Here is a 115,343-nt window from a genome sequence, read left to right as displayed (position 1 = left end):
GTCAGACCCGCCGTCACGCCTGAGATGGCATACCCTTTTATGGCATCGGATGAAGTTACATCTTTAAATACCGCCCCAAGGTTTCCGCGGTTATTAATAACGCTGACCGTTGCGTTGGTAGCGGCTCCAGCCGCAATAGCGCCTGCGCCCGCAGAGAGAAACGTCGCCGTACCTGCACTCATCGTTCCGGCTGTGACTGCAGCCCCTGTCGATGCACCTACCGCGCTCATTGCCATAGGCCCCACAACAGCAGCCATGATAATCGCGATGATAATTTGCGAGGCAGGGCCGAGACCCGAGTTGCTGTATTTGAAGGAGTCGTGAATCTCCTTCACTTGCCGCCAATCCACGTCACCGCGTTTTTCAGCATCCTTGAGCCAGGCCAGTTGTGGATCGGCCTTGACCATTGCATCGATGCTCTGGGTGACCGTTTGCTGATCAACCTGCCTGATATCGATCTGCAGTCCATTGACGGCTTTAATGGTTACTTCACCGGCGGCAACCAGTTCGCTCTGGCGTAAGGTCTCGTCGGTAATACCTTTACCTTTGGAGGAAACCCAAAAGGCGTTGTTATCACTTTTCTCATGACTCTCCTGATGCGAGTCCTTCACGCCCTCAAACGTAACCGCACCACCACTTTCAATCCTCAGGTCCTTACCGCTCTCCAGCTTCGCGGCTTGGTACTTCTGATCACCGCCACTCGACAGCAACAGGTCGCCACCGGTAGTAATTTCGCTACCGATGTTTTTCACATCAGTCACTTCATCGCGCTGGGTTTTCTTCGCGCCGAAGCTGCCTTTTTTCTTCATGTCGTACAGCGAATAATCACTGTCCTGCGCAGCAAGAATGTCCAGACTCTCACCCGCAACCAGATACGCTTCTTTCCCAGCGGTAATACGGCTGGAGATCACGGCCAGATTCTGCCCAGCCTGCAAAGCCACACTGCCGCCCGCCTTCAGGTCCGCAGACACCTGACTGACGTGATCTTCCTGCTCGGTCACCTTCTTGCTTTTGCCGTAGGAATGCTGTTTATCAGCCGCCGAGGACAGGGTCAGGTTTTCGGTTGCGGCCATGGCGATATCGCGCTTGGCGTCGATGCTGCTGGCGATCACGTTGATGTCGCGGCCAGCCTGGGCCGTCAGGTCGCGACCGGCGCTGACCGTGGAGCTCAGTTGCGTGATGCTAGAGTTGCTGGAGTTCGCACCGCGTGTCTGGCCTTTCTCGGCCTGGGCCGAGTCGATAGCGACATCGCGGCCCGCAGAGATGCTCAAGTCACGACCGGCCTGCAACACGCTGCCGGTGTTTTTCACGTCACGACCCGCTTGCAGGGACATGTCGTTAGCCGCTTCGATACGTGCCGCGCTGTCAGCGAAGTCCTTACGCCAAGTCGCATCATCCGCAGCACTCTGATGGCTGGTCACCGTGCGCTCGTTAATGACATCGCCGCGCAGGGCGGTCAATGTCACATCACGTCCGGCGATAATGCCCCCGGACTTGTTGATCAGGTCATTACCTGCCAGCAGGTCCAGACGGTTGCCAGCTTCTATCAGGCCGCTGTTGACCAGATCATTTCCAGCAGCAGCCGACAGGTTATTGGCCGCTCGCAAAGTGCCGACGTTGTCGAGGTTTTGCCCCGCGATCAGCGAGACGTCGTTACCCGCAATCAATGCCCCGGTCGGACCAAGGCGATTGTCGGCCTGAGCCATATACAGCACCGGCACCAGCACTTTTTCGCCATTCACTTCATGCTCTTCGAGCCAGACGATGTCATGGGTCAGCGCTGCGACTTGTTGTGAGTTCAGCGATACGCCGACCGCCAGGTTCAGCTGCTGCTTGCTGGCGATTGCGTTGTTCATCAGGTACTTGAATTGAGCCTCGTTGGAGGTTTGCCCATCGATGAAGGCCTGACCGGTGCGAGCCACGACTGCTTGCTGGACGAGGCGTTGTTCATACAACCCGTCACCCAGACGCTTGGCGCTGACTTCCGGATCGTAGCCCAGGCCTGCGAGCAGGTAATCCGAACTCATGAACTGCTTGAGTTCGGTAAGGACCGGGTTGGTTTCGATCAGGTATTTTTGCGGCTTGGAGACGAAATTGCTGGTGGGCAGGCCCTAAATGCTCACCTCGCAAGAGGTGCGTGTTGTGTATTGAGATTTTGCTCCTGTTAAGGATCGAAAATTCATGCTGAAAAAGGGCGTATTGGGCAGCTAGACTATAGGTCGTCAGGGTGGGTGCAAAAGGGATGCAACTTGACTGCAGAAAGGTTGCAAATAGGATGCAATCAGGGTGCATGTAGGGTGCAACAGCAACTGAAAATACTGCTGCAAGAGTGCACCGGATATCAGCCAAAGCAAATAAACCCTAAAAAATCGATAAATGAATGCAAGGCAATCATGAATAACGAGCAACTGAACGAAACAAGCAAGTTTCTAAGTTATATCTTGCGCCATGAGCCTCACACTATCGGATTGCAACTCGACGCAGAAGGCTGGGCAGACATCAACTCTTTAATTACCGGCGCAGCGAAAGAAGGCCGCGTACTTGACCAGGCAATAATTCAGACAGTAGTAAATAGCAGTGATAAGAAACGCTTTATCCTCTCCGACGATGGCCAGCGTATTCGAGCTGCACAGGGACATTCAGCACCAGACGTAAACCTCCAACACATAGAGAAAGAACCGCCAGAATTCCTCTACCATGGCACTGCAACACGCTTTCTAGAATCTATTCTTCAGCAAGGATTGATTGCAGGTTCACGCCACCATGTGCATCTATCGCAGGAGACTCTGACGGCTATTGCTGTCGGACAGCGCTACGGTAAACCAGCGGTTCTGAAGATTGAATCCCTGCGGATGTACCAACAGGGATTTAAATTTTTTCAGGCTGAAAATAGTGTTTGGTTAACTGAAGCGGTTCCCGTTAATTTTATTTCAATACAAAATCAACTGCCCGACAGCTCATTGGATAAAAATACATCTACAGCCAGCACATGAAAAGTAAGATTCTCTGACAAAAACTGAATACTGAAATGCCTCAACTTCGGCAGTTCGTGACTCGACACAGAACGCCATGCTTTCAAGTTATTCCTTACCAATTCGGAGTCTATAAACTCGGTCAACTTACCCAGCCGAAACTCACTTGGATCACCATCAAACTCAAAAATAGTACCTCCAGGGAATGGCTCCCGAATAAAGCATCGCACAGACTTAAACGCAACCTCCCGCCTTAAAGCCAGTACAACCTCTTCGATATCAACTACAACCTCCTTCTCATACTCAATATCAAGTATCACATTCGAGCCAACGGAACGGAATGATACTCTTGACTCACCGTATCCTGGCAGCCACTCATATGGATCTAGTATTAATTTTGGCTTACCTATTTTCATGGACGCACCGACTTTAATTGCTCTGCGCCTGTCGGCGGCAATTTGTTATTTTTAACTGATCTGCTGCCAAATCATTGAATGTCTTACCTGGATAAGCCTCAACACCTGTCTGATTTCGCCCGAACCACTCACTTCGAGGGATAGCTGCCTGCTCAAGCGCGGTAGAAGTTCGCGTATTCAAAATAAGGCGAGCCCCATTCATATCTACATAATCAACGGGAAGCTGATTCGGTTTAATTGTCCCAGCCCTCAAAGCGCCGGCTAAGTCATCAACTGTCTTGATCGGTGTGCCAGCCAGCTCTGAGTATACCTTTTGCCCATCCTCACTAAAGGACCGATCAGACTTGATTTTATTTTGAGCAAAATTTGCTTCTGTTAACGTCCCTCTCTCTGCATTAGCAAGGGTACCTGCCTCTTTTGCACCGATCCGCCAATACAAAAATTAAAATTCGCGACCTAAAATCTCTTGAAAGTCATCGACTAAATCACCAAACTCTATATCAGGATTAAGTGTCACCAGCTGATCCGCAGTCACATCTAGCGATGCAAATACCTCCTCAAGTATAGTTGCATCGATGCTTTTTTCGTAATACTCCTCAACTAAATTCTTATAAGCCGCAATACCTCCCACAAGAAAACCTAGCAGTGGATACTCTTTCAGCCCATCCGGCGAAGCACACCATGATGGCTGCTTTACACCTCGCCAAAAAAACAGACTAGCATTATCCGTAGAGAACGCTGGCTCAACTTTAAATTGCTGGAACGCCTCGGGCATAGCATTCAAATATTCAGACACATTAGGCAAAGGAGAACCACATATAACTTTCCCTGCAACACCTGCATCGGTAAAGTGCAAAAAAAACTCAGCACCGGAACCATCCCTCATTGAGGCCATCATTTCTTTGCCCGCCCCATCCCAATTACAGTTGAATGAGAAGTATCTATACTCCCACTCGGGCATAATTATGGCATCCAATAAAGCCAACCCCTGAGCCACATGTTTCACACGATAAACTGCAGGCAGTTCATTTATATTTAGAATCGAATTATTCATCTAGTAACACCTACTTGTCAGATTTAGCTCTATTCTCTTGTCGAGATAGAATCTGAAGATTTGAGCTGCAATTTGTACCATCACAATTTTTTGGCTTTATATGGTCAAACTGCCACTCGTTAGGATCTGGGGTTACGCCGCGCTGGCTTTTTTGTGGCTTGACTAACACAGTACCACTGGCATCGGATTTGACTACACCGTCGTTGGCTGCTTTATTCAACTCCAATGCCTCTTGTTTTTGTCGCAAAGTGAATTCTTTACCGGGACCAACATTTGGCGGATTTTCAATACTTGAATAATCGACTTTTGCATGAGCGCCTATCTCTTTTGCACCCTCAGCCTGAACCCACTTTCCTCCAACCCACTTGACCGCAAACCCACCAATCTCTGCGGTGATCAAACCACTGACGACGTCAAATATCAACCCACCCGCCTGCTGGTCGGATTGCGCCAGTAATTTATCCCCTGCACGCTCAAGTCCTTGAGCCGGTATAGGGCTGGTCGCCCAATCTACCCCAGAGCCTGCTGCGGACCAGATATTTTGGCCAATCCCTACCACCGTGTCGTAAGGGTGGCTGGCAAAATTTACGGCGCTGGCAGCAGCCTTAGTAGGCCATTCCAAGGCCTGATTGACACTGCCAAGGCCACGCTCGGAAAGCATATAACCCAACGTTTTCGCAGGAGCATATCCGTCAAATGTCACCTGGCTCCGATCTACACCTTTACTGGCAAAATAGTCGTCGAACAGAGCCTTGTTGTATTCGCCCAGGGTCCAGCCACCATCTTTAAAGGACTGGAGCTGAATTGCACGTTTACGCTCTTTCAGTTCATAGTCTCGTGCCTTGTCCAGTTCATCCGTTGCACGAGTGACATTCGCTTGGCAAGCACCAACGTCACCACCAGCCGTCGCACAGGCAGCCCGAGCCTTATCAGCATCCCGAATCTCAGCGTGTGATAACCAGTTGTACTGGGTAGCATTAGCGGATACGGCAGCAGAGACGCTGACATCTGAATTCCCAGCGGCAGCGCCTATTACGCCGACGATTTGCGACAAAGCAAGAAGGTTGGCCTGCGCCTGCTCATACTCGGGCGTTCCCTTGACAAGGTTTGACGGAAGTAACTTATCCCCCAGCAATCCAACCAACACTTCGTTTGCACCACCGGCAATAGCTCCGGCGCGGAAATCACCGCCCATGGCTTCAGCTAGAAGTCCACCGAGGCCTGCGTGCAAGAGAATCTTGGTAATGCTTCCGTCAGTTAACCCAATATCCCCTATAGCCACCGCCCCCTTGGCGCCGCCAATGCTGGCCGCGGTGGCCACTGCCGAACTGGCCAGGTTGTCCGCAAAGCTCCCGCCGTAGACGGCTGTTTTGATTACTGCGTCAGCCGTTATCTTTACGGCAATGGTTTTTGCGCTTGCAGAATCGAGCCCTAACTCACTCGGATTGTATCCAAGACCATCGGCCACGCCCGCCGTCGCAACTGCCACCGCATAACCTTTAATGCTGTCCTTTGATGTGACGTCTTTCAGAACTTTTCCGAGGTTGCCTCTATTGTCAACCGTACTGACGGTGGCCTTTGTCGCGACACTGATAGCGCCAGCCTGTAACATCGAGTTCATACCGGCCATCATTGGCCCCATTACAGCTGCCAAGGCAATTGCAATGATCAATTGCGAAGCGGGGCCTAATCCGGAGTTTTGATACTTAAATGACTCATGAACCTCCTTCACGAGTCGCCAATCCACATCGCCTCTCGCCTCAGCCTGTTTTAACCAGGCCATTTGTGGATCGGCTTTGACCATCGCATCAATAGATTGGCTAACCGTCTGTTGGTCTATCTGCTTGACGTCGATTGTCAGCCCATTAACAGCCTTAATCGCAATGCTTCCTTCAGCAGACATTTGCGTCTGACGAAGTGTTTCGTCTGTATTGCCTTTGCCCTTCGAAGAGGTCCAGAAAGCGTCATTATTACTTTTAGTATGACTTTCGTCGTGCAGGTCCTTCACGCCCTCAAACGTAACCGCACCACCACTTTGAATAGTCAGGTCCTTGCCACTCTCCAGCTTCGCGGCCTGGTACTTCTGATCTCCCCCACTCGCCAGCAACAAATCACCACCAGTGGTAATTTCACTGCCGATGTTTTTCACATCAGTGATTTCGTCACGCTTGATTTTCTTCGCCCCAAAACTCCCCTTCTTCTTTTTGTCATACAGCGAATAATCACTGTCCTGCGCAGCCAAGATGTCGAGGTTTTCACCGGCAACCAGGTACGCCTCTTTACCCGCAGTAATACGGCTGGAGATCACGGAGAGGTTCTGGCCAGCCTGCAAGGCAACGCTGCCCCCGGCATCAAGATCGGAGGAAACCTGGCTGACGTGGTCTTCCTGACGGGTCAGTTTCTTGCTTTTCGACAGGGAGTGTTCTTCGTCCGCCGCAGAGCTGATGGTGAGGTTTTCGGTCGCGGCCATGGCGATGTCGCGTTTGGCGTCGATCTGGCTGGCGATGACGGAGATGTCGCGTCCGGCCTGAACGGTCAGGTCGCGCCCGGAACTGGCGGTGGAGCCCAGTTGGGTGATGTCGCTGCTGTTGTGTTTGCTGTCCAAGAACAGGCTGTTGGTGACTTCGGTCGGGGCGATGGTGACATCGCGTCCGGCCTGGATGCTCATGTCACGACCGCTTTCCAGCACGCTGCCTTTGTTGATGACGTCGCGGCCCGCCGAAATGCTCATGTCGTTGGCGGCTTCGATGCGCGCGGCGCTGTCGGCGAACTCGTTGTGGCGCTGACCGCGTGCACTGTTGTCCATCGAGGTGACGCTGCGTTCGTTGATCACATCGCCATTGATCGAGGTCAGTGATACATCGCGACCTTTGATGATGCCGCCAGCGGTGTTGATCAGGTCATTGCCCGCGAGCAGATCAAGCCGATAGGCAAAGCACGTCCATTAACGGAAAGGCAGGAGGGCCATCTCACATTTAAGGTAATGAGGCTCGATAAGATTGATCTGCTCTTTTTTGAGCGCGACCTGATCTATCTCAATCTTAAAGCGTCTTTACGGGCTTGCATTTATTAAAGAGTCAAAGCCATTTAGATCGGAAATCATCCAAACCATGAAACAACCTTAAGCTTTAACGATGGCGTCTGCATTATACATCTCAATCCAATAAACATCTGAAACATCGCAATCTGGATATATCCAATTGGACCAGTTTTTTACTAACCAAGCCTTATCTATGCCGCCATCTTCAGCAAGACATTCATTTGGCAGATAGACTAATATCAAACCAGCTTTATATCCCGACACAACCATTAACCCATAGGTAGATCCAGTCAATTTCGCCTCAAAAAACATGAAATCAACAAACTCCTCATATGGATACTTACCACAAACCCTAAGAATGTTTCCACGATAAATAGCATCACCCTTAAAATCAACTAGTTTAATTTTTTTTGCCATATACATTATTTCAGCCTTAGATCATGACCACCAGACTTATCAGATGGCTTTGTTTTTTGGAGGTTAAAATCCACCTCACCCATATGCTTACCATTTTTTGAGCTAACGACTTCGAAGCGACCATGCTGAGTATCTAAAGCATATAAATTCCCATCCTGCCCTTTGTACACATCTCTGCCGTTCAACTTTGACAGTTTCCCATCCTTTGTAAACCCATAAGCAGCAGAAAAATTATTCGCTGCTTCTTTAATTTGAGCAACTCGCTCACCCGGAGGCATTCTGGAAAGACTTTTTTCAAACTCGGCGACAGTTTGATTTCCTGGCAACACTCCTTTAGCACCAGCTAAGACGCCGCCCGGAGACCTACCCAGCAGCGCCATCCCACCAGCCGTCACGAGCTCCGTAATCAAGGTAGCACGTTCTTTTATATCTAGCTGCCGACCCTTCTGAGCATCGAGCCAGCTCGTGTCTTTGACCCACTGATCAAGCCCGGCCGTTTCCTCCGGTGTCAACCAGCCTTCCTTCACGTTTTTGGCGTAAGCCATCTGCTTATCAGAAACGAATAGCGCGCCCCAACCATCCACGCCTTGTGAAGGAACAGCAATCGCCCCGGGATTGCCGGTAAGCAAACCAGCCATATCATACGAAACGCTGCGCTTCAGGAAATTGAGCAAGTCCTTGGCGACAGGCTCTGTGAGCGTGACCGCGCTTTTCTGAATGTCCTCGACGCACGCTCGGCTTGTGCAAGCATTGATGGCCGTTGAGCGTTCGCTCGATAGCTTCTCGTAGTCAGCAATGATCGAGCGGATGTTTTGCTCTGAGCACCCGTTCGAAGCCCGACAGCCTTGCAGTTCATTGAGTAACCGCTCCGCTGAAGGGTGGTCAAGATTGTTATACTGCGTACTGTTAGCCGTCACCGCCGCTGCTGCCGATGCGTCCCCGCCCGTTGCGGCAGCAGTCAGCGCACCGATCAACTCCGAGGCAGTCATCAGCTTGCTGACACCTGCCTGATAGGCTTGGGAATCTCTGTCAACGCCTGCTGGCAGAAGCCTTTCAGCCAGATAATCGACAACCATTTCATTCGCGCCGGCGGCCAAGGCACCCGTTCGGAAATCTCCGCCCATGGCCTCGGACATCAAACCGCCAAGCACGGCATGCATGCCGACTTTGGTGAGTTTGCCCTCATCGAACAGAGTGAAATCACCGATCTTGCCTGCGGCAATGGCGCCACCCGTAGCGATTCCCGTACTGACGATGGAAGAGCCAAGATTATCCTTGAAGCTTCCGCCCATGATCGCGGTCTTGATCACCGATTCGGTGATCACCTTAGTCGCAACGGTCTGAAAACTCGCAAGGTCCAAGCCCAGATTTTTCGGGTTGATGGTCGGTACGAAGCCTGCCATGACTCCCGCCATGGCGTATCCCTTGATGGCGCTGGAAGACGTCACGTCTTTGAAAACAGCGCCAAGATCACCCTTATTGTTGATCGTGCTCGTCACCGCCGTCGTCGCAACGCTGGTTGCTACAGCGCCGCCGATACCAGCGCTTAAGCCAAAGCCTGCTGGGCCCATCACCGCAGCCATCAGGATGGCGACAACAATCTGCGCAGCAGGCCCAAGGCCCGAGTTGTCGTACTTGAAGCTTTCGTGGATTTCCTTGACCTGACGCCAGTCGATGTCCCCTCGTTTCTCGGCATCCTTGATCCAGGCCAGTTGCGGATCGGCCTTGACCATCGCGTCGATGCTCTGGCTTACGCTTTGCTGATTGACCTGTTTCACATCAATGCGCAGACCGTTAACGGCCTGAATGGCAACTTCGCCTTTGGCCACCAGTTCGCTCTGGCGAAAGGTCTCGTCAGTCGTTCCTTTGCCTTTTGTCGAGAACCACGCTGCACTGCTTTTGTTCTTGGTGTGGCTTTCGTCGTGCAAGTCTTTCACGCCCTCGAAATCGATTGCGCCGCCACTGTTGATCAACAGGTCGTTGCCACTGTTCAGTTTGGCAACCTGATAACGCTGGTCGCCGCCACTTGCCAGCGTCAGGTTACCGCCTGTAGTGATTTCACTGCTGATATTGCGCGTATCGGTCACTTCATCGCGCTTGAAGTTTTTCGCCCCAAAACTTCCCCTCTTCTTTTTGTCATACAGCGAATAATCACTGTCCTGCGCAGCCAGGATGTCCAGGTTTTCACCCGCAACCAGGTACGCCTCTTTACCCGCCGTAATGCGGCTGGAGATCACGGAGAGGTTCTGTCCGGCCTGCAAGGCAACGCTGCCCCCGGCATCAAGATCGGAGGAAACCTGGCTGACGTGGTCTTCCTGACGGGTCAGTTTCTTGCTTTTCGACAGGGAGTGTTCTTCGTCCGCCGCAGAGCTGATGGTGAGGTTTTCGGTCGCGGCCATGGCGATGTCGCGTTTGGCGTCGATCTGGCTGGCGATGATGGCAATGTCGCGCCCGGCCTGAACGGTCAGGTCGCGTCCGGCACTGGCGGTTGAGCCCAGTTGGGTGATGTCGCTGCTGTTGTGTTTGCTGTCCGAGAAAAGGCTGTTGGTGACTTCGGTCGGGGCGATGGTGACGTCGCGTCCGGCCTGGATGCTCATGTCGCGGCCGCTTTCCAGCACGCTGCCCTTATTGATGAAGTCGCGGCCTGCCGAAATGCTCATGTCGTTGGCGGCTTCGATGCGCGCGGCGCTGTCGGCGAACTCGTTGTGGCGCTGACCGCGTGCACTGTTGTCCATCGAGGTGACACTGCGTTCGTTGATCACATCGCCATTGATCGAGGTCAGTGATACATCGCGACCTTTGATGATGCCGCCAGCGGTGTTGATCAGATCATTGCCCGCGAGCAGATCGAGCCGGTTGCCGGCTTCTATCAGGCCGGTGTTGATCAGGTTGTTGCCTGCGACCGCCGAGAGATTGTTGGCAGCGTGCAAGGTGCCCACGTTGTCGAGGTTCTGGCCGGCGATCAGTGAGACGTCGTTACCCGCAATCAACGCCCCGGTCGGGCCAAGGCGATTGTCGGCCTGTGCCAGATACAACACCGGCACCAGCACTTTCTCGCCATTCACCTCGTGCTCTTCGAGCCAGACGATGTCGTGGGTCAGCGCTGCGACTTGTTGTGAACTCAGCGACACGCCCACAGCCAGGTTCAGTTTATCTTTGCTGGCGATGGCGTTGTTCATCAGGTACTTGAACTGAGCCTCGTTGGAGGTCTGTCCATCGATGAACGCCTGACCGGTTCTGGCCACAACGGCTTGCTGAACGAGGCGCTGCTCATACAGACCGTCGCCCAGACGCTTGGCGCTGACTTCCGGGTCGTAGCCCAGACCTGCGAGCAGGTAATCCGAGCTCATGAACTGCTTGAGTTCGGTGAGGACCGGGTTGGTTTCGATCAGGTATTTTTGCGGTTTGGAAACGAACGAGCTGCTGGGCAGGCCCTGCACTCGGGTAACGGTTTGTGCTGCTGCTGCAGCGACCGGGCTACTAACCGTTGTAGTTACCGGACGGCCCTGAGCGTCGGTTACAACCTGGCCGGCACTGTTGATCCGCGTGCCCTGCACCATCCCGGCATTCTGGACCACCGAACTGCCGGATCCTGTGGCGGTGATAACCGGCAGGCCTGTCGAACCTGCATTTTGCACAGGCAGCAAAGCACCACTTCCCTGATTGCCCGTCGCGATACCGGTGACACTGTCGACGCTGGTTACACCTGCGGAATCAGAGGTATGAGCGGGTAGTACAAATCCACCTATGGGCGCGGCACTTGGGGTGCTGGCGTCGAAGGAGGATGCATTCGCGCTTACGCCAGCGCTTTGCCGTGTTGTCAGGCCAAGTTGGCGAGTAGCGTTGGATATCTGGCCTACCGAACCGATCTGGATGGTGCTTGCCTGCGCGTCTGAAACGGTATGCTCGCGTTGCGCGACGGATACGGCCGCGCCGCCCATGGTCCAGCTCTGCGGCAGGCCGACGGGTTGGGCGAAAGCGGCTGAGGTACCGGTCTGGCCGCTCAGACGGAACAGTCCGTTCTGGCCGGTGGGCAGGCTGAAGCCTGGCAGGCTTAACGGGTTGACTTGTTGTTGGGCCAGGTCTGGGGGGAGCTGGGCATTGATCCTGATGACTGTGGCACCAGTGCCGGAGGTATGCGTGTCCTGAACCTTGCTGGTGCCCGCGCTACCCGCGTAGTCCTGGTGAATGACACTGTTTTGCAGGTCCTGCTTGGCGGTAATGGAAACGTTTCCGCCTGCCTGGATCACTGCACTGCGTCCACCATTGCCGCTGCCGTCTTTGGCGACTTCGACGTCGCTGATAAGTGCGTAGCTTTCCAAACCCGCAGGCAGTTGTACTAAATTGTTACGGTCATATTGAGACTGCGGGCTGGTCCCGCCGTAGCCATAACCTGTCAAGGTATTGGTAACGGCTGCTTTGGTTTCCTTATCATTGACCACAACCGTTTTAATCGTGCCACCATCACGCCCTGGCTCACGTTTCGTCACGGATGAGGCAATGCCCAATCTCAAGCCACCTGCCGCATCAACGTAATAAACATAGGGAAAGTCAGGATTATTGCGCTGGTTATAGGCAACGACCTGAGGCAGGAATCGAGTGACCGTACCGTCAGTTACCCTACCGGAGTTGTAGGTACGTGTGCGTTCAATGCTGCCACTGACAGCACCCATATTTTTAAGGCTGTTGGCCTGAATATCGATGTTGCCCGTCGCGCTGATGGTGCTTTTGCTGTTGAGGAAATCACCGCCTCTGAAAACGAAATCGCCTCCAGCGGTCAGCAGAGAGGATGCTGAGGTGTCGTTATCTTGCCCACCTTCGTAAAACTCTCTAGCGATGTAATCAACATTGTAATGATCGCCACTGCAATCATTACAAAGTACGGCGATAAATCCTGAAACCAGCGTGCGACCTACAGCAAACCCTTGAGCGCCGCCTGCGTCAGAGGTACGGTTAGTAAAGCTCCCCGAATTAATGGTGAGGGTCCCGCCGCTTTCTATTGACCCGGATATATTTGAAACATCATTAGCCTGAGCTCCGCCACCGTAGCCTTTTATAAGTAGCGCTCGCTGACTGTAAAGGTCACCATTCTGGTTGGTAAAGCTATTAACATTTAGCATTGTATCGCCGCCGCTAAAAATCAGACCTCGATCATTGATGAGAGACGGCGTTCCAAGCGTCAGGTTTTGCGCGGCGCCCAAGGTTCCGTAGTTGGCAATGCCGCCGGCATTAACGACTGAATCGCCTGCTGAGGTCAGGCGCCCGCTATTTGTAAGTTGGCCACCGATATTGATTTCGCTGTTACCACCACTCGTGATACTTGAGGTGCCGTTCAGATTCAGTTGCCCGGCAGACAGATACATACCACCCACACTGGAAGTCCGACCGCTGCCGGTAAACGTCCCGCCAATACGTATATCTACCCCGCCATCACTCGCAATCAACCCATCATTCGTCCAGTTCCCGCCACTCCCACTGAACGAATTCGATGCCAGCAACTGGCCGCTGGCGGTCTGGCTGAAGTTATTGACGTTGACGGTGAGGCGCCCGGCCTGGATGACGTTACTGTTGGTCCAGCTATCAGCACTCAGTGTCAAACCACCGCGGGTGACGATGCTGCCGCCAGCATTGGTCAGGTTGGCTGTAGAAATATCAAACGTGCCATTACCCGTATGCAACAGCGACCCGCCCCCATTCAGAAAGCTGCCCGCATTGAGGATCAGGTCGCTGTTGGCGCTTTCCAGAGTGCCGTTGCGGTTGTCGAACAGGTTGCCGATCTGGAAGTTTGTGGCGCCGCCACCGCCCAGCGCGCGCAGTTGTCCAGTCTGGTTATCCAGACTGGCAGCGGTCACGGCCAGTGTGCTGTCACTTTCAATGATGCCGAAGCGGTTGTTCAGTGCGCCGCTCAGGTTCAGTTCGACCTGGCCGCCGGCGATCTGACCGTCGTTGTCGCCACTGTTGTCGAAGTTGCCACCGTTGACCCGCACCAGGCCTTTGGCGTACAGGCCGCCGTTGCGGTTGTCGAAGCCCGGGGTAGTGATCAGCGCTTCGCCGCCGCGCGCGGAAACTCGCCCGCCGTAGTTGTCGAAGCCGCCCAGCGCGGTCAGGTTGAGGCGCTGTGCCTGGACGACGCCACCCTGGCGATTGGCGTCATAGCCATTTTTCAGCACGCCGCTCACGTTCGCGGTGAACAGACCTTGCAGGCTGGACAGCACTCCGCCCTGACTGTAGAGGTTGGCGGTGCTGAGGTTCAGGTCACCGTTCTGCGCGATGATCCGACCGTTCTGGTTACCTGTATCGCCAGCGACATCGACGCGCAACGCGCCTGCGCTCTGTACCGTGCCGCGCACGTTGGACAGGCTCGCTGCCTGTACTTGTGCATTGGCGTTCTGGCTATAGATCAGGCCATCAGCATCGTTGAGGACACTGCCACCCGCGACGACAGTCAGTGTGTTGTTGGCTGCGATTGTGCCGCGGTTACGGTTGTCCAGTTGCCCGGACGTGTTGAGGGTCATCAGGCTCTGGCTGATCAGTTGCCCGGCCTGGTTGTTGATTGCCGTGCTACGCCGCAACAGCAAGTTACCGCCGCTGGCCAGCTTGCCGCTGGTGTTGGTGAGGCTGTCGAGCAGGTCAAGTGTCATTGTGCCCTTGCTGCTCAGGCTGCCGGCGCTGTTGTCCAGGCTGCGGCCTTCGAAGCTGAAATCCTGCTGGGCCGTCAGGTTGCCGGCGGCGTTGCTCAAGGCATTGGCCTTGATGGTCAGCCCGGCACCACTGTCGATCAGGCCGTTCTGGCTGTTGTTCAGCAGGCCGGCGACGGTCAGGGTCTGACCGGTTCCGCTGGAGAGGATGCCGCCGCTGTTGTCGAGACTGTCAGCGCTAACGCTCAGCGTGTTCTGGCTGACCAACGCACCATTGCCGCCGTTGAGCAATTCACCGGTCAGGGTTGTAACGAGGCTACCGCTGCGGCTGGACAAGGTGCCGTTGTTGCGGTTGTCGAGGCGGTTACCGGAGACGTTCAGACCCTGCCAGCCAGAGATCAGACCGTTCTGGTTGAGCAGGTTGGTCGCGTTGACCGTCAGCACGTTGCTGCTGATCAGCTTGCCGCTGCTGTTGTCGAGGGTGCGGCCATCGAACCTGAAACTCTGAGCGCTGGAGACCTCGCCAGACTGGTTATTCAGGTCGCGAATGCGGTTAAGGGTCAGCGAACCGTCTGCCGTGATCAACCCGCCGAGGTTATTGAGGTCGTTGCCTTGCATGTCGATGGACAGCCCGGCATCGCCCATCACGCGTCCGCCGTTGAGCGACAGTGCATTGAGTACCAGGGTCATGTCACGTGTGGCCGACACTTCGCCGCCGTTGCCGGAATCCAGACTGCCGGCAGTCAGGTTCAGGGTGCCGGTGCTGTTGATCAGGCCCTTCGCGGTGTTGTTGATCGATGTAGCGTTGAGGATCAGGCTGGTGCCGCCCAACACCTGACCGCCCTGGTTATCGAGGCTGGCCGCGCCCACCTTGAGCGCCTGAGTAGCATTGATCAGGCCTCTGTCGCGGTTAGTCAGCGCACCGGTGACGGTGAGGTCCAGGTTGTTACGACTGGTCAGCGTACCGCCCGTGTTATCGAGGGTATTGGCAGTGGCGTCGACACCGGCTGCGGCGATCATGCCTTTGACGTTGGTCAGCGCACGGGCAATGCGCAGGGTCAGCAGTTGATTGCTGAGCAGTTTGCCGCCGCTGTTATCCAGTTGCTGGGCGTTGAGGGTAAATGCCTGAGCGCTGGAGATTTCACCGTTCTGGTTCAGTACCTCGTTGACGTTTTTCAGCAGCAGTGCGCCCGGCGCGTTGATCAAACCGCCCTGGTTATCCAGTTGGCCGTTGTTCAGGTCCAGGCTCAAGGAAGTGTTGCTGAACAGGCTGCCGCCCTGCTGACTCAGGCGGCTGACACTGGCGGTCAGTGCCTGGCTGCTGCCGATGCTGCCACCAGTGCTGTTGGTCAGTCGTGCGCTCGTCAGGTCCAGACGATCACTGCTGCTGACGCGACCGTTCTGGCTGTTGTCGAAATCCCCGGTCCTCAGCGTCAGCAGCCCTTTACCGCTGATATTGCCTTTCTGGCTGTTATCAAGACTGGCACTTTTCAGGTCCAGTGCGCCGTCGGTCAACAGCTTGCCGCCCTGGTTGCTGATTGCCCCGGTGCTGTTGAGGGTCAGTTTTCCAGCGCTGGAAATGCTGCCCGCGGTATTGGTCAGACTGCTGGTCTTCACCGTCAGGACATCTTCGTTGCTGATCAGGCCCTGTGTGTTGTCGAGTGTCGCAGACAGGTCGATGCCCAAGGCTTTGAGGGCGCTGAGCGCACCACCGGTGTTGTCCAGGGTGCTACCGATCAGCGTCAAGCCGCCTTGGCTGGAGAGCAGACCGTTCGTTCGGTTGGTGATCTGCGCAACGTTCAGATTCAAGGCTTTCTGCGCCAGCACCTGACCGCTGTCGCTGTTGTTCAGTTGCTGGCCGGTCAGGGTCATCTCATCCTGACTGGACAGTTCACCGCCACGGTTATCGATGCTGGTGACATTGATATCAAGGGCTTGGGTTGCGCCGATGAAACCGCCCCGACGGTTATCCAGCGCGTTGCCGCGCAAGATCAATGTGCCTTGGGCAAGCATCTGACCGCCCAGTTGCCGAAGGCTGCCGATCTGTGCGTTGAGGTTCTGTTTGCTGGCGATCTGGCCGAGACCGTTGTCTGCTGTCGCGGCACTCAGCGTCACATCGCCGTCACCAATCAGCGTGCCCTTGACGTTGGTCAGGGCGGTATTGACCATCAAGTCCAGAGCTGCGCGGCTGCTGATCAAGCCTTCGGTGTTGTCCAGGCTGTCGCTGCGAGTGTTCAGCGCGGCAGCGGAAATCGTACCTTTGACGTTGCTCAGCGCCTTGTTGACGATCAGCGTCAGAGCCTGACTGCTGAGCAGTTTGCCGCCACTGTTATCGAGGCTATCGACGTTCAGCGTGAAGGCCTGTGTACTGGAAATTTCGCCGTTCTGGTTGGCCACGCCGTTGAGATTCTTCAGCAGCAACACGCCCGGGGCGTTGATCAGACCGCCCTGATTGTTCAGTTGGCCGTTGTTAAGATCGAGGCTAAGCGAGGTGTTGCTGAAAAGCTCACCACCCTGCTGGTCGAGGCTGGTCACGCTGGCCGTCAACGCCAGCGCACTGGCAATACGTCCGGCGCTCTGGTTGATGACCTTGCCTGCCGTCAATCGCAGGGTATCGCTACTGGTCAGGCGACCGCCCTGGCTGTTGTCGAACGTGCCGGTGGTGACCTGCGTGGCGCCCTTGCCAGCCAGTTTGCCCGCCTGACTGTTGTCCAGGCTGGCGCTGGTCAGTGTCAGCGTGGCGTCGGTAGTAACGGAGCCCGCCTGGTTCTCCAGAGCGCCGGTGGTGGTGACGCTCAAGGCATCGGCACTGGACAGGCTGCCTGCTGCGTTTTGCAGCGAGGCGGCATTGACCGTCAACGCCGCTTCACTGCTGAGCAGACCACCGCTGTTGCCCAGCGCACCGGACAATTCAATATTCATGTCCTGCTGGCTGGCCAGCGTACCGCCAGCGTTATCCAGGCGTGTACCGGCGAGACGCAGGGTGTTACCGAACAACAGGCCTTTATTCAGGTTGATCACGCGCGCCACGGTCAGCCCCAGCGCCGTACCGGCCAGGACCTTGCCGCCGTCGCTGTTGTCGAGCGTCTGACCAATGATGTCCACACCGATCTGGCTGGACAGTTCACCGGCCTTGTTGTCGATGTCGGCAACCTCGATTTTCAGCGCTTTTGTAGAGCCCACCAGGCCGCCCGACCGGTTGTCGAGGGTTTTGCCGGTCAGGGTCAGATTGCCCTGCGCAACCAGCTCGCCGCCCTGCTGGGTCAGACTGCCGATATTGGCGACCATGTCTGCCTGACTGGCAATACGACCGCTGCCGTTGACAACGCTGTCGACCTGCAACTGCATCAGGCCAGCGGCGTTGAGCAGACCGTTCTGGTTGTCCAGACGCGTGCCGACCAGTTCAAGACCGGCATTGCTGTTGATCAGGCCTTTTTGCGTGGCGCTCAGGCCGGTCTGGCTATTGTCGAGGGCATCGACGAACAGCTGCAGGCCTTTATCGGCACGAATCGAACCGCCACGGTTGTCCACGCTGTCGCTATGCACGATCAGGAGATTCTGTGCCGCAAGACGGCCGCCACGGTTATCCAGCGTCAGACTCGACACATCCATCAAGCCCTTGGCTTGCAGGCTGCCAGCGGTGCGATTGTCCAGTGCGCCGCTCAGTTTCAGAGTCAGCTGGCCATCGGTAACTAGCGAACCGGCCTGACGGTTGTCCAGACTCACGGCGCGAATGTCGATGCCCTGCCCTGCACCCAGGGTTCCTGCCTGATTGTCGATGGATTCGGTGATCACCAGTTTCAGAAACTGATCGGCCATGACCTGGCCAGCAGCATTGTCGAGGCTCAGCGCGTTGAGGGTCGTGTTACCGGCGCTGGTCAATTCGCCGCTGCGGCTCGACAGCTTGCCAGTGACGTTTACCAGCAGGTCGGCATCGCTGCTCAGGCTGCCGCTGTTGTTATTCAGCTCATTGGCCGTCAGATCGATACCGTTGCCAGACACCAGACCGCGCAGGTTGGTCAGTAACTGGTCGACACGCACAATGAGCGCTTTGTCGCTGAGCACCGAGCCAGCGGTGTTGTCCAGCGACGTCGCAGCCAGGGTGAAGCCGTTGGCGCTGGAAATTTCACCGCTGCGGTTGCTGACTGCATTGAGATTTTTCAGCAGCAACTGGCCCGGCGCGGTAATCAGACCGCCGTCGTTGTTCAGCACGCCTTTGCTTAAATCGAGGCTGACATCGCTGTTGCTGTACAGACGGCCATCGTTGGTCTGATTCAGGCCGGTGACTACGGCAGTCAGCGCCATGGCGCTGGCGATACGACCGGCATCACTATTGTTCACCAGTGCTGCATCGAGCTTAAGGGTTCCGGTACTGGTCAGGCGACCGCCTTGCTGGTTGTCAAAGGCGCCTGTGACGAGTTTTACCCCTTTGCCGGCAATACGACCGTTCTGGCTGTTGTCGAGACTGCCACTGGTGAGCACCAGTGTTGAATCGCCGAGAATCTGCCCGCCATGGTTCACGACCGGGCCATCGACCGTCAGGGACGAGGCGCCGGCGCTGGTGATGCTGCCGGCAGTATTGCCCAGAGAAGCGGCGCTCAACGCCAGCGTGCCATCGCTGCGCAATGCCCCCTGATCGTTGTTGAGGACGCCCGTGACTTTCAGGCCCAGACTGTTTTTGGCGTAGACGCTGCCACTGCCGGTGTTGGTCAACTGGCCGACGTTCAACTGCACACTCTGCTGTCCGGAGACGGCACCTGCGCCCTGGTTGTTCAGGCTGTCGGCGTTGAGCAGCAACGTACCATTGGCCAGTATACGGCCCTTGCCACTGTTATCGAACTGGCCGACGGTTGCGGTCAGCTCTCCAAGGCTGGAGAGTTCCGCGTTGCGGTTGTCCAGCGTCGCAGCACTCAGTTGAACACCGGTCGCGGAGATCAGACCGCGAAGGTTGGTCAGCAGTTGGTCGATGCGCACGATCAAGGCTTTGTCGCTGATGACCGAACCATCGGTGTTATCCAGCGAAGTGGCCACCAGCGAGAACCCGTTGGCACTGGAAATTTCGCCGTTCTGGTTGTTGACCGCCGTGAGGTTTTTCAGCAGCAACTGCCCCGGCGCATTGATCAAACCGCCTTGGTTGGTCAGCACGCCGTTGCTCAGGTCCAGGCTGACATCGCTGTTGCTGTACAGACGGCCATCGTTGGTCTGGTTCAGGCCAGTGACCACTGCAGTCAGGGCCATGGCGCTGGCGATACGACCGGCGTCGCCGTTGTTGACCCGCCCGGCATTCAGTTGAAGCGCGCCGGTACTGGTCAGGCGGCCGTCCTGATGGTTGTCGAAAGCGCCAGTGGTGAGCACCACACCATTGCCGGCAATGCGACCGCTCTGGCTATTGTCCAGGCTGGCGCTGGAAAGCGTCAGCCCCGCATCGCTGATGATCTGCCCGCTCTGGCTGACGACGGCAGCATCGACTTGCAACGTGGCAACACCGGCACTGGTGACCCGACCGCCAATGTTGGCCAGAGAAGCTGCTTTCAGGTCCAGCGTGCCGTCACTGCGCAGTACGCCCTGATTGTTATTCACTGCACCGGTCAGCGTCAGACCCAGCGTGTTTTTTGCATAAACGCTGCCGCCGGAGTTGGTCAGTTGTCCCAGAGTCAACTGGACGCCCTGCTGTCCGGAGACCACGCCGTTCTGGTTATTCAGGTTATCGGCTGTCAGCAGCATTGTGCCGTTGGCGAGCAGACGCCCTTGCGCGCTGTTATCGAACTGGCCGACGTCGGCAGTCAGGGTGCTCAGGCTAGAAACTTCCGCGCTGCGGTTGTCCAGCGTTGCAGCATTCAGATTGACGCCATTGGCGGAAATCTTGCCGCGCAGGTTGGTCAGCAACTGATTGATGCGCACAACGAGCGCTTTATCGCTGAGCAGCGAGCCATCCGTGTTATTCAGAGAGTTGGCAGCCAGTGTAAAACCGTTGGCACTGGAGATTTCACCGCTCTGGTTGTTGACGACGTTCAGGTTTTTCAGCAGCAACTGCCCCGGCGCATTGATCAAGCCGCCCTGGTTGGTCAACAGGCCATTGCTCAGGTCCAGGCTGACATCGCTGTTGCCGTACAGCCGGCCGTCGTTGGTCTGATTCAGGCCGGTGACCACGGCAGTCAGCGCCATGGCGCTGGCAATACGGCCGGCGTCGCTGTTGTTGACCAGCCCGGCGTTCAGTTGAAGCGCGCCGGTACTGGTCAGGCGGCCGTCCTGATGGTTGTCGAAAGCGCCAGTGGCAAGCACCACGCCATTGCCGGCAATGCGACCACTCTGGCTGTTATCCAAACTGCCGCTGGAAAGCGTCAGGCCCGCATCGCTCAGAATCTGTCCGCCAAGGTTGGCGACTGCGCCCGTTGTGCTGACCGTTGCCGTGCCGGCACTGGTCGCGCTGCCACTGTTATTGCTCAGAGAGGCTGCACGCACATTCAGAGTGCCATCACTGCGCAGTGTGCCTTGGTCATTGTTCAACGCGCCGCTGACGGCCAGGCTCAGACTGTTTTTGCCGTAGAGACTGCCGTTGCCAGCATTGGTCAGTTGCCCCAGATTCAGCTGTACACCTTGCTGTCCGGCAACCGAGCCGTTCTGGTTGTTCAGGTGGTCAGAGGTCAGTTGCAGCGCGCCGCTGGCCAGCAGACGGCCTTTTTCGCGGTTATCGAACTGGCTGACGGTCGAGGTCAGGCTGCCGAGACTGGAGATTTCCGCGCTGCGGTTGTCCACGCTTGCCGCGTTGAGCAGCAGATCGCCATTGGCGCTGATAAGCCCCAGCTGGTTGAGCAACGGCCCGGAAATACGGGCAGACAATGCGCTGCTGCTGAACAGCTTGCCTTGCTGGCTATTGTTCAGAGAGCCCGCAGTGATGGTCATAGTGCCATTGCTGCTGATCAGCCCGCTCTGGCTGTTGAGCACCTGAGACGCGTTGATATCGACAGTGCCACCCTGGCTCAGAATCCGGCCTGACTGGCGATTGTCGACGGCAGTGGCCACGATGCGTGCGCTCGACTGTCCGTTCAGTGTGGCTCCCTGATTGTTCAGGGTCTGGCTGATAGTGGCCTGCAGAGCGCGACTGGCAGTGATGCTGCCGCTGTTGTTGAGCCCGTTGGCAGACAGCGTCACATCGCCCGATGCATTGCGGCTGTTGTCGGCATTGACGCCAGCCTCGATCACCGCGGTGTTATTGATCTGGCCGCCTGCGGAAAGTGTCAGAGCATCGCGCGCGGCGACGTTCTGCCGGGTGATGAGATCACCTGCCGTGGTCATGCCCAGTGACGACCCTGCGTAGACCGGCCCGTTGACCTCGGCACTGTTGGCCTTGACCGCCACAGCACCGCTGGCAGCAGTCTGCATCATGCTCAAGTGGCCGTTGGCATCAATCTGGATATCACCGCCACTGGCCGCCAGATCACCGGCCAGCCTGACGCCGACACCCGCCTCGGTGCCCACCAGACGGATCGCGCCGGCATACATGCCGCCCAGCGCCGAGCTGTCGACGGCCAACTCCGGTTTGGCGCTGCCATCGTCAGGCAAGGCCGTGGGATTCAGCGTCTGCGCGTCGACATCGTTGCGACCGGCAATGATGTTGAGGCGCCTGGCGTGTAGCTCGGCATTGATCTTCGCGCTACGGGTAATGATGTCGAACTGGTCGACGTTGTCTGCGTTCAGCCCCACGCCGTCGATGGATATGCTGCCGCCCTGCACATTGAAACGCTGCAATTGCCCGTTGGCATCCAGCACGGGTTTGCCGGTGGTCAGCGTGACCTGCGGGGTATTGATGAAACCACAGCCGTTGCAACTGATGCCGTAGGGGTTGGCGACGATGACACGTGCCGCCTGCCCGGCCACTTCCGTATAGCCTTTAAGCTGACTGGCGTTGGCCCCGACCACTTCGTTGAGAATGGTGCTGGCCGCCGTGCCGCGCAGGTTGGCGTTGCCGACGATGATGCCGCCCAGTTGAGTGCTCTGGGTCTGGTTGGTGGAGTTGTTGAGGATGACGCCCTGGCTGTCGACGTTGAACTGCTGATACTGGTTGTGTGACAAACCGCTGGCATTGGGCGCGGCAATGTTGACGATCGGCACGCCATTGCCGGCCTGGTTCAGGCTGGTATTCGTGCCGCTGACCACGATGCCTTCGGCTTGAACCAGCAGCGGCTGCCAGAACATCGCATTGGCGAGAATCAGCGCGAGGCCGCGCTTGGGCATTCCCCAGAAAGCCCGGCGCTCGACCAGCACAGCAGAGGGCTGACGAGCGAGCAGAGCCAGTTGGTGAACGTCCATGTAAGTGACCTCGAAACAGGTGGGTTGAATACGGTGTGATTAGAGGAAAAAGTCCATACGGAAATAGATCGGCGCTTCGCGTTCGATCACATCGGGACGTTCCAGGGAATGAGCGAAGGTCACTGAGGCAGCAACGTGCTGGCCTCGGGTAAACAGCTCGAACGAGTTGCTGGACAAGCGCCCATGCTGCTCACCGTTGTAACGGTCGTTGCGGATAACACCCTGGTCGTAACCGGCGGCCGCGCCATACTCGGCGAACACCGGGCGCATCCAGTCCAGGGTGACCGGGCGAGTCAGGCGCAACTCGTTACGCCAGTAACCACCGCTGTCGCCCGACAGAAACTCATCCTTGTAACCGCGCACCGATGCCGATCCGCCCAGGCTGGTGCGTTGCGAACTGAACAGCACATCCTCACTGCGCTGCCCGGTGGCCAGGCTGGTAAAGCTCAGGTTTTCGCCCCACAGTTGAAAGGGGTGCAGGTAGCTGAGGGTGCCGGTGTATTTGCGATAACGTGCATCGGCTTCACCCGGGCGAGGATCGTGGTTGCCCTGCGCGTCCAGTGCACCGATACCTTGCTGCATGCCCAGATCGATGTTGACGAACGCCGAGCCAACCCGCCGCCCGTGGTTGATACCGAACTGCGCCTCGGTGATGCGATTGCTGCTGACCGCCAGTTTGCTGTCTTCGACGTAGTTGTTGGTGCGCAGGTAGGACAGACCGGCATTGAGCGAGGTCTTGCTCAGCGCGTCGCGATACACGACCCGCTCGGCCTTGAACTGGTGGTTCTGGCTATCGCCGTCCTGCTTGAAGTTGACGTTCGAGGCCTGCGCCACCGAACGGTATTCGCTGGTGTTGTACAGGTAGCTGAACGTCCACCAGCCCCACGGCAGGCTGTAGGCAAGCGAGGCATTGCGGGAGGCTTTCTGCCGATCGCTGATCGCATCGTGGCCGCCGCGCAGGCTGAACTGGTCGGCCAGCCCTGACGGATTATCCCACTCGAGGCCGGCGTTCCATTGCTGCTCACCGGTGCTGCGCTGGCCTTCGTTGGTACGCGACAGGTTGGCTCGCCATGGTTTTTGCGGGGTGTTCTTGACCACTACGTCACTGCCGCCGACGACTTGGCCGGGGGTCAGTTCCATCTGCGCCTGATTGGATGGCAGGCGATTGAGCTGATCGACCATCTGCTCGATTTCGCGCAGGTTGACCATCTGGCCTTCGCTGCCGGGAAACGTCATGGCCAGCTCACGCGCTGACAGACCGCTGGCGGTATCGCCACGCAGATGCTCCAGCTTGCCTTCGATGACCAGCACTTGCAGGTCGCCTGTCGACAGGTCCTGCTGCGGCAGGTAGGCGCGAGTCGTCACCAGGCCTTTTTCGAGGTAGTGATCGGTGATGACTTTCAGCAGTTCATTGAGCTGCGCGACACCAAGGCACTTGCCAATATAGGGTTTGGTCAGCGCATCGCGCTCGGCAGAAGACAGCGAGTCGGCGCCCTTGAGCTCGATACGATCGATGGTGAAACAACGTGTATCGGCCGGGGAAGTCGGGGCAGCGGGCGTGGCTTGTTTGCCCGGCAGATCCTTGAGTTCTTCAAGACGGCGGCGCTGCTCTTCGAGCAGGCGGTCCTGACGGTCACGAATAAGATCCTGGTCACCTGGCAAACTGGCGGGGGCAGTGGCTGCAAGCGAGGTAGCTGACGCGATGGCGAGCAGGAGCAGCAAAGCCAGTTTCGAAGCATGAGGATACACGGCGCGTCCTTGCGGTAGCATATTGATATCAAAAAGGTGGGCAATATTAGAACGCCATCATGGCGGCGTCAATTATTTGTATCGACCTTGTATCCGATTTGTTGAACTTTTTTTGAAGTTAATTTTGACAGTGCGGACCTTTAGCCTGAGCCCAAGGATCATGTGCTTAGTATTGATAGGGAGGAGCGTATCTTTTCGACGTAGTATTAAGGTCGTAATTAAATATATGCAGAAACGCTAATCGGCTAGCACGCGAAAACCGGCTCGGCTCATGGCCGCAGACACACTAATAAAAGGACTATGGGTTAAGGAAACAGGCGAAAGCATGCTGACCTTCCAGGGCTCTGGAGCCGCGAAGACGGTCCTTTCTGCATGGTTAACGTGTCAACAGAGGCAGCAGGTTTCGGTCAAGCCATGTGATGTGGCGCATGAGAAAAACGGGGATGAGTAATAACCACTAGTTGTCGGCCACCACTCGACGATGAACCGCTACGCCAGAATCAGCGCCACCTCCCTTTGTATGCAGTATCGGGGGAGCCCTGTATCTGTTTAAACTCTACAGCCTCCCGCGCCACGCACGGGAGGCCTGTAGAATCACTGTTGCCCGGACAACTTCATGATCATTCGCGACAGCAAGTAGATCCGCGGCGCCACGCTGCCCACTTCGGCATACTCTTCGGGCGTATGGATGTTGCCGCCTACAATCCCGAAGCCGTCCAGCGTCGGTGTACCCACGCTGGCAGACAGGCTTGAATCCGCCGCCCCGCCGCTGCCCTCGATGGTCAGGGTGCGGCCCAGCTCACCGTAGATGCCTTGCGCCATCGCGACCAATGCATCGGACTGCGCGGTTTGCGGCATCGGTGGCAGGCCACGGACCAGACTGGTCTTGACCTCGGTATCAGGCACCAACCTGTTGGCCGACACCCTGGCCAGATCCTGCTCGACGCGGTCAAACTCCTCCGGTACGGCAGCACGCACATCGGCCTTGGCGCTGGCCTGATCAGGAATCACGTTGGTGCGGTCTCCCGCCTTGAGCACGGTGAAGTTGATGGTGGTTTTCTTCTCCTCGTCACCCAGCTTGCCGAGTTGCAGGATCTGATGGGCCACTTCGGTAGCAGCGTTACGTCCCAACTCAGGCGCCACGCCTGCATGCGAGGCCTTGCCCTTGACTTCGACCAGCGCGGTTGCCGAGCCTTTGCGCCACACCACCAGACCGTCGGCCGGACGTCCCGGCTCCAGGTTGAGCGTGACGTCATGCTCCTTCGCGGTTTTCTTGATCAGCTCGGTAGCGACGCCTGAGCCAGTCTCCTCACTGGCGTCGAGCAGCACCGTGATCTGCGCGTAGTCGGTGAACTTCAGGTTGTGCAAGACTTTCAGCGCATAGATAGCCGCAACGATGCCGCCCTTATCATCCATCACGCCTGGGCCGTAGGCACGCCCGTCCTTGATATGAAACGAACGCTCGGCCGCAGAGCCTTCCTTGAACACGGTGTCCATGTGCGCCATCAGCAGAATCTTCGCCTTGCCGGTGCCTTTCAGGGTGGCGATGACGTGGTTGCTGGCTTCTGGCGTATTTGGAACGAGCTCGATAGTGGCACCGAGCTTTTTCAGTTCTTCGATCGCGATGTCGCTGACCTTGGTCAGGCCCGGTACATACCCGGAACCCGAGTCGATGTTCACCAGACGCTCCAGCAGTTTCAAGGCTTCGTCCTTGTATTGCTCGGCATCGGCCTGGATGGCCTTGTGCGGTTCGGCCATGGCCGCCGGTGCCAGAGCTGTCAACGCAAGCGCCAGGGCGAGATGAACAGCCAGTGGCGAGCGGGAAAATGAGCGCATGTGTTCCATCCTTGTGTTCGGTTCGTCGAGGTTTTTCAGGACCATACCTTACACAGGCACCGGCCGTCATGGCTCAGCTCGCCTTGCGCCAGCGCTCGAAGCGGTCGAAAAGCAGCGCGTAGAGGATCGGAATCAGGCCCAGTGTCACCAGCGTGCCCAATGCAAGGCCACCCATGATGGTGATCGCCATGCCCTCCCAGAGCGGACCGGCAAACAGCATCAGCGGCACCAGCCCGATGATGCAGGTCAGTTTGGTCATCACGATCGGCCGCAAGCGCTTGATCGCGGCATGGACCACTGCGTCACGCACCGCCAGGCCTTGCTCGCGCTCAGCCTCGATACGTTCGAGCAGCAGCACAGCATTGTTGACGATGATGCCGGCCAGCGACAGCAGCCCGAAGGTGGCCATGAAGCCGAACGGATAGCCAGTGAGCACCAATGCCAGCGCCACGCCGATCAGCACGAAGGGCACGCTGGAGATGACGATCAGCAGCTTGCGGAACGAATTGAACTGCCAGACGAACAACAACAGCATCGCGACCAGCGCGTGTGGCATGTACTGCAGCAGCGCCTGATTGGCCTCGGCCGAGTCTTCTATTTCGCCACCCGGTTCGATGTGGTAACCCGCCGGCAGGCTGATTGCAGCTATCTGCGGGGCCAACTGCTCGACGATCGAGGTCGCTGTCATTGACGGATTGTGTCCGACCACCGTGATCGCGCTTTGCAGATTACGCCGCTGGATGGTCGATGCCTCGGCCCTGGGCTCGACAGTGGCAATGGCCGACAACATCAACGGCGCGCCCCCGGAAGCCGGGTAAATCAATGTGCTGTCCAGATCATTGCCCGGTTTGCTCAGCGTGCTCTGCTCGCGCGCCACAACGGCGACAGCAGTATCGCCATCCTGCAGCGACGACACGGACAGCCCGCTGTTTCTCAGTTGCAGGGCCTGGGCGATGTCCTGAGTGGCAACACCGGCCTGCAAGGCCTTGTACGGATCGACGACAACGTCGTAACGCAGCAATCGGGTCCGCCAGTCATCGTGGACGTCCAGGGTTCCGGGCAACGCCGATAACGCCTGCTCGATCTGCCGGCTAATACCGCGCAGCACGTTCTCGTCAGGACCGATGACCCGGTAGACCGCAATCCCCGCCTCGGTGGTGCCCATCGAGAATCGTTTGGGCTGCGCTTCGATTTCGGGGTGCTGCGCGAGGATGAAATGCCGTGTGCGCTCGATCACCGCATCGAGATTCGCGCCTTCGCGCACGCTGACAGTGAAGTACGCGATATTCGGCGCGGGCAACGGGGGATTGAGGCCAAGCACGATACGCGGCCCGCCACTGGCGACATAGCCAATGCTGTGTTCCACATCCTGATCGCTGCTCAGCCACTGGCTGATATCACGCACCGCCTGCGACGTGTCACGCGAGCTGCTGCCGGGCTCCAGCACCAGCGGGATCTGGAACTGCATGCGGTCCGACTTCGGCAGAAAATCGTACGGCACCCGGGTCAGCACCACGACCGCCAACGCCAGCAACCCCATCATGCAGGCAATGAAGAGCAGCGAGTGATTCAGCAACCCCTCGATGACCTTGCGATAGCCACGGTAGAACACCGAGGCATACTCATCAGCCTCATCAGCCTCATCAGCCTCATCAGCCTCATCCGCCGACGCCGTGACGGCCGGCACCCTGGCGAAATAGAAGCACAACAGAGGCGTCACCGTGACGCTGAGCAGCCAGGAGCTGATCAGCGTCGTGGCGAGCACAACCGCCAGCGACCGCAGGTATTCGTTGGTGCTGGTCTGCCCCAGAAAGAAGGGCGAAAACGCCAGCACGATGACCAGTGAAGAGGTCAGCAGAGGGACCATCAAGGTGCGCCCTGCCTCCTCACAGGCGCGCCGTCGATCCTCTCCCGCATGCAGGCGTCGCTCGATGTCTTCGGCGATGACAATGCCGTTATCCACCAGCAACCCCAGGGCCAGGATGATCGCGGCAATCGACACCGTCTGCAGCTCGATCCCCAGGGCGCGCATGACCAGCAGCGTACTGAGGATGGTCAAGGGCACAATCACCCCGACCACCAGCCCGGTGCGCCAGCCCAGAAACAGCATGACCACGCACATCACGATCACAACCGTCTCGGCCATGACGTGATACATCTTGCTCATCTCGTGCTCGACCACGCTGGACTGGAAGGTCACCACGTGTAAGGTAAAGCCCGTCGGAAGTTGCTGCTCCAGCTCACCGAGTCGCTTGCGCAAGGCATCACCGAACGTTTGCACATTGAGGCCTGGCTGCATCGAAACGGCCAATACCACGGCGTCCTGTCCCTGATAGATCGCTTCGGTTTCAGGCGGGTCGACAGGGCTCACCGATACCCTGCTCAGGTTCTGCAACGCGACCTTCTGACCACTGGGCAACTGCACCGGGAACTGCCGAAGTTGCTCCGGCGAAAGCACCTCGCCACTGATCGAAAGCGTGGTGCTCTGCTGCCCGATGACCGGGTTGCCTCCCGTTGCGATCAGGTTGCGGGCCTGCAGTTGCTGAAGCAGCTGTTGCGGGGAAAGTCCGGCGGCGGCCAGCGTCTGGTGATTGAAGTCGAGGTAAATGCGCTCATCCTGCAGTCCATACAACTGGACCTGATCGACGCCCTTGAGCGCATACAGCTGATCGCGCAAGCGTTTGATCGGGCCGCGCATCTCGCTCATGGTGAAACCCGGCGCGGTCAGCGCGACCGAAGCCACGGCGACGCGACCGAAATCATCATCGACGAAAGGCCCTTGGGTGCCAGGCGGAAAAGCACCGCTCGTTTCGCTCACCTTCGCCCGGAGCCGTTGCCACAGCAGCCCTAGATCCTTGACGTTGTCATACGCCGTGACCTGCACGATCACTCGGCCAGGCTGGACCGTGGTGAGCACGTTCTTGATCTCGGCCAGTTCACGGATACGCTCTTCGAGCGGCCTGGCGAGCAGTTCCTCGGTGCGCTCTGCGGGCAGCCCTTCCAGAGACACGCTGACCAGTGCGTCGCGAACGGTCACCGACGGCTCTTCCTGAGAAGGAAAGCTCAAAAAGCTAACGACACCAGCCAGCAAAATCAGCAAGGCGGCAAACAGCGTCAAACGGCTAGCGCCCATGGCGCGGGAGGTAAGGTTCATTGCGTGGCACCGCTCAGGCGAGTGTCTGAGTGAAACAGCGTGACGGGCTGACCGTCCTGCAGAAAGGCGGCGCCGGCAGTGACCACCTGCTCACCTGCGACCAGCCCGCTGACGATCAGTGCACGGCCTTCTCTGACTGTACCCAGCGTGACAGAGCGGACGGCGACTGTTCCTCCTGACTGGTAGACGAAGACTTCGGCAAGGTGGCTGCTGGTCCCCATCCATAATGCTTGCACCGGAACCGACAGTGCCTGTGCGTCGGCAGCGGGATGCATTTGCACAAGCAGCGTGACGCCACTGGGCAGCCTGCCGGCAGGCCGCAGCACTCGGAACACGGCCGTTCTGACCAGCCCGTCATCGACTCGGGGCGAAATGCCTTCCAGGGCGAGATCAAACCCTGCCGTACCGTCTGCACTATTCGAGGCCATGGCGAGGTCGCCAGGCTGAAGCGAATCGGCAAGTGCCAGCGGAACAGCTGCCACCACTTGTTGCTCTGCAGCGGATTCGACATCCAGCAGCACCTGCCCGGCGGGCAACAAGTTCTGCGGTTGTGCATGGCGGGCCACCACGCGCCCGGCAAAGGGTGCGATCAGGCGGGTGCGATCCAGTTCGCGACGGGCCAGGTCCAGCTCGGCTTGCGTGCGGATCAGCTCGGCGCTGGCTTGTTCACTGGACGACTGGGCCGACTCGACCACGCTCTGGGCGACACTGCCCGCTGCGAGCAGGTTTTGCTGACGCTGGTAGTTACGCTGGCGCTCCAGCGCCTGAGCCCGAGCCAGCCGCAAAGCGGCCTGCGCCTCCTGCAGGCGCAATTGCGCAGGCTGCGGATCAAGGCGGGCGAGCACCTGGCCCGGCTTGACGCTATCGCCAATGTCGACCCGCAGCTCTGTCAGGGTGCCTGCCGATTCAAACGCCAGACTGGCGCGCTCCTGCTCTCGAACAGTGCCGATGAAGCGTAACGCAGCGCCCTCTCCTGCCCGCACCGTCTCAACCTTGACCGCCCGGACAGGCGGAGCACTGGCCGTCTGTTTATCACCGCAACCACTGATCATCAGAGTGATCAGTACGACGCCGCAAGCGCGTGACACACACCGCCGTAGAGCAGGAAACGCATCAGGATTCAATCGCATGGCAGGCTTCAACCCTTCAGAAAGCGTAATTCAAGGCAATCAGGCCACTGCCTTCGGCATCGGTCTCGACCAACGGGCTGCCCCGGGTCTGGTCGGTGTAGTGCGTCACCCCGACGCTGGCGACGGTTGACCAGTGGGCGTCGAAGGTATGCTGCCAGGCGAGCGCCGCCGAGTACGCGTAAATGCCGCTGTCTGCGTTGAAACGGGAGAAGCCGGTGCGCTGACTCTGAATCGGACTCACGCCGAAATAGGTCTGGTTGTAACGACCGTCACCGGCGTGCGCATCGATGTCGAGGGTCACCGTGTCGGTCTGGCTGTGGTAGGCGATGCCCTCGAAACCCAACCGATAACGATTGCCACGCTTTTCGCCAGCCACCCGCAGTTCGGCCTCGGCACTGACGGACAGCCACGGCATGAGTTGCTGAGAAACCATGAAGTCGCCAACGGTCGCGCCCTTGACGGTACCCATCCCTATCAGCTCGTTGGAACCAGGCCGATTCGTACTGTTTTTCTCGGTACGACCGAAATCGTAATTGAGTGCAGCGCTGGCACCGAACCCGGAATCCGACTGCCATTGCAGCCCCAGACCGCGCGTGGTGTCGGCGAAGAAGATGCCACGCTGGACCGTCAGCATGGGCACCACCTGACTGCGGTATTCATCAGCCCCCATGTAGCGCGGCAGCACGGCCATGCCGAGCCCGAAATTGACGTTGAACCGGTCACCCAGAATCGATTGGCCTTGAGCAGTGCTGTCCTGCGCGCAGGCCTGACCGGCCAGGGTCATGGCCGCAGAGGTGATCAACACGGTCAGCACAGGTTTAAGCAGCGCAGAGCGCAGGTGAGTACGAGAGATTGCAGGGCTCATGGGGATACTCCGGTTTCATTCAGGATTGGGGTGGGGTTGTCGGTTCTGCTCCGCGCAGCACTCGAAACACATCGATGCGGTTTTGCTGCAGCGCATCGAGGGACTTGCGAGCGGCTGCGTCGGCTTCGGCAATACGGAGAGTGGAAACCAGCAATGCCGTGCGCTCGACGGCGCCCGCATTGAGTTCAAAGGACAGGCGCCGCACTTTTTCCTGGACCAGCGCCACCCGCTCGACCTCGTTGCGGACCTGGTTCAGGGCCTGCTGACGGCGGGTCAGCACGGCGGACATTTCACGGAAGGCGTTCTGCACGGCCTTTTCATACTCAGCCACCGCGATCTGCTGACGCACCTTGGCAAGGTCCAGGTTGGCCTGATTACGCCCGCCGTCGAACAGCGGCAGATTCAATTGCGGGGTGAACAGCCAGGCACCGCTGCCGTTGCTGAACAAGGTGCGCAGGCTGTCGCTCTGCAAGCCCACGCCGGTACTGAGTTTTATGGACGGAAAGAACGCCGCACGGGCAGCACCAATGTTGGCATTGCTGGCCTTGAGCGCTTCTTCGCGCTGGCGGATGTCAAAACGCTCCAGCAGGCGCTGAGACGGCAAATTCGACAGCCAGGCCGGCGTCTCGACCAACGCGGCGGTCAGCTCAGGGGTATCTGGCTTAGTCGCGGGCAACGCTGTCGAATAGCCGGTAAGCAACAACAAGGCCTGCGACGCGTTGGCGTGATCGCTTGCCGCATCCTGTACCTGCTGTTGCGCGGTCAGGGTGTCGAGGCGCTGAACCATCAGATCGTCCAGCGAAAGTGCACCTTGACGCTGCTGTTCTTCGGCCGCCTTGACCAGCATCAGCCGCGCCTCGTGAACCGCCTGCGCATCCTGCTGCACGGCGGCGGCCAGACGCTCGGCCAGCCAGGCGCGGGCGACTTCCGCAATCAGCGCACTGCGTGCCGCCTGCTGGCCGTACGTGCTGGCCAGATAATCGTGCCGCGCCGCCTCCGACAGGCTACGCACGCGCCCGAAGAAATCCAGTTCGAAGTCAGAGACGCCCACCGACGCGATGGAAATGTCCTGGCCATAACGCTCGTCGGCGGCCGCATTATCGAAGTGCTGACGATCGCGCTCGACACCTGCAGCAAGGGTCGGAAAACGATCGGCACGGGTGATGCCGCGCATTGCCCTGGCCTCCTCCACACGCAGCACCGCCACACGAAAATCGCGATTGAACGCCAGTGCCGATTGCAGCAGCCCGCGCAGCTCGCCCTTTGGCGACAACTCGGCAGCGAGCGCTTCTTCGTCGGCAGTGAGCGTCAGGTCGGCGGAAGTACTCGAGGCCGGGACAACAGCAGACACCTGATCGACAGGGACCGGCAACGCTGGACGCTGATAGGCCGGTATCAACGAGCAGCCCGAAAGAACCAGGCTCGCCAGCATGGCCAGGCAATACCGGCGGCGGTTGCGGATACGCTTGGACAGCGGTGTACTCATCGGCATAGGATCTGTCCGCGACAGTGGGCTCTGGGCAGCATCCTGAACGTCGACTTTCAACAAACCGTTCGTGAATTATCAAGATTTGATCAAGAGGCGCGCTCGTGTCAGGAAAACGCATTCTTATCGTTGAAGACGATGCCGACAGTGCCAGCATTCTTGAGGCTTACCTGCGTCGTGACGGCTTCAACGTCGGGCTGGCCGAAAACGGTCAGCGCGGTATCGATATGCACCGTCAGTGGAAACCCGACCTGATTCTGCTGGACGTCATGCTGCCGCTTGTCAGTGGCACGGACGTGCTTTCGGCAGTCCGGCGCTGCAGCGACACGCCGGTGATCATGGTCACCGCCATGGGCGACGAACCGGAAAAGCTCGGTGCCTTGCGCTATGGGGCCGACGATTATGTGGTCAAGCCCTACAACCCTCGGGAAGTGGTGGCCCGCGTGCACGCGGTTCTGCGGCGCTCCCAGCAGAACGGCAATAACGAGCGTCATTTGCGCTACCAGAACCTGCTGGTGGAGCTGGATGCGGTCACCGCGATCATTGAAGGTCAGGATGGCGCAGAGACCGTACTCGACCTGACACCTACCGAGTTCAAGATCCTTTCAACGCTGCTGAAAACGCCGTCCAAGGCCTTCACTCGCGAAGAACTGCTGGAAATCTGCCTGCCCGACAGCGAGGCGCTGGCCAGGGTTGTCGATGCGCATGTGCATAACCTGCGGCGCAAGCTGGAGATCCATGGCGTGGAAAACGTGCTGGTCACCGTCCGTTCGGTCGGCTATCGATTCAGGTAATCCTCATGCGACATTTTTTCAGGCACAGACAAAAACCGTTGTGGCACTGGGTCGGCATGCGCATGAGCATGCTCGCCGTCGGTGCGGTCATCGTCATCGCGTTTTGCATGTGGCTGCACGTCACGGTCTCTGACTGGCTCACCCTGCAGGCAATGCCGGCCGACGTGCGCATGGAATTCCTTCGACTGCAGGCCGAGCCCACTCTGGACATGGCCAAGCTGCGCGAACTGTTCGTCGAGTATTACCCGATCGAAAACCTGCTGCCGGGCATTGCCAACAAGGAATGGTGGGTACTGGCAGCGCTGGTGTCGATCGCGATCCCGATCATCCTATTCTTCGGCTTTCTGTTTTCCCGTCCGCTTTCAAGCCAGTTCTCCTCGATTGCCAGAGGCGCACGTCAGGTCGCCCAGGGTGATTTCAAGACACGCCTGCCGATGAGCACCAACGGCCCGGACGAACTACAGGCACTGGTCAGCGACTTCAACACCATGACCACCCAGCTCGGCCGTTACGAACTGGAAGTCAGCGAATCCAGCGCCATGATTGCCCACGAGCTGCGTACGCCTCTGAATGCCGCCATGGGGCGCATACAAGGCATGATCGACGAGGTGTTCCCGCGTGACCTGGCACAACTGGAAATGGTCCACCGCCAGCTCGGCCAGTTGAACAAACTGGTGAGTGATCTGCACCTGCTCTCGCTCGCCAGCGCGGGTCAGCTGACCCTGGACAAGACGGAGTTTTCCCTTGAGAAACTGGTGGTCGAACGGCTGGGCTGGTTTGCCGCACCGCTCGATGAGGCCGGTGTCGTCGTGACGATCGATATCCCGCGGAAATTGACCGTCAACGCCGACCGTGACCGGATCGGTCAGGTGGTGAATATTCTCGTCGATAATGCGCTGCGCTATTCGGCAATGGGCGGAGAACTGCTGATTGTCGGCAGAGCCAGCGCAGGGCGCATGGAACTGAGCGTCTCGGACCGCGGCCCCGGTTTCGGCCCGGAGAACCTCGAACAGGTGTTCGACCGTTTCTGGCGTGCCGAACGTTCGCGGGCGCGCTATTCGGGAGGCAGCGGCCTTGGCCTGTCCATCGCCAGAGCCATTTGCCTCGAGCATGACGGCACTATCGAGGTCCGCAACAGACCAGGCGGAGGATCCGTCATCCGCTTGGAGATTCCGGGCTGAGCCTGTCTGCCCGGCCCCGCAGATCAGTGCCCCATCAACGAGTCGATACCGTCCGGCTTGTCATGCACACCAAACCGGTCCACCAGCGTGGCGGTGGCGCGGTTCATGCCGATAACGTCCACAATGATACCTGCTTTTCTCAGTTTCAAAACCACCTTGTCGAGTGCGGCAATAGCGGTGATGTCCCAGAAATGCGCCTCGCGCAGATCGATGACCAGTGTATCGAGGCTTTCGCGCAGGTCGAACGAGGCCATGAAACGGTCAGCGGAGGCGAAGAATACCTGGCCGGTCACGTAGTAGGTGCGATGGCTGTGCAACGGATCACGATGCGACGTGACTTCCAGGAAATGAGCGATCTTGCTGGCAAAGAACATCGAGGCAAGCAGAGACCCGACCAGCACCCCATAGGCAAGGTTGTGGGTCGCCACGACCACCACCACGGTGACCACCATCACGATGTTGGTCGAGAGCGGGTATTCCTTGAGGTTGCGGATCGATCCCCAACTGAAGGTACTGATCGACACCATGATCATCACCGCCACCAGCGCCGCCATCGGAATACGCGCCAGCCATTCACCCAGAAACAGCATCATGATCAACAGCAGCAAACCTGCGCTGAGGGTTGAAAGACGTGTTTTGCCGCCAGACTTCACGTTGATCATCGACTGGCCGATCATGGCGCAGCCAGCCATGCCACCGATCAGCCCCGTGGCGATATTGGCAATGCCCTGCCCTTTGCACTCACGGTTTCGGTCACTGGTGGTATCGGTCAGGTCATCGACGATGGTCGCGGTCATCATCGACTCCAGCAGGCCCACCACGGCCAGCGCGGCGGAATACGGCAGAATGATCAACAGCGTGTCGAGGTTGAGCGCGACGTCCGGCCACATGAAGGTCGGCAGGCTGTCGGGCATTGCGCCCATGTCACCCACGGTTCGTACATCAAGCCCCATGTAAATGGAAATCGCGGTGAGCACCAGAATGCACACCAGCGGCGAAGGCAGCAGCTTTCCCAGCACCGGCACACGCGGGAACAGGTAGATGATTGCCAGGCCCGCTGCGGTCATGGCGTACACCGGCCAGGTCACATGGGTCAATTCCGGCAACTGGGCCATGAAGATCAGAATTGCCAGTGCATTCACGAACCCGGTAACCACCGAGCGTGAAACGAAGCGCATCAATTCACCCAGGCGCAGATAGCCGGCGATGATCTGCAGTACGCCGCAGAGCAAGGTGGCGGCCAGTAAATACTGAAGCCCGTGCTCTTTGACCAGATTCACCATCAGCAAGGCCATCGCACCGGTGGCCGCAGAAATCATCGCCGGGCGCCCGCCCACGAAAGCGATGACCACGCAGATACAGAACGACGCGTAAAGCCCGACTTTCGGGTCTACCCCGGTAATGATGGAGAACGCGATGGCCTCTGGAATCAGGGCCAATGCAACAACAAGCCCGGCCAATACATCGGCACGAACGTTGGAAAACCACGTAGCTTTGATTTTTTCTAACATGGGAATACCTGTGACAGACGCAGCAAGACGCACGGCAGCGATTGCCGGACGAGCAGGAGCATCGGTTTTCGATTGAGTAGTCAGATTGGGAGTGGCGGCGACCAAAAAACGGGCGCAGCAACGGGCGACTGCAGCAAGAAGGCAGTCAGGTGTTGCGAGGGGGGCGTAGCGCTAAGGCGGCGTAGGCAGCCAGTTGGAACGGGGCACGTCTATTTCCTTCGATGGGTCGTAAGGCGCTGGCATCATAGACCTATCCGTTTGAGGGGTTCAAGCGTAAGTCATCTCTCCGAACGACCTGAGTGACGGATGGCGCAACCCCCTGAAACACGTGAACAAGCCATCTGATACTGTTTTTTACAGCTGTTGTGTCTCTGTTCGTTATGGCCGGTTTCGCTCATGATGCAGCCTTGTCGATTCGATGCCGCTTATGAAACGCTACGAAAAATTCGCCGCCGACATCTCGGAAATGATTCGCAGCGGCGTCCTGCCCGCCGGGGAAAAAGTCCCGTCCGTACGGGTCGCGAGTCGCACCTGGTCCGTCAGCCCGGCAACGGTCTTCAAGGCCTATTACCTGCTGGAAGACAAGGGACTGATTCAGGCCCGCGCACGCTCCGGGTATTACGTGCGTGAGCATGCCGCCAACGCACTGACCGAACCTGAACTGGTCAGACATACCAGCGAAGGTACCGAACTGGGCGTCAGCGACCTGATCTTTTCAGTGCTCGGCTCGCTCAAGGACCCGGACACCGTACCGTTCGGCTCGGCGTTTCCCAGCCCGCACCTGTATCCGCTGGCGAGCCTGGCGAAGTCGATGGCGTCAGCTGTGCGTGCGCTGACGCCTGCAGGCATCGTCAGCGACATGACCACCGGGAATCCCGAGCTGCGCCGACAGATCGCCCTGCGCTACATGATCAGTGGCGTGCGCTTGCCGGCGGACGAACTGGTCATTACCAATGGCGCGATGGAAGCCCTGAACCTGTGCCTGCAGTGCGTCACCGAGCCCGGCGACCTGGTCGCCATCGAAGCGCCGGCGTTCTATGCCTGCCTTCAAGTGCTGGAGCGCCTGAAGCTGAAAGCCGTCGAAATCCCCGTGCATCCGCGTGACGGCGTGGACCTCGACTCGCTGCAGGACAGCCTGAAACGCCTGCCGATCAAGGCTTGCTGGTTCATGAGCAGCTTTCAGAACCCATTGGGCGCGAGCATGACTCAGGCGAACAGGATCAGGCTCTACGACCTGCTGGAACAGCAGCAGATCCCGTTGATCGAGGACGATGTGTACGCCGAACTGTATTACGGTGCCAACGCGCCTCACCCGGTGAAAAGCCTGGATCGCAGCGGACTGGTGATGCACTGCAGCTCGTTTTCCAAGACCCTCGCGCCCGGCTATCGGGTCGGCTGGGTGGCAGGCGGGCGTTACACCGAGCAGATTGACCGCCTCAAGCTCATGACCACCCTCTCCCCTTCGGTCCCCGCCCAGGCCGCGCTCGCCGACTACCTCAAGCACGGCGGCTATGACCGCCATCTGCGTAAACTGCGTGACACCCTCGAACTGCAACAAGGCGCGATGCTCGCTGCTGCCGCCCGCTATTTCCCGGCGGCGACACGCGTCACCCGCCCCCTCGGCGGCTACTTTCTGTGGTTCGAATTCCCCGAGCAGGTTGATTCGCTGCAGCTCTTTCAACTCGCACTCGCGCAGGGCATCAGCCTCGCGCCCGGCCCGATCTTTTCCGCTTCCAGGCGCTTCAAGAATTGCGCGCGCCTGAACTACGGCACACCCTGGGATGAACGCAGCGAGCAGGCCATGGCGATGCTGGGGCGTATCATCGCGTCGTTCTGAGCGTTTTCATGCCTTGCGGACAGGCAACTGATCCGTATTTTTAAGCCGTTTCTGAATCTGTACCAGAATCAGTCCGAGCACGATAATGGCAGCGCTTTCAAACGCGCAGGATAACCGCCAAGAGCGACGCCTGCGGCTCGTTACAGACAGATCGATCAGCAGGAGACGCTCATGGGTAAGCTCGGACTTTCTTTGATAGGTTTTTTATTGTTGGCGATTGCGGTGGGTTTGTTGGGGACTATTTCGCCGTATTGAGGAGCCGCGAGCCAGGAATACTGAAGCCGCGTTGCATTACCGCCAAAACGAAAAAACCCGCCATTAGGCGGGTTTTTCTTGTTCAAAGGCCTTATACATTGCCTTTGAAGTATTGTCTGGCTCCACGACCTGGACTCGAACCAGGGACCCAGTGATTAACAGTCACTTGCTCTACCAACTGAGCTATCGCGGAATGAGCGCTATGTTACTGATTCGGAAAAGGAAGTCAAGCAGAGCAGAAAAAAATCCTGCTCGTTCATCCGGATGCCATTTCCGGCCAGACAGGGGCACAGTTCATAACACACACGGCCACCTGCTTGATCCGGTAGTGAAAGGTATTCTTCACCCCGAACCCTGATCGCAATGAGTCAGGCGCCTGTTCAACGCCGACTGAACGCGCCTCAGCGCTGCACGCACAGCTTGTAACCCAGGCCATGGGCGGTGTGCAGCAATGGCGTGTCGTGCCCGCCATCCAGTACCCGCCTGAGCACATGGATGTTGCTGCGCAAGCTGCTGCTGTTCGGGGCATCACGGCCCCAAAGCGCCTCTTCCAGTTCGGAGCGCTTGACGATATGCGGGCTCTTGCGCATCAACAGTTCCAACAGCTTCATGTTGGTCGGGTTGAGCTTCAAGGGCACGCCTTTGCGGGTGATTTCAAGGGTGTCCAGATCGAACTGCAGGTCGGCGACCACCATCATCCGGTTGTCCTGGCGCTGCCGTCGGCTGACGATCGCTTCGACTCTGGCGAGCACTTCGGACATCGCGAACGGCTTGGTGATGTAGTCGTCGGCCCCCACCTTGAAACCGGTGAGCCGATCATCCAGTTCATCGCGCGCGCTGAGCATCACAATCGCGACTTCCGACTTCGAATACTGGCGCAGGCTGTGGCAGATCTGATTGCCGTCGATGCCGGGCAGCATGATGTCGAGAATGATCGCATCGAAGCGTTTCGAGGCGGCCAGGTGCAGCCCGCTCAGGCCGTCCAGCGCCCCTTCTACCGCATGCCCCCTGAGTTCGAAGAATTCCAGCAGGTTATCGTGAATATCACGGTGGTCTTCAATAACCAGAATGTTCATTGCCGCGCCTTCTTGTCTTTCTACCCGGCCGACCGGGAACCTGTTACCAATGAGTCTGCAGGCTGCGTGACGAATGCATCAGGTCTGTTGACGGCCACCGCCTGGTGAATCGGCTGTTGCAACCTTGATCGACCATAGAAGCACAAGGCGACCAGCAGTGTACTCAGCCACACCACGATACCCGCCCAGAAGGTGTGTGACATGAAGTGCCAGCCTTGCAGTACCCGCGTGGTGCCGTAAATCATCCCGAGCAGGAGAATGCCCGCCAGCAGAATGTTCGAATGCCGCCAGCAGTAGCGACGAGCCACGAAGTACAGGGCCAGCAGACTGAATGCGCTTGACGCATGACCGCCCGGCCAGCATCGCCCGGCGCCGGCCTCGTGCAGCAGGTTGAAATTCCTGAACCACTCGATGTGCGCCTGGCTGCCACCGTACAAGGTGGTTTCGACAGGACAATAAACGCCGGTATGGCTCTTCAGGTAATGAATCATGGCGGTGCTCAGCGCAAAGGCAACTATGACGAAAAAGAAGTCCAGCCGGTGCCTGCGTGCAAAGCGCAGGAAGGTGCCCAACCGAGAACCCGTCAGCCGCCTCGCGAGGCGCGAATCATCATATTTTTCCAGCAACGGCCAGACAAAGGACAGCATCGCACCGATGATCGCCAGCTCTCCGGTCCAGTTCGGAAGGATCCGCGCCCATCTGTGCGTGATGTTCTCGAACAAATGGCTCTGGCCTATGGGAAACACCCCGGCCGTAGAATCAAAAAACAGATCAGTCAGTTGCCGGTCGATCGTGGTCAGGTCGAAAGTAACGAAGACCAGTAAAGCGAAAAACACCGGTACACCCAGGTTGATGCCGTAAAACCGCAGCCTGGCGCTGGAAGATGTCGTCAATTGAATTGCTCGCGGTTGAGGTTTGCCCATTGCCCGGCATTCAGGGAGCCGAGAATTTTCGGCGGATGGCTGCCGTCTATTTGTACGAAAAACGCCTGGGCGTACTCACTCGAGCGCTCGCCGCCAGGTACGCCGACCTTGCGCTCGAACTGGTCGATGCAGCCACTGTGGGTCACCAGCACCATGTTCTCGCCGCTGACCTTGTGAGCCTGCACCGCTTTCATGAAGCCGCTGTCACAGTCGTTGATCCAGTCTTGGCCAGCCACCGCGTGCCCGGCCAACAGTTGCGCAGTCTGTTGCGTGCGGGTCTTGGGGCTGGCGATCATGCGCGCGTGGTCCATGCCCATTTTCTGCAACCCGGCGCCCACCGCCAGAACGGCGTCGCGGCCGTTGGAGGTAATGCCGTCGGCGTCGCTCATGCACGGGTTGTTCGAGCGGTCACAGCGTTCGGCATGGCGAATCATCACCACCACATTGCCTTGCCGCCAATGCTCGCGAAGGCCGGAAACGCTCAGGTTGCTGCCGACCCCCAGGTCCACCACGTGCACGCCCGAGAACGCCGAGTAGAACCATGCGCAGATAGCCGTCAGCACGACGGCAACAGACATCGATACGATGTGCCGATGCAACTTGTAGCGCTGACTGATGCCCGAACGGGGCAGTACATTCTTGTTGATTATCGTGTCGGTCAAGGGACCACTCCTGCCATGAACCTATGTCTGGCGTTGACCCAGGGAGTGCCCGAGGTCTGCGCCGCTCCCATGCAGGCAAGATAGGTTCAGCATCGTCCCGATGCAGTGAAGAAGATGTGAAAAACGTGTTGTGGCCCAGCGCCACATTTTTCACGCGAGCCCTCTGGAATGGGGCTTTGCGGTTTTACGGGCGTGAACATGAAGATAATTTAAGCGTTTTTCCGGAAAGCTCCGTGTCCATCCGGACAATTTTGACCTGGCCGACCGTCTGCTGAAGCTGCGGCGCGCAAAGGATTAGCCACTAAAACGCTTATCGTTTACCATGCCGCGCGTCGGTTTCCGAGAGGAACTAACAGGGAATTCGCACGCCTTTCTCACCAGGCGAAAAACGAAACTGCCCCCGCAACTGTAGGCACCGAGCCTGCTCCATGACTGCCACTGGATCGTGATCCGGGAAGGCCGGAGCCTGGCGATGACGTGTCAGTCAGGAGACCTGCCGACCCGCTTCAACCCACTAACCGGCGGGGTGTCCGGGAAGGACATCCGCACGCGCCGGCATTTCCCGCCGTGCCCGGTCATCATCCGGGGATGTGTTTCCTGATGTGCATTGCGCCCTGGCACCTGCTCCAACGGAGACCGCATTCCATGTCGCTGCCCCGCCTCGCCGCACTCGCTGCCAGCCTGACGCTGTCCACCCTGGCCCTTGCCGCCCCCACTCAGTACCCGCTGACCCTTGAAAACTGTGGCGCGACCCTGACCTTCACGCATGCGCCAACCAAGGCTGTGACCATTGGCCAGGCCGGCACCGAAATGCTTTACGAACTGGGCCTGGGCGACAGACTGGTCGGCACTTCGCTGTGGTTCAACAATGTATTGCCACGCTTCAAGGCGCAGAACGACAAGGTCGAACGCCTGGCCGACAACGAGCCCAGTTTCGAGGCAGTGATCGGCAAGCGTCCGGAACTGGTGGCCGTGCAGTTGGAGTGGATGGTCGGCAAACAGGGCGCGGTCGGCACCCGCGAGCAGTTCCATGACCTGAAGATACCCACTTACATCCTGCCGTCCGACTGCGAAGGCAAGGACAATCTGGTCGGCGCCGATGGCACACGTCTGGAGCCCTTCCGCATCGAGACCATCTACAAGAGCATCGAGCAACTGGCGCAGATCTTCGATGTGCAGGATCGCGGCGACGCGCTGGTTACTGACCTCAAGGCCCGCCTGAGCGCGGCGATTGCCAACGTCAGGCAGAACAAGGCCAACGACGTCTCGGCGCTGTTCTGGTTCTCCAGCTCCGACCTTGCCAGCGACCCTTTCGTGGCAGGCCGCAAAGGTATTCCGGACTTCATGCTCAACAGCCTGGGTATGCGCAATATCGTTCAGTCCGACGAAGAGTGGCCAACCGTGGGCTGGGAAACCATCGCCAAGGCCAACCCGAGCATTCTGGTCATCGCGCGCATGGATCGCCGCCGTTTCCCGGCCGACGATTACCTGAAAAAAATCGAATTCCTCAAGACCGACCCGGTGACCCGCAACATGGACGCGGTCAAGCATGACCGGATCGTGATCATCGACGCCGAGGGCATGCAGGCTGGCCTGCGTCTGTTCACCGGGTTCGAGGAACTGGCTGACGCCGCCAACCGTTTCAACGCTGCCAAATGAGATTGCCGATAGCATTGAGTCATGTGCTCTGGGTTTCGGCGGTGCTGGTGCTGGCGATCATGATCGGGGCCGCGATCGGCGAAACCTCGATCAGCCTGCAGGTGGTTTTTCAGGTGCTGGCCAACAAACTCTGGGCCGCCGGCTATGTGCTCGACCCTATAGACGAAGGCATCGTCTGGAACTACCGGCTGACCCGCGCCATTGTCGCAGCCGCCTGCGGGGCCGGGCTGGCGATTTGTGGCGTGGTGTTGCAGTCGTTATTGCGCAACCCGCTGGCAGACCCGTATCTGCTGGGGATTTCCGCAGGGGCCTCGACCGGCGCGGTACTGGTCGCCATTCTGGGCTTCGGTGCAGGCGCAATCTCGATGTCGGCCGGCGCCTTTGTCGGTGCCGTGGCGGCATTTTCGCTGGTCGCCCTGCTGGCGCACTCTTCACGCGGCACCACGGCAGCCGGGCAGATCATTCTGGCCGGGATCGCCGGTTCGCAACTGTTCAATGCCCTGACCTCGTTTCTGATCACCAAATCGGCAAGCTCCGAGCAGGCACGCGGCATCATGTTCTGGCTGCTGGGTAACCTCAGCGGCGTGCGCTGGCACTCGGTCTGGCTGGCAGTGCCGACAGTGCTGGTCGGTCTGCTGGTGTGCCTCTGGCACCGGCGAGCGCTGGACGCGTTCACCTTCGGCAGCGACTCGGCGGCGTCACTGGGGATCGCGGTACGCCGCGTGCAGATCATATTGATCACTACCGCCGCGCTGGTCACCGCAGTGATGGTCTCGATTGTCGGCTCCATCGGTTTTGTCGGGCTGGTGATCCCGCACGCGGTACGCATGCTGGTCGGTGTCCGGCATGCCCGGCTGGTGCCGCTGAGTGCCTTGAGCGGCGCACTGTTCCTGATCGCTGCCGATATCCTCTCGCGCACGCTGATCAAGGGGCAGGCGCTGCCGATCGGGGTGATTACCGCACTGATCGGCGCACCGGTCTTCGCTTTGATTCTTATCCGGGGCAACAGCACGCGATGAACGCCTTACCTCATCCGCTCAATGCACCGGTGCTCGGTTGTGCCGGTCTGGGTTATTCGGTACGTGGCGCAGCGCTGCTGCGCGATGTCGACCTGAGCATTGCCGCCGGTGAAACCCTGGCCGTGGTCGGTCCCAACGGCTCGGGCAAATCCACCCTGCTCAAGCTGTTGGCCGGTATTCAGAAGCCGGTCAGCGGCTCGGTCAGCCTGGACGGGCAAGCACTTGAAGCGTTGAGCCGCAGGGACGTGGCGCGCCTGCTGGCGGTGGTCGAGCAGCAGGCTGAAACCAGCGACGCCGTGACCGTGCTGGATGCCGTCGAACTGGGCCGCACGCCCTGGCTGTCGGCGTTGGAGCCGTGGAGCGCAACGGACGACGCGATCGTTCGCCAGGCGTTGCAGGATGTGGACATGCTGCACCTGCAAAAACGCGCCTGGCACACTTTGTCCGGTGGCGAGCGGCAGCGCGTTCACATCGCCCGGGCGCTGGCGCAACGGCCGCAGATCCTTCTGCTGGACGAACCGACCAATCATCTGGACATCCAGCATCAACTGACCATCCTCGGCCTGGTCAGAGCCTTGCCGGTGACCACCGTGATTGCCCTGCACGACCTGAATCAGGCGCTGGACTGCGACCGTGTGGCGGTCATGGAAAAGGGTCGGCTGGTCGCGCTGGGTGCGCCGCTCGAGGTGCTGACCCCGGAACGCCTGCTGAGCACCTTCGGCGTGGTGGCGCACTGGCTGACCGACCCCAGTGACGGGGCGAAGATTCTGCGCCTGCGCTCGCGCTGAAAGCGCGCCGATGGTCAGTCCGGCACCTGCTGCAATCTGCAACAGGTGCACCACGCGGTCTGTGGCACTACAATGCGCGCTTTGCCCGCAGCCGGATCCCGTTGCCATGTCGTTACCCAAGCACCACCTGGAATTGCTCAGCCCTGCACGGGATGTGACCATCGCCCGTGAAGCCATCCTGCATGGTGCCGATGCGGTCTATATCGGCGGGCCGAGCTTTGGTGCGCGGCACAACGCCTGCAACGAGGTCAGTGACATTGCCGAGCTGGTCAAATTCGCGCACCGCTATCACGCGCGGATCTTCACCACCATCAACACCATCCTCCATGACGACGAACTGGAGCCTGCGCGCAAGCTGATTCACCAGCTCTACGACGCCGGCGTGGACGCGTTGATCGTGCAGGACCTCGGGGTGATGGAGATGGACATTCCGCCCATCGAACTGCACGCCAGTACGCAAACCGATATTCGCACCCTGAGCCGGGCGAAGTTTCTCGATCAGGCCGGTTTCTCGCAACTGGTGCTGGCCCGGGAACTGAACCTTCAGGAAATCCGCGCAATCGCCGACGAAACCGACGCGGCCATCGAATTCTTCATCCACGGCGCGCTGTGTGTGGCGTTCTCCGGGCAGTGCAATATTTCCCACGCGCAAAACGGCCGCAGCGCCAACCGTGGCGACTGCTCGCAGGCCTGCCGCCTGCCGTACACGCTAAAGGATGATCAGGGTCGCGTTGTGGCCTTCGAGAAGCATCTGTTGTCCATGAAAGACAACAACCAGAGCGCCAACCTGCGTGCGCTGGTGGACGCCGGCGTGCGCTCGTTCAAGATCGAAGGCCGTTACAAGGATGCGGGCTACGTGAAAAACATCACGGCCTATTATCGCCAGCGTCTGGACGAGATTCTCGAAGACCGCACGGACCTCGCACCTGCTTCCAGCGGCCGTACCGCGCACTTTTTCGTGCCGGACCCGGAAAAGACCTTTCATCGCGGCAGCACCGATTATTTCGTCAGCGACCGCAAGATCGACATCGGCGCGTTCGATACGCCGACCTTCACCGGTCTGGCGGTGGGCACCGTTGAAAAGCTCGGCAAGCGCGACCTGATAGCCGTGACCCATGAGCCGCTGTCCAACGGCGATGGCCTCAATGTGCAGATCAAGCGTGAAGTAGTGGGCTTCCGTGCCAACATCGCCGAGCTCAAGGGCGAGTTCGAAGAGGACGGCCAGAAGCGCTGGCGCTATCGCGTAGAGCCCAACGAGATGCCCGCGGGCCTTTCCGGCCTACGCCCTAATCATCCGCTGAACCGCAACCTGGACCACAACTGGCAACAGGCGCTGCTCAAGACCTCGGCCGAGCGTCGTATCGGCGTTCAGTGGCAGGTCACGCTGCGCGAAGATCATTTGAGCCTGAAAGCCACCAGCGAAGAAGGCGTGAGCGTCACCGTCGGCCTCGATGGGCCATTCGGCACGGCCAACAAACCCGAGCAGGCGCTGGATCAGCTGCGCGACCTGCTCACTCAACTGGGCACCACGATCTATCATGCCCAGGATGTCAGGCTTGACGCGCCACAGGCGTTCTTCGTACCCAACTCGCAGCTCAAGACCCTGCGCCGCGACGCCATCGAGGCGCTGACCGAAGCCCGTATCAAGGCTCACCCACGCGGTGGCCGCAAGGCCGAGACCACCCCGCCACCGGTGTACCCGGAGTCGCATCTGTCTTTTCTGGCCAACGTCTACAACCAGAAGGCCCGCGACTTCTATCATCGCCACGGCGTGCAGTTGATCGACGCGGCCTACGAGGCCCACGAAGAGACCGGCGAAGTACCGGTGATGATCACCAAGCATTGCCTGCGCTTCTCGTTCAACCTGTGTCCGAAACAGGCCAAAGGTGTGACGGGCGTGCGCACCAAGGTCGCGCCGATGCAACTGGTGCACGGTGATGAAGTGCTGACCCTCAAGTTCGATTGCAAGCCTTGCGAAATGCACGTGATCGGCAAGATGAAAGGTCACATTCTCGACCTGCCGCTCCCCGGCAGCGCGGCGGCCAAATCGGTGGTCGGCCACATCACCCCGGAAGACCTGCTCAAGACTGCGCGTCAGCGTTCTCCGCACTGATTGGTACAAGGGGGCTGGCGCCTTGCCAGCCCCTTTCTGTCTTCTGATAAAGCCCTCTTAAAGAACGCGCTCCATATGAGTGGTGTTCCACACCGGATCGCTCTCCACATCGGTCACGGCAAAGCCCTGTTTCTCCCAGAAACGGATCGCGCCGGGCAGAAACGGATGAGTATGCAGGTACAGAACCTCGATGCTACCCGCCTCGGCATATTCCCAGAGCGCCTGACATAAGCGGCTGGCCAGCCCGTCGCCACGAAACTCCGGCGTGACGAATAGACGTACGATCTCGACGGTTCTGCGCCCGCGGTAATCGAACTGCGGGAAACGATGGTCGTATGGCAGGTAGCCCACAGCCGCGATGATCTGCCCTTCACAGCGGGCGATCAGAAACTTGCCGTCCTCACCGTTCAGATACACCTGCTCGAAACCGGCCAGATCGGGCGGAACGGTGACGGTGTCGAGCAAGGGAAAGATCCCGGCGCGGGCACGCATGACGAAATCGACGGTGTGCGGGATCTCGGCGGGGTGTACTTCAGTGATAGTGATGTTCATGAGCACTGACTTATAGAGGAGTTGCAGGGTGATACAAATGTTACGCCAGACCTGGGCTTCTGGACGCACGGCTTAACTATAGAGCAGGCGGTGCGGCGCAGAATTGTGACGCGGAGCATCACGACAGGCATTCCCACGCGGAACGCTCAGCGTTATACGCAAGTCCGCTTTTGATTCTGGCCGAAGGCCGTGGGAGCGAACTTGTTCGCGAAAGGGCCGGTACAGTCTGAGGAAATGCGTCGTCTTGCCCGCCGTCTTCGCGAATAATGCGGATCGCCGCCCTGGTCGCTCCTACGCCCAGCGGGCAGAGCCGTTATCGTGCCCACGCTCCGCGTACGGCGCACAGCTTTACAGCGTAATCCCCTTGATGCGCACCAATGCAAGGCAGAAAAAATCATGCGCCTGACGCCATCGTAAACGCTGCGCAGCCTTGCGGGTATTGCCAATTCGGGCTTGAAGCGCTGCCGGCGCAAGCTGGCACAGGCCCTGCATATTACTCAACAACCCCACCATGAATGTGGTCGGGCCGCCCCGGTTGATCGACGTGGATCGCCAGTCTCGCAGAGACCAGAGGGCTATCAGGGCGCCTCCGGCAACGTGGCTCGATGGCCCCCCAGAACACCCATAAGAGAACAGGCAAAGGCGCCTGGAACCGAAAGGTTCCGGGCGCTTTTTTTTTGCTTTGAAAAACCTGATTGGCCTCGGCCGGGACTCGCTATGAACACCACAGTCTTCCCCCTCAACGATGTAAAAACCCTGATCGTCGTCGGTAATGGCATGGTCGGGCATCATTGCGTCGAGCAGTTGATCGCAGGCGGCGCACTCGAGCGTTATCGCATCCACGTCTTTGGCGAGGAAACACAGCGCGCCTACGACCGCGTGCACCTGTCCGAATACTTCACCGGCCGCGACGCCGAATCGCTGGCCATGAGCGAGATGTCTGTCTACGAACAACCCGGCCTGACGCTGCACCTCGGCGTACCGGTGCTGGAGATTGATCGTGATCGTCACGAAATCATTACCGCCGAGGGCTGCTTCAGTTACGACAAGCTGATCCTGGCCACCGGCTCCTACCCGTTCGTACCGCCTATCGAGGGCGCGCGGGGCAACTCCCGGCTGGTCTATCGCACACTCGAGGACCTGGACAGCATTCGCTATGCCGCGACGAAAGCCCGCCGTGGCGTAGTGGTCGGCGGCGGTCTGCTGGGGCTGGAAGCGGCCAATGCGCTTAAATCGCTGGGGCTGGAAGCCCATGTCGTCGAGTTCGCGCCGCGTCTCATGCCGGTGCAACTGGATGACCTCGGTGGCGCTGCGTTGAAGGCGCGTATCGAAGCGCTGGGCGTCGGCGTGCATCTGTCGCGCGCCACGCAGTCGATCAGCGACGGCAAGCAGTACCGCTACCGCATGAACTTCGCCAATGACGAGTTTCTCGAGACCGACCTGATCGTGTTCTCCGCAGGCATTCGCCCGCAAGACGCCCTGGCCCGCCAATGCGAGCTGACGCTCGGCCCACGCGGAGGCATCGCAATCGACGAGCACTGCCGCACCAGCGACGCCGACATCTATGCAATCGGCGAATGCGCAGCCTGGAACGGCAGTGTGTTCGGCCTGGTGGCGCCCGGTTATCAAATGGCCCGTGGCGTAGCAGCGCAATTGTGCGAACAGGATACTGACGCATTCTTCGGCGCCGACATGTCCACCAAGCTCAAACTGCTGGGCGTGGATGTCGGCTCCATCGGTGATGCGCACGGTGCGCTGGCCGGGGCCGTCAGTTATCGCTTCATTGACGAAGCCACCGCCAGCTACCGTCGCCTGGTGGTGTCGGCCGATGGCAAGCAGGTGCTCGGCGCTGTGCTGGTTGGCGATAACAGCTATTACGACACGCTGCTGCAATACGCGCAGAACGGCATCCCGCTGCCCGCCGATCCATCGAGCCTGATTCTGCCGCGTGGCGAAGGCGCGCCGACGCTGGGCGCCGACGCCCTGCCCGCCACAGCGACTATCTGCTCCTGCCATAACGTCAGCAAAGGCGCGGTGTGCTCGGCCATCGACAATGGCTGCACCGATCTGGCCGGAATCAAGTCCTGCACCAAGGCGGCCACCGGTTGCGGCGGTTGCACGGCATTGCTCAAACAGGTTTTCGAGCATGAACTGATCGCTCGCGGTGTGGCGGTCGACAAAAGCCTCTGTGAACACTTTGCTTATACCCGGCAGGAGTTGTACTCGATGGTGCGCGTCGAAGGCATCGAGACCTTTGACGAACTGCTGACTCGGCATGGCAAAGGCGCGCATGGCTGCGACATCTGCAAGCCCGCAGTCGGCTCGATCCTGGCGTCGTGCTGGAACCGCCCCATCACCGAGCCTTCACTGGTGCCGCTGCAGGACACCAACGATACCTTCATGGCCAACATGCAGAAAAACGGCACCTACTCGGTGGTGCCGCGTATTCCGGGTGGCGAAATCACCCCGGACGGCCTGATTGCGATTGGCGCGGTGGCAAAAAAATACGACTTGTACACCAAGATCACCGGCGGCCAGCGCATCGACCTGTTCGGCGCACAACTGCACGAGTTGCCGGATATCTGGAGCGAGCTGATCGAGGCAGGCTTCGAAACCGGCCATGCCTACGGCAAGTCGACCCGCACGGTCAAATCCTGCGTCGGCAGCACCTGGTGCCGCTACGGCGTGCAGGACAGCGTCGCCATGGCGCTGCGCATCGAAGACCGCTACAAGGGCCTGCGCTCGCCGCACAAGCTCAAGTTCGCCGTGTCCGGCTGCACCCGCGAATGCGCCGAAGCGCAGAGCAAGGACGTCGGTGTGATTGCCACCGAGAACGGCTGGAACCTTTACCTGTGCGGTAACGGCGGCATGCGTCCGCGTCACGCCGAGCTGTTCGCCACCGACCTGGATGACCAAACCCTGATTCGTTACATCGACCGTTTCCTGATGCTCTACATCCGCACCGCCGACAAGCTGCAGCGCACCTCGGTCTGGCGTGAGTCGCTGGAAGGCGGCCTCGACTATCTCAAGGCGGTCATTATCGACGACAGCCTGGGCCTGGCCGCCGAGCTGGAGTCGCAGATGCAACTGGTGGTCGACCGCTACGAATGCGAATGGGCCAACGCCCTCAAGGACCCGGAAAAACTCAAGCGCTTCCGCACCTTCGTCAACGACGGGCGTGCTGACCCCGACGTGCAGTTCGTCAAGGAACGCGCCCAGCGGCGTCCGGCAAAACCCGAAGAGCTGGCTCTTATTCCGCTGTTCAAGGAGGTGATGTGATGAACGCGTCTCAGACAATACGCACCGGCGACAATGCGCCAGCGGCAGCGCAGCAGCACTGGCAGCCCCTGTGCGGACGTGCGGATCTGGTCGCCAATTCAGGCGTCGTTGCGTGGCTGGACGGCGCGCAGGTCGCACTGTTCTACCTGCCCGAAACTGCACAGGGCGAGCAGCTCTTTGCCATCGACAACCGCGATCCCAAATCGGGGGCCAACGTGATCGGGCGTGGTCTGATCGGGCAGATCGCGGGCGAACTGGTCATCGCCTCGCCGTTGTACAAGCAGCACTTTCGCCTGCACGACGGCAGCTGTATCGAATACCCGGATCAGCGGCTCGACGTCTGGCCGGTAAGGCTCAAAGGTGATCAGGTAGAGATTGCCGTTTAATCGGCAGTGCCGGTCGCAGACAACCTGGTCGCTATCGGACCAGGTTGCCGCGTGGCGTGACGTGCAGCTTATTGAAGTTCGGAGACCAGTGCCTTGTTGAAGCCTTGCGGGTCTTCCATCTGCGGGGCATGGCCCTTGCCCTTGAATTCCACCAGCCTGGCGCCCGGGATCATCTGCGCCACCTGCTTGCCCAGTACCTTGTAATTGCCGATCTTCGCCTTGACCTCAGGCGGGGCGATGTCACTGCCGATGGCAGTGGTATCGGCATCACCAATCATCAGCACCGTCGGCACCTGCAACCTGGGGAACTCGTAGAACACCGGCTGGGTGAAAATCATGTCGTAGATCAACGCCGAGTTCCAGGCCACGACCTTGTGACCCGGCCCTTTGTTCAGACCGGCCAGCATGTCGACCCACTTGTCATACTCAGGCTTCCAGCGGCCGTCGTAGTAAGTCTTCTGCTCGTAGGCGCGAATGCCTTCGGCGGTGGTCTTCAGCTCTCGCTCATACCACTGGTCGACGCTGCGGTAAGGCACGCCGAGTGCTTTCCAGTCTTCCAGACCGATCGGGTTGACCATCACCAGCTTCTCGGTCTGCTTCGGGTACATCAACGCATAACGCGTGGCCAGCATGCCGCCCGTGGAGTGACCGACCACCGACACCTTGTCGAGGCCCAGTCTTTCCAGCAGCGCGTGGGTGTTCATCGACAACTGCTGGAAGCTGTACTGGTAGTGCTCCGGCTTGGTCGAGGTGCAGAAGCCGATCTGATCCGCTGCGACGACGCGATAGCCCGCGGCACTCAGTCCCTTGATGGTGTCTTCCCAGGTCGCAGCGCAAAAATTCTTGCCATGCATCAGCACCGCCGTGCGGCCGTTGGCTTTGCCACTGGGCGCGACGTCCATATAACCCATTTCCAGCGTCTGGCCCTGGGACTGGAAACTGAATTTGTGCAGCGCATGGGGGTACGTGAAACCTTCCAGTTGCTGGCCATAACCGGGCGTCTCAGCCAGTGCTGCGCCTGACAGCGTCAACGACATCAACATGCCGGCAATCTTTGCAGCCCGCATAAGGGGCACCTCCTGTAAATAGAGTCGAATTCTCGAACCGCTGAACTGCACGCGGCGGACCTGCAAGTAGACCCTGTTTCCCACAACAGATTCGCCCTTTTCCTGCCAACAGAACCGTAAGCAGACGTTTCTTCACGCTGATTTCCGACGATGGCAAAATGCTGGACGCCTCCTGCCGTGCCTGCCTAGACTGGGCCGTCCGTTACAGGCCGTCGTGGCCATCCGGGTCTGACGCCAAGGAACAGCAATGAATCGAAATGAACTGCGCAAGGCCGACATCAACCTGATGGTGGTATTCGAAACATTGATGCAGGAGCGTAACGTCACCCGCGCAGCCGAAAAACTTTTTCTCGGCCAACCCACGATAAGCGCCGCCCTGAATCGCCTGCGCAGTCTGCTCAACGACCCGCTGTTCATCCGCGTCGGCCATCGTATGGAACCCACCGCACGCGCTCACGAGATTCTCAAGCACCTGACGCCCGCGCTGGACGCCATGTCCACGGCGCTCAGCCTGACCACCGACTTCGATCCGTCAGTCAGCAAAATGACCTTTCGCATCGGCCTGACCGATGACGTCGAGTTCGGCCTGCTGCCGGCGATGCTCAAGGCCATCCGCGAAGAGGCGCCCGGCGTGGTGATCGTGGTCAAGCATGTCGACTACCTGAATATCTCCGAGGTGCTGATGTCCGGCGACATCACCGTCGGCGTCTGCCTGACCCGTGAACTGCCGGCCAACGCCAAGCGCAAGACCCTGCGTAACGTACAGCCAAGGCTGGTGCGCGCCGACAAGCCTGCCGGTCCCATGAGCCTGGACGAATACTGCTCGCGCCCACACGTTGTGGTCTCGCACGTCGCGAGTGTCAGCAGTTTCGCCGATGAGTGGCTGACCGCGCTGGGACGCAAGCGTCAGGTGGTGTTGTCGGTGCCGCAGTTCGCCACCCTGCCCGCCCTGATGGCCGGCACCGATATGATTTCGGGGCTGTCCGACTACGCGGCAAAGGCCATGAGCGCACTGGGTCTGCTGTATGACGAGCCACTGCCCTTCCCCACGCCGGGGCTGGACCTGTCGATGACGTGGCTGAGTGTGATGGACAGCGACCCTGCCGAGCGTTGGCTGCGCAGCAGGATCGAGGCGTTCATGGGCGAGCGCCAGGAAGCGTCCGCCCTGGCCGGATGATCAGCCGAAACGACCGGTGATGTAATCTTCGGTCTGGGTCTTGGAGGGCTTGGTGAAGATGGTGTCGGTGTCGCCGTGCTCGATCAGTTCACCCATGAACATGAAGGCAGTGTAGTCGGAGCAACGCGCCGCCTGCTGCATGTTGTGAGTCACGATGATCACGGTGAACTGCTCTTTTAGTTCGGTGATCAGCTGTTCGATACGTCCTGTGGAAATCGGGTCAAGTGCCGACGTCGGCTCGTCGAGCAGCAGGACCTGAGGACGCAGCGCGATGGTACGGGCGATGCACAGACGCTGCTGCTGACCACCGGACAGACCGGTCGCGCTCTGCTTGAGCTTGTCCTTGACCTCGTCCCACAAGGCCGCGCCACGCAGGGCCTGCTCGACGCGATCTTCCATTTCCCGACGCGACAGTTTTTCGTGGTGCTTGATGGCGTAGGAAATGTTGTCGTAGATCGACATCGGGAACGGCACCGGCTTCTGAAACACCATGCCCACATGACTGCGCAGGCGGTTCATCGAATAGCCTGGCGCCAGGATGTTTTCGCCATTGAGCAGCACTTCACCGCGCGCTTCCTGCTTCGGGTACATCGCGTAGATGCGGTTGAAGACGCGCAGCAGGGTCGATTTACCGCAACCCGACGGGCCGATGATCGCAGTGATGCGCTTCTCGGGGATGGTCATGTCGATGGACTTCAACGACTTCTGGTTGTTGTAGAAAAACTCCAGACCGCGTACTTGGATCTTGGTTTTTTCGTTGGCCAGGGAAAGGTTGTTCATCAGGACGCCCTATTGCGCAGAAGAATTAAGCGAGACAGCAGACTCAGTATCAGTACGAACAACGTCATGACCAGCGCACCGGCCCATGCCAGGGAGTGCCAGTCATCGAACGGGCTCATGGCGTACTGGAAAACCACCACCGGAACACTGGCGATGGGTTTGAGCAGATCGCTGCTCCAGAACTGATTGCCGAAAGCGGTGAACAGCAGCGGCGCGGTTTCGCCGGTGATGCGTGCCAATGCGAGCAATACGCCGGTTACCACACCGGCCTTGGCTGCGCGCAGGACGATTTGCAGGGTCAGCTTCCATTGCGGCACACCCAGCGCCAGCGCAGCTTCACGCATGGTCGAGGGTTGCAATTGCATCATTTCGTCAGTGGTACGCACCACCACCGGGATCACCAGCAATGCCAGCGCCAGCGCGCCGGCAATCGCCGAAAAGCCCACCTGATGGCCTGTCACCGCGTTGAGTGGCAGTACCACGACGGTGTAGACGAACAGGCCGAGCACGATGGAAGGTGCCGAGAGCAGGATGTCGTTGATGAAGCGCACCGTGTTGCCCAGTTTGGTGTAGCGGGCGAACTCGGCCAGCCAGATGCCGGCCATCAGGCCGATCGGCGTACCGATCAGCAGGCCGATGCCGGACATCAGCACGCTGCCGTAGAACGCGTTGGCCAGACCACCCTCGGTGCCCGGCGGCGGAGTCATGCCGGTGAACAGTTGCAGGTTGAGCGCGTCGATACCCTTGATGATGGTGGTCAGCAGAATCCACACCAGCCACAGCAGGCCGAAGGCGGTGGCGCCACAGCTGAGTACCATCGCAATCTTGTTCTTGATACTGCGAACCCGATACAGGTGCTCGCTGCCGGTCACATCCTTACTCATAACCCCTCCTTACGCGAAAGGCGCGACAGCATCAGGCGTGCAAGGGCCAGCACGATGAAGGTGACGACAAACAACAGGAAGCCAAGGGCAATCAGTGCCGAACGGTGCAAGTCGGTATAGGCCTCGTTGAACTCGTTGGCAATCACCGAAGCGATCGAACTGCTCGGCATCATCAGCGAAGCCGAGAACTGATGCGCGTTGCCCAGTACGAAGGTTACCGCCATGGTTTCGCCGAGCGCGCGTCCCAACCCCAGGAACACACCACCGACCACGGCCGAACGGGTGTAAGGCAGCACGATGTCCCAGACCACTTCCCAGGTCGTACCGCCCAGTGCATAGGCCGACTCCTTGAGGGCCACGGGCACGGTACGGAAGACTTCCTGCATCACCGAGGTAATGAACGGGGTGATCATGATCGCCAGCACGATGCCGGCGGTCAGCATGCCGATACCCAGCGGCGGCCCTTGGAACATCGGACCGATCAGCGGCAGTGCGCCAAGGTTTTCGGTGATCCACGGCGACAGGTGTTCAGCCATGAACGGGCCGAAGACAAACAGCCCCCACATGCCGTAGATGATCGAAGGGATACCGGCCAACAGCTCGATGGCCGAGGCGATCGGCATGCGCAACCACGGTGGTGCCACTTCGGTGAGAAAGATTGCAATGCCGAAACTCACCGGTACGGCGATCAGCAAAGCCAGAAAAGAGGTAACCAGGGTGCCGTAGATCGGAACCAGCGCGCCGAACTTGCCGGCGTTCACATCCCACTCGGTGCTGGTCAGAAAGCCAAACCCGAAAGTCTGGAATGCCAGACTGCCGCCCCACAGGGTCGACAAGGCAATACAACCCAGCAAAGCAAGCACCAGCATCGCTGCAGCCTGCAATGAACGCTTGAACCACAGGTCATGACGATGATCCCGTTTGGCGCGCTTCTCGCCCTCGGACTCACCAGCGGAGACGTTAGCGGACAGGTATTGGGTGTTTTCAGTCATGTTGAGGCCACTCGCAAGGAAAAGCCCCTGTCACCGAGCCGATATCGCGGCTGATGACAGGGGTGGTACGGGTTGAATCACTTACTTGGTGAATTCCGTTTTCCAGTAGCTTTCCACGCGATCAACCAGCGATTTAGGCAATGCTACGTATTCCAGTTTCTCGGCCTGCTTCTGGCCGTTTTCCAGGGACCACTTGAAGAAGTCGAAAGCCGCGGTGCTTTTCTCTTCGTTCTTGGCTTTCTTGTACATGATGATCCAGGTGGTCGCGGTGATCGGCCATGCAGCCTCACCCGGCGCGTTGGTCATGATCAGGTTGAAGTCTTTGGCGCTCGCCCAGTCGGCGGTGTCAGCAGCTGCTGCGAAAGCCTTGGCGTCTGGTTTGATAAATTTGCCAGCCGCGTTTTTCAGCTGAGTGTAGGACAGCTTGTTGGTGGTCGCGTAGGAGTACTCGACGTAGCCGATCGAACCCTTGATCTGCTTCACGTAGGCCGAAACACCTTCGTTACCCTTGCCGCCCACGCCTGCTGGCCACTGTACGGTCGAACCGAACTTCAGCTTCTCGTTCCACTCGGGGCTGACTTTGCTCAGGTAGTTGGTGAAGTTGTACGTGGTGCCCGAACCGTCCGAACGGTGAACGACGGTGATGGCGGTATCAGGCAGTTTGACGCCCGAGTTCAGCGCAGTGATTGCAGGGTCGTTCCACTTCTTGATCTCGCCCATGAAGATCTTGGCGATGGTTGGACCGTCCAGCTTCAGCTCGCCACTTTCGACGCCTTCGACATTGACGATCGGCACGATACCGCCGATCACGCTCGGAAACTGACCCAGACCGCCGGCCTGCAGGTCTTCTGCGGACATCGGAGCATCGGATGCACCGAAGTCAACGGTCGCAGCCTTGATCTGGGCAATACCACCACCCGAACCGATGGACTGATAGTTGATACGGTTATCCTTGCTCTTGCTGTAGTCCTGGGACCACGCCGAAATAACCGGGTAGACGAAACTCGAACCAGCGCCTGTTACATCAGTCGCGTGAGCCACACCGCTAAGGCACAGCGATGCGATCAGAAGCGACAAGCGTTTTTTAGTCAGCAGAATCACGGTAATACCTCAGTCCAGGAGATTGTGTGGTGGTCCACTTAAGGAGGCCCGAGGCGGATTTAAAACCTCAAATGTTGCTGTTTAATGACAATCCAACGAATCGTGTCCGGAGGGGAACTTTTTTGTAAGTGATTTCCTACGTCACTGGCGATGAAAACCCCTTTAAAAGCCAATGTTTACGGGCTATTCACGCTACATCAAGCCAAATAGCGTTCTGCCACCACCCATCGGATAGCGAAATGCCATTGGCGTTATAAAAATGTAAGAAAGTGTGATTTTAAGAATCGTTGTAAATGACCGAGCGGTCACGTTATAGCTAAATCAACTTAAAACTCCGCTGTTGACGGTGTTCAGGGGTGCATGAATGACCGAAAAAAGCGCGCGATCACTCTCAAGGTGGATAGCAACGGCGTAAGGCTTGATGCATGGAAGATATCTACCGTTCGTCGGGTTCGACGGCACCTATGGCCACTGGCCAATGACCAACGTGAGTACTTTAAAACAACGGAGTAAGCCCCATGATCAAGACCAAACTGACTGCCCTGACTCTTGCTGGCCTGATGGCTGTAGCTTCAGGCGCCGCCTTCGCCGAGTCGACTACTACCCCTGAAACCCCGATCAACAAGAATGCGACCAAACTGCCGGGCACCAATACCCAGCCGATGGACCGCACCTCGTCCGAGACCCCAGGTGTGCAGACTGAAAGCAAGGAAGCGGCAGCCGAGCGTTCGATGAAGCACGACAAGACGACACACGGCACGCACGACAAGAGCACCCCCACTGAAAAGACCAAGACTCAGTAATCAGGCGTCTTACGCGGGCAGGACCATGCCCTGCCCGCGGGTCCACCTTTCTAGCGGCACCGTTTCAGTCCCTGTACTTATGGAGGTTGCATCATGATCAGGAATAGATTGGGGGCCATAAGCCTCGCAGCATTTTTGGCCCTCTCGGGCACCAGCGCATTTGCAGGGTCGACCGGCCCGACCAACCCGGCAGGCGACAGCCCTAAGGTCCCAGGCACCGGTACGGAAAAGAACGTCGATGGAACCAGCCCCGGCGCACCAGGCACAAGCCCCGGCACCAAAGGCATGGATCCCTTGCCCGGAAAGAACGGCAGTGCAGATGACAAGCCTCATGACTCGAAACACCCGCATGATGCAGATCACCAGGACAGTCAGGACGGGCACAAGGCCCCTTGATGGTCTGACAGGTCGCTACTGACACAAGCACTGTCGTCAGTTGCCCATTGCACGTAACACACCTCCACCGGCATGCCATGCTCGGCACAGAAGTCCAGCCAGCGCAGTTGGTTGTCCTGGAGGCGATCACCCGGCCCCTTGACCTCGATCATTCGATAACGACGCTGTTGCGGAAAGAACTGGATCAGGTCGGGCATCCCTGTCCGGTTGGCTTTTATGTCCTGCAACAGGCGACGAAACCAGCGAAGCAAGTGCGCTGCCGGCAGGCAATAGAGCGCCTGCTCCAGAAGCTCCGGCGTCAGCGCTCCCCAGAATACGAAGGGTGATTGCAGGCCGTATTTGCTTTCAAAATGCTCACGAATGGTCGCCAGGTATTCATCCGACTCCAGTTGCACCAGACAGGCATCGAATAACGCAGCCCTGCGCTGATAGAAGTCAGGGCTGTACAGGTCACTCGGCGCACTGTGAAACGGATGAAAGAATGCACCCGGCAACGGCGCAAAAATGGCTCGCCAGCACAGCAGCCCGAACAGTGAATTGATCAGCGCATTCTCGACGTAATGCACTTCCCCGCCCTGCTCGGCTTCGAGGTGCAGGCGTATCAGACGCTCGACACTCATCCCCGACACCGGCGTGACCTGCACGTCCAGCCGTGCAATGGCCCGCACCGTGCGCTTGCGCGCCGCCGCCAGGCCGAGCTTGCGTTGCAGGCGTGGCAAGACGCGTGACAGGTGCTGGACCTCCGCATCACTTTCCGGTGCAAGACGGGCCTGCTCCGCCAGCGTCAGCGCCGCTGCATACTCGGCATTGCGCTCCAGCACGCGGATTTGCCTTGAACGCGCGCCGGGGTAGCTCGACTGACGATACACCGCCATCGCCAGAGGCCAGTCCTGGATGCGCTCGGCCTGTTGCCCGATACGGAACAGCAGTTTGCCACGACGCATCAGCAACCACGGATTGCCGCACTCGATGGCAATGACACGCTCGGCCAGCGCATGCAGCTCCAGGCAGGTTTCCAGTGCTTCCCGGCAGGCATGCAATTGCAGGCACACATCAATGTCGGCACGCTGGTTGATGCCGCGCGCCTCCAGCGAGAACTCGACCTTTTCGTAGCGGTAGATACCCAGGTCAGCCAGCACGAATTCAGACCATTCCTGGTACAGATTGCCGAAGTACAGCAAGCGCAGGCGATCACACAGCGGCATGATCTTCAGGCCGAACACAGCGTCGGACAACGTCGGGTACCATTGTTCAAGGGACTGCGGCGACGGGTACATCGGCTGCAGGCGCTCGAACCATTCCTGCTTGCGCTCAGGGCCCTTGACCGCGTGGTCTTTGAAGCAGTGGCTCAACTCATCCCGACGCAGCAGCTGGAACAGCTCGCTCAAGCCCAGTGGCGGAGCGCTGTCGACCCACTCCCGCGCCAGTAGCGGCAGCACGGCGTCATGAGGATCGCCAATCTCGACATAACCGAGTTTGCTGGCCCGAAACAACACACCCTTGCGCATCACCATGCGCACCAGCAAACCCTGGGCGGGCATCGGCAATTCGGCAAACTCGCTGATGAAGCGGCGCTCGGTTGCATCGAGCAGGTCATCGTAGCGCCGGGCAATCCAGCCAAGGACCTGACGGAAGTTTTCCAGGTAATAAAACGGATTGTCGAGGGGCGAAGTATTCAAGGCCAGCGTTCACATACAAATGAGCAGACTGAACAAGGATACTGGTTATCCGTACAGATTCCAGCGCAAACGCCTGCTGAACGTGTTTCGGCCGATCAATGGCATGTATCGCGGGCTGACGGCCGGCTTTAGAATCGGCGGGATAATATCTGCAGCCGAGAGACGAATATGCACGCGCCACTGGTTTATCTCGCAGGCTTCGACGTGTTCAGGACCGACGCCGTGGAACATGGACGCTATCTCAAGGCATTGTGCGCGGCACACGGGCTTGAGGGGTTGTATCCGTTTGACAATGAGGTCACGCAGGGACGGACCGCGCACGAAACCGCGCAGCAGATTTACTCGATGAATGTCGCAATGATCCACCGCTGCTCAGCGATGCTGGTCAACCTGAACGTGTTCCGCGGCCTGGAACCGGATTCGGGCACGGCCTTCGAAGTCGGTATGGCGGTCGCACTGAATAAGCCGGTGTGGGCTTACTTTGAACCGGTAGCGTCGCTGCGCGAACTGGTTCCCCACGACGACAGAGGTCTAGACGCCAATGGTTTTATGGTTGAGGACTTCGACTTGCCGCGCAACTTGATGCTGGCCTGCAGTTGGGCGGGTACCAGCTCGACCGTGGAACTGGGCGCAGAGGCGCTGGCAAGGTACCTGAGTGGCTTTCAGGCTCTGCCGGGGAGCGGCTGAACGCAGGCTGTCACCCCCAACCCAGAAAGTCCCCGCCGTTGTCGCGCAGCATCTGCAACATGCCTTCTGCCGCAGGAGACAGATAACCGCCCTTGCGCAACGTCACACCGATGGTGCGTTTGAGGGTGGTCTGCTCGAGCGGCACCTCACGCAGGTGCTGCATGGTCTTGCCGAACTCCAGCGACTCGCGGGCAATGAAGCTCAACAGGTTGCTGCGGGCAATCAGCCCCGGCAGCAGCGAGATCGAATTCGCTTCGATCTGCACCGTCGGCAGCGGCAGGCCGTGAGCGGCGAAGGTCGCGTCGAGCCATTTGCGCGATGAAACACTCACCGGCGGCAGTACCCAGCGATACGCGCACAGGTCACTCATCTTCAACGACGGCTGGAAAATCGGATGATTCTTGCTGGCGACCACCACAGCTTCGTCCTGCAGTATGGCGAAGCTGGTGACGTCTTCGCTGTCGGGCGCCAGCGCGCAAATGATCATGTCCAGCTGACCGGAGCGCAACGATTCGCGCAGCAGGTCATCCTGACCTATCACCAGCTTCAAGGTGACGTCGGGGGTACGCTGCAACAAGGCCGAAGTCAGTTTCGGCATCAGGTATTCCGCCATCGTCGCAGCGCAGCCGACCCGTATGTTGCCCACCATGCCACTGGCGAAATCCCGAATCTCGCGCTGGGTCTGGGCGATGCTTTGCTGCAATTCCTTGCCACGCGCCTGGAGCAGCTCGCCCACGGGCGTCAACTTGATGCGTCGGCCGTCACGCTGAAACAGTCGCGTGCCGAATGATTCCTCAAGGCGCTGAATGCTTTTGGTCAGCGCTGGCTGGCTGCGATTGAGCTTCTCCGCAGCGCGTCCGAGATGACCCAGTTCGGCAATGGTTTCGAAATAGGTGAGATCGCGCAGGTCCATATCTATCAACCAAAGTTATCAATTCATGATTATTAGAAAATAGACTTGATGAGTTGCGAAGTCGATACTGTGCGTATGTGATTTACCCCAATCAAGGAGAACGTCCTTGTCAAACGCTTCACGCTTTTCGCTTTCCTCCCTTTCCCCGCTGACTCAATGGGCGGGTCTGATCCTGATGGCCGGCATTGCCGGGCAACTGCTCAAACTGTTCGATATGCCTGCTGCGATGTTCCTCGGGCCCATGCTGGTCGCCATCGGCTTTGGTGTTTCAGGCGCCAGCATCCGTATGCCCAAGCGGGCCTTTCAACTCGGTCAGGGCACGGTCGGCGTGCTGATCGCGCATGCCATGTCGGTCAGCGTGCTGCTCACCGCCCTTCATTCATGGCACGTCATGCTCCTGGCGACGATCCTCACGGTGGTGCTGAGCGCGGCGGTTGGACTGGTGCTGGTGCGCTTTGCCGGTATCCCTAGCAACACCGCAGCCTGGGGTACTTCACCGGGCGCGGCTTCGGCAATGGTCGCGATGTCCGAGGATTACGGTGCCGACTCGCGCATCGTCGCCACCATGCAATATGTACGCGTTGTCTGCGTGGTGACTATCGGCGCGCTGGTCAGCCATTTCATCGGCATACCGGATTCAGCTGCGGCCCTGCACAGCAGTGCAGCGGCATTGCCCAGCCTGAACGTTGTCGACCTGGCGCTGAGCCTGGCAGTCATTGTCGCTGGCGTGGCAGTCGGTTCGCGTCTTCCCGCAGGTGCCTTGCTGGTGCCACTGATGCTGGGCGGCGCGCTGCAACTGAGCGGGGTAATGCAGATCACCGTCCCGGCGTGGTTGCTGCCCATCGCTTACGGTGCCATAGGCTGCTACGTCGGGCTGCGTTTCGACCGGCCGACGGTGCAGTACGTCTGGAGACGGCTGCCGATGATGATTCTGGCCTCATTGCTGTTGATCGTGCTCTGCGCCGTGTCGGCCTGGCTGATTGCCGTGATGATGGGCAAGGATTATCTCTCGGTGTACCTGGCGACCAGCCCGGGCGGCCTGGACACCATGGCCATTATTGCCATCGATACGCACGCCGACGTCGGTTTCGTGTTGGCCATGCAGACCCTGCGCCTGTTCGGCGTGATCCTGACCGGCAGCTTCCTGGCCCGGCAGATCATTCGCCTGACCGACAAACGCATCCCTGCGCTTTGACCCCGGATTTCAGGCCCAACTGACGCTAGCCGTTCATTCCAGCCCCGCCAGTGCGCTGGCCAGGCTTGGCGCCAAGGGCAACACCGGCAATAACGTGGCCTGATAGGCGTGGTAAAGGTCCGGCTTGCCGGGCCATATGTCTGCGCTGGGCTCGTTGCGTTCGTTCAGTTCATGGCGCCAGCTGCCATGCTCGTGATCGATGAACAGGGTCTCGTTGAACTCCCAGAAACAGCGATACCAGTCTTCATACTGCTGCTCGCCGGTACGTTGCAGCAATGCGGCGGCAGCGGCGGCCGCTTCGCAATGAGTCCAGTGCAGGCGGTGACGGACTACTGGCTCGTTCTGCCAGTCGAGGGTGTAGACAATACCCGGCGCACCGTCGACATCCCAACCGTATCTGCAGGCATTGGCAAACAGTTGGCGGGCATCGTCCAGCAACCATTCGGGGTTGGCGCGTCCAGCCTGACGGCGCGCAGCCTCCAGATGCAACACCAGCCGCGCCCATTCAAAAGCATGCCCCGGCGTAGTGCCGAAGGGCCGGAAACCGTCAGCCGGGTTTTCCCAGTTGTAATCGGCAAGCGGCTGCCAGTCCTGGGTGAAATGCTCGATGACCTGAAAGTTGTTGGCACCGGCATGCTCATGGATAACCCGCTCGACAATGCTCAGCGCCCGGTCGAGCCACTGCGCGTCACCCGTCACATCGGCGAGTGCAAGGAAGGCTTCGGTGCTATGCATGTTGCTGTTGGCGCCGCGATACGACTCTTCACTGCTCCAGTCCCGCGCGAATGACTCACGCATGGCGCCTTCCTGCTCGCTCCAGAAATGCGTCTGGATCACCTGGATGGCGTCTGACAGCAATGCCTGCGCACCAGGCCGCCCCGCCACCACGGCAGAGCTGGCCGCCAGTGCGACGAACGCATGCAGATAAGCCTGTTTGTCGATCTTGCCGCCGTCTTCGAGCGCGGCACTGAACCAGCCGCCGTGCTCGGCATCGTGCAACGGTCCACGCAGTGCGGCGATACCGTGATCGACCAGCGCAGCACAGCCGGGAATGCCCTGCGCATGCGCCATGGCAAAACAGTGGGTCATGCGCGCCGTGTTCATGGTTCCTGCGGTGGCACCAACCATCAGCCGACCGTAGTCATCAAGACTGCCAAAGCCGTTGTCCAGCCTGGAAGCCTTGGCGAAGGTCAACAGACGATTGCCTTCCAGTGCCAGCCACTGGTGATGGGCTGGCGAGCGCAGCCAACTGCTGAAGGTTTGATTATTGTTATTCATGAAGCGATGCCGCCCCCTTCGATAAGGTTGTGCCCAGACTGTACCGGAGGTCATTTCGACCGAGGGCATAATGCGCGTCCGGTCGATCGTCGGCAAGCGGACACAACCTGTATCAATGTAGGGTTTTACACCTTGAAGCGTGAGACCACCTGATTCAGATCGGCCGCCAGACGCGACAATTCATGGCTCGACGCACTGATCTGGTTGGCACCCTGAGTCGACTGCATGGACAGATCGCGAATGTTGACGATGTTGCGGTCGACTTCACGCGAGACCTGCGCCTGCTCTTCCGCCGCGCTGGCAATCACCAGATTGCGCTCGGAGATCTGATTGATCGACGAGGTGATTTCGCTCAAGGACTCGCCCGCGCCCTTGGCCAGTGCCAATGTCGAGTCGGCCCGAGCGCGGCTGGTGTTCATCGAGTCGAGCGCCTGCGCTGAACCGCTGCGCATGGCGCTGACCATCGAATCGATTTCCAGCGTCGACTGCTGGGTGCGATGCGCCAATGCGCGGACTTCGTCCGCCACCACCGCGAAACCACGGCCCGACTCGCCTGCACGTGCCGCTTCGATGGCGGCGTTGAGTGCCAACAGGTTGGTCTGCTCGGCAATCGAGCGGATCACGTCCAGCACTTTGCCGATGTCCTGCGACTGATTGGCAAGGTTTTGCACCAGCGTCGAGGTGGCCTGCACGTTGTCGGTCAGCGTCTGGATCGACTGCACCGTCTCGATCACCCGCGTCTGGCCCGCCAATGCCGAGGTACTGGACTGGTTGGAGGCGTCCGACGTGGATACGGCGTTACGCGCAACTTCCTCGACTGCCGAGGTCATTTCGTTGATCGCTGTGGCGGCCTGGTCGATCTCCGCATTCTGCTGGTTCAGCCCGCGGTAGCTGTCTTCGGTGACCGAGTTGAGTTCGGTGGCGGCCGATGCCAGTTGAGTGGCCGAACTGCCGATGTGGCGCATGGCTTCACGCAGATTGACCTGCATCATCGCCAGGGCACGCAACAGTCGGGTGACTTCGTCTTCGCCATCGACTTCGATGGTATGGGTCAGGTCGCCGTTGGCAACCTGCTCGGCGGCGGTTACTGCACGTTGCAGCGGGCCGACGATGCTGCGGGTCAGCCAGAGTGCCAGGCCGATGGTGCACAGCGCGGCAATGACCACAAAGATAATGACGATGTCGCGCGACTTGTCGTACTGGGCCCCGGCCGACTTGCCTTCCGCATCGACCTGAGTGAGATAGAAGTCGGCCAGGTCACCGAGTTGCTTGCCGGAACCGTCGACGATCTGCTTCATGTCGACCAGCAGCAGCTTGTTCAGCCCGACGCTGTCGCCCTGGCTGGCCAGTGCAAAGGAACGGTCCAGCGCACTGCGGTATTGGCCCACGGTCACCATGAACTGGTCGGTCAGCGACTTCTCTTCCGGGGTGTCGACAAAGGTCTTGAGGACAGACAGCTTCTTGTCCAGATCGCCCAGACGCACATCCATCTGACCACGGTAGGTCGGAATACTCGCAGGATCGGTGTCCAGTGCCATGCGCAAGGAAATGGTCCGAATGCGCAGCATGATTTCGCGGATATCGTTGACCACTCGCATGCTGGGCAGCCAGTTGGTCTCCACCGCCACTTCACTCTGCCGGATGGTCGACATCTGCGCCAGCGCAAACCACCCCAGCAATGCCACCAGCAGGGAAATAAGGGTAAAACCCAGACCGGCACGACGAGCGATAGTGAGTTTGCGTAGATTCATGACCACGGCTCTTTATATTTTTTGAGGGCAGTGCCCGACACGAAGTTGTCAGACAACCGACAGCGTATCGCCCTGATCAAATAATTCTTTAGGACGCCCAGTGATCATTTGCAGGGTTACTTAAAATAACGGCCAATCGCTCGTCCGGTGCCCGCTGATCACAGCGCAGTCATCAACCGCCCGAAGCCATTTGCCAGAGCCGCGCCACGTCGCGCGCACGCTCGTGCAGCAGGCGGCGGGTCTCGCGGCAGGCCTGCTCGAGGCTCATTGGGCCGCTGACCAGAGCAAAGGCTGCGCCGATGCCGTGCGCATACATCTGCTCATAGCCGTCGCCAAGGGTTCCCGCCAGCACAATCACCGGCACTTGCCGACGCTGGGCGACTCGCGCAACACCAAGCGGTGTCTTGCCACGCAGGGTTTGCGCGTCGAAACGGCCTTCGCCGGTGATGACCAGATCGGCACCGATCAGCGCCTGTTCCAGCCCGGTCAGTTCGGCCACCACTTCCACGCCGGCACGAAACGAGGCCTTCAGGTAGGCCTTGGCGGCAAAGCCCATGCCCCCCGCTGCACCGCTGCCAGGGCTGTCGCGCAAGTCCTGGCCGAGAACCTGAGCCGTTTGGTCGGCAAAACAGCCGAGTGCGGCGTCCAGCGCCACGACCTGCTCGGGCGATGCGCCTTTTTGCGGGCCGAAGATAGATGAGGCGCCATTCGGCCCGCAGAGGGGGTTATCGACGTCGGCGGCGATCTCGACGCGCACGTCAGACAAGCGTGGATCGAAACCGCTCAGGTCGATACGCGCCAGGTTCGCAAGCGCAAGCCCGCCCGGCGCCAGCGGTTGATCGTCGGCATCCAGAAAGCGTGCACCCAAGGCTGAAAGCATGCCGCTGCCGCCGTCATTGGTTGCGCTGCCGCCGATGGCCAGGATCACCCGACGGGCTCCCGCATCCAGTGCCGCCGAGATCAACTGGCCGGTGCCTTCCGTGCTGGTCACGCAGGCGTCGCGTTGTGCCAGGGTCAGCAGTTGCAGACCGCTGGCCATGGCCATTTCGATGATTGCGGTCCTGCTGTCCGCCAGCCAGCCCCACTGGGCATTGACCGGGGCGCCCAGCGGGCCGCTGACGCTGGCGCTCATCAGCTCGCCATTGCAGGCAGCCAGCAGCGCCTCGATGGTGCCCTCCCCGCCGTCTGCCATCGGGAATTTGATCAGCTCGGCGTGCGGCCAGACTTCGGCCAGACCACTGGCGATCGCGTCGGCAACTGCCTGGGCGCTGAGGCTGTCCTTGAACGAGTCGGGGGCGATGACTATTTTCATTGTTGTTCTCCAGATCCGGTGCTCGAATGCTCTCATTCAAGACCTTGCTTGCCGCCTGCCGCTCGCACAATGATCCGTCGCCATTATCGGGCGTTTGAACAAAACCCGGCTTCAGGTCTGACGAGTGATCATCTGCGCGCCCAAGTACAGTTGCAGCAGGTCGTCGGTCTTGTAAGGGTCGCAGCCCGTCAACTCACCAATCTTCTCCAGCCGGTAGCGCAGGCTGTTGCGATGGATACCCAGCGCTTCGGCGCAGGCCTGACTTTCGCCGCTGTACTCGAACCATTTGCACAAGGTGTCGAGCAGTTGCGCATGCGCGTGCAGACGCTCCATTGGCTCGGCGACGTGTTCGGCCAGCCAGTCATGCCGGTAACGCCAGAACAGCACTGGCAGCCGATAGGCTTCAAGACGCAGCAGGCGCTGCGCCGGCCTTGCCTGACGGGCGTAGTCGAGCAGATCCCGCGCTGCCGCGCAGGCCTGGCGCAGGGTGGGCAGGTCCGCCGATTGCGCCACGGTGGCCATACGCAGCACTGACCAGTGGTGTTCATCGAACTGCTTGAGCAGCAGCGCATCGTCACGCTCCTTGCCCGTCGCGCGGCACCAGTACAGCAAGGTCGGCTCACGCAGCACGCACCAGCTGTCGGCATAGCGCGTGCCAAGCCATTTGGCAACCTGGCTGGCAGCCAGCCCCTCCTCGGCAAACTGCAGCAGTACCACCTGGCGCGCCATGTGCGGCTGCAAACCCAACTGTCGTGCTTCATCCACCAGGCTATCGGGACAATCCGGCAACAGCAGGCGAGCCAGCAGGTCTTCGCTGCGTTGCGCCCGCCACTGAAGGTCAGCCTGCTGACGACGCTGTTCCATGAGCATCTCGGCAGTCATCTTGACCAATTCGCCATACACCCGCACCTCGTCCGGCTCGCCGGTGATGCCGAGCACGCCAACCAGTTGATGGTCGAGCATCAGCGGTAGATTGACGCCCGGCTTGACACCCCCGAGCTGCGACGCTGCCAGAGAATCGATTTCCACCACCTGCCGGTTGGCCAGCACTCGCTGCGCACCCTCATGACGGGTACACAAGCGCTCGGCATCACCGCTGCCGATGATGATGCCCAGGTAGTCCATGACATTGACGTTGTAAGGCAGGATGGTCATGGCCCGGTCGACGATGTCCTGGGCCAGCGCTCGGTCAAGGGCGAACATGAACGACTCCTGACGCGTGGCGAGGCTTGCAATGGTTGGGCATATGGATACATTTTGTTGAAGTTATAGAACGCCCGAGTGTGCCTGAAAGTAGTCACGGGCGCGACGTACATGGCAGAGTGCCCGCGTCGACCTTTTGAACCCTCGAATATGTGTGCACAGGCGCCCCTTTGATCAAATTCCGACTCGCCAGCCTGCTGTCGCTGCTGACCCTGCAAGCCTGCACGTCAATGGCAGAAAGCGAAGAGCCGAAACAGCGCTTTGAAGACTACCGTCAGCAGACCCTCGAGCTGATCCGCAACCAGCGCAACTTCCAGACCGCCGACCACCAGGCCGAGCTGGACTGGAACGCGCCGCGCCAGTGGACCCCGAGCGGGACACCCAAGGGCGGCGTGCTGCTGGTGCATGGCCTGGGGGATTCGGCGTGGTCGTTTCATGACGTGGCACAGACGCTCGCTGCTCAGGGCTATCTGGTCCGAACCGTGCTGTTGCCGGGGCACGGCACCAAGCCCGAAGACATGCTCGACGTGCGCCTCGAACAGTGGCAGCAAGTGGTACGCGAACAGGCGCAACTGCTCGCTCGTGAAGTGCCGAAGGTCTATCTGGGCGGCTTTTCCACCGGCGCCAATCTGGTCCTCGATTACGCCTATGGGCACGACGAAATCTCCGGGCTGCTCTTGTTCTCGCCGGCATTTCGCTCCAACAGCGGCTATGCCTGGCTGACTCCGTGGATCGGCTGGGCACGACCCTGGCTTGCCGCGCCGAATCAAGGCCTGCGCCCAATGCAGACGCCGGTTCGCTACATGAACATGCCCACCAATGGTTTTGCCCAGTTCTATCGCAGCAGCGCGCTGGCCCAGGACCGCCTGCATCAGCGGCGCTATGCAAAGCCGGTGTTCATCGCCATCGCCGAGCACGACTCGGTACTCGACACTGATTACGTGCTGGATAATTTCAGCCAGCGCTTCAGCAGCCCCGCCAGTCGCCTGATCTGGTACGGCGACCTTCCCGCCCGGGCTGCCGATACGCCGCGCGTCGAGGTGCGCAAGGACTACCTGCCGGAATACCGCATCAGCCGCTTCTCACACATGGGCCTGCTTTTTTCAGCGGACAATCCGCTTTACGGCGTATCCGGCAGCCAGCGTATCTGCTGGAACGGCCAGAGCACGGCGGACACCGCCAGGTGCATGGCCGGCGAGCCGGTGTGGTATTCGGACTGGGGCTATACCGAGCCAGGCAAGATCCATGCGCGACTGACTTTCAACCCGTATTTCGAGTGGCAGAGCCACGTGATGCTCGGCGTGCTGAACGCAACACCGTAGTACGCAACCGCCTCCCTTGTATCGTCGATACCGTGGGGCCAGGCTTTTGCAGGAGCGAACTTGTTCGCGAAGGCGGTGTTTTGAACGCCAAATCTTCTGCGGCTGTGCGGGCCCTTTCGCGAACAAGTTCGCTCCTACATTTCTGCCGTACGCTCAAGCATGGGATGCTTTTGTAGGAGCGAACTTGTTCGCGAAGGCGGTGTTTGAACACCAAATCTTCTGCGGCTATACGGCCCCTTTCGCGAACAAGTTCGCTCCTACATTTCTGCCGTACGCTCAAGCATGGGGGCTTTTGTAGGAGCGAACTTGTTCGCGAAGGCAGTGTTTGAACACCAAATCTTCTGCGGCTATACGGCCCCTTTCGCGAACAAGTTCGCTCCTACATTTCTGCCGTACGCTCAAGCATGGGGGCTTTTGTAGGAGCGAACTTGTTCGCGAAGGCGGTGTTTTGAACGCCGAATCTTCTGCGGCTATACGGCCCCTTTCGCGAACAAGCGAAGCGTCGCCCGGTTCGCTCCTACATTTTTGCCGTACGCTCAAGCATGGGGGCTTTTGTAGGAGCGAACTTGTTCGCGAAGGGGTGGTGTTGAACACCAAATTTTCTGCGGCTGTACGACCCATTTCGCGAACAAGTTCGCTCCTACATTTCTGCCGTACGCTCAAGCATGGGGGCTTTTGTAGGAGCGAACTTGTTCGCGAAGGCGGTGTTTTGAACACCAAATCTTTTGCGGCTGTACGGCCCCTTTCGCGAACAAGTTCGCTCCTACATTTTTGCCGTACGCTCAAGCATGGGGGCTTTTGTAGGAGCGAACTNTGCCGTACGCTCAAGCATGGGGGCTTTTGTAGGAGCGAACTTGTTCGCGAAGGCGTCGTTTTGAACGCCGAATCTTCTGCGGCTATACGGCCCCTTTCGCGAACAAGCGAAGCGTCGCCCGGTTCGCTCCTACATTTTTGCCGTACGCTCGAGTATGGAGGGCTCTTGTGGGAGCAAACACGTTCGCGCCTACTCCAGTGGAACCAGCCGCTCTCGGCTGTTGCTCAGATGCGTCCACATCGCCGCGCGCGCGGCATCCGGGTCCTTGCGGCGAATGGCGCTGAGCAATGCCTCGTGTTCCAGGTTGGCCAGGTAGCCCTGATGCGCAAGGTTGTTACCTGCCCGCTCGCTCGATGCAATGCGGCTGCGCGGAATGACCGCACTGCCCAGGTGTTGCATGATCTCCAGAAAATACGGGTTGCCGGTGGCTTCGGCGATCAGCATGTGAAAGCGCTTGTCAGCCTCGACGCAGCTGTCGTCGTTGGCCAGCAGGTCCTGATAATCATCCAGCGCCTGACGCATGGCCGCCAGTTGCTCATCGGTACGGCGCACAGCCGCCAGCGCCACGGCCTGGGTTTCCAGGCCGATGCGCAGTTCGATGATATCGCGCACTCTGGAAACGGTCTCGACCTTGAGGCGCAGCCCCGTCTGATCACTGCGCTCGAGCACGAAGGTGCCGATGCCGTGATGGGTCACCACCAGCCCGGACGCCTGCAATTTGGAAATCGCTTCACGTACCACGGTACGGCTAACGCCGTGCTCGCGGACGATCTGGTTCTCGGACGGCAGCTTCTGACCGGGTGCGATCTTGCCGAGCAGGATGCGCTGGCTCAGTTCGGTGACCAGATCGGTGGCCAGGTTGTGCTGACGGCGTTTGGGCGCTGTGCTGGCAGGCTCTTGCATGGTGAATGAATCCTGACTTGTCTGTTTATGCTGCCGTATCACGGCCATGGCAGCGCGAATACCGGACTGAGAGCGGCCGGAAGCCGGGTTTGACAGCCCGGCGCAGTTGTCTTACTTGTATTACAAGTCTTTCCCGGATGTCAAAGCTCCTGCTTCCACCCACCCTGCCTCCCATCGGCCATTGCGTTCAAGTCACCGGTCAGGTCCAGCTGATGTACACAAGCAAAAACCTCAGCATTTACTGGTCAAAACTTTAAATTAACGCCGTCACACAGGCTCGACACACCCGCACAACGGCAAATGCCTCGAGGTTGATAATCTTGCAGATCATCACCGCCAAGGGATTGCACAACGGCTTTTTACTTGTATGATGACCGACAATGCGAGGGACAGACTTCGCACATACCCGCATAAAAACAACGAGTGGGAGATTCAACTGTGAGCACATCCAATTCCAGGATGGCCGACGGCACAGGTTCGGTTCTGAATTCAGCCGTATCGAAGGTCAAACGTCACGTCCTGCCGCTTTTCGTCATCATGTTCATCGTCAACTACATCGACCGGGTCAACATCGGCTTCGTGCGTTCGCACATGGAGCATGACCTGGGTATCGGCGCTGCTGCCTATGGCCTGGGTGCCGGACTGTTTTTCATCGGCTATGCCCTCTTCGAAGTCCCTTCCAACATCCTGTTGCAGAAAGTCGGCGCACGTATCTGGCTGACGCGGATCATGCTGACCTGGGGCATCGTTGCGGCCTGCATGGCCTTTATCCAGACCGAAACCCACTTCTACATTTTGCGGTTTCTGCTCGGCGTGGCCGAGGCCGGTTTCTTTCCAGGCGTGATCTACTACTTCACCCGCTGGCTTCCCGGCGTCGAGCGTGGCAAGGCGATTGCCATCTTCCTCAGCGGTTCGGCCATCGCCTCGTTGATCTCGGGCCCGTTGTCCGGCCTGCTGCTGCAAATCACCGGTTTCGGCCTGAAGGGCTGGCAGTGGATGTACTTCATCGAAGGCATGTTCTCGGTCGGCCTGTGCTTCTTCGTCTGGTTCTGGCTGGACTCAAAGCCGCACGATGCCAAGTGGCTGACCCGCGAAGAACAGGATGCACTGGTCAACGCCATCGATGCCGAGCAGGCTGCCCGTGAAGCGGCGACGCCGGTCAAGGCGTCCATCGGCAAGCTGCTCAAAGACGGTCAGATCATTCTGTTCTGCCTGATCTACTTCTTCATCCAGCTGACGATTTACGCAGCGACGTTCTGGCTGCCGAGCATCATCCGCAAGATGGGCAGCCTGACTGACTTCGAAGTCGGCATGTTCAACTCGATTCCGTGGCTGCTGTCGATCATCGGCATGTACGTGTTCGCCTCGCTGTCCGCCAAGTGGAAACGCCAGCAAGCCTGGGTAGCCATTGCTCTGCTGATTGCCGCTGCCGGGATGTTCATGTCGACCACAGGCAGCCCGATCTTCGCTTTCGTTGCCATCTGCTTTGCCGCACTGGGTTTCAAGTCGGCTTCTTCGCTGTTCTGGCCGATCCCGCAGGCCTATCTGGACGCGCGGATCGCCGCTGCGGTCATCGCGCTGATCAATTCGGTGGGCAACCTCGGCGGCTTCGTGGCTCCGACCACATTCGGCCTGCTGGAAGAACACACCGGCTCGATCCAGGGCGGACTGTACGGCCTGACAGCCACTTCGATCATCGCCGCGATCATCGTTTTCGCCGCGCGCAATACCCCCAAGCCTGGCGCGACGCCGGTCGCCGCCATTCAGACCCCGGCGACCCACTGATGCACGTGCGCAGCCGCTTTTTCATCGGTCATATTTTCAAGGCCTTACGTTTAAAGGACCCGTCATGAACATTCAGCAATCCAATATCACCAGCAAGGCCCCCATCATTACCGAGATGCAGGTTGTGCCCGTAGCGGGCCATGACGACATGCTGCTCAACCTGAGCGGTGCACATGGCCCCTACTTCACCCGCAACGTAGTCATTCTCAAGGACAACGCAGGGCATGTCGGTGTGGGCGAAGTGCCTGGCGGCGAGCTGATTCGCCAGACGCTGGAAGACGCGCGATCGCTGGTCGTCGGCAGCAGCATTGGCACTTACCAGAAAATCCTCAACCAGGCACGCAAGGCGTTTGCCGATCGGGACTCCGGTGGCCGTGGCTTGCAGACGTTCGACCTGCGCATTGCCATTCATGCGGTCACCGCGCTGGAAGCGGCGCTCCTCGACTTGCTCGGCCAGCATCTGGAAGTACCGGTTGCGGCATTGCTGGGCGAAGGTCAGCAACGCGATCAGGTTGAAATGCTCGGTTACCTGTTTTATGTCGGCGACCAGCGCAAGACCGATCTGGCCTACCGCAGCGAACCCGAGGCCGATAATGACTGGTTCCGTATCCGCCATGAAGAAGCACTGACGCCGCAGGCCGTGGTGCGCCTGGCCGAAGCTGCACATCAGCGTTACGGCTTTCAGGACTTCAAGCTCAAGGGCGGCGTGTTGAGCGGCGACCAGGAAATCGAAGCGGTGACGGCGCTCGCCGAACGCTTCCCCGACGCGCGCATTACGCTGGACCCGAACGGCGCCTGGTCGCTCAAGGAAGCGATCCGCCTGTGCCGCGATCAGCATCATGTGCTGGCCTACGCCGAAGACCCGTGCGGCGCGGAAAACGGTTATTCCGGTCGTGAAGTGATGGCCGAGTTCCGCCGCGCTACCGGCCTCAAGACGGCCACCAACATGATCGCCACCGACTGGCGGGAAATGGGTCACGCCATTCAGTTGCAGTCGGTGGACATTCCACTGGCCGACCCGCATTTCTGGACCATGCAGGGCTCGGTACGGGTGGCGCAGATGTGCAACGAGTGGGGCCTGACCTGGGGCTCGCACTCCAACAACCATTTTGATATTTCCCTGGCGATGTTCACCCACGTGGCCGCTGCAGCGCCGGGCACTATCACGGCGATCGATACCCACTGGATCTGGCAGGACGGACAGCGTCTGACCAAGGCGCCGCTGCAAATCGTCGGTGGCAAGGTCGAGGTCCCGAACAAACCGGGGCTCGGTGTCGAGCTGGACATGGACCAGCTGGCCAAGGCTCATGAACTGTACAAAGGCATGGGCCTGGGCGCTCGCAATGACGCAGTGGCCATGCAGTTTCTGATCCCGGACTGGACATTCAACAACAAGCAGCCTTGCCTGGTGCGTTGAATCGGTCCGACATTCGCAGTTGACTCGCCGCCTGTTCAACCTCTGGCTGGCACACGGCGCGCAACCCCCTTGCGCGCCGTTTTTTTTAATCGAATTAGGCTTCCAGAAGCGGCATGCTAATGTCCCGTACTGTCCAGTGACGATTAGACCGCATGCGCCACCTCGCCCGCACCCGCCCTCGCCTTACCCTTGCCGCTCTGGTCGGCCTGACCGCAGGCATCGCCTGGTCCTGGCTCATCCCTCACTCGACACTGACCCAGAGCCTGCTGACTGGCTGGGACACGGGAGTATGGCTTTATCTGATCATGATTTTCATCCGCACGTTGCGCAGCGACGCTGAGGATGTGCGGCGAGTCGCCATGAGGGAAGACGAAAACGCAGGCGTCATTCTGGTCACGGTCTGCGTTGCGGCACTGGCCAGTCTGGCCGCCATCATTTTTGAAATCGCCGGCAGCAAAGGCCTTTCCAACGACGCCAGAATGCTTCACCACGCCTTCACCGGCCTGACAGTCATCGGTTCCTGGCTGATGATCGGCGTGATCTTCAGCCTGCATTACGCACGCATGTTCTACACCTGGAAAGGCAAGGAGCCCGCACTGGCGTTTGTGGGCGGTGAAAAGAACCCCGATTACTGGGACTTTCTGTACTTTTCGTTCACCATCAGCGTCGCGGTGCAAACCTCCGACGTCGGCGTAGCGACGCGCGAAATGCGCAAGGTCGTGCTCGGCCAGTCGTTGATCTGCTTTGTGTTCAACACCGCGATTCTGGGCTTTTCGATCAATATCGCCGCCAGCCTGTTCAATTAGCGTTTGCCTTGAAAAACAATCCCATCAAGAGGCCTTCAGACAATGACCCCATTGAAAATCGCGGTACTCGATGACTGGCAAAACGTCGCCAGCACTGTAGTGGACTGGTCCGTGCTCGGCTCAATGGGCGAGATCAGTTTTCTGCATGACTACCCTGCCGATACATCGACCATGGCGCGGCGCCTGCGAGACTTCGACATCATTTGCGTGATGCGCGAGCGCACCCTGTTCGATGCGACGCTGCTCAGCCAGCTGCCGGCGCTGAAACTGCTGGTCACTGGCGGAATGCGCAATGCGGCGATCGATACCGCTGCAGCCAAGCGTCAGGGCATTGTCGTGTGCGGAACCGAAAGCTATAAGCATGCGGCACCGGAGCTGACCTGGGCGCTGATCATGGGCATCACCCGCAACCTGGTGGCCGAGGCCAACGCGTTGCGTGCCGGCAATTGGCAGGTCGGGCTGGGCAGCGATCTGCATGGCAAAACCCTGGGTATTCTCGGCCTGGGCAGTATCGGTAAGTGGATTGCCCGCTACGGGCAGGCATTCGGCATGAAGGTCATTGCCTGGAGCCAGAACCTGACGCCAGAGGCTGCTGCCGAGTCCGGCGTCACTTATGTCAGCAAACAGCAATTGTTCGAACAGGCCGATGTGCTGTCGGTGCACCTGGTGCTCAGCGATCGCAGCCGCGGCCTGGTGGATACAGAAGCACTGAACTGGATGAAGCCGGGCGCTTATCTGATCAACTCGTCACGCGGCCCGATCATCGATCAGGCCGCGCTGATCGAAACATTGCAACAGCGCAGAATCGCCGGCGCAGCGCTGGACGTCTTCGACCTCGAACCGCTGCCGGCCGACCACCCGTTCCGCACCCTGGACAACGTGCTGGCGACCCCGCACATCGGGTACGTCACCGAGAACAACTACCGGACTTTCTACGGGCAGATGATCGAAGACATCCAGGCGTGGCATGCGGGGTCGCCCATTCGGGTGTTTGGCTGACGGGCCCTGCAACATCAGCCTGTAACCTATGGATGCCACGCTACGCCTGGGCGTTGCGTATCATTCCCCGTAGAGCCTGATCGCGGGGCGCGCTGTCGGCCCCGGTTTCCAGGCAGTAAACGACCAGCGCTTGGACAAAAAAGGCCAGAACCGAATTAACCGTCCGGATTTGTGCTGCACGGGAAATAAGTTCTATACGAACCTGCTCGTCCAGTGGACAATGTCAGGAATATAATTGGACCTTGGGCCCGAGCATCAATAAACAACAGAAACATGGAAACAGTCGCACAATCGCTCAATTAAGTTTCCGACATGTTTATATGAACACTGTCATTCCATAAGTTATCGCCTGCCTCGAGATTCATTCTCCTGCTTCACCAGGCGCAGTCACTTTTCGCATAGACCACAGAGACATCCGATGAATATCCGCTCAGCCGGGCCACATGACAGCCTCATGGCAGCTAACGAGAAACCTGTCACGGCAGACAGGACCCCACAGCCGGCGAGCGCTGGCACGACGGGTGCAACTTCGGATACGCAGACGAAACTCGATACCTACACCCCCTCCGACAGGCGCTCCGCTGAAGCAGCGGAAACGTCGCCGGTCTATACCAAGGCCATGCTCAATGACGTGGCCACTGTCAAAGACAACACGACCTCTGCCGAGCCAGATACAAAAGTCCAAGACAAAGACAAGGTTTCCGCTTCCGAGCCCGTCAAAACCGCCGAGCCCGTCTTGCGCGGGGGAGCCAACGTCAATCCTGATGATATCGCCACACCTGCCGCTGCCACGAAGATGATTCAGGACCTGAAAGCGATTGGAGGCGGAACCTTGCGCTTTCAGATGACGCACGATCAGATCAAGGACAGCAGGCAGTTGGATAAGCTCAGAGCATTGCTCAGTGAAGGGGGCAAACAGGGTGTAAAAGTTCAGTTCACGTTCCGCGACGATGCGAACCAGGGTAGCGGAAACGTGCTGACGGGGGACAAATTGAAGGAGGCCGCGGCCGACATCAGTACCATTGTCAAAAGGTTTGGCAGTCGTACAGGCTTTGTACTGGATACCTTCCATCAGGGCGGTAAAAGCGCAAGTCAGGAATGGGCTGACATGCAGACCACGTTAATTAAATCCGCACGCGATGCCGGTTATAAAGGAAGTATTATTGTCGAGGACAGCAATTGGGGAGGTGGCCTGACCGCAGGTCCGCAAAGCGGCCTGGTCAAGTTTGCTGTTCAATTAAAAGCTGCCAATGGCGACGACAACCCTGCCCTGATTGGCAGTTTTCATGTGTACGCCAGGGAAAGCGAAGCCTCTTCGCGACTCGCCAAACAGATCAAGGCATTGAAAGAGGCTGGCTACAAATTCCAGATTGGCGAAGTGGGTAATGCCAACCTTACAGCAGCCAATACCTACCAGCAAAAGGACGCCGCCACTAATGCCTTGCGGGATAATATGAGCGCTCTCAAAGCCGCCGGAGCGGACATTTTACCCGGCAAGGAACAGTTCCAAGGGGGCAAACTTCGCCACCGTGCCGGTTTTTCAACGTCCGATCAGTACTGATGATGCACGGCTGCGTGTGAACAAGGGCCGCTACCCATGACACACGCGGCTGAACCTGCCCCTGAAAGGGTCAGGCTTTCTCTATCAGAACCCGATACCGGTACGCAGCATCACAACGTATAGGCAATACCCACCTGCACCGTCCGTGGTGCCCCCGGATAGGCATAGACATTGCCGAACGAGCCTTCCTCATAGTCGGTGTCGAACACATTCTTCAGGTCCAGATTGAGCTTCACGTGCGGGTTGACCTTGTAATAGGCCAGCAGGTCAAACACCGTATAGCTGTCCATCGAGAAAGAGGTGTTGGCCGTACGCCCGGCACGCTGGTCGACATAGCGACCGCCGCCGCCCAGGCCCAGACCACGCAGGGCGCCTTCCTGAAACTCGTAGACGTTGAGCAGGCTGAACGTTTGCTCGGGAATGTTCATCAGCCGTGTACCGGACCGTAGCGTGGTGTCCTTGGTAACCTCGGCGTCCACGTAGGCGTAGCTGCCCATGACCCGCCACGCGGGCGTCAGGTTGCCGACCACGTTCAGGTCCAGGCCGCGACTGCGCACCTCGCCCGCCGCCACACTGAACGTTGAATCGACCGGATCGGTGGTCAGCACGTTACGCTTCTCGATCTGATAGATCGCCGTGTCGACACTCAGTTGCCCGTCCAGCGCCTCCCACTTGGTTCCGATCTCATAGGATTTGCCCTCCTCCGGCTTGAACCCGCCACCCAGTCGGCTGGCACCGCTGTTGGGCTTGAACGAGCGAGCGGTGGTGGCGTAGACGGCAAGGTCGTCGGTCAGGTCGTAACTCAGACCGAGACGCGGTGTGACCGCGTTATCGCTGGCAGTCCAGCTGCTGGTGCCGGGCAGGAAAGAATCGTAATCATGTTCGAAACGCTCCAGACGCACACCGCCCAGCAGCTTCAGGCGCTCGGTCAGGGCCACCTGGTCCTGTACGAAGGCAGCCCAGGTCTTGAGGTTTTCCTTGTCATGGGTGGTCGTTCGGGTCAGTGCCGGACGAGCCTGGCCGTAGACCGGATTGAAGAGGTCGATCGGGTAGGCAGCTACTGCACCGCTGGAACGTTGAATGATCGACTTGTAGTCATAATCTTCGTACTCGACACCGGTCAGCAGCGTGTGCTCGAAACCGCCCGCTGAAAAATGCCCGGTCAGATTCAGCTGCACATCGCGATCGGTCCATTCCAGCTTGCGATAGTTGAAGTTGCGCCCGAGCGTGCGACCGTCCGCCGCCAGCCCGTTGGCCTCGATGGCATCGCCCTGCAGGGAGCCGTCAAGGATCTGTAAGCCACCGCCCAGCGTCCAGTCTGCGTTGAGGTCATGCTCGAAGCGCAGTTGTGCCATGTTGTTGTCGTTATGCAGCTTGCCCGCACTCTTCTCGCCGAAGAACGTGTCGCGGGAAGCGGTGCCCGTCTGGTTGGCATACCGCGTCAGGCCCCGATCCAGCGGCGCGTTGTTGCGCATGAAGTCGCCTTCGAAGGTGATGCGCGTGGCGTCGTTGACCTGCCAGCTCAATACCGGCGCCACGCCATAGCGCTCGGTTTCGACGTGGTCACGGAACGTATCGCCGCCCTCACCCACCACATTCAGGCGATAGGCAAACCGGCCTTCGTCATCCAGTGGCCCGGAAGCATCCAGCGTTCCGCGCTTCATGCCCTGATCATTGAGCTGACTGCCCAGCGTCACGGAAGGCTCGGCCAGCGGCTGTTTGGAAAGCACATTGAAGGTGCCGCCCGGATCGCCGCGACCATAGAGCGTGGTGGCCGGACCACGCAGCACCTCAAGACGCTCGATGGTGTTGGCGTCCGGCATGTTCGGATAACCACGATTGATCGGGAAGCCGTTGCGATAGAACTCGCCGGTGGTAAAGCCGCGCACCGTAAAGGTGGTCAGCCCCTGGCCGCCGAAGTTGTTGGCTCGCCCGACGCCACCCGCGTAGTCGAGAGCATCCTGCAAACGTATGGAACCGATGTCCTCGACCGCTTCGCGGGTCACGACGCTGACCGATTGCGGGGTTTCGTGCAACGAGGTATCGGTACGCGTTGCGCTGGCGGAGCGTGAGGCCCGATAACCATCGACCGGCCCTTGTGCCGTTTCGGCATTGGCGGCGCCCTGGATATCGATATTCTGCAGCTCCATGGCAGGCTGGACGCCAGGCACCTGATCGGCCCAGGCAGTTTGAGAGATAGCCTGGATAACGCAAAGTGAAACGAGAGTACGACGCATCGACATACAGCCCTTGGCAAGAAACCAGGCCTCTTGGGACCTGGCAGGATTTTTTTGCGAATAGTACAGATTCGTATTAACGCCTAATACAAATTCCCAAAAAATACTCTTGCCAAGGCCAGGTATGCCGCTTAGCCAACGTGGCGATAAACAGGCAAACTGAGCTCATTACTCCTTACCAGAGAACCCACGATGCCCCTTTCCCACAAGCCTGCCGATCCTCGTTGCGCCTTGCTGGTGATCGACATGCAGTACGACTTCATGCCCGGCGGGCAACTGGCGGTGGCTGACGGCGATGCGCTGCTGCCGTTGATCAATCGCCTGGGTGCGCGCTTTTCCCAAGTGGTCATCACGCAGGACTGGCACCCTGCCGGGCACATTTCCTTTGCTTCCAGCCATGCGCAGCGCCTGCCGTTCGAGAGCATCACCCTGCCCTACGGTCCGCAGACGCTGTGGCCGGATCATTGCGTACAAGGCAGTCACGGTGCGCAGTTGCATGCCGACCTCGACCTGCCTCACGCGCAACTGGTCCTGCGCAAGGGCTGCAATGCGCATATCGACAGTTATTCGGCATTTCTGGAGGCAGACCGTACAACCCGCACAGGGCTGGCCGGGTACCTGACCGAGCGCGGCATCGATACGCTGTTCGTGGTCGGGCTGGCGCTGGACTTCTGTGTCGCCTGGTCGGCGCAGGATGCACGCAGTGCCGGTTTCAACACTTTTGTGGTGGAAGACGCCTGTCGCGCCATCGACATGAACGGCTCGCTCGAGCACGCCTGGAAGACCATGCTGGGCATGGGTATCGAACGCGTGCAGAGCGCCGATCTGCTGGGCTAGACCGACACATTCTGCCAACTGGCTCAAACAATTCTCGATACGCCCCGCCGCTGGCGAACGACAGCGCGCGGCGCCTGTCTGAACCATCGGCCCGACATTGCCCCGGTCGGTCCATTTCATCACTGGCGCTGAGGACGTTGTATGGACCACGAAGTAGATGGCAAGACCCCCGGCCTGTCAGCCGAGGAAGAGCGCGAGATCGATGAGAACCAGCCGCCCCGCGCGGCGGTGTTGCACGAAACCATTCGCATGCAGGGCGACCACGAACTGGAGCGCAGCGTAGCCGCGCTGTGGTGGTCGGCATTGGCTGCAGGACTGACCATGGGCCTGTCGCTGATGGCGATGGGTTTGCTGAACTCGCGCCTCGAAGGCATCCCCGGCAGTCATGTGATCAGCAGCCTCGGCTATTCGGCAGGGTTTCTGGCGGTGATCCTGGCGCGTCAGCAATTGTTCACGGAAAACACCATCACAGCTGTGCTGCCGGTCATGAGCAAGCTGAACCTGGCCAACATCGGGCGGCTGCTGCGCTTGTGGGGTGTGGTTCTGACCGGCAACCTGGTCGGCACACTGCTGGTTGCCTATGTCATGCTCAACCTGCCGATTTTCGATACCAGCACCGACAAGGCGTTTCTGGAAATTGGCCACAAGGTCATGGAAAACGACATGGCCCAGATGTTTTCCAAGGGCATCGTCTCGGGCTGGATGATTGCGACCATGGTCTGGATGATCGCGTCGATGGAAAACGCCAAGATAGCGATCATTGTGCTGATCACCTACCTGATGGCGCTCGGCGACTTCACGCACATCGTGGTGGGTTCGGCCGAAGTATCCTATCTTGTATTCGCAGGTGAGCTGGGCTGGAAGGATTTCTGGTTCGCTTTTGCAGGCCCCACCCTGGCAGGCAACATTATCGGTGGCAGTTTTATTTTCGCCTTGATCAGCCATGCGCAGATCCGCAGTGAAAAAGACACCACAGAGAAAATGGAGCGCGACCGCAAAAACAAGGAAGAAAAACGTCGCCTGGAGAAAGCGCAAAAGCTCAAGGAAGCGGATTCCACGGCAAAGCGAGAAATATGATCCCTATCATTAAACTTTCTTTCAGGAAACGCGGCGGGTTTTAAAGGCAGAATGACTCTTTGAACGCATCTATTCAGGCAGGGACCATGACCCGAATTCTGGCAATCGAAGATGATGCCATCACTGCAAAGGAAATCGTGACCGAACTCAGCAGCCACGGGCTGGAAGTGGACTGGGTCGACAATGGCCGTGACGGCCTGGCACGTGCAGTGAGTGGCGATTATGACCTTATTACCCTGGACCGCATGTTGCCGGAGATGGATGGTCTGACCATCGTCACCCATTTGCGTGCCCAGGGCATTTCCACGCCGATCCTGATGATCAGCGCCCTTTCCGACGTGGACGAGCGCGTTCGCGGCCTGCGTGCCGGAGGGGACGACTATCTGCCCAAGCCCTTCGCGTCGGATGAGATGGCTGCGCGCGTCGAGGTGTTATTGCGACGCAGTAACCCGGTCAGTGCCGCCAAGACGGTATTGCAGGTTGCCGACCTGGAACTGAACCTGATCACCCGGGAAGCGTGTCGCGGCGGCGAGCCGCTGACCCTGCTGCCCACCGAATTCAAGCTGCTTGAGTTTCTGATGCGCAACAGCGGACAGATCATCACCCGAATGATGATTTTTCAGGAAGTCTGGGGCTACCACTTCGATCCGGGCACCAACCTGATCGACGTTCACATCGGCCGTCTGCGCAAGAAGATCGACCAACCCGGTACCGCACAGCTCATTCAGACCGTGCGAGGATCCGGCTATGTCATTGCCGAACCCGTCTGACGGCTGGCGATCATCCACGAGTCGATTACTGGCGCTGTACAGCTCGCTGTTCGTAGCCTGGAGCGTGATTCTGCTTGGCGTGCTGTATTGGGAGGTGACGTCTTATCTGGACACCCTCGCCCGCCAGTCGCTCACCCATCGCCAGCAACTGTTTTCGCGCTTCGAGGGCCAGGGCCTGGTGGACGCTCTGGCCACCAGCATGACCTTCGATACCCGTTCGGTGGATGCCTACGGTCTGTTCGACGAGAACTTCCGCCCGGTTGCCGGGCCTATCACCAGCGTCCCGAAAAACCTGCCTATCGACGGCCAGATTCATGTACTGAACGATTGCATCGAATCGGATGATCCAGGCATGCCGCAAGGCAGTTGCGATGCGATCGTCAATCGCACGTCGGACGGCCGCTGGCTGGTGCTGGTTCGCGAGAACGGCTCTCTGTTTGCGGTGAGCACGCTGATCCTGCATGCCTTGCTGTGGGGCATCTCGCTGACCATTATTCCCGGTGTTGCCGGCTGGCATTTACTGCGCCGCAGGCCGTTGCGGCGTATCCGCGCGATCCAGGCCAGCGCCGAATCGATCATCGCCGGCGACATGGCCGGCCGTCTGCCGGTCTCCAACAGGCGCGATGAACTGGACATGCTGGCGGTGATCGTCAACGCCATGCTCGACCGTATCGAAAAGCTCATGAACGAGGTCAAGGGCGTTTGCGACAATATCGCCCATGACCTGCGCACACCGCTGACCCGCTTGCGTGCGCAGCTTTACCGTATTCAGCAGCAGTCAGCACACGATTCGACCCATGCCACGCAGATTGCCCAGGTCATCAGCGAAGCTGACACGCTGATGGCACGCTTCCGCGGACTGCTACGCATTTCCGAGCTGGAAGACCGCCAGCGGCGCTCGGCATTCGTTGAACTGGAACTGCGTCCGTTGCTGCAGGAGCTACATGATTTCCACCTGCCGCTGGCTGAAGAAGACCAGATCACCCTGATACTCGACCTGCATGAACCGCTACCTACTCTGGTAGGCGACCGCGCTCTGCTGTTCGAAGCACTGACCAACCTGCTGGGCAACGCAATCAAGTTCACCCCGGGCGGCGGAATCGTCAAAGTCAGCGCCTACCCTGCCCCCGGCGGCACCACGCCGTGCATCGAGGTGCAGGATTCCGGGCCTGGCATCCCCGTCGCCGAGCGCGCGGCTGTCTTTCAGCGCTTCTATCGCAGTGAGGCCGGCACCGAGCAAAGCGGCTTCGGCCTCGGCCTCTCCGTAGTGGCCGCAATCGTCAATCTGCACGGTTTTACACTGCAGATAGGCACCAGCGAATACGGCGGCGCAAGTTTGCTGCTGGAATGCCGCACGGTGAATACGCTGGCCTGAGACTCAGGCACTTTCCAAGCCCTTGATTGCACGATCGTGCCTGCTTTTTGACGAGATTAACGCGTCTGGCTCAAGGGTTTCGGCGATTTCGATATTAATCTGGCGCATTCTGCCAAGCGCAAATTCGTAACTAGATGTTTCAGATTCGCACCTGGCTTGACCGTTTCAGCACGCACAAGTTCCCCTCAATAAATGCGCTTTTCAGGCTCCATACGGCGCTTTTCCCCGATTAAAACCTTCTATTGCCAAAACGATGATGGCCAAACGCCAAGGCACAATGTGAACAGCCAGACATTTTTATGACGTCAGTGACTTGTCGCCATGCTGGCACTGCGTTATCTATGTCCGGGCAAGCACAGTTCCTGCGGTAACGTTTCCGCTGCACCCAGAATAATAACTCACCGGATTTCGCCACTTACCAGGCGAGGCTTTGGCATGGCTGCCGAAGCAGAGAACGCTGCACTAATTGCTGGATCAAATTTTAGCTGGGAGGCTGTTATGGGCGCACAATCGAAGATTCTAACAATCGGTAAGTACAAGGTTTACGCCGAGACTTACTGGAAAGGCAGCGACGCCAAGACCATTCTGCTGGTCAACGGTGCACTGTCGACCACGGGCTCTTTCGGGCAGACGGTCAAGTACTTGCAACCGCACTACAACCTGGTGCTGTTCGACCTGCCGTTTTCGGGGCAATCCCGAGCGCACAACCCGGACGACATGATTGTCAGCAAGGAAGACGAAGTAAACATTCTCCTGCAACTGATTGATCTCTATCAGGTAAACCACCTGTTGTCGGTCTCCTGGGGCGGTGTATCGGCCCTGCTGGCGCTCTCCGAATGTCCTCCGTCCGTGGAGAAGGCCATCATCAGCTCGTTCTCGCCGGTCCTCAACGAGGCCATGCTCGACTATATCGACAACGCCCAGGTCTACCTCGCCGCACGTGAAAAACGCAAGATCGGCTCACTGCTCAACGACACCGTGGGAAAGTACCTGCCACGCCTGTTCAAACTCTATAACTACAAGCACCTGATCAGTCTTGCCGAGCACGAATATCGCCAGATCGACTTTCATATCAGCCAGATTCGCCAACTAAGCGCCAGTAACTACGTCGAGCGTTTCTCCTCGATCAACATTCCGGTGCTGTTCATCAACGGTGAAAAAGATGAATACACCACCGTTGAAGATGCCCGCATGTTTTCCAACTACATCGCCAAAAGCAGTTTCAACGTCGTTCCGGACACCGGGCACTTTCTGGACCTGGAAAGCAAGGCGGCGTGGCACCACTCGCAAAGAAACGTACTGACATTTCTGGGCACTGAAGCTACCCAGGAGGTTTGGCCCAGCGTCACCGCGATGGCCTGAAGCACTCGCCTGCGCCCGGGAAGCCCTTGCGCTTTTCCGGCGTGACGCTGTGATTCATGGGTGTTGGCTTTCTTTGATCGGGCAGTGCTATTCGTTGATGACTTTTTCCTTTGCAACGCTCCTGCGTTCGTGCTGCCGTGTTTCCGGAAATATCCGGCCGTTGCACTCCCTGTACGCCCAGCCCCATGTGGTACTGGGTTTCATCTCGCTACTGTCACTCAGCGCCTGTTCTGCAGGAAAACCCGCAGAAAAGGCGCTGGTGCGAGTCAGCGCGCAACCGGTTGCCTTACTGAACGTTGCCAGCAGTGTGACGCTGACGGGCGATATCCAGGCTCGCAAGGTGACCGAGCAATCGTTTCGTGTCTCCGGCAAGCTGATCAAGCGCTACGTGGATGTCGGGGATCGAGTGCGGGTCGGACAGGTGCTGGCCAGACTCGACGCACGCGAGCAAAACACCGAGCTGGCGTCAGCCCGTGCCGAAGTCGCGGTACGACAGTCGCGGCTGCACCTCGCCGAACAGAACTACCAGCGTCAGCACGTGCTGCTGCCCAAGGGTTATACCAACCTCAGTGAATACCAGAAGGCCCGCTCCGGCCTCGACAGTGCGCGGGGGGATCTCGCCGCGCTGCAGGCGCAGCAGGCCAATGCGCGTGATCAGGTCGGTTATACCGAGCTGTTCGCGGCAGCCGATGGCGTCGTGACGGCGCGGTATGCCGAAGAAGGTCAGGTGGTTCAGGCCGCCACTGCGATTTTCAGCGTCGCCCACAATGGCGAGCGCGAAGCGGTATTTTCCGCGTATGAATCACTGCTGCGAGCCGATCAGAAAGGTGCCGCAGTGACTGTCAGCCCCTTGGGCCAGCCAGAGACTCAGCTGACCGGCATCATCAGGGAAATCACCCCTATCGTCTCCGCTGCAAATGGCACGTTGCGAGTGCGCGTTGCTCTGCAGGGCGCCGCTGCGTCGCTCGCGCTGGGCTCCGTGGTCAGCGCTCGCTTGCAGACGCAGTCGCAATCGGCGTTCGCCCTGCCCTGGTCCGCCTTGAGCCGCACACAAGGACAACCGGCAGTCTGGCGGGTGGACGCCGAGGCCAGGGTCAGGCTGACGCCTGTCAAAGTGCTGCGTTACGAACAGGGTCAGGTCATCGTTTCAGAAGGGCTGTCCGAAGGTGATCGGGTGGTGTCCCGGGGGCTGCAGTTTCTCTACCCGGGGCAACGCGTCGAGGTCGCAGAGCGAGCGTCAGCCGAAAAAACCGTCTCACTGGCGGCGTCGGGATCTGCACAATGAACAGCTCATGCGCAGGGCCACGAACGCTATCCCGCTGCTGGCTGATCGGCATGCTGATCGTGGCGCTACCCGGCTGCCGCGACAAACCGCTTCGTGAAGTTGTCGAACGCCCGGTGCTGTTCACCGAAATAGTCGATCAGCGCAGCGCCTCTTATAGCCGCTTCGCCGGCGTCATCCAGCCGCAGTATGAAGTGGCATTGGGGTTTCGCGTCGCAGGGCGACTGGCAAGCCGGCATGCGGAGATCGGTGATCGGGTGCGCAAGGGCGATCTGCTCGCCACGCTGGAACCCGGCGACCAGCAACACCGTTTGCGTGCCCGCCAGGCAGAACTCGGCAAAGCCCAATCCGCCTGGCAACAGGCACGCGATGAATTGACGCGCTACCAGCAACTCTATGAGCGCGGTATCGGCTCGCGAGCGCGAATGGATCAGCTGGACAACGACCTGCGCACTCAGGACGCGCTGCGCAATCAGGCCCGCGTCGCGGTGCAGCAAGCCGGTGATCATGTGTCCTACACACATTTGTCAGCCGAGTTCGATGGCCTGATCACAGGATGGCAAGCCGAAGTCGGCCAGGTCATGGCGACCGGTCAGGCAGTGGTCAGTCTTGCGCGCCCGGACAGCCGTGAAGCGGTCGTCGACTTGCCACTCGGTTCGCTGGATGAACGCCACCGCATCAGAGTGATTTCGCAACTCAACGAACAGCTTTCAGTGGCCGCGGACGTCCGCCAGCTTGCGCCGCAAATCAATGCCGAGACCCGCACTCAGCGCGTCCGCCTAGCCTTGCAGAACCCTGCGGACAGCTTTCGCCTGGGCTCGACCGTCACGGTAGAGATCAGTGGCGACGCGCCGGCGTTTCATGAGCTGCCCGGCAGCGCAGTGCTGCAGCGTGACGGCACGTATCAGGTGTGGGTGATCGACCCAACGACATCGACACTGGTCCCGCGCGCGGTGCAGGTACTGGCGCGATCAGGCTCGACGGTAAGGGTCAGCGGCGCGCTGCACGAGGGCGAAAAAGTAGTGACTGCCGGAGTCAACGGCATGCAGTCCGGACAGAAGATCCGCCTGCAGCGAGAGGTCAGTTTGTGAAGGAGCGCTTCAATCTGTCGGCCTGGGGGCTCAGGCATCGCACGCTGGTCTGGTACATGATGTTCGTTTCACTGCTGATGGGCAGCTGGTCATTCCTGAATCTGGGCCGTGAGGAAGACCCTTCATTCGCCATCAAGACCATGGTCATTCAGGCGCGCTGGCCGGGTGCGACGCTGCCCGACACCCTGCAGCAGTTGACTGATCGGCTGGAAAAGAAGCTCGAAGAAATCGACGCGCTGGATTACGTGAAAAGCTACACGCTGGCTGGCGAATCGACGCTTTTTGTCTTCCTCAAAAGCGAAACCCGCAGCGCCGACATCCCTGCGGCCTGGTATCAGGTGCGCAAGAAGATCAGCGATGTGCGCGCCGAACTGCCCAGCGGCATTCAGGGCCCGGCGTTCAACGACGAGTTTGGCGATGTGTTCGGCAGCATCTATGCGTTCACCGCCGATGGCCTGTCTTTCCGCCAGTTGCGAGATTATGTCGAGCAAGTACGCGCGGATATTCGCAGCGTGCCCAACCTGGGCAAGATCGAATTGCTAGGCGCCCAGCGCGAAGTCATTTATCTGAATTTCTCGATCCGCAAGCTCGCGGCGCTGGGCATCGATCAGCGCCAGGTGCTGCAAAGCCTGCAAGCGCAAAACTCGGTCACGCCGGCCGGCGTGATGGAGGCAGGTCCCGAACGCATTGCCGTGCGGGCCAGCGGACAGTTCAGTAATGAACAGGACCTTGAGGCGGTCAATCTGCGCTTCGGCGACCGGTTCTTTCGCCTCAGCGATCTGGCGACCATCGAGCGCCGTTATGCCGATCCGCCCTCCTCACTGTTCCGCTTCAACGGCCAGCCAGCCATCGGCCTTGCGGTGGCCATGAAGCAAGGTGGCAACATCCAGGCATTCGGCACCCAGTTGCAGCAGCGCATCGACGATCTGACCACCGAGCTGCCGCTGGGCATCGACGTGCACCTGGTCTCAAGCCAGGCCAATGTGGTCGAAAAAGCCATCGGCGGCTTCACCCACGCACTCTTTGAAGCGATCCTGATTGTGCTGGTCGTCAGCTTCATCAGCCTAGGCATTCGTGCCGGTCTGGTGGTGGCCTGTTCGATTCCGCTGGTGCTGGCGCTGGTCTTCGTGTTCATGGAGTACAGCGGCATCACCATGCAACGTATCTCGCTGGGCGCACTGATCATCGCTCTGGGGCTGTTGGTGGATGACGCGATGATCACCGTCGAGATGATGGTCACCCGCCTGGAAAGCGGCGATTCGTTACCGCAGGCCGCTACCTTCGCGTACACCTCGACCGCCTTCCCGATGCTGACCGGCACATTGGTGACCGTCGCCGGTTTCGTGCCCATCGGCCTGAACTCCAGTTCCGCAGGCGAATACGTGTTCACCATGTTCGCCGTCATTGCCGTGGCGTTGCTGCTGTCCTGGCTGGTGGCGGTACTGTTCGCGCCCCTGATTGGCGTACACATCCTCAAGGCCTCGGCGCAACATGCCGCGCCGGGGCGCTGGATGCGTGGTTTCAGCCGCCTGCTGGTCAAGGCACTCGAGCACCGCGGGTGGGTGATCGGCATCACGTTGCTGATGTTCATCGGGTCGCTGTTTGCAGGCAGGTTGCTGCAGAACCAGTTCTTCCCGGACTCCGACCGCCCGGAAATCCTCGTGGATATTTACATGCCGCAAAATGGCTCCATCGAAGGTACGCGCCAGACCATGGACCGCTTTGAGGCAACGCTCAAAGAAGATGCCGATGTAGTGCGCTGGAGCTCTTACGTGGGCAAGGGCGCAGTGCGTTTCTATCTGCCGCTGGATCAGCAATTGAGCAACCCGTTCTACGGGCAACTGGTGATCGTCAGCCAGGGAGGCGAAGCGCGTGACCGGCTGATCGAGCGCTTGCGTCAGCGCTTTCGTGACGATTACGTCGGTGTGGGTGGCTATGTTCAGCCGCTGAACATGGGGCCGCCGGTGGGCTGGCCGGTGCAATACCGGGTCAGCGGACCGGACATCGAGCAGGTGCGCAGCCAGGCCATGGCGCTGGCGGCGATTCTCGATGCCAACCCCAATATCGGCCAGGTCATCTATGACTGGAACGAACCGGGCAAGGTGCTGAAGATCGACATCGCGCAGGACAAGGTGCGCCAGTTCGGTCTGTCCTCCGAGGACGTGGCGCAAATCCTCAACAGCCTGGTCAGCGGCACCACCATCACTCAGGTGCGTGACAGCACCTATCTGATCGACCTGGTCGGACGCGCAGACAGCGACGAACGCAGCTCGGTGCAGACCCTCGCCAATCTGCAGATCCCCACACCCGGCGGTGCGAGCGTGCCGCTGCTGGCGTTCGCCACGCTCAGTTACGAGCAGGAACAGCCACTGGTCTGGCGCCGCGACAGGCTGCCGACCATCACCCTGAAAGCCAACGTGCTCGGCACCTTGCAGCCGGCAGCGCTGGTCAGGCAATTGAAGCCCGACGTCGATGCCTTCAGCGCCCGCCTGCCGTTGCGCTACTCGGTCGCCACCGGCGGCGCCGTCGAGGCCAGCGCGCGCTCACAGGGTCCGATCCTGAAGGTTGTGCCGTTGATGCTGCTGTTGGTGATCAGCTTTTTGATGATCCAGTTGCACAGCGTGAAAAAACTGCTGCTGGTGGTCAGCGTGGTGCCGCTGGGCCTGATCGGCGTGGTCGCAGCCTTGTTGATTTCCGGCTATCCGCTGGGGTTCGTGGCGATTCTGGGCGTGCTGGCGCTGATCGGTATCATCATCCGCAACTCGGTGATTCTGGTCACGCAGATCGATGAATTCATTGCCGCCGGGGAAAGCGCCTGGACATCGGTGGTCAAGGCCACCGAACATCGCTGCCGACCGATTATGCTCACCGCAGCGGCCGCGAGCCTGGGCATGATCCCGATTGCCCGCGAGGTGTTCTGGGGGCCGATGGCCATTGCGATGATCGGCGGCATCGCCATCGCCACCCTACTGACCCTGTTTTTCCTCCCGGCGCTGTATATGGTCAGCTATCGGATCAAGCCACCTGCTGTTTAGCCGCTCAGATTTCCACCGGCAGGAAATCGAACAGTGCCTGCGGAGCCTCGACCAACATAATGCGCTTGAGCGGGTCCGGGCAGTCGAGCGCGCGGAACTGCTCGACCACATCGGTGTAGCTGACCACGTGCTCATGCTGGGTGTGTGGCCAGTCGCTGCCCCATACCAGCCGGCGCGGACCAAAGCTTTGCAGCAGCAACGGCAATGCCGCGCGAGCGAACGCCGCGTTCTGCTCGACACTGCCGCCCAGACGGTAGATTGCCGAAACCTTCATCCACAACTGCCCGCTCAGGCCCAACTCCAGCAAGGCCTGGAAGGCCGGATCAGCAACACCAGGACGCGCATCGGGCCGCCCGAAATGGTCAATCACCAGCTTGCAACCGAACGGCAGCAACTGCCGGATCAGCCCTGGCAGGTCAGCGACCTCGCGGTGCAGTTCGACATGCCAGCCGAGCGTCCAGATGTGTTTGAACAGCGTTTTCCATTCCGACGCGGAGAAGTCCGGCAGCGGCTTGCCGATCAGGTTCAAGCGGATGCCGACGATGCCCAGCCCGGCCATACGCTGCAACACGCCGCGACTGATGTCCGTGTCGACCACGGCCACGCCGCGCAAGCGGTCCGGAGCCTGCGCCAGGGCGTCGAGCAGAAACCGGTTGTCAGTGCCCAGAAAACTGGGCTGGACCAACACGCCGTGGCTCAAGCCATGTTCGCTCAGATTGGCCAGATAGGCGTGCACCGTCGCGTCGTAGTCCGGACTGTAACGTCGTCCTGACGCCAGACTCAAATCCTTGCTGAAGACATGTGCGTGGGCATCGATGCCCAGCATTGGTGTGGTACAGGAATCAATCATGGGTCCGTCTACAAGAAGTCAACGCGGCGCCGCAACGCCGCGGATGAGAGGATTTTCAAGCCTGCTGCGCTGCGCCCTTGTCCAGTGGTTCGGCAACCGGCGGCGTGGCCTCGAGGTTGCGCCCACGGGTTTCCGGCAGACAGAACGCAGCAATCATCGCCACGCCATAGGCAATGCCGGCGTCGATTCCGATGGCGCTGCCGAGCGACATTGACTGGCTCATATGCCCCACCAGAAACGGGAACACTGCCGACAGCACACGCCCGAAGTTGTAGCAGAAGCCCACCCCGGCACCCCGCACCTCTGCCGGGTACAGCTCGTTGAAAAACGAGCCGAGGCTGGCCGGAATGCCTGCGGCAAAGAAGCCCAGCGGAAAGCCGAGAAACAGCATCTGTGTGTTGCTCAACGGCAGCATCAAGTAGCACTGCACGGTGACCACGCAGCACAAGGCGAACAGCATGATGTTCTTGCGTCGACCAATACGGTCGATCAACAGGCCGCTGCACACGCAACCGCACCAGAAGGCAACGATAATGACCGCCAGATAGCCGCCGGAACTGAGCACGGACAGGTTGCGCTCGGTTTTGAGGAAGGTCGGCAACCAGGTCATGACCGCGTGATAACCGCCGTGCGCACCGAGGCCCAGCAAGCCACCGAGCAAGGTAACGCGCAGCAGCTCGGGGCGAAAAATCCCGGCCATCGATCTGAAGAAACTGCCCTTCGGCGCAGCGCTTTTCTGCATGCGCTGAAAACTGTCCGGCTCTTCGACGTTGCGTCGCACCCAGATGATCATCAGGGCAGGCAACAGGCCGACAAAGAACATCACCCGCCAGGCGATATCCTCCGGCACAAATGAATAAATCAGGGTAAACAGCACCACCGCCAGCCCCCAACCCACGGCCCAGGCACTTTGCACAGTGGCCATGACTTTGCCGCGGTAGCGGGACTGGATCGTCTCGGCCATCAACACCGCGCCTGCCGCCCACTCGCCACCGATACCAAAGCCCTGCAGTGCCTTGACGATCAGCAATTGGTTGAAACCGGTCACGAACGCAGACAAAAAGGTAAACAAGGAAAACCACAGGATCATCCACTGCAGCGTGCGCACCCGGCCGTAGCGGTCGGACAGCGTCCCGCCCACCCAACCACCCAACGCGGAGGTCACCAGCGTTACCGCACTGATCAGGCCGGCATCGCCCTTGGTCAGGGCAAAGGCAGCAATCAGGGCCGGAATGGCCAGACCGAACATCTGCACTTCCAGCGCGTCCAGCGACCAGCCGCCAAAACAGGCCCAGAAGGTCTTGCGCTCTTTGGAAGTGACATCGCGATACCAGCTGAACATGGCTTTTATCCTTATGGGCGTTGAACAGCTTGGGCAGGCTGCAGCGCTGTCAGCGAATTTCCACGCTGTAGCGGAAATGACTGGCGTGCCCTCGCGAACGACGCCATTCCAGAGGTTCACCCGCGTAATTGAGCGCCAGGCGTTCGATGACCACCACCGCACTGCCGACCGGAATCTGCAGCAGCCGGCCGTACACGTCGTTGACCGTCTCGGCCGTCAGGCTTTCTTGCGCACAGGCGACCACCTGACCGCAGGCGTCTTCGTAGATCGGATAAAGCAATGGCCCCTGCGTATCGAGGTCAAGCTCCAGCAATGCCTGAAACCGCGCACGTGGCAGCCAGATCTCTTCGGCCAGCACCGGCTGGCCATCCATCAACCGCAAGCGGACCATACGAATCACCGGGGCACCGGCGGCCATCCCCAGCGCCTGAGCGACCGACGAAGGCGCGTCCACAGGCTCGACGGACAAAATCCGGCTTTCCGGCACCCGGCGTTCACCCGCTTCGGTTTGAAAACGGAAAAAACGAAACAGCGAAGACTGAAACTGCGCACGACGAATGAACGTGCCACGCCCCTGCTGACGCTCCAGAATGTTGTCACTGACCAGCAGATCAATGGCCTTGCGCACCGTGCCGGTGGACAGGCAATACTCGGCAGACAAAGCCGCTTCGGTAGGAATCGCCTCACCCGGACGCCAGCGATTGTTGGCGATCTGTTGCGCCAGGCTGTCGCGCAGGCGCTGATAAAGCGGTAGACGTTCGTCGCTGGAAAGCTTGTTCATTATTTTATTCATCCAGTCATCTATATGAATTTTCAAGCAGATTGATTATTGAGGCGATGCCGTAAAGCGTCAAGAACCGGCAGTCAGCCGGCTATCGAGGTATGAATCGCGTCTGGAGGGCTGATTCAGGAATAGCGAGCGGCCTGGATACTACGAATCACATTGACCAGCACCGGGGAGAAGGCCTGAAGCAAACGCTGAGCGTCTGATTCAAGAAGCTCATCCTTTAACAGGTCAAGGACATCATCTTCTTCAACCAATAGTTCGCCAGGATTCATGCTGCAGGAGAACAGCAGTGCATCAATCATCCTCTTGCGCTCACCTACGAGGCCTCGGTTCGAGTCATGAGTATCACCCAGATTAAGTGCCTTGATACTGACGCGTGCCCGAGCCGTTAAGCCTGCCACCAGACCCGAAAGCTCAAACTGCAGCTCGCTTTCACATTCGCTCATCAACGGTGTAAGCGGTAGAGGCTGACGACCATGGGCATCGTCACACCGTCCGGCCTTGGTGCAACTCGCAACAATATTGTTGAAGTCCAGCGTGCGGTGCGGGCAAGATGCTGTGCTTCGATATGTTCATTGCAGGCACTGCCCTTCTCGACGGTGATTCTGCAGCAGCAATAGGCGCACAAACCATGCTGCTCGATAACACAGGTATGACGAATGGCATCCTTGAGATCGTCATGCCCCACGAGGTCCGCGTATTTCTTTCCCTTGTTCGCGCGCTTCCATTTCTCCAGCACCGCGAGGGTTCCCTTTTCAATCTTTCTCACGACGTATTTCCAGCTTGCGAATCAGTAACGAAGCCCTGGCCAGTTCAATGTGATCTGCAGGTAACTGGTCGGCCAGCACTCCGTAAAGAGTACGAGCCTCATCAAGCTCGCCCCTGATCAAAAAGTGCTGCATCTCGTCCAGACAGGTCTGAACTGCCTCGTTGCGAATGCCGGTGTCCATGACACTCGACAGAACCTGATTGGCATCAAGGCCATAAAGACTGTCCTGCTCGCGTAACTCGCCATCGTCCATGACGTACACCAGCACATCCTTGCTATCGCTGATAACCAACGGCGAATGAGTGGTCAGGAGAAACTGGCAATTGGGGAACGTTGTAGTGAGTTGGGCGATGAGACTGCGCTGCCATTTTGGGTGCAAGTGCAGATCGACTTCATCAATCAGGACAATGCCATTGCCTTGCAATGGGTTTTCAAGGGCCGGACTCATCATGGCGAGGCGTCTGGCGATGTCGCCGACGAGCGCCATCATGGATTTTTCGCCTTGGGACAGCTGTAAGACATTCAATGTCTCACCATGTTTATCTATCGTCATGTGAGCCTGAGGCTGACGGCGAACTCGCAAATTCGCAAAAGCAGGCATGAAAGCATAGATGGCTGATCGAACAGCTGTCAGTTCTCGATCACGAGAAGACTCGTTCAACCTGAGTAGAACTTCGTACTCTATGCTGTCTGGTCCATGTTTTTGCTGAGCACGCATCAGTGTGTCAGATGATACGCCATTCTCGTTCTCTCGATCCTCTCTATCTCGAAACCACTCGAAGAACTGTCGAAAATCCACACCTCGACTAAGCGCGTCTTCATATCCGTCGAGTTGTCTGTAAGGAGGACGAAAAGGCGCCTCAAGCGGAATATCAACGACTGAACGTTCGGCAGGATAGTAGGCGATCAATGGCAAAGAAGTCGCACCACTGTCTGTGAGCAGTGTTCGGTAACCGTCAGCTAGAAGTGCCAGATGAATCAAGTTCGTTCTCGATTCCACTTTACGCCCAGGACGGACTGAGGAAAGTTGCCACCCAAACTGCGCGCGGTCTGCAAACGGGAAAGACTCGGAAAGCAGTATGCTGACTTCTGAGAAGTCGGCGTTATTTTTTATTCTTTCTAAAGCAACCTTTTTTCCTGCTCCCCTTTCAGATCGAATTCTTGCGATCAACCAAGTGAGCAGAGTGCTCAGGGATTCCAGCAACGTCGTCTTCCCCGCACCATTGTTTCCGACCAGCACCGTCACCTTCGACGCATGATTTTCGGTAGGCGCCAGAGCGACTTCCAGATCGCTGAAACGCCCCACGTTAACGAGCTTGAAGCTTTTGATTTCCATGAAGGTCCCTGAGGGGATTGGTCCAGAACACAATGACGGTCGGCATTATGGCACTCCTGCACGCTCCGTGAAGGCCTCGCCATAAAACGACTTACATCAAATCATCATTCCCGGAAATATCCTGTATCAACTCGCCGCACCTACTTAATGGCCGACAAAACCGTTAGCCTGCGCTGCATCGATCAAAAACCGTCTGACAGACACGCTTTCACGTCTGGCAGTCCCTGCTCAAGCGAGACTTTCATGCCCCACTCGTCCCAATCCCCGCACAACGCTATGACCATGACCCCGGCCATGGTCATGCTGTTCGCCTTCTGCTGCGGCGCGATTGTCGCCAACATCTACTACGCACAGCCGATCATCGAGCTGATTGCGCCGGACATCGGGCTGTCGAGCACGGCGGCCAGTCTGATTGTCTCGTTGACGCAGATCGGTTACGCCCTGGGTTTGTTCTTTCTGGTGCCGCTGGGTGACTTGCTGGAGAACCGCAGGCTGATGCTGGTGACGACTGTCGTCGCGATTCTCAGCCTGCTGGGTGCCGCCTTCGCCGAGCAGCCGAATGTGTTTTTGCTGGTCTCGCTGCTGGTGGGCTTCAGTTCAGTATCGGTGCAGATGCTCATTCCGTTGGCGGCGCATCTGGCTCCGGAGGAGTCGCGTGGGCGGGTCGTTGGCGGGATCATGGGCGGACTGCTGCTGGGGATTCTGCTGGCGCGGCCGATTGCCAGTCTGGTGGCCGACCATTTCGGCTGGCGGGCGGTGTTTGGATCGGCGGCCGTGGTGATGATCGGCATCAGCGTGGTACTGGCGACCACCATGCCAAAACGCCTCCCGGATCATCGCGCGTCCTACGGCCAGTTGCTGTTCTCGCTGTGGACTCTCCTTCGTACCCAGCCGGTGCTGCGTCAGCGTGCCTTTTATCAGGCGTGCATGTTCGCAACCTTCAGCCTGTTCTGGACCGCCGTCCCGCTGGAGCTGTCACGCAATCATGGGCTGTCGCAAACGCAGATCGCGATCTTCGCCCTGATCGGCGCGATCGGCGCCATTGCCGCGCCCATCAGCGGCCGACTGGCAGACGCTGGCTACACCCGCATCGCCTCACTGGGCGCGCTGCTGTTCGGCGCGCTGAGCTTTCTTCCCGGCCTGGTTCATCCAGCGTACAGCGTGATTGGCCTGGCCATAACGGGCGTAGTGCTGGATTTCTGCGTGCAGACCAGCATGGTCCTGGGCCAGCGCACGGTCTACGCGCTGGATGCCGCCAGCCGCAGCCGCCTCAACGCGCTGTACATGACCAGTATTTTCATCGGCGGCGCGATTGGCTCGGCAGTCGCCAGCCCACTGTTTGATCACGGTGGCTGGACCTGGGTACTGATCGCCGGCACGGCACTGCCGCTGATTGCACTGCTCGCGCTGCTCAGGGATCGATCCAGGCAGAATGCGTAAACGCTGCACTTTGTAACTGATTTACAGGATAATGCCGCGGCAATGGCATCGGCCATTGCCCTTCTGGCTCTCTCTCGCACCTAAAGGCTCGCGTATCCGACACCTCTGGATCTGCGCGATTGAACACGGATTGTACAGACGCCTCATCCCAAGGCCCCGAATCCGTCGATACTGCTTTTCAAGCGCATCGGCACGCACTTGCGCAACCCGAACAAGGCATAACAGCAATGGACGCAGCACCACGAACAAGCAAGATTTCCGCGATTTTCGCCAAGATATCGCTCGGCATCAGCGGTATGATCGGGGCTATATGGAGCATCTTCACCTACCTTTTCCCGGACCCGGCCGTTCTTGGCCTCAGTATTGACTTCATAAACTGGAAGACACTGGTCATTATCGTCGGCACCGGCATGGTGATAAGCGGGCTGTACATCGCAATCATGGCCAGAAAGCTTCCATCGCCGCTCAAGCTCGGCGTCTGGCTGGCACTGTCACTATTTCTCTGCGCGGTGTTTTTCAAACTGGGCGGCGAATACGCTAAACCTTCGGTCGATTTCGCCCGCGCTCAGACACTGTTCACCGAGAACGAAAGCGCCAACCTGTTCGGCAAGCGCTCCGAGACCGTCGACAACGTAAGTATGGAGTTGCTGGGTTGTGACCAGAACGGCCAGTCGCCTACCTGCATGCTGGAGCTGATCAATAAAAGTGCCGATCGCGACTTCAGGTTTCTCAACCCGATCAGCCTGTTCGAAGAAACCGGCGGTGCGCTGGGGCTTTCGCAACTGCGTGTCGGCGATGCAAAGTTCGATCGCTGGGACAGCTTCCAGTTGATCCGCAACGTGCCTACCCGCGTGACACTGATCTTTGAAGCGACCAAGGGCCGTGTGAAGCAGTCACCTGCCTTGAAGCTGACCTTCCGCGATCGCGAGAACAAGGACAACGTGCTCAAGTTCAACGAGGTCAAGGTCAACTAGTTGACCGAAGATTGAGCGTCGCCCCCTCGGACGACGCACGTATTCACTGGCGGTTTGACTGCTTCAACCAAGCCGCCAGATCCATCACTTCAGCCTCGTTGATGCTGTGCCCCATGCCTTCATAGGCATGTAACTGTGGCGTCAGACCGAGCGTTTTCAACGTCGCCTCGGCTTGCGGTGCACTGGCATAGGCTACCTGGCGATCCTGGGTGCCGTGACCGATGAATACGCTCAGGGCCTTGAGGTCGTCGGAGGTTTTGACCTCGGACTTCACGACCGGCAGCAGCCGTCCGCTCAATGCCGCAAAACCGCCGACCAGTTTTGGCTGTCGCAGGGCAACTTCGTAACTCATCATGGCGCCCTGGCTGAAACCGATCAGGAAGACCTTGCCAGGCTGCGTGTGAAACTTTTCAGTGGCCTTGCCAATGAACGCAGCCAGCTGGGTACCGCTGCTTTTCAGGTCTTCGGTCACACCGTCATAATCCGCGACGCCGGGCTTCTGGGTGAACCACTTGTAGCTGTCAGCACGCAACTCCATCGGCGCCTGTACCGACACATAGTTGTAGTCGGCCGGAAGCTCTTCCTTGAGCCCGAACAGGTCGGCGGCATTGCTGCCGTAGCCGTGGATGAAAATCACCAGCGGCTGGTCAGGCTTGTCGACATTGGTCTGCGCGAGATAATCGAGCGGCAGGTCCGTGTGCAAGGTGTCCTGCGCCTGCGCCATTGCGGTAAAGGCAAACAGTAAGGCAGCGAAAAATCTCAGCATCTGTTCATGACCTCTGTTTGACGCCGCCCAAAGGCAGCGTCGTGAGTGGGCGTGGTGGCAGCAATCAACCTGCGTCAGTTCTGCATGCTGGTCCGCGAAACTTCCGGCTTGATCAGTTGCATCTGCTGACGGTAATCATCCGTCACCTGACGCGCCTGGCTGCTGCTGGTAATGACTCGCGGCGTGATCAGCACGATCAGTTCGGTACGGTTCTTGGACTTGCTGGTATTGCCGAACAGCCATCTCAAGCCCGGGATGCGTCCCAGATAAGGTACGGCACTGACCGACTCGGCGTTATCCTGCTTGATCAAACCGCCCAGCAGTACGGTCTGACCACTCTGCGCAGCCACCTGCGTGGCGACCGAGCGGGTGGAGATACGCGGATTGCCGTTGGCGTCGTTGCCAGTGGTATCGGTGTCGGCACTGCTGACCTGCTGCTGAATGTCCATATACACCAGCCCGCCCGGGTTGATGCGCGGCACGACGTCGAGAATCACGCCGGTCTGCACATATTCGACGCTGCTTAATGTAGTGTCGGTGGAAGAGTTGGTGTTGATCGAGGTCTGGCTGATCGGGATATTGTCGCCGACCTGAATCTGCGCCTGCTGGTTGTTCATCACCACCAGCGACGGTGCCGACAGGACCTGGGTACGCCCATTGGTTTCCAGCGCTCGCAAGGCGACTTGCAGGTTGTTGCTGACGAAGGAGTAGAAGAACGCGTCAGTAGAGGCCAGCGCCGCCCCGCCAGTACCAATCGCGCCCTGACTGCCTGAGGTGTTGGTGACGTTGCCGGTGGTACCCGAGTTGCCCGCCAGACGCCCGAGGTACCACTGCACCCCCATATCCAGCTCGCCCGTGAGCTGAACTTCCAGAATGCGCGTCTCGATCTGCACTTGCAGCGGTGGATTATCGAGGCGCTTGATGGCCGACTCGATCTCCTTCCACTGCGCCGGGCGGGTGCGCACCAGTAACTGGTTGCTGCTCTTCTGCGCAGTGATGCGCGTGCTGGCGTCCAGAGACTTGTTGTTGCCGCCAGACCCGCTGCCGTCCTGGCTGGCCGAATCCGAATCGCCGCTGCTCTGATCGTCGCCTTCCGATTCGCTGTCGCCATTGGTCTGGCTGTTGTTCATGCCTTGACTGTTGCCAAAACCTCCGCCATTGCTCAGGCCGCTGCCGGTACCGCCCAGCCCGTTGGAGCTGCTCATGCCGCCCACACCGCTGCCGCCACTGGAGTTGAGCGACGACAAGGTGGTGGTGCGCAGGCCCGGTGCAACCTTGGCCGCAGCGTCTTCCTTGATGGCGCCGGTGCCGTAAATCTGCCGCAGGTATTTGGCCAGATCGGTGGCCTTCATGTTGCGCACGTCATACACGTACATCTGCGGCTCGTTGCCACCGCCCTCATCGATGGTGTGAATCCACTCGCCGACTTCGTGCAGGTATTCAGGCTGCGAGGAAATCGCCACCACCGAGTTGGTCCGCTCGATCGGCAGGAAACGCACCATGCCCGCCAGCGGCATGCCGCTTTCCGGGCCGAACATTTTCTGCAGCTCGGGCATCAGTTCGCCAACCGAGGCACGTTGCAGGCCGAAAACACCGACAGACATGCCTTTGAGCCAGTCCACATCGAAGGTGTCGATGGTGTCCTGATAGTTGGCCAGCTCTTCCGGAGTACCGGCCAGGCTGAGCACGTTGCGCGCCGGGTCGACCAGCAGAAAGGCGTTTTCCCGGGCGAACGGCTTGAGCAGCTTCTGCATCTCGGTCGCCGAGATGTAGCGCAGCGGGAACAGCCGCGCCGACATGCCGGCCGAAGGTTGCGCCACGCGCACTTCCGGGACCAGTTTGCCCGCTACCGCCTGATTCGACGGCAGGATCACGTAGCGGTTGCCCTGCTTGATCATCGCGTTGTCGGTCCAGGACAGCAGCGTCTCGAGAATCGACAGCGCCTGCTGCTTGTTGACCGGCTTGGACGTCGAGAAGCTCACATCGCCCTTCACACCCTGGGCAATGCTGTAATTCTCGTGCAGCAGATCGCCCATGATGCTGTTGATCACCGCCTGAATCGGCTGATTGGTGAAGTTGAAGACGATGTCACCGGTCTCGGCCTGACGCGCTGCGGGAGCTGCGGCTGGCTGACGGATGAAACGCTGGTTGCCTTTGATGATCTGCCGCTGCGGCGAGCTCGTCGTCTGCTGGGAAGGTGGCTCGACGGGCGGTCTTTCGCTGCGCGGGTCTACCGGCGGACGTTGTGAACCGGTTCCCTGGAGCGCTTCCTGCAGCATGCCATTGTCGGGATCGAGTGTGTCTGACTGTGACGCGCAGCCGCCAAGGGCGACGGCGGTGGCCAGGCAAAGCAAGGGTGTGCGCAAGGTAGCGATGGCAGGAACTCCAGAAAAGGTACCCATCACAGGGTGGAATCGTTGGTTAAGGTAATCGGCGGTGTATTCGACGGCGGCGGCAGACGCAGCGCGGGCAGGCGCAGGACTTGCGTGCGGTCATCGAGTTTGAACGTAGCCTGGGTCGGCTCCAGACGGTCCAGCGTCCAGCCATTGGGCAAGCGATCGCCCTGACGGACTTTCAATGCCGGACCGCTGGCCTGCTTGAGCAATGCCACACGCAAGGAGCCGTCCATGATCACTCCGGTCAGGGTCAGGCCAGCCAGATTGCTGGCTTGTGCATCGGCTTTGCGAACGGCCACGTCAGGGCTGCGATCCGGACTGAACAGCGGGGTTTTCCAGGTATTGGCGAGGCTGTCGAGTGTCGCCGACGGCGCACTGTGGACCTGCGCCCTCTGATCGACCGGGTTGCGCGGTGCCTGCTCGGGCAGCCAGTCCGGTGAGTGCGCAGCGCCGCTGAAGACCAGTGCGATCAAGGCTGCCAGCACTGCAGCGAAAGCCAGCAATGCCCACTCCAGCGGACGTAATGAACCGATCATTGCTCGCCCTCCCCGGCACTGGCCGGTTGCAGGTAGCCGCGCACCAGCAGATGCACCACCAGTTTGCCGGCAGCACCGCTGGCCGGAGCGTTGGCGTCGCGACGCATACTCATCTCGTCAATGAACAGAAACGGACGCTGATACTCCAGCGCATGCAGGATCGCAGTCAATGGTTCGATGGCGCAGTTCAGGGTCAGGCTGACCTTGACCTGCCGGTATGGCTCGGCACTGTCCTGCTCCGGGGTGATCGGCATGCGCTGGGTCAACTCGCAGCCGCCGCCGGTGCTGGCCTGGCTACTGATCAGGTCGGCAATGCGCTGCATCAGATCGGCTGCCACGGCACTGGGATCCTCGCCCGGCAGCAGGCTGGTGCTGCTGGCCGGATCACGGCGGGCCTGCTCCAGTTGCTCGCGCAACGAATCACCCTGCTGCAGAAGGCCCGCGTAACGCTGCTGCTGTTCGCGCAACTGGTCGGTCTGCTCGTTGATGTCGCGCAGCGGCCCGGCGAACCAGCTGTCGATCAACAACCAGTAAGCCAGGCACAGCACCAGGGCTAGAATCACCAGGGCAGCGCCCCGCCGCTCACGGCTTGTCAGTGGACGGCGCATCGGCGTTCTCCTGCTGCTGGTTCTGGTGCAAATGCGCGCGCAGGGAATACTGATCCTTGCCGGTTTTGGTGTCGGGCTGGATCACCCCCTGAAACTGCGCATTATCCAGACTTCGGCAGTCCTTGACGCGGCCGATCAGCGCACTGGCCTTGGCGCTCTGGCCGGAAAAGGCCACCTCGGCACTGTCGCTGATTTCCATATGCTCGATCCAGGTGTCCGAAGGCAGGCAGGCGGTCAGCTCGCTGAGCAGCGCCGAGAGCGGCGGCTGCGCCGCCTTGCGGCGCAACAGGTAGTTGGCGGCGCCCAGGGTGTTGGTCAGTTGCTGGCGCAGTTGTTGGACCTCGCCAACCTGAGCCTTCTGCTCCTTGACGCTGGCCTGCATGTCCTCGAGCAGGCTCTGCCGGTCGTTCAGCCACAGCAACATGGCGCTCAGCAGCAGGCCGGCACACAGCCAGATCAGCCCGCGCTGCAAGCGATGGCCGGAGCGCGACTGTTGCGGGCGCAGTGGCATCGGCAGCAGATCAATCCCCATGCGCTGCCCTGCAGTCAGGTGCTCAGCACCCACATCCGTGCCGACGTCGACGGCATCGGGACGCAAGCCCCGCTCGGCGCACTCACTGAGTATCGCGTCCAGCCGCTCGCGCAGGATTGCCACCAGCGTGACCTGCACAAAGCTGGCGCTGCGACTGTCCTGACGGGCGACGAAGTACAACTGACCAGCGTCAAATGGTGTGAAACGATCCAGCTCGTAGCCGACCACGGTCGACAGATTGCGTGCCGCAGCCGCAGGAAGCTGCAGGGTCTGCAACAGCACAGCCGACGGCGGCAACAGCAATACCCGCCGCACCTGGGGCGATGCGTCCGGCAGCGGCTCGACCAATGGCCAGACAAGCGCCTGCTCCACGGTCTCGCGGCCCAGCCATCGACGCACACGCGGCGGCAGGCAGGCGCGAAGCTCCGCCACCCACCATTGCCAGGCGTGTTGCGCCGGACTGCCACGCCACTGCCGGGCGACCTGTTCGCGTAACGCGTAAACAGGCGCCAGACGTGCAGAAACTGATGAATTCATTCTTGCCAACGCAACACCCTGTAGGGTTGTGCGCCTCCCTCCGATGGGCTCAATAAAACAGTGGTCTGTAACAGGGCGGTCACGCCGCCCGGTCGTTCTGCGCGCGTGTCGATGGCCAGTACCTCACCGGGGTCGGCTCCAACCGCGCTCTGGTTCGGCAGGTTCAAGGCCCGACGCAGCAACGCCGAAGCGAACGCCGGGTCGGGCCGATCCAGGCCGCTCCATAATGTTATTTCCGGCAACAGCCGAACATACAGCGCCTGGTTCATGCCCGGCAGCTGGCGAACTTCCTCTACCACCCGCAGCGGTGACTGACCGCCATTGCGCTGCGACTCCAGCACCTGGGCGATACCGCTGGCCTGATTCTTGGCCGCGCCACAGGCCTGCAGCAGACGCGATATATCCGCGACCGGCGCGCTGTTGAGGTCCAGCTTGCCCCTCTCGCTTCTGATGCTCACCAGCAGTTGCGTATCATCCATACGCAACGAGACCACACGCCCGTCAGCAATCCAGCGTTTGCGCTGCGCAGCATCGAGCAAGCCCTGTACAGCCATATTCATGCCAGCTTCGGCCGCCATCAGCGCCTGGGTATTTTGCCGCAACCAGAGCGACTGTCGACTCTCCAGTTGCACCCACCCGGCCAGCCCGCCGAGCAACAGGCTCAGCAGCGCCAGCACCCAGAGCACCACTAGCAGCGCAACACCACGCTGCGATTGGCCCGTCATGTTCATTCGCCGCCCGCCCCGCCGGACAGGTCCAGACGCAGGGCCACAACCTCAGAGACCCATTTCACTGCGCCATGGGTCTGCATGTCGATACGCACCGCACCCGGCAAGCGATTCGGCCAGGGCCATTCGGCCATCCAGCCGGTCGGCTTGCCCTTGGGCGTCAGCCCGCGATAACTGAACGTCAACGACTCGACGTTTTGCAGCAATACCTGAGGCTCACCCCAGGGTTTGAGGGCAATGCCATTTGCACTGGACAGAACCTGAGCGAACGACACTTGCAAAGACCGATGGTCTTGCGGCCCCTTGAGCTCCAGGCTGTGAACCTGGATACCGCCGCCCAATTCGCCCGGCAGCGTTGCGACAAACCGCAACTGCTGCGCCGAGCCTTCAAAAAAACCGCTGTTGACGTCATCTTCGCCAGACGTGTCCAGCGGCAGCGCCTGAGCGATCGAGCTGCGCAGAAACGCTTGCGCGGCGCGGATCTCGTCCAGGTTCACGGTGTAGCGCTCAGCCTTGAGCACGGCACGATTGGCCCCCAGCAACGCCCCGGCCACCAGTACCAGCAACACGCCGAGCAGGCTGATCACCAGCAGCACTTCCAGCAGCGTGAAGCCACGCTGGGCGCGCCTCATGACCCCGCCCCGCTGACAGCGCCGCGTAATTTAAACGTGCTGAACTGCGCCTTGCGCTGATGCTCACTGAGCATCAGGTCGAGACGGAACATCCTCGCCTGACCGTTGGCACCCGGCAGCTGACGGATATCCAGTGTCCAGTCGATGCCTGCGAGTTTCCCCTGCCGCGTACCGTTTTCCAGCGGACCGGCGCTTTCCTGATCCATTATCGTGCGTGCCGCATGGCTGAGCCGGTCGCTGCGCGCCACCTGCTGCAGAGAGCGCGCACTTTGCCCGAACGCCACCAGCAGAACACCGCTGCACACCGCCATGACGGTCAGTGCAGCAAGCATTTCCAGCAGGGTGAACCCCGACTGCGATGTTTTCATTAAAGCGTCCGGACCTGGACGCTGCCGGTCAGCCAGCCAATATCAATACGCCAGCGTCGGTCGCCGTCAGCGACCACCACGTTGCCGCCACTGGAGCCGCCGTCCGGGTAGAACTCCACAGCGGAGCCAAGATCGGACGCAGTCTGCATGGTCACGCGCAGACTTTCCGGCCAGTGCATCTCGCGCTTGCCGGGCGCCTTGAAGGTCGCCTTGCGCAGATTGAATTCGGTGCGCGCCGGCTGACCGGTGACAATCGCGCGCACTCTGGTGGCCCGTAGCGCTTCGACCATGTCACCGACCGCGCGCCGTTCACTGGCGGTGCTCAAACCCTGTTGCAGACCGAACCCCACCAGACCGACGGCAATGCTCATCAACACCAGCACCACCAGCATTTCCATGAGGGTAAAACCCCGGCTTGCGACAGGCGTTCTCATGCCGAGCGTTACTCCCAGTTGCCCAGGTCGGCGCTATAGCCTTCGCCGCCCGGCTGGCCGTCCTGGCCGTAGAAGATCAGGTCGAAGCTGCCGTGCTGGCCAGGGAAGCGGTAGCCGAATGCATGGCCGAACGGATCCTTGAGGTCCGAGGGCTTGGCATAAGGGCCGTTCCAGTTCGACGCATTGCCCGGCTTCTCGGTCAATTGCTGCAAGGTCTTGGGTGGCGAACCGACGTCCAGCGCATAGCTTTCTATCTTCATGCCCAGGCTGGCCAACTGAGCCTTGCCTGCGCCGTATTTGCCCTTGTCGACGTTGCCGCCCACCTGACGCACGACGATGGTCGCGACGATGCCCAGCAATACGATAACGGCAAGCATTTCCAGCAAAGTGAAACCGCCTTGTCGACGTGCGGGTTTGAAGCGTGTACGGCTAAAAGTCATCGGAATGGTTTCCTCGTTCATGAATTCAGATATTGCTGGTCAGGCTCATCAGCGGCAGCATGATGGCCAGCATGATCACCGCGACCATGCCCGCCATCACCACCGTCAGCGCCGGCACGAGTGCGGCCAGCATGCGGTCGATACCGCGCTTGGCCTCGACGTCGAACACATCGGCGACCTTCATCAGCATGGTGTCCAGTTCGCCAGCCTGTTCGCCGACCTCGATCATTTGCAGAGCCAGATCCGGCAACAACGGCTGCGCACCAAACGCGCTGGCCAGCGTGCCGCCACCCTTGACCGACTCGGCCGCCTGCTCGACCTGCGCCTGCAGGGCACGATTGGTGCAGACCTGGCGAGCGATCACCAGCGCCTGCAACAACGCCACTCCATTGGTCAAAAGCGTACCGAGGGTGCGCGTCAGCCGTGCTGCCTCAATGCGTTGCAATAAAGGACCGATCACCCGAATGCCCAGCAGACGGCGATCACGGCGCTCGCGACGCTGCGGGTCGCGCATGCGAATGGCCATGCCCCAGATCAACGCGATCAGGCCCGCCAGCACCGCCAGCCCGTAGTCGCTCAAAAACTCTCCGAGGTTGAGAATGACCTCGGTGATCAATGGAATCGGCACACCGAGATCCTTGAAGATCGGTACGAATTGCGGCACGACGTAGGCCAGCAACAGCGCCAGGGAACCCAACACACCCACTACCAGAAAGGCCGGATAGATCAGCGCGTTGATCACCTCGCCACGCAGCAACTGGCTGCGCTCCAGGTAATCGCTCAGTTGGCGCAGCGTACTTTCCAGTGCGCCACCGGCTTCACCGGCGCGGACCATGCTTATATAGAGGGGCGAGAACTGGCTGCCCTCTTCTTCGAGCGCCACGGACAGCGGCTTGCCAGCCTTGACCTGTTCGCGGATGCGCTCGATCAACGCCTTGGTCTGCGGTTGTCCAGGCTGTTTGAGCAGAATTCCAAGCGATCGTTCCAACGGTTGCCCGGCGCCGAGCAACGTCGCGAGCTGCTGGGTGAAGCTGACCAGCGCCGCACCATTGAGCAAGCCGCTGCCCAGCGCACGGCGCAAACCGCCCAGACCGGCGGCATCGACCTGCAGGACCATCAGGCCACGCTTCTGCAACGCGGCAATGGCGGCGTCCTGATCGCGGGCTTCCAGCGTGCCATTCTGCGGCGCGCCCTGAGCATCCAGCGCGCGGTACTTGAACAGGCTCATGTGCCTTCACCACGGGTGACGCGCAGCACTTCTTCCAGCGAAGTCACCCCGGCCACGGCCTGACGCAGGCCTTCTTCATGCAGCGTGCGCAAACCGCCACGTCGGGCAGCCTCTTCCAGCGTCGAGGCGTCGGCGTGGCGCATCAAAAGACTGCGCAGTTCTTCGTTCATCACCAGCAGTTCGGTAATTGCACTACGCCCGCGATAGCCGCCGCCAGGCGCATCGGCACGCGGGCGATACAAACGAATGGGCCGCTCGTCGGTGAAACGCTCCAGCCCGTGTTCGGCGATCAGCTCCGGTGGCGCATCGAAGGCCTCGCGGGTTGCCGGATCGAGGCGACGGACCAGACGCTGAGCCAGAATTCCGTTGACCGTCGAAGCGATCAGATAGCTTTCGACGCCCATGTCCAGCAAGCGGGTAATACTCGCCGCTGCGCTGTTGGTGTGCAGCGTCGAGAGCACCAGGTGGCCGGTCAACGAGGACTGGATGGCAATACGGCAGGTTTCCAGGTCGCGCATCTCACCGATCATGATGACATCCGGGTCCTGACGCACGATGGAGCGCAGCGCCCCGGCGAAATCCAGGCCGATGGAAGGCTTGACCTGAATCTGGTTGATGCCTTCGAGCTGATACTCGACCGGGTCTTCAACGGTGATGATCTTGCGCTCGGCCGTGTTGAGCCGTGACAACGCGGTATACAGCGTGGTGGTCTTGCCGGAACCGGTCGGCCCGGTGACCAGCAGAATGCCGTGCGGACGCTCCAGCACGTCGAGAAATTCGTCCAGCCGCTCGCCATCGAAACCCAGGCTCGGGAAATCGAAATTGATGGTCTGCCGGTCCAGCAGACGCATGACCACTGATTCGCCAAAGCTGGTGGGCACTGTCGATACCCGCAGGTCCAGTTCCTTGCCCTGGATGCGCAGCATGATCCGGCCATCCTGCGGCAGACGACGCTCGGCGATGTCCAGACGGGCCATGATCTTCACCCGGGAAATCACCGCTGCCGAAGAACTGGATGGCGGCGCTTCCGCTTCGTGCAGCACGCCGTCGATGCGATAACGCACCTTCAACTGGCTCTCGAACGGTTCGATGTGGATGTCCGATGCACGCTGCTCTACTGCACGCTGCAGGATCAGGTTGACCAGACGAATGACCGGCGCTTCGGAGGCCAGGTCCTTGAGGTGCTCGATGTCTTCCAGCGAGCCGCCCTCCTCATCCAGATTCTCGATCAGGGTGCCCATCGCCGAGCGGCCCTGCCCGTAATAGCGCTCGATAAGGGTCTCGACCTCATTGCGCGGGCCGATGGACAGTCGCACCGGCACCTCGCACGCATAGGCGATGGCCTGAAACGGGTACAGCGTGCCGGGGTTGGCGCTGAGCACTTGCAGGCCCTGATCGCTCCAGCCTACCGGTACGACTTGATAGTGGCGCATGAAGCGTTCGGTCAGCGGCGGCAAAGGGTCCAGCAGCGGTGGTACAGCATCGGCGAGCAACAACGGTGCCTGCAGCAATGCCGCCCATGCGCGGGCCAGCTCGAATTCGGAGACCAGGCCCAGACGCGTCAGCAGGCCTAGCAACTCAGTACCTTCCGACTCCTGCTGCAGACGCTGGGCGCGCTCCAGATCGGCCGTTTTCAGACCGGCATTTTCGATCAGCCAGGCACAAACCTGCTGGGCATCCGGAATGAGCAGACGGGAAACATCGACGGGAGCTGACGGCATGAATGAGGGCATTTTGCTACTTCGGAGGGACATATTACAGCACTCACCGACTGGTGAGTGCTGCGCTCAAAGACTTCAAACGATCAGTTTGACTGCTTTTGAGGGGTTGCGTTCTGCGGGCGACCGCCTTTTGTCGTTTCGGTCTTCTGGTTTTGCGCTTTCTGCGCCGCCTTGGCGTCCTGGGTCTGGGTCATCACCGTCTCGTCGCTGGCACCGGATGTTGCGTCTGCATCTGTCGCGTCGTCAGCAAAGACCGCACCACTCAGGGCAAGACCCAAAACCACACCGGCACTCATCATGGAAAACTTCATCGTATCAACTCCTCGAAAAACAAAAAGAGCTCCGCAACAAGCGAAGCAGATATAGAAATCGGGCAAGAACTAACGCACAGCACACGTCGCAACTTGCGAGCTGTCTTTCTTCATCCTGAAAAATCTTAAACCCATCGACCAGTAGGTTTAAGAAGAGTTCCTCATTTGTAAAGAAAAAATACGAAATCGAAGAAAAATACGCTTTTATTTGACATTTATGCCTTGTTTTAGACTTAATTGTATCGTTTTGTAGATTCAAAACGCCACCATGTGATGTCACTTTAGTGGCGCGCGGCAAGTAAAAAAAGACACGCCAAACAAAACTAATTCGGCAACTAAGGAGTCCTACCTCGCGCCCTTGAAACAGGGAATAAACGCGACGACGGGAAACTGTTGCCCAAAGAAAAAGTTGGCCGAAAGCGGTAAATAAGAACGCATTTATCCTGCGCACGTGCGCAGGCAGACAGTTATTTGAAACGCAGTTGGAGAGCAATATGAACAAGCGAAAGATGATAGGCGCGCACTCGGCGCTGGCCTTGCTGGCATTGGCAGTATCCCAGGTGCACGCCGCTGACCCTACCGTACAACAAGGGCGTGAAGATCGCGCCGAAAAAGCCGCACAGAAAACCCTGGCCAAGATGACCATGGAAGAAAAGCTGGCCTACATTGGCGGCACCGGCGGCTGGGACGTCAAGCCACTGACCAATTACGGCGTCCCGCAGATCCACGGCGCTGACGGCGGTGTGGGCGTGCGCTACACCAGCGAAGGCAACGATCAGGGTGTTGTCTACCCGTCCGGCCCTAACCTGGCCGCCACCTTCAACCCGCGTCGTGCCATCGACCTCGGCCGTGCGCTGGGTTATGACACTGCCGTCGGCGGCTACCAGTTCATCACTGGCCCCGGCGTCAACCTGTACCGCATGCCGTACGGCGGCCGTGCGTTCGAATACCTCTCCGGTGAAGACCCGTTCCTTGGCGCCAGCCTGGCACCGGGCGTCATCAACGGTATCCAGTCTCGTGGTGTATGGGCCAACGCCAAGCACTACGCGGCCAACGACCAGGAAAGCAACCGCTTCAATCTGAATCAGACAATGCCAGAGCGCGTGCTGCGCGAAATGTCGTTGCCTGCGTTCGAATCGTCGTCGAAAAACGGCAATGTGGCGATGATGATGTGTGCCTTCCAGAAGGTGAACGGTGATTTCGCCTGCGAAAGCGACCACCTGATCGCCCAGATCCTGAAGAAGGAATGGGGCTTCAAAGGCTTCGTACAGAGCGACTACAACGCTGTCGTTCACGGTTTCAACGCTGCCCGCGCCGGTACCGATCTGGACATGATGGGCTACCAGATGAACAGCTCCGTGCTGAAGCCGCATCTGGACGCCGGCGACCTGAGCGCTGCGACCATCGACGACAAGGTCCGCCGCATCCTTAAGCAGATCTACCTGTACAAGTTCGACAGCAAGACGCCGCTGACCACGCACAACATGAACAGCTCGACCAGCAACAAGGTTGCTCTGAACGCTGCGCGTGAAGGTATCGTACTGCTGAAAAACCAGGACAATCTGCTGCCGCTGGACAAGCAGAAAGTCAAGAAAATCGCCGTTGTCGGCACCCTGGCCAAGTACTCGCCACCCACCGGTTTCGGCAGCGCCAACGTCATGGCCAGCCATTACGTCAGCGAACTGAGCGGCCTGCAACAGATCGCGCCTAACGCCAAGGTCGACTTCATCGAAGGCCTGTCGCTGGACCCAAGCACCAGTGCCTGGACCACCACCGACGCAACTGGCAACGAAGTCCAGGGCATGAAGGTCGAGTACTTCAGCAACACCAACTGGTCTGGTGATGCCGCTGTCACGCGTACCGAGAAGCACGTTGACCTGGACTGGGCCAACGACAAGAACCTGCCGTTCGAAAGCAACACTTCGACGTCCGATCCGTACGCCAGCAAAGGTTCGACCGCTGGCCAGCTGAATGGCGATACATCGTCGACTTCGATTCGCTACACCGGCAAGGTGACTCCGACCCAGAGCGGCGAGCAGGTGTTCAAGGTGCGTGCCGACGGCGCGGTGCGTCTGTGGGTCAACGGCAAGAAAATCATCGACAACGGTGACGGCAAGCCGCTTCCGGGCAACAGCATTCCGCCAACCATTCCAGAGTTCGCCAAGATCAATCTGGAAGCGGGCCAGTCTTACGACGTGAAGCTCGAGTACTCGCGTCGTGCCGGCTACCTGTCGACCATGGGCGGCCTGGTAGGTGTGCAGTTGAGCTCCGCCTCGCTGAACGCTCCTCAGGACCTGTCCGGTTATGACGCCGTCGTGGTTGCCGTAGGTAACAGCAACGAATACGAAGGTGAAGGTTTCGACCACAGCTTCGATCTGCCTGAGTTCCAGAACGAGCTGATCCAGAACATCGCCAAGGTCAACCCCAATACCGTGGTGACCATGTATGGCGGTACGGGTCTGAAGATGAGCGACTGGATCGAACAGGTTCCAGCAGCGCTGCACGCCTTCTATCCGGGTCAGAACGGTGGTCAGGCCCTGGCCGAGATCCTCTTCGGCAAGGTCAACCCGTCGGGCAAGCTGCCGATCAGTATCGAACGCAACATCGAAGACAACCCGGCCTACGCTTCCTTCCCGAAATTCGACAACCAGAACACTCTGACCGACATGGATTACAAGGATGACCTGCTGCTGGGTTATCGCGGTTACGAGAAGAAAGGCATCAAGCCGCTCTATCCGTTCGGCTACGGTCTGTCGTACACCACGTTCGGCTACAGCAACATCAAGGTCACGCCGGGCGTCGCGGTCGGCAATACACCGATCAAGGTGTCCTTCGACCTGAGCAACACCGGCAAGGTCGGTGGTTCGGAAGTCGCTCAGCTGTATGTGGGCCAGCAGAACCCGAAAGTCGAGCGTCCGATCAAGGAACTCAAAGGCTACAAGAAGGTGTTCCTCAAGCCGGGTGAAAGCAAGCGTGTGACCATCGAGCTGAATGATCGCTCGCTGGCCTACTTCGATGAGAAGAGCAAGCAGTGGGTGGTCGATGCCGACACCTTCAACATCTCGCTCGGTTCGTCGTCGCAGGACATCCGCCTGAACGCCAAGCTGGTCAACTCGTTCCGTCAGGAACTGTCGACCACCAGCAGCAACCCGCTGCCACGCTCCGCTCTGAACTCGGTCCTGGTCGAGAAACCACCGGTCAAGACCGGCGGTGTATTCAAGCAGACCGTTGAGTAAGCGTTAGCTGACTGAAGGGTAAACGGACAAATAAAGGCTCAGGGACGAGCCCTTACCGCTGCATCGACCTGCGCAATGTAGGTATCGAAACACTCGACCAGATCCACCTGATCGGGAAAGCGTAACCACTGAATCTGCAAACCATCCATCATCGCCAGAATCTGCCGGATGATCTTGTCCAGATCCACATCCGCACGTACCTCCCCGCGCTCCACCAAAGCCGAAAACTGTCCCAGCAAGTGCGCGTGAATACGCTCGTAGCGCGTCTGGAACCATTCAAAGGCAGGCTGGTTTTCCAGCAGACTTTCCGCATTGAGGATCGAAAATGCACGTACCACGCCGGGCGCCGTAGCGTTGGAGCGGTTGATCGCGCGCAAGCCGCCGAGCAGACCGGTCAGGGTGTTATCGGTACGGACTTCGGCAGCAATTCGGCCGTTGACCTCGTCGCGTCGCTCCAGCACGCCCATCAGCAGCGAGATCTTGCTCGGAAAATGGTGCAGCAATCCGGCGACGGAAATACCGACGATGGCTGCCACCTTGGCCACCGAAGCGCCGGTATAGCCTTCAAGGGAAAACACTTGCAGGGCCGCATCGAGCAGTTCTTCGCGGCGCTTTTCGCCCTTTGGCGCGCGTCGCTGTCGGGTGACTGCCGTGCCCGTTTCCGTGGGGTCATGCCGAGTCATATCAGGCTCCTTCTTGAACAGCCGCGTACCCTAACCATTCAGGCAAGCGCTGGCAACGCTATTGAGTCGGATTGTTCGACAATTTCATCTTGTACAGCAGTGCCGTGACAGGTTCAGGTGCGCTCCACCGGGACACTGCCCCAGCCTTCGCCCAGCATGCGCTGCATCAGCACCGTGTCTACCCAGCGGCCATGCTTGAAGCCGACCGATTCGAACACTCCAACCCGGCGAAAGCCGAGACGCTCATGCAGGCGCAACGACGCGATATTCTGGCTGTTGCCGATAACCGCAATCATCTGCCGCCAGCCGCCCGCTTCGCAGTGCTGCACCAGGGCACTCAACAGCGCCTGACCGATCCCCTGCCCGCCGAGCCCATCGCGCACATACACCGAATCCTCCACGGTAAAGCGGTAGCCTGGACGTGGCCGATACGGCGTGACATAGGCATAGCCGACAATGTCGCCATCGCGCTCGGCGACCATATAAGGCAAGCCTTTGGCGAGGACCATGCGACGACGCTGGAGCAATTCTGCCAGGTCAGGCGGCTCCAGCTCGAAGCTGGAAATCCCGTGTAGCACGTGGTCAGCGTAAATCGCCTGTACAGCGGGCATGTCATCGTCGCGGGCGTCACGCAGGTCAAAGGTTGAAGTCATGTCCGAACTCTGTACGAATGTCTGTGAATGGCCGCAATGATGCCGCTCGCCACGACATTAAAAAAGCTATGATTTATCATCCACAGCATAAGAAATACTTTGTCATGCGTCGGCTGAACCTCAATCACCTGCACACGTTTTCGCTGGTCATCGCCCATGGCAGTTTTTCTGCGGCGGCAGAGCGTCTGCACCTGACCCAGCCAGCGGTCAGCCTGCACGTGCGACAACTGGAAGATCAGTTGAAGCTGCAGCTGATCGAACGGGTCGGCAAACGCCTCAAACCTACCTCCGCAGGCACTGTACTGTTGGAGCATATCGCGCGCATCGATGCGGTGGTCGAAGACGCTCTGCAGGCGCTGTCCAGCCATGCCAGCGGCGTTGCCGGGAAAATCGCCATCGGCACCGGCGCGACAGCCTGCATCCATCTGCTGCCGCCCATGTTGCAGGCGCTGCGTCGGCGCTTCCCGGAACTGGATGTGCGCGTCAGTACCGGCAACACCGAAGGTATCCTCAAGGCGGTCGAAGAAAACCTTCTGGACCTGGCACTGGTCACCCTGCCCGCCGCCAGCCGCAGTCTGCACATCACGCCGCTGCTTGAGGATGCGTTCGTGGCGATCTTCGCCGGCAGCCAGCGACCGATGCCGGCGCACATGACCCCGGAGCGCCTCAGCGCACAACCGCTGGTCGTATTCGAAGCAGGCAGCAGTACGCGTCTGCTGATCGATGAATGGTTCCTGCACGCCGGGATCCGGGTAAAACCGGTCATGGAACTGGGCAGTATCGAAGCGATCAAGGAAATGGTCGCCGCAGACCTGGGCTACAGCATCGTGCCGCGGATGGCCGTTGCTGCGCTGCACCATCGCCGCGGCTTGCAAATGCTGCCACTGGCAACAGCGCTGAGTCGCACATTGGGAATCGCCTTGCGCCAGGACAAACCGGTCAGCAAGGCCCTGCGTCAGGTGCTGGATGCACTGCAATACCTCAAAAGGTCATGAAGGCGCGCCACGATAGAGGCTTGAGCGCGCCCATGCACTATAAAGAGC

82 protein-coding genes, 1 tRNA gene, 2 pseudogenes and 1 riboswitch (1 of these 86 only partly in view) are annotated in these 115,343 nt (G+C 59.3%); of the genes and pseudogenes, 33 read left to right on the top strand and 52 right to left on the bottom strand.

Annotated features, from left to right (window positions below):
* A protein-coding gene (locus tag KBY02_RS12950; RefSeq protein WP_225650577.1) for a DUF637 domain-containing protein crosses the window boundary here: on the bottom strand, nt 1-1,856 show its 5' portion. The gene continues 1,678 nt to the left of window position 1, outside the view; only the first 1,856 of its 3,534 coding nucleotides appear in the window; the start codon lies at nt 1,854-1,856; its stop codon lies off the left edge, out of view.
* Nucleotides 1,857-2,393: 537 nt separating this feature from the next.
* Here KBY02_RS12950 and KBY02_RS12945 point away from each other — a divergent pair.
* Complete coding sequence (locus tag KBY02_RS12945) at nt 2,394-2,993, top strand: RNA 2'-phosphotransferase (RefSeq protein ID WP_122319988.1); 600 nt, start codon at nt 2,394-2,396, stop codon at nt 2,991-2,993.
* A gap of 408 nt (nt 2,994-3,401) precedes the next feature.
* Here KBY02_RS12945 and KBY02_RS12940 read toward each other — a convergent pair whose 3' ends face one another.
* From KBY02_RS12940 to KBY02_RS12890, 11 genes are all read right to left on the bottom strand, one after another.
* Complete coding sequence (locus KBY02_RS12940) at nt 3,402-3,827, bottom strand: hypothetical protein (RefSeq protein ID WP_129449356.1); 426 nt, start codon at nt 3,825-3,827, stop codon at nt 3,402-3,404.
* Nucleotides 3,828-3,830: 3 nt separating this feature from the next.
* Nucleotides 3,831-4,442 carry a hypothetical protein gene (locus KBY02_RS12935; RefSeq protein WP_032657166.1) on the bottom strand — a complete coding sequence of 204 codons (612 nt, stop codon included), beginning with the start codon at nt 4,440-4,442 and terminating at the stop codon, nt 3,831-3,833.
* A 10-nt stretch (nt 4,443-4,452) separates the two neighbouring features.
* A complete protein-coding gene (locus KBY02_RS12930) occupies nt 4,453-7,275 on the bottom strand; it encodes a DUF637 domain-containing protein (protein ID WP_225650549.1) in 2,823 nt (940 codons plus the stop codon).
* A 288-nt stretch (nt 7,276-7,563) separates the two neighbouring features.
* The gene (imm45, locus tag KBY02_RS12925) at nt 7,564-7,905 is read right to left on the bottom strand and encodes an Imm45 family immunity protein (RefSeq protein WP_225650548.1); all 342 of its coding nucleotides are present in this window, start codon (nt 7,903-7,905) and stop codon (nt 7,564-7,566) included.
* Complete coding sequence (locus KBY02_RS12920) at nt 7,905-22,847, bottom strand: filamentous hemagglutinin N-terminal domain-containing protein (RefSeq protein WP_225650547.1); 14,943 nt, start codon at nt 22,845-22,847, stop codon at nt 7,905-7,907. Before KBY02_RS12920 ends, imm45 begins: the two co-directional genes overlap by 1 nt.
* A 39-nt stretch (nt 22,848-22,886) precedes the next feature.
* A complete protein-coding gene (locus KBY02_RS12915; protein WP_003407394.1) occupies nt 22,887-24,596 on the bottom strand; it encodes a ShlB/FhaC/HecB family hemolysin secretion/activation protein in 1,710 nt (569 codons plus the stop codon).
* Between the two features lie 594 nt (nt 24,597-25,190).
* Nucleotides 25,191-26,432, bottom strand: coding sequence for a M20/M25/M40 family metallo-hydrolase (locus KBY02_RS12910; RefSeq protein WP_225650545.1), 1,242 nt, complete (start codon nt 26,430-26,432; stop codon nt 25,191-25,193).
* A gap of 73 nt (nt 26,433-26,505) precedes the next feature.
* Nucleotides 26,506-29,586, bottom strand: a complete 3,081-nt coding sequence (locus tag KBY02_RS12905; RefSeq protein WP_225650544.1) for an efflux RND transporter permease subunit — start codon at nt 29,584-29,586, stop codon at nt 26,506-26,508.
* Nucleotides 29,583-30,638 (bottom strand): efflux RND transporter periplasmic adaptor subunit, encoded by a 1,056-nt coding sequence (locus tag KBY02_RS12900; RefSeq protein ID WP_225650543.1) that lies wholly within the window; start codon nt 30,636-30,638, stop codon nt 29,583-29,585. The genes KBY02_RS12905 and KBY02_RS12900 overlap by 4 nt, the downstream gene beginning before the upstream one ends.
* Before the next feature lie 94 nt (nt 30,639-30,732).
* Nucleotides 30,733-31,581: a MipA/OmpV family protein gene (locus tag KBY02_RS12895; protein WP_032657173.1), complete on the bottom strand. Its 849-nt coding sequence runs from the start codon at nt 31,579-31,581 to the stop codon at nt 30,733-30,735.
* Nucleotides 31,582-31,600: 19 nt separating this feature from the next.
* Entirely contained in the window at nt 31,601-33,073 is a 1,473-nt protein-coding gene (locus KBY02_RS12890) for an efflux transporter outer membrane subunit (protein WP_225650542.1), read from the bottom strand.
* 98 nt (nt 33,074-33,171) lie between these two features.
* Here KBY02_RS12890 and KBY02_RS12885 point away from each other — a divergent pair, with 98 nt between their 5' ends.
* Together KBY02_RS12885 and KBY02_RS12880 are read left to right on the top strand one after the other, a co-directional pair.
* Nucleotides 33,172-33,861 (top strand): response regulator, encoded by a 690-nt coding sequence (locus KBY02_RS12885; RefSeq protein WP_003435879.1) that lies wholly within the window; start codon nt 33,172-33,174, stop codon nt 33,859-33,861.
* A gap of 5 nt (nt 33,862-33,866) precedes the next feature.
* Nucleotides 33,867-35,042, top strand: coding sequence for a sensor histidine kinase (locus tag KBY02_RS12880; RefSeq protein WP_003407416.1), 1,176 nt, complete (start codon nt 33,867-33,869; stop codon nt 35,040-35,042).
* Nucleotides 35,043-35,065: 23 nt separating this feature from the next.
* Here KBY02_RS12880 and KBY02_RS12875 read toward each other — a convergent pair whose 3' ends face one another.
* Nucleotides 35,066-36,553, bottom strand: coding sequence for a SulP family inorganic anion transporter (locus tag KBY02_RS12875; RefSeq protein ID WP_096134843.1), 1,488 nt, complete (start codon nt 36,551-36,553; stop codon nt 35,066-35,068).
* A gap of 427 nt (nt 36,554-36,980) precedes the next feature.
* On the opposite strand from KBY02_RS12875, the gene mapR reads away from it, so the two are divergent.
* Entirely contained in the window at nt 36,981-38,390 is a 1,410-nt protein-coding gene (gene mapR / locus KBY02_RS12870) for a GntR family transcriptional regulator MpaR (RefSeq protein WP_192875120.1), read from the top strand.
* 372 nt (nt 38,391-38,762) lie between these two features.
* Here mapR and KBY02_RS12865 read toward each other — a convergent pair.
* From KBY02_RS12865 to KBY02_RS12850, 4 genes are all read right to left on the bottom strand, one after another.
* Nucleotides 38,763-38,838: transfer RNA gene (locus tag KBY02_RS12865), tRNA-Asn, on the bottom strand.
* 208 nt (nt 38,839-39,046) lie between these two features.
* Nucleotides 39,047-39,721 carry a response regulator transcription factor gene (locus KBY02_RS12860; protein WP_058823058.1) on the bottom strand — a complete coding sequence of 225 codons (675 nt, stop codon included), beginning with the start codon at nt 39,719-39,721 and terminating at the stop codon, nt 39,047-39,049.
* Nucleotides 39,722-39,741: 20 nt separating this feature from the next.
* On the bottom strand, nt 39,742-40,644 hold the full coding sequence (locus tag KBY02_RS12855; protein ID WP_225650541.1) for a phosphatase PAP2 family protein: 903 nt from the start codon (nt 40,642-40,644) through the stop codon (nt 39,742-39,744).
* Nucleotides 40,611-41,306: a histidine phosphatase family protein gene (locus KBY02_RS12850; protein ID WP_096134841.1), complete on the bottom strand. Its 696-nt coding sequence runs from the start codon at nt 41,304-41,306 to the stop codon at nt 40,611-40,613. Before KBY02_RS12850 ends, KBY02_RS12855 begins: the two co-directional genes overlap by 34 nt.
* A gap of 316 nt (nt 41,307-41,622) precedes the next feature.
* A riboswitch (cobalamin riboswitch) is annotated at nt 41,623-41,822 on the top strand.
* Between the two features lie 129 nt (nt 41,823-41,951).
* Between KBY02_RS12850 and KBY02_RS12845 the strand changes: the two genes are divergently transcribed.
* The 4 genes from KBY02_RS12845 to KBY02_RS12830 all read left to right on the top strand — a co-directional run bounded on the left by KBY02_RS12845 (nt 41,952) and on the right by KBY02_RS12830 (nt 46,885).
* Entirely contained in the window at nt 41,952-42,965 is a 1,014-nt protein-coding gene (locus KBY02_RS12845) for an ABC transporter substrate-binding protein (protein WP_024639623.1), read from the top strand.
* A complete protein-coding gene (locus tag KBY02_RS12840) occupies nt 42,962-43,984 on the top strand; it encodes a FecCD family ABC transporter permease (RefSeq protein WP_096134840.1) in 1,023 nt (340 codons plus the stop codon). Before KBY02_RS12845 ends, KBY02_RS12840 begins: the two co-directional genes overlap by 4 nt.
* Complete coding sequence (locus KBY02_RS12835; protein ID WP_058823061.1) at nt 43,981-44,772, top strand: ABC transporter ATP-binding protein; 792 nt, start codon at nt 43,981-43,983, stop codon at nt 44,770-44,772. The genes KBY02_RS12840 and KBY02_RS12835 overlap by 4 nt, the downstream gene beginning before the upstream one ends.
* A gap of 106 nt (nt 44,773-44,878) precedes the next feature.
* The gene (locus tag KBY02_RS12830) at nt 44,879-46,885 is read left to right on the top strand and encodes a peptidase U32 family protein (RefSeq protein WP_103712665.1); all 2,007 of its coding nucleotides are present in this window, start codon (nt 44,879-44,881) and stop codon (nt 46,883-46,885) included.
* Nucleotides 46,886-46,942: 57 nt separating this feature from the next.
* Here KBY02_RS12830 and KBY02_RS12825 read toward each other — a convergent pair whose 3' ends face one another.
* Nucleotides 46,943-47,437, bottom strand: coding sequence for a GNAT family N-acetyltransferase (locus KBY02_RS12825; RefSeq protein WP_225650540.1), 495 nt, complete (start codon nt 47,435-47,437; stop codon nt 46,943-46,945).
* A gap of 717 nt (nt 47,438-48,154) precedes the next feature.
* On the opposite strand from KBY02_RS12825, the gene nirB reads away from it, so the two are divergent.
* A complete protein-coding gene (gene nirB, locus KBY02_RS12820; protein ID WP_225650539.1) occupies nt 48,155-50,716 on the top strand; it encodes a nitrite reductase large subunit NirB in 2,562 nt (853 codons plus the stop codon).
* The gene (gene nirD / locus KBY02_RS12815; protein ID WP_024642826.1) at nt 50,716-51,102 is read left to right on the top strand and encodes a nitrite reductase small subunit NirD; all 387 of its coding nucleotides are present in this window, start codon (nt 50,716-50,718) and stop codon (nt 51,100-51,102) included. The genes nirB and nirD overlap by 1 nt, the downstream gene beginning before the upstream one ends.
* Nucleotides 51,103-51,170: 68 nt before the next feature.
* On the opposite strand, the gene KBY02_RS12810 is transcribed toward nirD, so the two are convergent.
* Nucleotides 51,171-52,169, bottom strand: a complete 999-nt coding sequence (locus KBY02_RS12810; protein WP_225650538.1) for an alpha/beta fold hydrolase — start codon at nt 52,167-52,169, stop codon at nt 51,171-51,173.
* A gap of 247 nt (nt 52,170-52,416) precedes the next feature.
* On the opposite strand from KBY02_RS12810, the gene KBY02_RS12805 reads away from it, so the two are divergent.
* Nucleotides 52,417-53,346, top strand: coding sequence for a LysR family transcriptional regulator (locus KBY02_RS12805; protein WP_024642828.1), 930 nt, complete (start codon nt 52,417-52,419; stop codon nt 53,344-53,346).
* Here the strand turns inward: KBY02_RS12805 and pstB are convergent, their stop codons facing one another.
* The 4 genes from pstB to pstS all read right to left on the bottom strand — a co-directional run bounded on the left by pstB (nt 53,347) and on the right by pstS (nt 57,103).
* Complete coding sequence (gene pstB / locus KBY02_RS12800) at nt 53,347-54,126, bottom strand: phosphate ABC transporter ATP-binding protein PstB (RefSeq protein ID WP_002553918.1); 780 nt, start codon at nt 54,124-54,126, stop codon at nt 53,347-53,349.
* Nucleotides 54,126-55,010 carry a phosphate ABC transporter permease PstA gene (gene pstA, locus KBY02_RS12795; protein ID WP_003407464.1) on the bottom strand — a complete coding sequence of 295 codons (885 nt, stop codon included), beginning with the start codon at nt 55,008-55,010 and terminating at the stop codon, nt 54,126-54,128. The genes pstB and pstA overlap by 1 nt, the downstream gene beginning before the upstream one ends.
* Nucleotides 55,007-56,002, bottom strand: coding sequence for a phosphate ABC transporter permease subunit PstC (gene pstC, locus KBY02_RS12790; protein ID WP_003371940.1), 996 nt, complete (start codon nt 56,000-56,002; stop codon nt 55,007-55,009). The genes pstA and pstC overlap by 4 nt, the downstream gene beginning before the upstream one ends.
* A gap of 81 nt (nt 56,003-56,083) precedes the next feature.
* Nucleotides 56,084-57,103, bottom strand: a complete 1,020-nt coding sequence (gene pstS / locus KBY02_RS12785) for a phosphate ABC transporter substrate-binding protein PstS (RefSeq protein WP_003407468.1) — start codon at nt 57,101-57,103, stop codon at nt 56,084-56,086.
* Between the two features lie 518 nt (nt 57,104-57,621).
* On the opposite strand from pstS, the gene KBY02_RS12780 reads away from it, so the two are divergent.
* Entirely contained in the window at nt 57,622-57,906 is a 285-nt protein-coding gene (locus KBY02_RS12780) for a hypothetical protein (protein ID WP_003407470.1), read from the top strand.
* Between the two features lie 93 nt (nt 57,907-57,999).
* On the top strand, nt 58,000-58,302 hold the full coding sequence (locus KBY02_RS12775; RefSeq protein WP_011268223.1) for a hypothetical protein: 303 nt from the start codon (nt 58,000-58,002) through the stop codon (nt 58,300-58,302).
* Here KBY02_RS12775 and KBY02_RS12770 read toward each other — a convergent pair.
* Nucleotides 58,278-59,981 (bottom strand): VRR-NUC domain-containing protein, encoded by a 1,704-nt coding sequence (locus KBY02_RS12770; protein WP_225650537.1) that lies wholly within the window; start codon nt 59,979-59,981, stop codon nt 58,278-58,280. The two genes, KBY02_RS12775 and KBY02_RS12770, sit on opposite strands and share 25 nt — an antisense overlap.
* Before the next feature lie 168 nt (nt 59,982-60,149).
* Between KBY02_RS12770 and KBY02_RS12765 the strand changes: the two genes are divergently transcribed.
* Nucleotides 60,150-60,668, top strand: a complete 519-nt coding sequence (locus KBY02_RS12765) for a nucleoside 2-deoxyribosyltransferase (protein ID WP_024642829.1) — start codon at nt 60,150-60,152, stop codon at nt 60,666-60,668.
* A gap of 10 nt (nt 60,669-60,678) precedes the next feature.
* Here KBY02_RS12765 and KBY02_RS12760 read toward each other — a convergent pair whose 3' ends face one another.
* On the bottom strand, nt 60,679-61,581 hold the full coding sequence (locus tag KBY02_RS12760; RefSeq protein ID WP_024642830.1) for a LysR family transcriptional regulator: 903 nt from the start codon (nt 61,579-61,581) through the stop codon (nt 60,679-60,681).
* 106 nt (nt 61,582-61,687) lie between these two features.
* Here KBY02_RS12760 and KBY02_RS12755 point away from each other — a divergent pair, with 106 nt between their 5' ends.
* Nucleotides 61,688-62,776 (top strand): AbrB family transcriptional regulator, encoded by a 1,089-nt coding sequence (locus tag KBY02_RS12755; RefSeq protein WP_024639633.1) that lies wholly within the window; start codon nt 61,688-61,690, stop codon nt 62,774-62,776.
* A gap of 33 nt (nt 62,777-62,809) precedes the next feature.
* On the opposite strand, the gene KBY02_RS12750 is transcribed toward KBY02_RS12755, so the two are convergent.
* From KBY02_RS12750 to KBY02_RS12735, 5 genes and pseudogenes are all read right to left on the bottom strand, one after another.
* On the bottom strand, nt 62,810-64,054 hold the full coding sequence (locus KBY02_RS12750) for an AGE family epimerase/isomerase (RefSeq protein ID WP_024659534.1): 1,245 nt from the start codon (nt 64,052-64,054) through the stop codon (nt 62,810-62,812).
* 125 nt (nt 64,055-64,179) lie between these two features.
* On the bottom strand, nt 64,180-65,019 hold the full coding sequence (locus KBY02_RS26555; protein WP_370661157.1) for a methyl-accepting chemotaxis protein: 840 nt from the start codon (nt 65,017-65,019) through the stop codon (nt 64,180-64,182).
* Between the two features lie 15 nt (nt 65,020-65,034).
* A pseudogene (locus tag KBY02_RS26550) lies at nt 65,035-65,805 on the bottom strand (MCP four helix bundle domain-containing protein); the annotation flags it as partial.
* Nucleotides 65,806-65,977: 172 nt separating this feature from the next.
* Entirely contained in the window at nt 65,978-67,117 is a 1,140-nt protein-coding gene (locus tag KBY02_RS12740; RefSeq protein ID WP_104684373.1) for a glycerate kinase, read from the bottom strand.
* Nucleotides 67,118-67,228: 111 nt separating this feature from the next.
* Nucleotides 67,229-68,320: a sugar diacid recognition domain-containing protein gene (locus KBY02_RS12735; protein WP_032657195.1), complete on the bottom strand. Its 1,092-nt coding sequence runs from the start codon at nt 68,318-68,320 to the stop codon at nt 67,229-67,231.
* Nucleotides 68,321-68,550: 230 nt separating this feature from the next.
* Here KBY02_RS12735 and KBY02_RS12730 point away from each other — a divergent pair, with 230 nt between their 5' ends.
* Complete coding sequence (locus KBY02_RS12730) at nt 68,551-69,642, top strand: alpha/beta hydrolase (RefSeq protein ID WP_024651521.1); 1,092 nt, start codon at nt 68,551-68,553, stop codon at nt 69,640-69,642.
* Between the two features lie 1,003 nt (nt 69,643-70,645).
* Here the strand turns inward: KBY02_RS12730 and KBY02_RS12725 are convergent.
* Nucleotides 70,646-71,359 carry a FadR/GntR family transcriptional regulator gene (locus KBY02_RS12725; protein WP_011268232.1) on the bottom strand — a complete coding sequence of 238 codons (714 nt, stop codon included), beginning with the start codon at nt 71,357-71,359 and terminating at the stop codon, nt 70,646-70,648.
* A gap of 459 nt (nt 71,360-71,818) precedes the next feature.
* Here KBY02_RS12725 and KBY02_RS12720 point away from each other — a divergent pair, with 459 nt between their 5' ends.
* The 5 genes from KBY02_RS12720 to KBY02_RS12700 all read left to right on the top strand — a co-directional run bounded on the left by KBY02_RS12720 (nt 71,819) and on the right by KBY02_RS12700 (nt 77,927).
* On the top strand, nt 71,819-73,144 hold the full coding sequence (locus tag KBY02_RS12720; RefSeq protein WP_024642089.1) for an MFS transporter: 1,326 nt from the start codon (nt 71,819-71,821) through the stop codon (nt 73,142-73,144).
* 64 nt (nt 73,145-73,208) lie between these two features.
* Complete coding sequence (gene gudD, locus KBY02_RS12715; RefSeq protein WP_225650536.1) at nt 73,209-74,561, top strand: glucarate dehydratase; 1,353 nt, start codon at nt 73,209-73,211, stop codon at nt 74,559-74,561.
* 152 nt (nt 74,562-74,713) lie between these two features.
* Nucleotides 74,714-75,367 (top strand): DUF1345 domain-containing protein, encoded by a 654-nt coding sequence (locus KBY02_RS12710; RefSeq protein ID WP_003404973.1) that lies wholly within the window; start codon nt 74,714-74,716, stop codon nt 75,365-75,367.
* Nucleotides 75,368-75,409: 42 nt separating this feature from the next.
* On the top strand, nt 75,410-76,366 hold the full coding sequence (locus tag KBY02_RS12705) for a D-2-hydroxyacid dehydrogenase family protein (RefSeq protein WP_024660430.1): 957 nt from the start codon (nt 75,410-75,412) through the stop codon (nt 76,364-76,366).
* A 418-nt stretch (nt 76,367-76,784) separates the two neighbouring features.
* Nucleotides 76,785-77,927, top strand: coding sequence for a cellulase family glycosylhydrolase (locus tag KBY02_RS12700; protein WP_032656854.1), 1,143 nt, complete (start codon nt 76,785-76,787; stop codon nt 77,925-77,927).
* Between the two features lie 110 nt (nt 77,928-78,037).
* Here the strand turns inward: KBY02_RS12700 and KBY02_RS12695 are convergent, their stop codons facing one another.
* Nucleotides 78,038-80,164 carry a TonB-dependent siderophore receptor gene (locus tag KBY02_RS12695; RefSeq protein WP_225650535.1) on the bottom strand — a complete coding sequence of 709 codons (2,127 nt, stop codon included), beginning with the start codon at nt 80,162-80,164 and terminating at the stop codon, nt 78,038-78,040.
* Nucleotides 80,165-80,356: 192 nt separating this feature from the next.
* On the opposite strand from KBY02_RS12695, the gene pncA reads away from it, so the two are divergent.
* From pncA to KBY02_RS12655, 8 genes are all read left to right on the top strand, one after another.
* On the top strand, nt 80,357-81,001 hold the full coding sequence (gene pncA / locus KBY02_RS12690; protein ID WP_011268238.1) for a bifunctional nicotinamidase/pyrazinamidase: 645 nt from the start codon (nt 80,357-80,359) through the stop codon (nt 80,999-81,001).
* A gap of 141 nt (nt 81,002-81,142) precedes the next feature.
* A complete protein-coding gene (locus KBY02_RS12685; RefSeq protein ID WP_003404982.1) occupies nt 81,143-82,078 on the top strand; it encodes a formate/nitrite transporter family protein in 936 nt (311 codons plus the stop codon).
* Nucleotides 82,079-82,164: 86 nt separating this feature from the next.
* The gene (locus tag KBY02_RS12680) at nt 82,165-82,848 is read left to right on the top strand and encodes a response regulator transcription factor (RefSeq protein ID WP_003371891.1); all 684 of its coding nucleotides are present in this window, start codon (nt 82,165-82,167) and stop codon (nt 82,846-82,848) included.
* A complete protein-coding gene (locus KBY02_RS12675; RefSeq protein ID WP_003404984.1) occupies nt 82,826-84,223 on the top strand; it encodes a sensor histidine kinase in 1,398 nt (465 codons plus the stop codon). The genes KBY02_RS12680 and KBY02_RS12675 overlap by 23 nt, the downstream gene beginning before the upstream one ends.
* Before the next feature lie 435 nt (nt 84,224-84,658).
* Nucleotides 84,659-85,585 (top strand): alpha/beta fold hydrolase, encoded by a 927-nt coding sequence (locus KBY02_RS12670; RefSeq protein WP_024639643.1) that lies wholly within the window; start codon nt 84,659-84,661, stop codon nt 85,583-85,585.
* A gap of 97 nt (nt 85,586-85,682) precedes the next feature.
* A complete protein-coding gene (locus tag KBY02_RS12665; protein WP_032656860.1) occupies nt 85,683-86,870 on the top strand; it encodes an efflux RND transporter periplasmic adaptor subunit in 1,188 nt (395 codons plus the stop codon).
* Entirely contained in the window at nt 86,867-87,958 is a 1,092-nt protein-coding gene (locus KBY02_RS12660; RefSeq protein WP_058822209.1) for an efflux RND transporter periplasmic adaptor subunit, read from the top strand. Before KBY02_RS12665 ends, KBY02_RS12660 begins: the two co-directional genes overlap by 4 nt.
* Entirely contained in the window at nt 87,955-90,993 is a 3,039-nt protein-coding gene (locus KBY02_RS12655) for an efflux RND transporter permease subunit (RefSeq protein ID WP_024652439.1), read from the top strand. The genes KBY02_RS12660 and KBY02_RS12655 overlap by 4 nt, the downstream gene beginning before the upstream one ends.
* 4 nt (nt 90,994-90,997) lie before the next feature.
* Here KBY02_RS12655 and KBY02_RS12650 read toward each other — a convergent pair whose 3' ends face one another.
* The 5 genes and pseudogenes from KBY02_RS12650 to KBY02_RS12630 form a co-directional block, all read right to left on the bottom strand.
* A complete protein-coding gene (locus tag KBY02_RS12650) occupies nt 90,998-91,843 on the bottom strand; it encodes an amidohydrolase family protein (RefSeq protein ID WP_024639647.1) in 846 nt (281 codons plus the stop codon).
* 55 nt (nt 91,844-91,898) lie between these two features.
* Nucleotides 91,899-93,185: an MFS transporter gene (locus KBY02_RS12645; RefSeq protein WP_003404995.1), complete on the bottom strand. Its 1,287-nt coding sequence runs from the start codon at nt 93,183-93,185 to the stop codon at nt 91,899-91,901.
* 49 nt (nt 93,186-93,234) lie between these two features.
* Nucleotides 93,235-93,966, bottom strand: a complete 732-nt coding sequence (locus KBY02_RS12640; protein WP_003404996.1) for a GntR family transcriptional regulator — start codon at nt 93,964-93,966, stop codon at nt 93,235-93,237.
* A 125-nt stretch (nt 93,967-94,091) separates the two neighbouring features.
* Nucleotides 94,092-94,741 (bottom strand): annotated as a pseudogene (locus KBY02_RS12635) (TIGR02646 family protein).
* Nucleotides 94,728-96,077, bottom strand: a complete 1,350-nt coding sequence (locus tag KBY02_RS12630) for an AAA family ATPase (RefSeq protein ID WP_225650534.1) — start codon at nt 96,075-96,077, stop codon at nt 94,728-94,730. Before KBY02_RS12630 ends, KBY02_RS12635 begins: the two are co-directional and overlap by 14 nt.
* A gap of 243 nt (nt 96,078-96,320) precedes the next feature.
* Here KBY02_RS12630 and KBY02_RS12625 point away from each other — a divergent pair, with 243 nt between their 5' ends.
* Nucleotides 96,321-97,517 carry an MFS transporter gene (locus tag KBY02_RS12625; RefSeq protein ID WP_011268247.1) on the top strand — a complete coding sequence of 399 codons (1,197 nt, stop codon included), beginning with the start codon at nt 96,321-96,323 and terminating at the stop codon, nt 97,515-97,517.
* Nucleotides 97,518-97,744: 227 nt separating this feature from the next.
* Nucleotides 97,745-98,491 carry a hypothetical protein gene (locus KBY02_RS12620; protein WP_003405003.1) on the top strand — a complete coding sequence of 249 codons (747 nt, stop codon included), beginning with the start codon at nt 97,745-97,747 and terminating at the stop codon, nt 98,489-98,491.
* Between the two features lie 43 nt (nt 98,492-98,534).
* Here the strand turns inward: KBY02_RS12620 and KBY02_RS12615 are convergent, their stop codons facing one another.
* From KBY02_RS12615 to KBY02_RS12555, 13 genes are all read right to left on the bottom strand, one after another.
* Nucleotides 98,535-99,257 carry an alpha/beta hydrolase gene (locus KBY02_RS12615; protein WP_024639649.1) on the bottom strand — a complete coding sequence of 241 codons (723 nt, stop codon included), beginning with the start codon at nt 99,255-99,257 and terminating at the stop codon, nt 98,535-98,537.
* A 74-nt stretch (nt 99,258-99,331) separates the two neighbouring features.
* On the bottom strand, nt 99,332-101,659 hold the full coding sequence (gene gspD, locus KBY02_RS12610; protein WP_225650533.1) for a type II secretion system secretin GspD: 2,328 nt from the start codon (nt 101,657-101,659) through the stop codon (nt 99,332-99,334).
* A complete protein-coding gene (locus KBY02_RS12605) occupies nt 101,659-102,189 on the bottom strand; it encodes a general secretion pathway protein GspN (protein WP_003405008.1) in 531 nt (176 codons plus the stop codon). Before KBY02_RS12605 ends, gspD begins: the two co-directional genes overlap by 1 nt.
* A complete protein-coding gene (gene gspM / locus KBY02_RS12600; RefSeq protein ID WP_058822211.1) occupies nt 102,186-102,797 on the bottom strand; it encodes a type II secretion system protein GspM in 612 nt (203 codons plus the stop codon). Before gspM ends, KBY02_RS12605 begins: the two co-directional genes overlap by 4 nt.
* Complete coding sequence (locus KBY02_RS12595) at nt 102,772-103,866, bottom strand: type II secretion system protein GspL (protein WP_011268250.1); 1,095 nt, start codon at nt 103,864-103,866, stop codon at nt 102,772-102,774. Before KBY02_RS12595 ends, gspM begins: the two co-directional genes overlap by 26 nt.
* Entirely contained in the window at nt 103,863-104,597 is a 735-nt protein-coding gene (locus tag KBY02_RS12590) for a general secretion pathway protein GspK (RefSeq protein ID WP_024652445.1), read from the bottom strand. Before KBY02_RS12590 ends, KBY02_RS12595 begins: the two co-directional genes overlap by 4 nt.
* The gene (locus KBY02_RS12585; RefSeq protein ID WP_003405015.1) at nt 104,594-105,226 is read right to left on the bottom strand and encodes a prepilin-type N-terminal cleavage/methylation domain-containing protein; all 633 of its coding nucleotides are present in this window, start codon (nt 105,224-105,226) and stop codon (nt 104,594-104,596) included. The genes KBY02_RS12590 and KBY02_RS12585 overlap by 4 nt, the downstream gene beginning before the upstream one ends.
* Entirely contained in the window at nt 105,223-105,594 is a 372-nt protein-coding gene (locus KBY02_RS12580; RefSeq protein WP_011268251.1) for a type II secretion system protein, read from the bottom strand. The genes KBY02_RS12585 and KBY02_RS12580 overlap by 4 nt, the downstream gene beginning before the upstream one ends.
* Nucleotides 105,594-106,028, bottom strand: coding sequence for a prepilin-type N-terminal cleavage/methylation domain-containing protein (locus tag KBY02_RS12575; RefSeq protein WP_003411575.1), 435 nt, complete (start codon nt 106,026-106,028; stop codon nt 105,594-105,596). Before KBY02_RS12575 ends, KBY02_RS12580 begins: the two co-directional genes overlap by 1 nt.
* An 8-nt stretch (nt 106,029-106,036) precedes the next feature.
* On the bottom strand, nt 106,037-106,468 hold the full coding sequence (gspG, locus tag KBY02_RS12570) for a type II secretion system major pseudopilin GspG (RefSeq protein WP_003317918.1): 432 nt from the start codon (nt 106,466-106,468) through the stop codon (nt 106,037-106,039).
* A 25-nt stretch (nt 106,469-106,493) separates the two neighbouring features.
* Complete coding sequence (gene gspF / locus KBY02_RS12565; RefSeq protein WP_003417566.1) at nt 106,494-107,696, bottom strand: type II secretion system inner membrane protein GspF; 1,203 nt, start codon at nt 107,694-107,696, stop codon at nt 106,494-106,496.
* Nucleotides 107,693-109,417: a type II secretion system ATPase GspE gene (gspE, locus tag KBY02_RS12560; protein ID WP_024639652.1), complete on the bottom strand. Its 1,725-nt coding sequence runs from the start codon at nt 109,415-109,417 to the stop codon at nt 107,693-107,695. The genes gspF and gspE overlap by 4 nt, the downstream gene beginning before the upstream one ends.
* An 83-nt stretch (nt 109,418-109,500) precedes the next feature.
* Nucleotides 109,501-109,728: a hypothetical protein gene (locus KBY02_RS12555; protein ID WP_003405027.1), complete on the bottom strand. Its 228-nt coding sequence runs from the start codon at nt 109,726-109,728 to the stop codon at nt 109,501-109,503.
* A 494-nt stretch (nt 109,729-110,222) separates the two neighbouring features.
* Between KBY02_RS12555 and KBY02_RS12550 the strand changes: the two genes are divergently transcribed.
* The gene (locus KBY02_RS12550; protein WP_053275556.1) at nt 110,223-112,964 is read left to right on the top strand and encodes a beta-glucosidase; all 2,742 of its coding nucleotides are present in this window, start codon (nt 110,223-110,225) and stop codon (nt 112,962-112,964) included.
* Between the two features lie 38 nt (nt 112,965-113,002).
* On the opposite strand, the gene KBY02_RS12545 is transcribed toward KBY02_RS12550, so the two are convergent.
* Nucleotides 113,003-113,647, bottom strand: coding sequence for a TetR/AcrR family transcriptional regulator (locus KBY02_RS12545; protein ID WP_003405030.1), 645 nt, complete (start codon nt 113,645-113,647; stop codon nt 113,003-113,005).
* A gap of 113 nt (nt 113,648-113,760) precedes the next feature.
* Nucleotides 113,761-114,300: a GNAT family N-acetyltransferase gene (locus tag KBY02_RS12540; RefSeq protein ID WP_024639654.1), complete on the bottom strand. Its 540-nt coding sequence runs from the start codon at nt 114,298-114,300 to the stop codon at nt 113,761-113,763.
* Between the two features lie 104 nt (nt 114,301-114,404).
* Here KBY02_RS12540 and KBY02_RS12535 point away from each other — a divergent pair, with 104 nt between their 5' ends.
* Nucleotides 114,405-115,295, top strand: coding sequence for a LysR family transcriptional regulator (locus KBY02_RS12535; protein ID WP_024652448.1), 891 nt, complete (start codon nt 114,405-114,407; stop codon nt 115,293-115,295).
* Nucleotides 115,296-115,343: the final 48 nt, after the last annotated feature.

This window comes from Pseudomonas sp. P129, from assembly GCF_020312195.1.
Taxonomy (GTDB): domain Bacteria; phylum Pseudomonadota; class Gammaproteobacteria; order Pseudomonadales; family Pseudomonadaceae; genus Aquipseudomonas; species Aquipseudomonas fragariae.
This window is presented reverse-complemented; position numbering and strand designations above follow the sequence as displayed.

What these genes read in the sequence shown, in the direction of transcription:
- KBY02_RS12830 (WP_103712665.1), top strand. Translation starts at nt 44,879, where the DNA reads ATGTCGTTACCCAAGCACCACCTGGAATTGCTCAGCCCTGCACGGGAT.
- KBY02_RS12810 (WP_225650538.1), bottom strand. Translation starts at nt 52,169, where the DNA reads ATGCGGGCTGCAAAGATTGCCGGCATGTTGATGTCGTTGACGCTGTCA.
- KBY02_RS12685 (WP_003404982.1), top strand. Translation starts at nt 81,143, where the DNA reads ATGGACCACGAAGTAGATGGCAAGACCCCCGGCCTGTCAGCCGAGGAA.
- KBY02_RS12585 (WP_003405015.1), bottom strand. Translation starts at nt 105,226, where the DNA reads ATGAGGCGCGCCCAGCGTGGCTTCACGCTGCTGGAAGTGCTGCTGGTG.
- KBY02_RS12605 (WP_003405008.1), bottom strand. Translation starts at nt 102,189, where the DNA reads ATGATCGGTTCATTACGTCCGCTGGAGTGGGCATTGCTGGCTTTCGCT.
- KBY02_RS12720 (WP_024642089.1), top strand. Translation starts at nt 71,819, where the DNA reads ATGGCCGACGGCACAGGTTCGGTTCTGAATTCAGCCGTATCGAAGGTC.
- KBY02_RS12805 (WP_024642828.1), top strand. Translation starts at nt 52,417, where the DNA reads ATGAATCGAAATGAACTGCGCAAGGCCGACATCAACCTGATGGTGGTA.
- KBY02_RS12650 (WP_024639647.1), bottom strand. Translation starts at nt 91,843, where the DNA reads ATGATTGATTCCTGTACCACACCAATGCTGGGCATCGATGCCCACGCA.
- KBY02_RS12640 (WP_003404996.1), bottom strand. Translation starts at nt 93,966, where the DNA reads ATGAACAAGCTTTCCAGCGACGAACGTCTACCGCTTTATCAGCGCCTG.
- KBY02_RS12835 (WP_058823061.1), top strand. Translation starts at nt 43,981, where the DNA reads ATGAACGCCTTACCTCATCCGCTCAATGCACCGGTGCTCGGTTGTGCC.
- KBY02_RS12760 (WP_024642830.1), bottom strand. Translation starts at nt 61,581, where the DNA reads ATGGACCTGCGCGATCTCACCTATTTCGAAACCATTGCCGAACTGGGT.
- KBY02_RS12705 (WP_024660430.1), top strand. Translation starts at nt 75,410, where the DNA reads ATGACCCCATTGAAAATCGCGGTACTCGATGACTGGCAAAACGTCGCC.
- KBY02_RS12545 (WP_003405030.1), bottom strand. Translation starts at nt 113,647, where the DNA reads ATGACTCGGCATGACCCCACGGAAACGGGCACGGCAGTCACCCGACAG.
- KBY02_RS12615 (WP_024639649.1), bottom strand. Translation starts at nt 99,257, where the DNA reads ATGCTGAGATTTTTCGCTGCCTTACTGTTTGCCTTTACCGCAATGGCG.
- KBY02_RS12735 (WP_032657195.1), bottom strand. Translation starts at nt 68,320, where the DNA reads ATGTTCGCCCTTGACCGAGCGCTGGCCCAGGACATCGTCGACCGGGCC.
- gspF (WP_003417566.1), bottom strand. Translation starts at nt 107,696, where the DNA reads ATGAGCCTGTTCAAGTACCGCGCGCTGGATGCTCAGGGCGCGCCGCAG.
- gspG (WP_003317918.1), bottom strand. Translation starts at nt 106,468, where the DNA reads ATGACTTTTAGCCGTACACGCTTCAAACCCGCACGTCGACAAGGCGGT.
- KBY02_RS12845 (WP_024639623.1), top strand. Translation starts at nt 41,952, where the DNA reads ATGTCGCTGCCCCGCCTCGCCGCACTCGCTGCCAGCCTGACGCTGTCC.
- KBY02_RS12780 (WP_003407470.1), top strand. Translation starts at nt 57,622, where the DNA reads ATGATCAAGACCAAACTGACTGCCCTGACTCTTGCTGGCCTGATGGCT.
- KBY02_RS12890 (WP_225650542.1), bottom strand. Translation starts at nt 33,073, where the DNA reads ATGCCGATGAGTACACCGCTGTCCAAGCGTATCCGCAACCGCCGCCGG.
- KBY02_RS12675 (WP_003404984.1), top strand. Translation starts at nt 82,826, where the DNA reads ATGTCATTGCCGAACCCGTCTGACGGCTGGCGATCATCCACGAGTCGA.
- KBY02_RS12840 (WP_096134840.1), top strand. Translation starts at nt 42,962, where the DNA reads ATGAGATTGCCGATAGCATTGAGTCATGTGCTCTGGGTTTCGGCGGTG.
- KBY02_RS12895 (WP_032657173.1), bottom strand. Translation starts at nt 31,581, where the DNA reads ATGAGCCCTGCAATCTCTCGTACTCACCTGCGCTCTGCGCTGCTTAAA.
- KBY02_RS12945 (WP_122319988.1), top strand. Translation starts at nt 2,394, where the DNA reads ATGAATAACGAGCAACTGAACGAAACAAGCAAGTTTCTAAGTTATATC.
- KBY02_RS12765 (WP_024642829.1), top strand. Translation starts at nt 60,150, where the DNA reads ATGCACGCGCCACTGGTTTATCTCGCAGGCTTCGACGTGTTCAGGACC.
- KBY02_RS12625 (WP_011268247.1), top strand. Translation starts at nt 96,321, where the DNA reads ATGCCCCACTCGTCCCAATCCCCGCACAACGCTATGACCATGACCCCG.
- KBY02_RS12910 (WP_225650545.1), bottom strand. Translation starts at nt 26,432, where the DNA reads ATGCGCTCATTTTCCCGCTCGCCACTGGCTGTTCATCTCGCCCTGGCG.
- gudD (WP_225650536.1), top strand. Translation starts at nt 73,209, where the DNA reads ATGAACATTCAGCAATCCAATATCACCAGCAAGGCCCCCATCATTACC.
- gspM (WP_058822211.1), bottom strand. Translation starts at nt 102,797, where the DNA reads ATGCGCCGTCCACTGACAAGCCGTGAGCGGCGGGGCGCTGCCCTGGTG.
- KBY02_RS12825 (WP_225650540.1), bottom strand. Translation starts at nt 47,437, where the DNA reads ATGAACATCACTATCACTGAAGTACACCCCGCCGAGATCCCGCACACC.
- KBY02_RS12775 (WP_011268223.1), top strand. Translation starts at nt 58,000, where the DNA reads ATGATCAGGAATAGATTGGGGGCCATAAGCCTCGCAGCATTTTTGGCC.
- KBY02_RS12630 (WP_225650534.1), bottom strand. Translation starts at nt 96,077, where the DNA reads ATGGAAATCAAAAGCTTCAAGCTCGTTAACGTGGGGCGTTTCAGCGAT.
- KBY02_RS12665 (WP_032656860.1), top strand. Translation starts at nt 85,683, where the DNA reads ATGACTTTTTCCTTTGCAACGCTCCTGCGTTCGTGCTGCCGTGTTTCC.
- mapR (WP_192875120.1), top strand. Translation starts at nt 36,981, where the DNA reads ATGAAACGCTACGAAAAATTCGCCGCCGACATCTCGGAAATGATTCGC.
- KBY02_RS12680 (WP_003371891.1), top strand. Translation starts at nt 82,165, where the DNA reads ATGACCCGAATTCTGGCAATCGAAGATGATGCCATCACTGCAAAGGAA.
- KBY02_RS12710 (WP_003404973.1), top strand. Translation starts at nt 74,714, where the DNA reads ATGCGCCACCTCGCCCGCACCCGCCCTCGCCTTACCCTTGCCGCTCTG.
- KBY02_RS12645 (WP_003404995.1), bottom strand. Translation starts at nt 93,185, where the DNA reads ATGTTCAGCTGGTATCGCGATGTCACTTCCAAAGAGCGCAAGACCTTC.
- KBY02_RS12725 (WP_011268232.1), bottom strand. Translation starts at nt 71,359, where the DNA reads ATGCAAGAGCCTGCCAGCACAGCGCCCAAACGCCGTCAGCACAACCTG.
- KBY02_RS12880 (WP_003407416.1), top strand. Translation starts at nt 33,867, where the DNA reads ATGCGACATTTTTTCAGGCACAGACAAAAACCGTTGTGGCACTGGGTC.
- KBY02_RS12620 (WP_003405003.1), top strand. Translation starts at nt 97,745, where the DNA reads ATGGACGCAGCACCACGAACAAGCAAGATTTCCGCGATTTTCGCCAAG.
- imm45 (WP_225650548.1), bottom strand. Translation starts at nt 7,905, where the DNA reads ATGTATATGGCAAAAAAAATTAAACTAGTTGATTTTAAGGGTGATGCT.
- KBY02_RS12860 (WP_058823058.1), bottom strand. Translation starts at nt 39,721, where the DNA reads ATGAACATTCTGGTTATTGAAGACCACCGTGATATTCACGATAACCTG.
- KBY02_RS12855 (WP_225650541.1), bottom strand. Translation starts at nt 40,644, where the DNA reads ATGGGCAAACCTCAACCGCGAGCAATTCAATTGACGACATCTTCCAGC.
- KBY02_RS12875 (WP_096134843.1), bottom strand. Translation starts at nt 36,553, where the DNA reads ATGTTAGAAAAAATCAAAGCTACGTGGTTTTCCAACGTTCGTGCCGAT.
- KBY02_RS12695 (WP_225650535.1), bottom strand. Translation starts at nt 80,164, where the DNA reads ATGCGTCGTACTCTCGTTTCACTTTGCGTTATCCAGGCTATCTCTCAA.
- KBY02_RS12540 (WP_024639654.1), bottom strand. Translation starts at nt 114,300, where the DNA reads ATGACTTCAACCTTTGACCTGCGTGACGCCCGCGACGATGACATGCCC.
- gspD (WP_225650533.1), bottom strand. Translation starts at nt 101,659, where the DNA reads ATGGGTACCTTTTCTGGAGTTCCTGCCATCGCTACCTTGCGCACACCC.
- KBY02_RS12580 (WP_011268251.1), bottom strand. Translation starts at nt 105,594, where the DNA reads ATGAAAACATCGCAGTCGGGGTTCACCCTGCTGGAAATGCTTGCTGCA.
- KBY02_RS12900 (WP_225650543.1), bottom strand. Translation starts at nt 30,638, where the DNA reads ATGATCAGTGGTTGCGGTGATAAACAGACGGCCAGTGCTCCGCCTGTC.
- gspE (WP_024639652.1), bottom strand. Translation starts at nt 109,417, where the DNA reads ATGCCGTCAGCTCCCGTCGATGTTTCCCGTCTGCTCATTCCGGATGCC.
- KBY02_RS12700 (WP_032656854.1), top strand. Translation starts at nt 76,785, where the DNA reads ATGAATATCCGCTCAGCCGGGCCACATGACAGCCTCATGGCAGCTAAC.
- KBY02_RS12920 (WP_225650547.1), bottom strand. Translation starts at nt 22,847, where the DNA reads ATGGACGTTCACCAACTGGCTCTGCTCGCTCGTCAGCCCTCTGCTGTG.
- nirD (WP_024642826.1), top strand. Translation starts at nt 50,716, where the DNA reads ATGAACGCGTCTCAGACAATACGCACCGGCGACAATGCGCCAGCGGCA.
- KBY02_RS12670 (WP_024639643.1), top strand. Translation starts at nt 84,659, where the DNA reads ATGGCTGCCGAAGCAGAGAACGCTGCACTAATTGCTGGATCAAATTTT.
- KBY02_RS12595 (WP_011268250.1), bottom strand. Translation starts at nt 103,866, where the DNA reads ATGAATTCATCAGTTTCTGCACGTCTGGCGCCTGTTTACGCGTTACGC.
- KBY02_RS12550 (WP_053275556.1), top strand. Translation starts at nt 110,223, where the DNA reads ATGAACAAGCGAAAGATGATAGGCGCGCACTCGGCGCTGGCCTTGCTG.
- pncA (WP_011268238.1), top strand. Translation starts at nt 80,357, where the DNA reads ATGCCCCTTTCCCACAAGCCTGCCGATCCTCGTTGCGCCTTGCTGGTG.
- KBY02_RS12590 (WP_024652445.1), bottom strand. Translation starts at nt 104,597, where the DNA reads ATGAACATGACGGGCCAATCGCAGCGTGGTGTTGCGCTGCTAGTGGTG.
- nirB (WP_225650539.1), top strand. Translation starts at nt 48,155, where the DNA reads ATGAACACCACAGTCTTCCCCCTCAACGATGTAAAAACCCTGATCGTC.
- KBY02_RS12905 (WP_225650544.1), bottom strand. Translation starts at nt 29,586, where the DNA reads ATGAACCTTACCTCCCGCGCCATGGGCGCTAGCCGTTTGACGCTGTTT.
- KBY02_RS12535 (WP_024652448.1), top strand. Translation starts at nt 114,405, where the DNA reads ATGCGTCGGCTGAACCTCAATCACCTGCACACGTTTTCGCTGGTCATC.
- KBY02_RS12555 (WP_003405027.1), bottom strand. Translation starts at nt 109,728, where the DNA reads ATGAAGTTTTCCATGATGAGTGCCGGTGTGGTTTTGGGTCTTGCCCTG.
- KBY02_RS12750 (WP_024659534.1), bottom strand. Translation starts at nt 64,054, where the DNA reads ATGAATAACAATAATCAAACCTTCAGCAGTTGGCTGCGCTCGCCAGCC.
- KBY02_RS12740 (WP_104684373.1), bottom strand. Translation starts at nt 67,117, where the DNA reads ATGAAAATAGTCATCGCCCCCGACTCGTTCAAGGACAGCCTCAGCGCC.
- KBY02_RS12660 (WP_058822209.1), top strand. Translation starts at nt 86,867, where the DNA reads ATGAACAGCTCATGCGCAGGGCCACGAACGCTATCCCGCTGCTGGCTG.
- KBY02_RS26555 (WP_370661157.1), bottom strand. Translation starts at nt 65,019, where the DNA reads ATGCGCCACATCGGCAGTTCGGCCACTCAACTGGCATCGGCCGCCACC.
- pstB (WP_002553918.1), bottom strand. Translation starts at nt 54,126, where the DNA reads ATGAACAACCTTTCCCTGGCCAACGAAAAAACCAAGATCCAAGTACGC.
- KBY02_RS12575 (WP_003411575.1), bottom strand. Translation starts at nt 106,028, where the DNA reads ATGAGAACGCCTGTCGCAAGCCGGGGTTTTACCCTCATGGAAATGCTG.
- pstC (WP_003371940.1), bottom strand. Translation starts at nt 56,002, where the DNA reads ATGACTGAAAACACCCAATACCTGTCCGCTAACGTCTCCGCTGGTGAG.
- KBY02_RS12730 (WP_024651521.1), top strand. Translation starts at nt 68,551, where the DNA reads ATGGCAGAAAGCGAAGAGCCGAAACAGCGCTTTGAAGACTACCGTCAG.
- KBY02_RS12935 (WP_032657166.1), bottom strand. Translation starts at nt 4,442, where the DNA reads ATGAATAATTCGATTCTAAATATAAATGAACTGCCTGCAGTTTATCGT.
- pstA (WP_003407464.1), bottom strand. Translation starts at nt 55,010, where the DNA reads ATGAGTAAGGATGTGACCGGCAGCGAGCACCTGTATCGGGTTCGCAGT.